Annotated in this window: 96 protein-coding genes, 1 tRNA gene and 8 pseudogenes (2 of these 105 only partly in view); 47 read left to right on the top strand and 58 right to left on the bottom strand. The window is 71.9% G+C overall.

Translation table 11 applies throughout. The features are described from left to right. The 3 genes in view from ACWD5Q_RS04820 to ACWD5Q_RS04810 are tightly spaced (each overlapping or abutting the next) and all read right to left on the bottom strand, a layout consistent with a single transcriptional unit that may run on beyond the window. Positions 1–327 carry the 5' portion of a DUF742 domain-containing protein gene (locus ACWD5Q_RS04820; RefSeq protein WP_451425568.1) on the bottom strand. It extends 21 nt beyond the left edge of the window, so 327 of the gene's 348 nt are visible here — the first part of the coding sequence; the start codon lies at positions 325–327; its stop codon lies beyond the left edge, outside the window. Then, positions 324–731: a roadblock/LC7 domain-containing protein gene (locus ACWD5Q_RS04815; protein WP_451425567.1), complete on the bottom strand. Its 408-nt coding sequence runs from the start codon at positions 729–731 to the stop codon at positions 324–326. Before ACWD5Q_RS04815 ends, ACWD5Q_RS04820 begins: the two co-directional genes overlap by 4 nt. Next, entirely contained in the window at positions 728–2,743 is a 2,016-nt protein-coding gene (locus ACWD5Q_RS04810; RefSeq protein WP_451425566.1) for an ATP-binding protein, read from the bottom strand. Before ACWD5Q_RS04810 ends, ACWD5Q_RS04815 begins: the two co-directional genes overlap by 4 nt. 391 nt (positions 2,744–3,134) lie before the next feature. Between ACWD5Q_RS04810 and ACWD5Q_RS04805 the strand changes: the two genes are divergently transcribed. Together ACWD5Q_RS04805 and ACWD5Q_RS04800 are read left to right on the top strand one after the other, a co-directional pair. Further along, a complete protein-coding gene (locus ACWD5Q_RS04805) occupies positions 3,135–6,017 on the top strand; it encodes an FAD-binding and (Fe-S)-binding domain-containing protein (RefSeq protein ID WP_451425565.1) in 2,883 nt (960 codons plus the stop codon). 163 nt (positions 6,018–6,180) lie between these two features. Beyond that, positions 6,181–6,411, top strand: a pseudogene (locus ACWD5Q_RS04800) (peptidoglycan bridge formation protein FemAB); the annotation flags it as partial. Between the two features lie 56 nt (positions 6,412–6,467). On the opposite strand, the gene ACWD5Q_RS04795 reads toward ACWD5Q_RS04800, so the two are convergent. Then, positions 6,468–7,421 carry an EamA family transporter gene (locus ACWD5Q_RS04795; RefSeq protein WP_451425564.1) on the bottom strand — a complete coding sequence of 318 codons (954 nt, stop codon included), beginning with the start codon at positions 7,419–7,421 and terminating at the stop codon, positions 6,468–6,470. A gap of 317 nt (positions 7,422–7,738) precedes the next feature. Between ACWD5Q_RS04795 and ACWD5Q_RS04790 the strand changes: the two genes are divergently transcribed. Then, on the top strand, positions 7,739–8,101 hold the full coding sequence (locus ACWD5Q_RS04790; RefSeq protein ID WP_451425563.1) for a DUF6247 family protein: 363 nt from the start codon (positions 7,739–7,741) through the stop codon (positions 8,099–8,101). Further along, positions 8,098–8,352 (top strand): hypothetical protein, encoded by a 255-nt coding sequence (locus tag ACWD5Q_RS04785; protein WP_451425562.1) that lies wholly within the window; start codon positions 8,098–8,100, stop codon positions 8,350–8,352. The genes ACWD5Q_RS04790 and ACWD5Q_RS04785 overlap by 4 nt, the downstream gene beginning before the upstream one ends. 48 nt (positions 8,353–8,400) lie before the next feature. On the opposite strand, the pseudogene ACWD5Q_RS04780 reads toward ACWD5Q_RS04785, so the two are convergent. After that, positions 8,401–8,568, bottom strand: a pseudogene (locus tag ACWD5Q_RS04780) (helix-turn-helix domain-containing protein); the annotation flags it as partial. Between the two features lie 151 nt (positions 8,569–8,719). On the opposite strand from ACWD5Q_RS04780, the gene ACWD5Q_RS04775 reads away from it, so the two are divergent. The 8 genes from ACWD5Q_RS04775 (at position 8,720) to ACWD5Q_RS04740 (ending at position 18,626) form a co-directional block, all read left to right on the top strand. Continuing rightward, a complete protein-coding gene (locus ACWD5Q_RS04775) occupies positions 8,720–9,517 on the top strand; it encodes a TIGR03084 family metal-binding protein (protein WP_451425561.1) in 798 nt (265 codons plus the stop codon). Beyond that, positions 9,514–11,244 carry an acyclic terpene utilization AtuA family protein gene (locus ACWD5Q_RS04770; RefSeq protein WP_451425560.1) on the top strand — a complete coding sequence of 577 codons (1,731 nt, stop codon included), beginning with the start codon at positions 9,514–9,516 and terminating at the stop codon, positions 11,242–11,244. Before ACWD5Q_RS04775 ends, ACWD5Q_RS04770 begins: the two co-directional genes overlap by 4 nt. Continuing rightward, entirely contained in the window at positions 11,241–12,839 is a 1,599-nt protein-coding gene (locus tag ACWD5Q_RS04765) for an acyl-CoA carboxylase subunit beta (RefSeq protein WP_451425559.1), read from the top strand. Before ACWD5Q_RS04770 ends, ACWD5Q_RS04765 begins: the two co-directional genes overlap by 4 nt. A gap of 5 nt (positions 12,840–12,844) precedes the next feature. Beyond that, a complete protein-coding gene (locus tag ACWD5Q_RS04760; protein ID WP_451425558.1) occupies positions 12,845–14,683 on the top strand; it encodes an ATP-binding protein in 1,839 nt (612 codons plus the stop codon). Positions 14,684–14,706: 23 nt separating this feature from the next. Then, positions 14,707–15,867: an acyl-CoA dehydrogenase family protein gene (locus tag ACWD5Q_RS04755; protein ID WP_451425557.1), complete on the top strand. Its 1,161-nt coding sequence runs from the start codon at positions 14,707–14,709 to the stop codon at positions 15,865–15,867. A gap of 58 nt (positions 15,868–15,925) precedes the next feature. Continuing rightward, positions 15,926–16,657, top strand: coding sequence for an enoyl-CoA hydratase family protein (locus ACWD5Q_RS04750; RefSeq protein WP_451425556.1), 732 nt, complete (start codon positions 15,926–15,928; stop codon positions 16,655–16,657). Then, positions 16,645–17,244: a TetR/AcrR family transcriptional regulator gene (locus ACWD5Q_RS04745; protein ID WP_451425555.1), complete on the top strand. Its 600-nt coding sequence runs from the start codon at positions 16,645–16,647 to the stop codon at positions 17,242–17,244. The genes ACWD5Q_RS04750 and ACWD5Q_RS04745 overlap by 13 nt, the downstream gene beginning before the upstream one ends. 341 nt (positions 17,245–17,585) lie before the next feature. Then, positions 17,586–18,626: an isopenicillin N synthase family dioxygenase gene (locus ACWD5Q_RS04740; RefSeq protein WP_451425554.1), complete on the top strand. Its 1,041-nt coding sequence runs from the start codon at positions 17,586–17,588 to the stop codon at positions 18,624–18,626. Positions 18,627–18,769: 143 nt separating this feature from the next. On the opposite strand, the gene ACWD5Q_RS04735 is transcribed toward ACWD5Q_RS04740, so the two are convergent. After that, a complete protein-coding gene (locus tag ACWD5Q_RS04735) occupies positions 18,770–19,870 on the bottom strand; it encodes a citrate synthase 2 (RefSeq protein WP_451425553.1) in 1,101 nt (366 codons plus the stop codon). Between the two features lie 573 nt (positions 19,871–20,443). On the opposite strand from ACWD5Q_RS04735, the gene pdxH reads away from it, so the two are divergent. Together pdxH and ACWD5Q_RS04725 are read left to right on the top strand one after the other, a co-directional pair. Continuing rightward, positions 20,444–21,082, top strand: coding sequence for a pyridoxamine 5'-phosphate oxidase (gene pdxH / locus ACWD5Q_RS04730; RefSeq protein WP_451425655.1), 639 nt, complete (start codon positions 20,444–20,446; stop codon positions 21,080–21,082). Between the two features lie 496 nt (positions 21,083–21,578). Next, positions 21,579–22,964, top strand: coding sequence for a PAS domain-containing protein (locus ACWD5Q_RS04725; RefSeq protein WP_451425552.1), 1,386 nt, complete (start codon positions 21,579–21,581; stop codon positions 22,962–22,964). An 11-nt stretch (positions 22,965–22,975) separates the two neighbouring features. Here ACWD5Q_RS04725 and ACWD5Q_RS04720 read toward each other — a convergent pair whose 3' ends face one another. Then, positions 22,976–23,779: an SIS domain-containing protein gene (locus tag ACWD5Q_RS04720; protein WP_451425551.1), complete on the bottom strand. Its 804-nt coding sequence runs from the start codon at positions 23,777–23,779 to the stop codon at positions 22,976–22,978. Positions 23,780–24,123: 344 nt separating this feature from the next. On the opposite strand from ACWD5Q_RS04720, the gene ACWD5Q_RS04715 reads away from it, so the two are divergent. Beyond that, entirely contained in the window at positions 24,124–24,816 is a 693-nt protein-coding gene (locus ACWD5Q_RS04715) for a metal-dependent transcriptional regulator (protein WP_451425550.1), read from the top strand. 748 nt (positions 24,817–25,564) lie between these two features. Then, positions 25,565–26,425: an alpha/beta fold hydrolase gene (locus ACWD5Q_RS04710; protein ID WP_451425549.1), complete on the top strand. Its 861-nt coding sequence runs from the start codon at positions 25,565–25,567 to the stop codon at positions 26,423–26,425. A 51-nt stretch (positions 26,426–26,476) separates the two neighbouring features. Here the strand turns inward: ACWD5Q_RS04710 and ACWD5Q_RS04705 are convergent, their stop codons facing one another. The 3 genes from ACWD5Q_RS04705 to ACWD5Q_RS04695 all read right to left on the bottom strand — a co-directional run bounded on the left by ACWD5Q_RS04705 (position 26,477) and on the right by ACWD5Q_RS04695 (position 29,655). Continuing rightward, a complete protein-coding gene (locus ACWD5Q_RS04705) occupies positions 26,477–28,069 on the bottom strand; it encodes a transporter (RefSeq protein WP_451425548.1) in 1,593 nt (530 codons plus the stop codon). Then, positions 28,066–28,857 (bottom strand): ABC transporter ATP-binding protein, encoded by a 792-nt coding sequence (locus tag ACWD5Q_RS04700; RefSeq protein WP_451425547.1) that lies wholly within the window; start codon positions 28,855–28,857, stop codon positions 28,066–28,068. The genes ACWD5Q_RS04705 and ACWD5Q_RS04700 overlap by 4 nt, the downstream gene beginning before the upstream one ends. A gap of 144 nt (positions 28,858–29,001) precedes the next feature. Further along, the gene (locus ACWD5Q_RS04695; RefSeq protein WP_451425546.1) at positions 29,002–29,655 is read right to left on the bottom strand and encodes a bifunctional DNA primase/polymerase; all 654 of its coding nucleotides are present in this window, start codon (positions 29,653–29,655) and stop codon (positions 29,002–29,004) included. A 392-nt stretch (positions 29,656–30,047) separates the two neighbouring features. On the opposite strand from ACWD5Q_RS04695, the gene ACWD5Q_RS04690 reads away from it, so the two are divergent. Next, positions 30,048–31,433, top strand: coding sequence for a transcriptional regulator (locus ACWD5Q_RS04690; RefSeq protein WP_451425545.1), 1,386 nt, complete (start codon positions 30,048–30,050; stop codon positions 31,431–31,433). 217 nt (positions 31,434–31,650) lie between these two features. Then, positions 31,651–33,174: a hypothetical protein gene (locus ACWD5Q_RS04685; protein ID WP_451425544.1), complete on the top strand. Its 1,524-nt coding sequence runs from the start codon at positions 31,651–31,653 to the stop codon at positions 33,172–33,174. An 87-nt stretch (positions 33,175–33,261) separates the two neighbouring features. On the opposite strand, the gene ACWD5Q_RS04680 is transcribed toward ACWD5Q_RS04685, so the two are convergent. Beyond that, positions 33,262–34,596 (bottom strand): ABC transporter substrate-binding protein, encoded by a 1,335-nt coding sequence (locus ACWD5Q_RS04680; RefSeq protein WP_451425543.1) that lies wholly within the window; start codon positions 34,594–34,596, stop codon positions 33,262–33,264. Positions 34,597–34,713: 117 nt separating this feature from the next. On the opposite strand from ACWD5Q_RS04680, the gene ACWD5Q_RS04675 reads away from it, so the two are divergent. Together ACWD5Q_RS04675 and purU are read left to right on the top strand one after the other, a co-directional pair. Further along, positions 34,714–35,214, top strand: coding sequence for an SCO4402 family protein (locus tag ACWD5Q_RS04675; RefSeq protein WP_451425542.1), 501 nt, complete (start codon positions 34,714–34,716; stop codon positions 35,212–35,214). Between the two features lie 70 nt (positions 35,215–35,284). Next, a complete protein-coding gene (purU, locus tag ACWD5Q_RS04670; RefSeq protein WP_451425541.1) occupies positions 35,285–36,166 on the top strand; it encodes a formyltetrahydrofolate deformylase in 882 nt (293 codons plus the stop codon). Positions 36,167–36,280: 114 nt separating this feature from the next. On the opposite strand, the gene ACWD5Q_RS04665 is transcribed toward purU, so the two are convergent. Together ACWD5Q_RS04665 and ACWD5Q_RS04660 are read right to left on the bottom strand one after the other, a co-directional pair. Next, on the bottom strand, positions 36,281–37,477 hold the full coding sequence (locus ACWD5Q_RS04665; RefSeq protein ID WP_451425540.1) for a zf-HC2 domain-containing protein: 1,197 nt from the start codon (positions 37,475–37,477) through the stop codon (positions 36,281–36,283). Next, entirely contained in the window at positions 37,477–38,055 is a 579-nt protein-coding gene (locus ACWD5Q_RS04660; protein WP_451425539.1) for a sigma-70 family RNA polymerase sigma factor, read from the bottom strand. Before ACWD5Q_RS04660 ends, ACWD5Q_RS04665 begins: the two co-directional genes overlap by 1 nt. Positions 38,056–38,516: 461 nt before the next feature. On the opposite strand from ACWD5Q_RS04660, the gene ACWD5Q_RS04655 reads away from it, so the two are divergent. Further along, positions 38,517–39,029: an EF-hand domain-containing protein gene (locus ACWD5Q_RS04655; protein ID WP_451425538.1), complete on the top strand. Its 513-nt coding sequence runs from the start codon at positions 38,517–38,519 to the stop codon at positions 39,027–39,029. On the opposite strand, the pseudogene ACWD5Q_RS04650 reads toward ACWD5Q_RS04655, so the two are convergent. Continuing rightward, positions 39,008–39,268, bottom strand: a pseudogene (locus tag ACWD5Q_RS04650) (AMP-binding enzyme); the annotation flags it as partial. The gene ACWD5Q_RS04655 and the pseudogene ACWD5Q_RS04650 sit on opposite strands and share 22 nt — an antisense overlap. A gap of 595 nt (positions 39,269–39,863) precedes the next feature. On the opposite strand from ACWD5Q_RS04650, the gene ACWD5Q_RS04645 reads away from it, so the two are divergent. Continuing rightward, the gene (locus tag ACWD5Q_RS04645; RefSeq protein ID WP_451425537.1) at positions 39,864–40,352 is read left to right on the top strand and encodes an ATP-binding protein; all 489 of its coding nucleotides are present in this window, start codon (positions 39,864–39,866) and stop codon (positions 40,350–40,352) included. Between the two features lie 204 nt (positions 40,353–40,556). Here the strand turns inward: ACWD5Q_RS04645 and ACWD5Q_RS04640 are convergent. From ACWD5Q_RS04640 to ACWD5Q_RS04620, 5 genes and pseudogenes are all read right to left on the bottom strand, one after another. Beyond that, a pseudogene (locus ACWD5Q_RS04640) lies at positions 40,557–40,682 on the bottom strand (cyclase family protein); the annotation flags it as partial. Positions 40,683–40,772: 90 nt separating this feature from the next. Beyond that, positions 40,773–41,450 (bottom strand): response regulator transcription factor, encoded by a 678-nt coding sequence (locus ACWD5Q_RS04635; protein ID WP_451425536.1) that lies wholly within the window; start codon positions 41,448–41,450, stop codon positions 40,773–40,775. After that, a complete protein-coding gene (locus ACWD5Q_RS04630) occupies positions 41,447–42,316 on the bottom strand; it encodes a sensor histidine kinase (RefSeq protein ID WP_451425535.1) in 870 nt (289 codons plus the stop codon). The genes ACWD5Q_RS04635 and ACWD5Q_RS04630 overlap by 4 nt, the downstream gene beginning before the upstream one ends. Next, positions 42,313–42,846 carry a hypothetical protein gene (locus ACWD5Q_RS04625; protein ID WP_451425534.1) on the bottom strand — a complete coding sequence of 178 codons (534 nt, stop codon included), beginning with the start codon at positions 42,844–42,846 and terminating at the stop codon, positions 42,313–42,315. The genes ACWD5Q_RS04630 and ACWD5Q_RS04625 overlap by 4 nt, the downstream gene beginning before the upstream one ends. 57 nt (positions 42,847–42,903) lie before the next feature. Next, entirely contained in the window at positions 42,904–43,089 is a 186-nt protein-coding gene (locus ACWD5Q_RS04620) for a hypothetical protein (protein ID WP_451425533.1), read from the bottom strand. A gap of 114 nt (positions 43,090–43,203) precedes the next feature. Here ACWD5Q_RS04620 and ACWD5Q_RS04615 point away from each other — a divergent pair, with 114 nt between their 5' ends. Beyond that, entirely contained in the window at positions 43,204–43,857 is a 654-nt protein-coding gene (locus ACWD5Q_RS04615; protein WP_451425532.1) for a hypothetical protein, read from the top strand. A gap of 59 nt (positions 43,858–43,916) precedes the next feature. Here ACWD5Q_RS04615 and ACWD5Q_RS04610 read toward each other — a convergent pair whose 3' ends face one another. Next, positions 43,917–45,323 (bottom strand): recombinase family protein, encoded by a 1,407-nt coding sequence (locus ACWD5Q_RS04610; protein ID WP_451425531.1) that lies wholly within the window; start codon positions 45,321–45,323, stop codon positions 43,917–43,919. A 14-nt stretch (positions 45,324–45,337) separates the two neighbouring features. On the opposite strand from ACWD5Q_RS04610, the gene ACWD5Q_RS04605 reads away from it, so the two are divergent. Beyond that, positions 45,338–46,519 carry an MFS transporter gene (locus ACWD5Q_RS04605; protein ID WP_451425530.1) on the top strand — a complete coding sequence of 394 codons (1,182 nt, stop codon included), beginning with the start codon at positions 45,338–45,340 and terminating at the stop codon, positions 46,517–46,519. A gap of 99 nt (positions 46,520–46,618) precedes the next feature. On the opposite strand, the pseudogene ACWD5Q_RS04600 reads toward ACWD5Q_RS04605, so the two are convergent. Together ACWD5Q_RS04600 and ACWD5Q_RS04595 are read right to left on the bottom strand one after the other, a co-directional pair. Further along, positions 46,619–46,821: pseudogene (locus ACWD5Q_RS04600) on the bottom strand (flavin reductase family protein); the annotation flags it as partial. 4 nt (positions 46,822–46,825) lie between these two features. Then, the gene (locus ACWD5Q_RS04595) at positions 46,826–48,025 is read right to left on the bottom strand and encodes a flavin-containing monooxygenase (protein WP_451425529.1); all 1,200 of its coding nucleotides are present in this window, start codon (positions 48,023–48,025) and stop codon (positions 46,826–46,828) included. 424 nt (positions 48,026–48,449) lie between these two features. Here ACWD5Q_RS04595 and ACWD5Q_RS04590 point away from each other — a divergent pair. Together ACWD5Q_RS04590 and ACWD5Q_RS04585 are read left to right on the top strand one after the other, a co-directional pair. Beyond that, positions 48,450–48,648: pseudogene (locus tag ACWD5Q_RS04590) on the top strand (Zn-ribbon domain-containing OB-fold protein); the annotation flags it as partial. Positions 48,649–48,740: 92 nt separating this feature from the next. Further along, positions 48,741–49,346: a GNAT family N-acetyltransferase gene (locus tag ACWD5Q_RS04585; protein ID WP_451425528.1), complete on the top strand. Its 606-nt coding sequence runs from the start codon at positions 48,741–48,743 to the stop codon at positions 49,344–49,346. 85 nt (positions 49,347–49,431) lie between these two features. Here ACWD5Q_RS04585 and ACWD5Q_RS04580 read toward each other — a convergent pair whose 3' ends face one another. Both ACWD5Q_RS04580 and ACWD5Q_RS04575 read right to left on the bottom strand, forming a co-directional pair. Further along, a complete protein-coding gene (locus ACWD5Q_RS04580) occupies positions 49,432–50,088 on the bottom strand; it encodes a pyridoxine/pyridoxamine 5'-phosphate oxidase (RefSeq protein ID WP_451425527.1) in 657 nt (218 codons plus the stop codon). A 413-nt stretch (positions 50,089–50,501) separates the two neighbouring features. Continuing rightward, the gene (locus ACWD5Q_RS04575; protein ID WP_451425526.1) at positions 50,502–51,128 is read right to left on the bottom strand and encodes a LysE family translocator; all 627 of its coding nucleotides are present in this window, start codon (positions 51,126–51,128) and stop codon (positions 50,502–50,504) included. Positions 51,129–51,210: 82 nt separating this feature from the next. On the opposite strand from ACWD5Q_RS04575, the gene ACWD5Q_RS04570 reads away from it, so the two are divergent. After that, positions 51,211–51,672 carry an Lrp/AsnC family transcriptional regulator gene (locus ACWD5Q_RS04570; RefSeq protein WP_451425525.1) on the top strand — a complete coding sequence of 154 codons (462 nt, stop codon included), beginning with the start codon at positions 51,211–51,213 and terminating at the stop codon, positions 51,670–51,672. 104 nt (positions 51,673–51,776) lie between these two features. Here ACWD5Q_RS04570 and ACWD5Q_RS04565 read toward each other — a convergent pair whose 3' ends face one another. Continuing rightward, positions 51,777–52,424 (bottom strand): TetR family transcriptional regulator, encoded by a 648-nt coding sequence (locus ACWD5Q_RS04565; protein ID WP_451425524.1) that lies wholly within the window; start codon positions 52,422–52,424, stop codon positions 51,777–51,779. Positions 52,425–52,567: 143 nt separating this feature from the next. Between ACWD5Q_RS04565 and ACWD5Q_RS04560 the strand changes: the two genes are divergently transcribed. The 3 genes and pseudogenes from ACWD5Q_RS04560 to ACWD5Q_RS04550 all read left to right on the top strand — a co-directional run. Beyond that, positions 52,568–53,374, top strand: a complete 807-nt coding sequence (locus ACWD5Q_RS04560) for a VOC family protein (RefSeq protein WP_451425523.1) — start codon at positions 52,568–52,570, stop codon at positions 53,372–53,374. Between the two features lie 257 nt (positions 53,375–53,631). Then, the gene (locus ACWD5Q_RS04555) at positions 53,632–55,968 is read left to right on the top strand and encodes an outer membrane protein assembly factor BamB family protein (protein ID WP_451425522.1); all 2,337 of its coding nucleotides are present in this window, start codon (positions 53,632–53,634) and stop codon (positions 55,966–55,968) included. 221 nt (positions 55,969–56,189) lie between these two features. Next, positions 56,190–56,520 (top strand): annotated as a pseudogene (locus tag ACWD5Q_RS04550) (AMP-binding protein); the annotation flags it as partial. On the opposite strand, the gene ACWD5Q_RS04545 reads toward ACWD5Q_RS04550, so the two are convergent. From ACWD5Q_RS04545 to ACWD5Q_RS04535, 3 genes are all read right to left on the bottom strand, one after another. After that, positions 56,498–57,091, bottom strand: a complete 594-nt coding sequence (locus ACWD5Q_RS04545; RefSeq protein WP_451425657.1) for a hypothetical protein — start codon at positions 57,089–57,091, stop codon at positions 56,498–56,500. The pseudogene ACWD5Q_RS04550 and the gene ACWD5Q_RS04545 overlap by 23 nt on opposite strands. Positions 57,092–57,378: 287 nt before the next feature. Further along, positions 57,379–57,546 carry a hypothetical protein gene (locus tag ACWD5Q_RS04540; RefSeq protein WP_451425521.1) on the bottom strand — a complete coding sequence of 56 codons (168 nt, stop codon included), beginning with the start codon at positions 57,544–57,546 and terminating at the stop codon, positions 57,379–57,381. Positions 57,547–57,750: 204 nt separating this feature from the next. After that, positions 57,751–60,693, bottom strand: coding sequence for a BTAD domain-containing putative transcriptional regulator (locus tag ACWD5Q_RS04535; protein WP_451425520.1), 2,943 nt, complete (start codon positions 60,691–60,693; stop codon positions 57,751–57,753). Positions 60,694–61,071: 378 nt separating this feature from the next. On the opposite strand from ACWD5Q_RS04535, the gene ACWD5Q_RS04530 reads away from it, so the two are divergent. Further along, the gene (locus ACWD5Q_RS04530) at positions 61,072–61,503 is read left to right on the top strand and encodes an aldehyde dehydrogenase family protein (protein WP_451425519.1); all 432 of its coding nucleotides are present in this window, start codon (positions 61,072–61,074) and stop codon (positions 61,501–61,503) included. Here ACWD5Q_RS04530 and ACWD5Q_RS04525 read toward each other — a convergent pair. Together ACWD5Q_RS04525 and ACWD5Q_RS04520 are read right to left on the bottom strand one after the other, a co-directional pair. Then, the gene (locus ACWD5Q_RS04525; RefSeq protein WP_451425518.1) at positions 61,475–61,870 is read right to left on the bottom strand and encodes a nitroreductase family deazaflavin-dependent oxidoreductase; all 396 of its coding nucleotides are present in this window, start codon (positions 61,868–61,870) and stop codon (positions 61,475–61,477) included. The genes ACWD5Q_RS04530 and ACWD5Q_RS04525 overlap by 29 nt on opposite strands. A gap of 102 nt (positions 61,871–61,972) precedes the next feature. Continuing rightward, positions 61,973–63,493, bottom strand: a complete 1,521-nt coding sequence (locus ACWD5Q_RS04520; protein ID WP_451425517.1) for a CehA/McbA family metallohydrolase — start codon at positions 63,491–63,493, stop codon at positions 61,973–61,975. Between the two features lie 229 nt (positions 63,494–63,722). Between ACWD5Q_RS04520 and ACWD5Q_RS04515 the strand changes: the two genes are divergently transcribed. After that, positions 63,723–66,308, top strand: coding sequence for a bifunctional FO biosynthesis protein CofGH (locus ACWD5Q_RS04515; RefSeq protein WP_451425516.1), 2,586 nt, complete (start codon positions 63,723–63,725; stop codon positions 66,306–66,308). 124 nt (positions 66,309–66,432) lie between these two features. Here ACWD5Q_RS04515 and ACWD5Q_RS04510 read toward each other — a convergent pair whose 3' ends face one another. Further along, positions 66,433–66,942, bottom strand: coding sequence for a DUF2165 domain-containing protein (locus ACWD5Q_RS04510; protein WP_451425515.1), 510 nt, complete (start codon positions 66,940–66,942; stop codon positions 66,433–66,435). Between the two features lie 159 nt (positions 66,943–67,101). Between ACWD5Q_RS04510 and ACWD5Q_RS04505 the strand changes: the two genes are divergently transcribed. Next, complete coding sequence (locus ACWD5Q_RS04505) at positions 67,102–68,217, top strand: ADP-ribosylglycohydrolase family protein (protein ID WP_451425514.1); 1,116 nt, start codon at positions 67,102–67,104, stop codon at positions 68,215–68,217. 105 nt (positions 68,218–68,322) lie between these two features. Here ACWD5Q_RS04505 and ACWD5Q_RS04500 read toward each other — a convergent pair whose 3' ends face one another. The 4 genes from ACWD5Q_RS04500 to ACWD5Q_RS04485 form a co-directional block, all read right to left on the bottom strand. Further along, positions 68,323–69,885, bottom strand: coding sequence for a sodium:solute symporter family protein (locus ACWD5Q_RS04500; protein WP_451425513.1), 1,563 nt, complete (start codon positions 69,883–69,885; stop codon positions 68,323–68,325). 841 nt (positions 69,886–70,726) lie between these two features. Continuing rightward, positions 70,727–70,915: a DUF397 domain-containing protein gene (locus ACWD5Q_RS04495; protein WP_451425512.1), complete on the bottom strand. Its 189-nt coding sequence runs from the start codon at positions 70,913–70,915 to the stop codon at positions 70,727–70,729. Between the two features lie 252 nt (positions 70,916–71,167). Beyond that, positions 71,168–72,034, bottom strand: coding sequence for a helix-turn-helix domain-containing protein (locus ACWD5Q_RS04490; RefSeq protein ID WP_451425511.1), 867 nt, complete (start codon positions 72,032–72,034; stop codon positions 71,168–71,170). Between the two features lie 315 nt (positions 72,035–72,349). Beyond that, positions 72,350–73,105, bottom strand: a complete 756-nt coding sequence (locus ACWD5Q_RS04485; RefSeq protein WP_451425510.1) for a GOLPH3/VPS74 family protein — start codon at positions 73,103–73,105, stop codon at positions 72,350–72,352. A gap of 177 nt (positions 73,106–73,282) precedes the next feature. Here ACWD5Q_RS04485 and ACWD5Q_RS04480 point away from each other — a divergent pair, with 177 nt between their 5' ends. Further along, on the top strand, positions 73,283–76,165 hold the full coding sequence (locus ACWD5Q_RS04480; RefSeq protein WP_451425509.1) for a D-alanyl-D-alanine carboxypeptidase: 2,883 nt from the start codon (positions 73,283–73,285) through the stop codon (positions 76,163–76,165). A 257-nt stretch (positions 76,166–76,422) separates the two neighbouring features. Continuing rightward, complete coding sequence (locus ACWD5Q_RS04475; RefSeq protein WP_451425508.1) at positions 76,423–78,342, top strand: MFS transporter; 1,920 nt, start codon at positions 76,423–76,425, stop codon at positions 78,340–78,342. A gap of 190 nt (positions 78,343–78,532) precedes the next feature. On the opposite strand, the gene ACWD5Q_RS04470 is transcribed toward ACWD5Q_RS04475, so the two are convergent. The 3 genes from ACWD5Q_RS04470 to ACWD5Q_RS04460 all read right to left on the bottom strand — a co-directional run bounded on the left by ACWD5Q_RS04470 (position 78,533) and on the right by ACWD5Q_RS04460 (position 81,055). After that, positions 78,533–79,411: a MerR family transcriptional regulator gene (locus ACWD5Q_RS04470; RefSeq protein WP_451425507.1), complete on the bottom strand. Its 879-nt coding sequence runs from the start codon at positions 79,409–79,411 to the stop codon at positions 78,533–78,535. A gap of 133 nt (positions 79,412–79,544) precedes the next feature. Further along, on the bottom strand, positions 79,545–80,054 hold the full coding sequence (locus ACWD5Q_RS04465; protein WP_451425506.1) for a glutathione peroxidase: 510 nt from the start codon (positions 80,052–80,054) through the stop codon (positions 79,545–79,547). A 35-nt stretch (positions 80,055–80,089) separates the two neighbouring features. Further along, positions 80,090–81,055, bottom strand: coding sequence for an ArsR family transcriptional regulator (locus ACWD5Q_RS04460; protein WP_451425505.1), 966 nt, complete (start codon positions 81,053–81,055; stop codon positions 80,090–80,092). Between the two features lie 213 nt (positions 81,056–81,268). Between ACWD5Q_RS04460 and ACWD5Q_RS04455 the strand changes: the two genes are divergently transcribed. Next, complete coding sequence (locus ACWD5Q_RS04455) at positions 81,269–82,522, top strand: MFS transporter (RefSeq protein ID WP_451425504.1); 1,254 nt, start codon at positions 81,269–81,271, stop codon at positions 82,520–82,522. A 61-nt stretch (positions 82,523–82,583) separates the two neighbouring features. Here ACWD5Q_RS04455 and ACWD5Q_RS04450 read toward each other — a convergent pair whose 3' ends face one another. Both ACWD5Q_RS04450 and ACWD5Q_RS04445 read right to left on the bottom strand, forming a co-directional pair. Beyond that, positions 82,584–83,615, bottom strand: coding sequence for a slipin family protein (locus ACWD5Q_RS04450; RefSeq protein WP_451425503.1), 1,032 nt, complete (start codon positions 83,613–83,615; stop codon positions 82,584–82,586). A gap of 209 nt (positions 83,616–83,824) precedes the next feature. Beyond that, positions 83,825–84,496 carry a nucleotidyl transferase AbiEii/AbiGii toxin family protein gene (locus tag ACWD5Q_RS04445; protein ID WP_451425502.1) on the bottom strand — a complete coding sequence of 224 codons (672 nt, stop codon included), beginning with the start codon at positions 84,494–84,496 and terminating at the stop codon, positions 83,825–83,827. 583 nt (positions 84,497–85,079) lie between these two features. Here ACWD5Q_RS04445 and ACWD5Q_RS04440 point away from each other — a divergent pair. Continuing rightward, positions 85,080–86,399, top strand: a complete 1,320-nt coding sequence (locus ACWD5Q_RS04440) for a hypothetical protein (RefSeq protein ID WP_451425501.1) — start codon at positions 85,080–85,082, stop codon at positions 86,397–86,399. A gap of 131 nt (positions 86,400–86,530) precedes the next feature. Here the strand turns inward: ACWD5Q_RS04440 and ACWD5Q_RS04435 are convergent, their stop codons facing one another. The 3 genes from ACWD5Q_RS04435 to ACWD5Q_RS04425 form a co-directional block, all read right to left on the bottom strand. After that, the gene (locus tag ACWD5Q_RS04435; protein WP_451425500.1) at positions 86,531–87,616 is read right to left on the bottom strand and encodes a hypothetical protein; all 1,086 of its coding nucleotides are present in this window, start codon (positions 87,614–87,616) and stop codon (positions 86,531–86,533) included. A 199-nt stretch (positions 87,617–87,815) separates the two neighbouring features. Continuing rightward, a complete protein-coding gene (locus ACWD5Q_RS04430; protein ID WP_451425499.1) occupies positions 87,816–88,259 on the bottom strand; it encodes a nitroreductase/quinone reductase family protein in 444 nt (147 codons plus the stop codon). Between the two features lie 193 nt (positions 88,260–88,452). Next, entirely contained in the window at positions 88,453–88,893 is a 441-nt protein-coding gene (locus ACWD5Q_RS04425) for a hypothetical protein (protein WP_451425498.1), read from the bottom strand. A 169-nt stretch (positions 88,894–89,062) separates the two neighbouring features. Here ACWD5Q_RS04425 and ACWD5Q_RS04420 point away from each other — a divergent pair, with 169 nt between their 5' ends. The 3 genes from ACWD5Q_RS04420 to ACWD5Q_RS04410 all read left to right on the top strand — a co-directional run bounded on the left by ACWD5Q_RS04420 (position 89,063) and on the right by ACWD5Q_RS04410 (position 91,816). Next, a complete protein-coding gene (locus ACWD5Q_RS04420; RefSeq protein ID WP_451425497.1) occupies positions 89,063–90,313 on the top strand; it encodes a histidine kinase in 1,251 nt (416 codons plus the stop codon). Further along, positions 90,301–90,945, top strand: a complete 645-nt coding sequence (locus tag ACWD5Q_RS04415) for a response regulator transcription factor (protein ID WP_451425496.1) — start codon at positions 90,301–90,303, stop codon at positions 90,943–90,945. Before ACWD5Q_RS04420 ends, ACWD5Q_RS04415 begins: the two co-directional genes overlap by 13 nt. 208 nt (positions 90,946–91,153) lie before the next feature. Then, positions 91,154–91,816 carry a class I SAM-dependent methyltransferase gene (locus ACWD5Q_RS04410; protein WP_451425495.1) on the top strand — a complete coding sequence of 221 codons (663 nt, stop codon included), beginning with the start codon at positions 91,154–91,156 and terminating at the stop codon, positions 91,814–91,816. 325 nt (positions 91,817–92,141) lie between these two features. Here the strand turns inward: ACWD5Q_RS04410 and ACWD5Q_RS04405 are convergent, their stop codons facing one another. Then, a complete protein-coding gene (locus tag ACWD5Q_RS04405) occupies positions 92,142–92,876 on the bottom strand; it encodes a DUF4232 domain-containing protein (protein WP_451425494.1) in 735 nt (244 codons plus the stop codon). Positions 92,877–93,395: 519 nt separating this feature from the next. Between ACWD5Q_RS04405 and ACWD5Q_RS04400 the strand changes: the two genes are divergently transcribed. Together ACWD5Q_RS04400 and ACWD5Q_RS04395 are read left to right on the top strand one after the other, a co-directional pair. Further along, positions 93,396–93,722, top strand: a complete 327-nt coding sequence (locus ACWD5Q_RS04400; RefSeq protein WP_451425493.1) for a hypothetical protein — start codon at positions 93,396–93,398, stop codon at positions 93,720–93,722. A 704-nt stretch (positions 93,723–94,426) separates the two neighbouring features. Beyond that, positions 94,427–95,503: a fatty acid desaturase family protein gene (locus ACWD5Q_RS04395; RefSeq protein ID WP_451425492.1), complete on the top strand. Its 1,077-nt coding sequence runs from the start codon at positions 94,427–94,429 to the stop codon at positions 95,501–95,503. 177 nt (positions 95,504–95,680) lie between these two features. Here the strand turns inward: ACWD5Q_RS04395 and ACWD5Q_RS04390 are convergent, their stop codons facing one another. The 6 genes from ACWD5Q_RS04390 to ACWD5Q_RS04365 form a co-directional block, all read right to left on the bottom strand. Beyond that, positions 95,681–97,132 carry a glycosyltransferase family 39 protein gene (locus ACWD5Q_RS04390; protein ID WP_451425491.1) on the bottom strand — a complete coding sequence of 484 codons (1,452 nt, stop codon included), beginning with the start codon at positions 97,130–97,132 and terminating at the stop codon, positions 95,681–95,683. 260 nt (positions 97,133–97,392) lie between these two features. Beyond that, positions 97,393–97,698 (bottom strand): hypothetical protein, encoded by a 306-nt coding sequence (locus tag ACWD5Q_RS04385; protein WP_451425490.1) that lies wholly within the window; start codon positions 97,696–97,698, stop codon positions 97,393–97,395. 121 nt (positions 97,699–97,819) lie between these two features. Then, positions 97,820–98,299 carry a DUF3515 family protein gene (locus ACWD5Q_RS04380; protein ID WP_451425489.1) on the bottom strand — a complete coding sequence of 160 codons (480 nt, stop codon included), beginning with the start codon at positions 98,297–98,299 and terminating at the stop codon, positions 97,820–97,822. Between the two features lie 114 nt (positions 98,300–98,413). Then, complete coding sequence (locus ACWD5Q_RS04375) at positions 98,414–98,638, bottom strand: helix-turn-helix domain-containing protein (protein WP_451425488.1); 225 nt, start codon at positions 98,636–98,638, stop codon at positions 98,414–98,416. Then, positions 98,638–99,258, bottom strand: coding sequence for a DUF2975 domain-containing protein (locus ACWD5Q_RS04370; protein WP_451425487.1), 621 nt, complete (start codon positions 99,256–99,258; stop codon positions 98,638–98,640). Before ACWD5Q_RS04370 ends, ACWD5Q_RS04375 begins: the two co-directional genes overlap by 1 nt. A gap of 411 nt (positions 99,259–99,669) precedes the next feature. Continuing rightward, the gene (locus ACWD5Q_RS04365; RefSeq protein ID WP_451425486.1) at positions 99,670–100,899 is read right to left on the bottom strand and encodes a serine hydrolase domain-containing protein; all 1,230 of its coding nucleotides are present in this window, start codon (positions 100,897–100,899) and stop codon (positions 99,670–99,672) included. Positions 100,900–101,173: 274 nt separating this feature from the next. Here ACWD5Q_RS04365 and ACWD5Q_RS04360 point away from each other — a divergent pair, with 274 nt between their 5' ends. After that, a complete protein-coding gene (locus ACWD5Q_RS04360) occupies positions 101,174–102,070 on the top strand; it encodes a LysR family transcriptional regulator (protein WP_451425485.1) in 897 nt (298 codons plus the stop codon). A 9-nt stretch (positions 102,071–102,079) separates the two neighbouring features. Here ACWD5Q_RS04360 and ACWD5Q_RS04355 read toward each other — a convergent pair whose 3' ends face one another. The 4 genes from ACWD5Q_RS04355 to ACWD5Q_RS04340 form a co-directional block, all read right to left on the bottom strand. Further along, positions 102,080–102,499: a hypothetical protein gene (locus ACWD5Q_RS04355; protein WP_451425484.1), complete on the bottom strand. Its 420-nt coding sequence runs from the start codon at positions 102,497–102,499 to the stop codon at positions 102,080–102,082. A 328-nt stretch (positions 102,500–102,827) separates the two neighbouring features. Then, positions 102,828–103,163: a deoxyxylulose-5-phosphate synthase gene (locus ACWD5Q_RS04350; RefSeq protein ID WP_451425483.1), complete on the bottom strand. Its 336-nt coding sequence runs from the start codon at positions 103,161–103,163 to the stop codon at positions 102,828–102,830. A gap of 104 nt (positions 103,164–103,267) precedes the next feature. Beyond that, positions 103,268–103,600: a hypothetical protein gene (locus ACWD5Q_RS04345; RefSeq protein ID WP_451425482.1), complete on the bottom strand. Its 333-nt coding sequence runs from the start codon at positions 103,598–103,600 to the stop codon at positions 103,268–103,270. Between the two features lie 299 nt (positions 103,601–103,899). Then, positions 103,900–105,321, bottom strand: a complete 1,422-nt coding sequence (locus ACWD5Q_RS04340) for a hypothetical protein (RefSeq protein ID WP_451425481.1) — start codon at positions 105,319–105,321, stop codon at positions 103,900–103,902. A 1,172-nt stretch (positions 105,322–106,493) separates the two neighbouring features. Between ACWD5Q_RS04340 and ACWD5Q_RS04335 the strand changes: the two are divergent. Beyond that, positions 106,494–106,718 (top strand): annotated as a pseudogene (locus ACWD5Q_RS04335) (tyrosine-type recombinase/integrase); the annotation flags it as partial. A 49-nt stretch (positions 106,719–106,767) separates the two neighbouring features. On the opposite strand, the gene ACWD5Q_RS04330 reads toward ACWD5Q_RS04335, so the two are convergent. From ACWD5Q_RS04330 to ACWD5Q_RS04320, 3 genes are all read right to left on the bottom strand, one after another. Continuing rightward, positions 106,768–106,843, bottom strand: a tRNA-Arg gene (locus ACWD5Q_RS04330). Next, the gene (locus ACWD5Q_RS04325) at positions 106,806–107,414 is read right to left on the bottom strand and encodes an ATP-binding cassette domain-containing protein (RefSeq protein ID WP_451425654.1); all 609 of its coding nucleotides are present in this window, start codon (positions 107,412–107,414) and stop codon (positions 106,806–106,808) included. Before ACWD5Q_RS04325 ends, ACWD5Q_RS04330 begins: the two co-directional genes overlap by 38 nt. A 101-nt stretch (positions 107,415–107,515) precedes the next feature. Next, positions 107,516–107,926 (bottom strand): hypothetical protein, encoded by a 411-nt coding sequence (locus ACWD5Q_RS04320; protein ID WP_451425480.1) that lies wholly within the window; start codon positions 107,924–107,926, stop codon positions 107,516–107,518. 195 nt (positions 107,927–108,121) lie between these two features. Between ACWD5Q_RS04320 and ACWD5Q_RS04315 the strand changes: the two genes are divergently transcribed. Continuing rightward, the gene (locus ACWD5Q_RS04315; RefSeq protein WP_451425479.1) at positions 108,122–109,297 is read left to right on the top strand and encodes a GNAT family N-acetyltransferase; all 1,176 of its coding nucleotides are present in this window, start codon (positions 108,122–108,124) and stop codon (positions 109,295–109,297) included. Positions 109,298–109,337: 40 nt separating this feature from the next. On the opposite strand, the gene ACWD5Q_RS04310 is transcribed toward ACWD5Q_RS04315, so the two are convergent. Then, positions 109,338–111,176, bottom strand: a complete 1,839-nt coding sequence (locus tag ACWD5Q_RS04310) for an acyl-CoA dehydrogenase family protein (protein ID WP_451425478.1) — start codon at positions 111,174–111,176, stop codon at positions 109,338–109,340. 273 nt (positions 111,177–111,449) lie between these two features. Between ACWD5Q_RS04310 and ACWD5Q_RS04305 the strand changes: the two genes are divergently transcribed. Continuing rightward, positions 111,450–112,136 carry a ScbR family autoregulator-binding transcription factor gene (locus tag ACWD5Q_RS04305; RefSeq protein ID WP_451425477.1) on the top strand — a complete coding sequence of 229 codons (687 nt, stop codon included), beginning with the start codon at positions 111,450–111,452 and terminating at the stop codon, positions 112,134–112,136. A gap of 265 nt (positions 112,137–112,401) precedes the next feature. Beyond that, positions 112,402–112,810: the start of a cytochrome P450 family protein gene (locus tag ACWD5Q_RS04300; protein WP_451425476.1), read on the top strand. 824 nt of this gene lie beyond the right edge of the window; only the first 409 of its 1,233 coding nucleotides appear in the window; it begins with the start codon at positions 112,402–112,404; its stop codon lies off the right edge, out of view.

The following is a 112,810-nucleotide window of genomic DNA, read 5'->3' as shown; positions in this document are numbered from 1 at the left end:
GAGCACCTGTTCCAGGACGTCGGGTTCGGGGAGTGCGGCGGTGCGGGGATGGCGGGCGCTGACGCGGCCCGCCGCCAGGAGGTCGGAGAGCAGGATCTTCGTGATGCTCACCGGTAGCCGCAGCTCGGCGGCGATCTCCACGACCGCCGTCGGCCGGTCGCACATCCGCAGGATGGCGGCGTGTTCCGACTGCATGCCCGGCACCGGATCGCACTCGGCGACCACGAGCGTCACCAGGTCGAACCGGGCTGCCGGGTCGGACCGGCTGCGCCCTTGCGTGAGGGTGTACAGCCGGTCCGGTGCGTCGTCCCTGCCGGGGCGGCTCATGACGTACGCGGCTGCGCGGTCAGGTGCTCGCCGAGCTGTTCCACGAGTTCGCTCATGTGGTGACCGACGAGTCCCGCGTCCGCGTCCTCGTCGGTGACCAGGGCGAGGTGCGCGCCGTGGCCCGCCTCCACGATGAACAGGACCCCGCCGTAGAACTCGGCCATCGCCGAGCGCACCCCGCCGCTTCCGTCGCCGAACTCCACGGACGCGCCGTGGGACAGCGACTGGATGCCGGCGGAGATCGCGGCCAGTTGGTCGGCCTGGTCGACGGACAGCTCCGGAGTGCGGCACAGCTTCAGCCCGTCCCGGGACAGCACCAGGGCGTGCCGGGCGCCGGGGGTGCGCTCCAGCAGGCCCTCGATGAGCCAGGTGAGCTTCTCGTCGGCGGTCGTGATGCCGGTCATGAAGGGGAGTTGCCTTCCGGGTGCGAGGGGGTGGCGGCGGCCTCCGGCAGGGGACCGGGAGCCGGTGTCCGGCGTACGGCCGGTTCGTGCGGGGCGGGGCGGAGCAGGGGAGCGGCTGGGGTGGCGTGCGCGGAGTCGTGAGCTGCGGAGGGGCGGGCTGCGGTGTCGGGTGCCGGGGGGCCGGATGTCTCGCGTACAGGGTTTCCGGATGCCGTCTCCTCCACGCCATGCACGGCCGATGTTTCGCCAACAGCCCTCACGCGCTCGTTGCCCCGGACAGCGTTTGCCGAAGTGGCCTTCCGTACGGGATGTCCGGGCGCCGTCTCCGGTGCGGCGTCGGGTTCCGCCGTCGTGTCCCGGACCGCGGCCTGGTCCGGTACGGCGCCGCGTACCGCCTGGCGGAAACCGCCGAAGCGGGCGGCCAGGGACCTGGCGTCGTCGGGGGTGCGCGGCTCGCTTTCGGCGGGGGCGGCGGGGTGGGTGCGCTCGGCCGCCGCGAGGGCGTGGCCGCGACGGCGCCGGGGCAGTCCTCCGGTCCCCGCCGTGCCCGGACGGGGCGACTCGTGGGTGGGAACCGGGTCGGGGTCGAGGTCCTCGGCGGCGCGGGCGGCGGCGTAGGAGGGCCGGTGCCAGGGGGCGGCCGACGCGGGCGCGGCCACGGTGTCCGGGGCGGTCCCCGCCGGCCGGGCGACCGCCGGGCGGGCGGCCGGGGTCCCACCGGGCTCCGCGGCCGGGGTAGCGCCGGGCTCCGTGGCCGGGGTAGCGCCGGGCTCTGTGGCCGGCGTCGGCGTCGGCTGGGACAGGATGTCCTGCGGGATCAGCATCAGCACGCCGGTGCCGCCCCGCGCCGACGGCCGGAAGGAGACCTTCAGGCCGTGCTTGCGGGCGAGCCGGCCGACGACCGCGAGGCCGAGCCGGGTGCCGGTGAGCCCGCTCAGGTCGGTGACGTCGCCGGAGACCGCGCGTTCGGCGCGGCGTAGCTGCACGTCGCTCATGACCAGGCCCGCGTCCTCCACGGAGACGATGACCCCGGAGGGCACCTCCTCGACGTAGACATGGACCTCGGCGGTCGGCGGCGAGAAGTTCGCGGCGTTGTCGAGGAGTTCGGCGAGGGCGTGCATCACGCCCTCGGCGGCGTGCCCGGCGACCGCGGCCTCGCTGGAGGAGTGGACGCGGACACGCTGGTATCCGCTGATGCGGCCCATCGCGCCGCGCAGGATCGACTCCATGACGATGGGGCGTGCCCAGCGGCGGCCGGAGCGGGCGCCGGTGAGGACGGCGACGGAGTCGGCGAGGCGGCCCGTCTGCGCGGTGCGGTGGTCGAGGTGGAGCAGGTCGGCGAGGACGTCCTCGTCGCTGTGCCTCTCCTCCATCGCGCGCAGGTCGGCGAGCGTGCCGGTGGCCAGGGCCTGCATGCGGCCGGCGGCGTTGGCGGTGACGGAGACGGCGGCGTCCCGGGCGTTCGCCGCCTGGCGCAGGCTCCGGGCCAGACGGGTGTTCTCCGCGGTGAGCCGCGCGAGGTCGGCGGTGAGCCGGTCGCGCTCGCGGTCGAACTCGTCGGTGAGCGAGGCGCGTTCCCGTTCGGAGGCGTCGGCCCGGCGGACCCGCTCCCGTTCCGACTCCTCGGCGAGCCGGCCCCGCTCCCGCTCGAACTCCTCGGTGAGCCGCACGCGTTCCTCGATGAAGCCGTCCGTCAGCCGGGCCCTCTCCTGGCTGAAGTCCTCGGCGAGCCGGGCGCGTTCCTGGAGCAGCCGGGCCGCGTCCTGGGTCACGGTGTCCAGACGGCGGCGGGTCAGCCGGGCCGAGCGCAGGCCGTGGGCGGCGAGGGCGACGGCCGCGCACAGTACCAGCGCCGCGGCGCCGCCGCCCCAGGCGAGGGGGACGCGGACCGCCTTCGGTGCCGTCAGGACCGCGGCGGCGACGGCGAGGCCCGCGATCACGGCGGTGGCCAGCGGGGCGGGGGCGGCGGCACGGAGCGCGGGTCGTTCGCCTGACGGTGTGGGGGCGGTCATGGATGGCGTCCTCGGTGGCCTCGGTCAGGTCCAGGGCGGGTGCGGTGCGCGGGGCCGACGGGTGAGGGCGGCCCTTGTTGCGCAACTGCGCGTCACTATAGGTGAGTTGCTGGTCGGAATGGACGTATTCCGTTTGACTCTGCACCAAAGGACAGTCAATGCGGGGGCAAGCGGGGGAGCGGTTCCCCGCGTCGTCGTCACGCGGGCGTACGGAACGTCATGCCGGTCTCGCTTCGGCGGGCCGGGGTCACCCGCCCGGCGTACGCTCGCAGTCCGAGGGCGTTGGCCGGGGCGACCGTGCGCGTCGCGAGCGACCCTTCAGGAGAGACGCTGACCTGCCCGGTCGGTCCCGTCGGGACCATCGCCATCGACTTCGAGTCATCCTGGGAACATGACGGATCCCGAGGAACGGCGGCCGGGGACCACGGGCGCGGACGCCGGCGCGCTGCACGCGGAACTGAGCGCCGCGGTGCGCGGTGCCGTCGACTTCCGTACGACGGCGCGGGCGCTGCACACCATGGACGCGTCCAACTACCGGCGCGTGCCGCTCGGCGTGGTCGCCCCCAAGGACGCGGACGACGTGGCGGCCGTACTGAGCGTGTGCCGCGCGCACGCCGTGCCGGTGGTCCCCCGCGGCGGCGGCACGTCGATCGCCGGGCAGGCGACGGGCACGGGCGTGGTGCTCGACTTCACCCGGTTCATGAACGGGATCGTGTCCCTGGACCCCGAGGCGCGCACGGCGGTGGTCCGGCCCGGCGTCGTCCTCGACCGGCTCCAGGAGGCCGCCGCCCCGCACGGGTTGCGCTTCGGCCCGGACCCCTCCACCCACGCCCGCTGCACCCTCGGCGGCATGATCGGCAACAACGCGTGCGGCTCCCACTCCGTGGCCTGGGGCACCACGGCGGACACCGTACGCGAGCTGTCGGTGCTCACCGCGCGGGGCGAGGCCCTCACCCTGGGCCGCGGCGGACACGGCGCCCCCGAAGGCCTGCTCGCCCTGGCCGGCGGCGAGTTGGCGCTGCTGCGCACCGGCTACCCGGTCCTGCCGCGTCGCATCTCCGGGTACGCGCTGGACGCGCTGCTCCCCGAGAACGGCGTGGACGTGGCCCGCTCGTTCTGCGGCTCCGAGGGCACCCTCGGCGTGGTGACGGAGGCGGTCGTGGACCTCGTCGAGGCGCCGCGCGCGCAGGCCCTGGCCGTACTGGCGTACCCGGACGAGAGCGCGGCGGCCCAGGCGGCGGCCGGACTGCTGCCGTGGGCCCCGCTGACCGTGGAGGGCATGGCCGCCGACCTTCTGCCGGCGTCGGCGGGGCTGCCGCGCGGCGGAGCCTGGCTGTTCGTGGAGACGGGCGGCGCGAGCGGGGCTCAGGCACGCGCGCGTGCGGAGACGATCGTGCGGGCGGCGGACGTCACGGACGCCATGGTGGTCACCGACCCGGCCGGACAGCGCGCGCTGTGGCGGCTGCGCGAGGACGCGGCGGGTACGGCGACCCGCACCCCGGACGGCCGGGAGGCATGGCCGGGCTGGGAGGACTGCGCGGTGCCCCCGGCCCGACTGGGGGAGTACCTCCGGGACTTCCGGCGCCTGCTGGCCGAGCACGGCCTGCACGGGGTGCCGTACGGGCACTTCGGGGACGGCTGCATCCACGTCCGCATCGACTTCGACCTGCTCTCCCCGGCGGGCGTCGCCCGCTTCCGCCGTTTCTCCGAGGAGGCCGCCGCCCTGGTCGTCTCCCACGGCGGTTCGCTCTCCGGGGAGCACGGCGACGGGCAGGCCCGCGCGGAACTGCTGCCGACGATGTACGGACCGGACCTCGTCGCCCTGTTCGAGCGGGCCAAGGGCCTCTGGGACCCGGACGACCTGCTCAACCCCGGGATGCTGGTCCGCCCGGCCCCGCTGGACGCGGGCCTGAGGTTCGCGGTGCTGCCCCGCGAGCCGGTGGACGTCTCCTTCGGCTACCCGGCGGACGGCGGCGACTTCTCCGCGGCGGTCCGGCGCTGTGTGGGCGTCGCCAAGTGCCGTACGACGACGGTGTCCGGCGCGGACGTGATGTGCCCCTCGTTCCGTGCGACCGGCGAGGAGGAGCACTCCACCCGCGGACGCGCCCGGCTGCTGCACGAGATGCTGGCGGGCGAGGTGATCACCGACGGCTGGCGGTCGACGGAGGTACGGGACGCCCTGGATCTGTGCCTGTCCTGCAAGGGCTGCCGCACGGACTGCCCCGTCGGCGTCGACATGGCCACCTACAAGGCGGAGTTCCTGCACCACCACTACGCGGGCCGGCGCAGACCGGCCGCGCACTACGCGATGGGGTGGCTGCCGGTGTGGCTGCGGGCCGTCGCCCGCACCCGCACGGCGCCGGTCGTCAACGCGCTCGCCGCCCTGACCCCGGCCGCCGCGCTCGCCAAGCGGCTGGCGGGGATCGCGCCTGAGCGGGGGCTGCCGCACCTGGCACGGGAGACGTTCAGCCGGTGGTGGCGGCGGGAGGCGGCGCGGCGGCAGCGGGCGGGGGCCGCGACGCCCCCCGGCACCCGGGTCGTCCTGTGGCCGGACACCTTCACCGAGCATCTGTCGCCGTCCGTCGGCAAGGCGGCCGTACGGGTGCTGGAGGCGGCGGGCCTGCGGGTGCTCCCGCCACCGGCGGTGCGGGGCCGGCGGGCCCCGCGCGGCCGGGTCTGCTGCGGTCTGACCTACGTCTCCACGGGCCAGCTCGACCGTGCCCGCGCCGTCCTGCGCCGCACCCTCGGCCTGATGGAACCGGTCCTGGCGGCCGGCCTCCCGGTGGTCGTCCTCGAACCGAGCTGCGCCGCCGCCCTCCGCACCGACCTGCCGGAACTGCTGCACGGCGACCCCCGTGCGGCCCGGCTGGCGGCGGCGGTCGTGACGTTCGCGGAAGCCCTGGAACAGTACGCGCCCGACTGGACACCCCCGTCGCTGGACGGCCCGGTGGCCGGCCAGACCCACTGTCACCAGCACGCCGTCCTGGGCGACGCGGCCGACCGCCGGCTGCGCGCTGCGGCCGGCCTGACCGGGGAGCTGAGCGGCGGCTGCTGCGGACTGGCCGGCGACTTCGGCTTCGTGAAGGGCCACTACGAGGTCTCGACGGCCTGCGCGGAGGAGCAGGTGCTCCCGGCGGTGCGGTCGGCGCCCGGGAACGCGGTCGTCCTCGCGGACGGCTTCTCCTGCCGCACCCAGCTCGCGCACCTGGCGGGCCGCAGGGCGCGGCATCTGGCGGAGGTTTTGGCGGAAGGGCTGGACCGGACCGAGGGGTGACGCCCAGCGCAGTGAAATCCCCCTGGCCGGGATGAGGACCCGGCGGGTGTCCGGGAGGATCGAGGAGCGGGCCCGTGCCTGTGCTCGGGCCGGTGTCCACGCCGGTACCGGTACCGGTGTCTGTGCCTCTGCCGGTGCCGTGTCCCCCACCGAGGAGCCCCGCATGCCCCTTCGCGTCCGCCCGATCTCCCGCGAGGAACACCTGGCCTTCGTCGCCGCGCGCCCGTCGGCCAGTCCTCTGCAGATGCCGTCCTGGGGCGAGGTGAAACCGGGCTGGCGGGCGGAGAGCCTCGGCTGGTTCGAGGACGACGGCGGGCGTCCGGTCGGAGCGGGCCTGGTCCTGCTGCGCCCGCTGCCCGGGCTCAGGCGGTACCTGGCGTATCTGCCCGAGGGCCTGCGGCTCTACCTCGCCCAGCACGACGGGGAGACATGTCCTACCGGTAGGGCCGGTCAGGCCTCGGCCTCGGCCCGGGGTGCGGCGCGACGGGTCTGGGTCCGGACCGCGCCCATGCTCGCCGCGATGACCAGGGCGATCGCCGCTGCCTGGGGCGCGGTCAGGGACTGGCCGAGGATCAGGAAACCGGCGGTCGCTGCGAGCGCCGGCTCCAGGCTCATCAGGATCGCGAAGGTGGAGGCGGGCAGCCGGCGCAGGGCGAGGAGCTCCAGGGTGTAGGGCAGCACCGAGGAGAGCACCGCCACGCCCGCGCCCAGTCCGAGGGTCGTCGGTACGAGCAGTTTCGTGCCCGACTCGACGATCCCCAGCGGCATGAACAGCAGCGCGGCGACCCCCATCGCCAGCGCCAGCCCGTCGGCCTGGGGGAAACGCCGTCCGGTACGGGCGCTGAAGACGATGTACCCCGCCCACATCGCACCCGCCCCGAGGGCGAAGCCGACCCCCGCCGTGTTGAGGTCGCCGAAATTGCCGCCGCCCAGCAGGAAGACGCCGGCCAGGGCGAGGCCCGCCCAGAGAAGGTTCACCACGCGGCGGGAGGCGACCACGGACAGGGCCAGCGGGCCGAGGACCTCCAGCGTCACCGCGAGGCCCAGCGGGATGCGGTCCACCGCCTGGTAGAAGAGGCCGTTCATCGCGGCCATGGTGATGCCGAAGACGACCACCGTGCCCCAGTCGGCGCGCGAGTGCCCGCGCAGCCGGGGCCGGCAGACCAGGAGCAGTACGACGGCCGCCACGACCAGCCGCAGGGTGACCACGCCGAGCGCACCGGCCCGCGGCATCAGGGTCACCGCGAGCGCCCCGCCGAACTGAACGGAGATGGCTCCGGCGAGCACCAGCCCCACGGGCCCGAGGGAACCGCCGCGGTGCGGCCCGCCGGGCGCCGACGGCGCGCGCTCCGGCGCGGTGGCGGCCGGGGCCGGGGAGGAGGAGGCGGCGCTGGCGGGGTTCACGGGGCCTTCCAGGGGACTCGACGCGATGTGTGCAGCGTGCTGAACTCAGAAGTCCAGAGTAGTGGACTCAGTCAGGTGTGTGAACCCTTGACGGCCCTGACCCGGGACGGCCAGGCGCCGATGCCGATCACCGCGAGCACGCACACCGTCTCGATGACCTGCACGAGCTGCTCGTACGCGGAGGGATGGCGGGGCCGGCCGCCGTTTCCTGACCATTGCTGCGACGTAGTGAGGTGCGAGCGCACTAGAGTCGGTCTCGTGCCCGGCACCCGGCGCGCAGTCGGCCTGTCCGCCGAGGACACGAAGGGAACGGCAGCATGAGTCTGCAGCACACCGAAACAGCGGGTGACGGACCGCTGATTCCCCGTCCGGAGCGCACACCGGGTGCCTTGCGTGCCGCCTGCGCCGTCGTCGCGCCGCAGTTTCTGGCGGCTTACGATCGGGCCAAGGACGAGGCACTCGCGGAGGCAGTGGAACACGGTTCGCTGGGGCCCGTCCACGCCTATCTCCATCATTGGGCGACATTGATCGAGATCGAGCGCAACCCGGAGACTGCGAGGGCGTACCACCGTGCCGCATACCTCGCCCACGTCGCGACCGCGCCAGAGGAAGCACGTGAGCATGTGGCCATGGCCAGCGCCATCTACCGTGCCGCCGCCGGGGCTGTGTACACGCAGTGACCTGGCGCTGGGAGTACGTCCCGGAGACCGTGGCGGCCGGCGCCCCGCCCACCTTCGTCGCCGAGGTGGAGAAAAAGGCCGACGAGCTGGTTCGGGCCGCTGAGGCCCTCCATCTCCACGGGCCGGCATATCAGGGGGCGGATGAAGGGGCGAAGCACGCGTTCGTCGCCGGCGGCTTCTTCGTCTACATGATCACGCCGCGCTCGGAACTCGTCACCATCTGGCAGGTCACGCCCGACCCGTTGCCGTGAGGGCGGTCCGGCTGTCCGGGCGGGCGCTGTGCCCGCGATCTCTGCGCCGCGGGTCGCCGTTTCGATCTGGCCGATCAGTGACCCGGTGCACAAGACGACCGACCCGAGCCGCGCCACAGTAAGCCCCGCTGCCTCCCGTGCCCTGTGCAGCTCATGGCCGAAGTGGTCCAACGGCGATGCGCTCGGGTCGAGTTCACGGTTTCGCGTGCCGACCACCTCCCCTCACGCAGAGTAGTCGCATTCGCGCAGGCGGGTGGAGGGGTGTGGAAAACAAATCCATGCAAGCACGCTTGATTGTTTTCTGGCCCGCTGCCATGCTCCTCAGCGCACCACCCCGCACGCCGTCGTCCCCGGAGGGGAGCGCATCGTGTCCGACGCATCGTCAGTGATCGACGATCTGGGCCGGGAGAGCGAGGAACTCGACCGGCTGGTCGCCGAGTCGGGGGAGGACCGCTGGGCGCTCGCCACGCCTGCCCCGGGCTGGACCGTCGCCCACCAGATCGCGCATCTCGCCTGGACGGACCGCGCCGCGCTGCTGTCCGTCACCGACGCGGAAGGGTTCGCGACGGAGGTGGAGAAGGCGCTCGGTGCGCCCGACACCTGGGTCGACGAGGCCGCGCGCGAGGGCGCCGCGCTGCCGCCCGCGCGGCTGCTCGCCGAGTGGCGCAGCGGACGCACCGCCCTCGACCAGGCCCTGCGCCGGGCTCCACGGGGCACCCGCTTCCCCTGGTACGGCCCGCCCATGTCCGCCGCCTCCATGGCGACGGCCCGGCTGATGGAGACCTGGGCGCACGGGCAGGACATCGCCGAGGCCCTGGGTGTGGTGCGCGCCCCCACCGACCGGCTGCGGCATGTGGCCCGCATCGGGGTGCGGGCACGTGACTACGCCTACGCGGTACGGGGGTTGAGCGCACCCCGCGAGGAGTTCCGGGTGGAACTGGTCGCACCCTCCGGAAAGGACCTGTGGACCTACGGCCCCGAGGACGCCGCCCAGCGGGTGACCGGCCCGGCGCTGGACTTCTGCCTCCTGGTCACCCGACGCGCGCACCGCGCCGACCTCGCGGTGCGGGCCGAGGGCCCGGACGCCGACCGCTGGCTGGACATCGCCCAGGCCTTCGCGGGTCCGCCCGGCGCCGGACGCCCGCCGAAGGGGGACGCCGCGTGACACCCCTGCGCATAGGCAACGCCTCCGGCTTCTACGGCGACCGCTTCGACGCGCTGCGCGAGATGCTCACCGGCGGCCCGCTGGACGTCGTCACCGGCGACTACCTCGCCGAGCTGACGATGCTGATCCTCGGCCGCGACCGCCTCAAGAACCCCGCCGGAGGCTACGCGCGCACGTTCCTCGGCCAGTTGGAGGAGTGCCTCGGTCTCGCCCACGAGCGCGGGGTGCGGATCGTGACGAACGCGGGCGGCCTCAACCCCGCCGGACTCGCCGACGCCGTACGGGAGCTGGCCGGCCGCCTCGGCATCCCCGCACGGGTGGCCCATGTCGAGGGCGACGACCTGACCGCCTCCTTCCCCCGAGGTCTCGACTCCGCTCGGCCAGGGGTGATCCCCATGGGCACCCTTGCCGCCCACGCCTACCTCGGCGGCCACGGCATCGCCGCCTGTCTGCGCGAGGGCGCCGACGTCGTGGTCACCGGACGCGTCACGGACGCCGCGCTGGTCACCGGGCCCGCCGTCGCCCATTTCGGCTGGGGACCTCAGGAGTACGACCGGCTGGCGGGCGCCGTGGTCGCCGGGCACGTCCTGGAGTGCGGAGCGCAGGCCACCGGCGGCAACTACGCCTTCTTCACCGAGCACCCGCCCGCACTGCTGCGCCGTCCCGGCTTCCCGCTCGCCGAACTCCACGAGGACGGCAGCAGCGTCATCACCAAGCACGACGGCACCGGCGGTGTCGTCGACGTCGGCACGGTCACCGCGCAGCTGCTGTACGAGACGGCCGGCGCCCGGTACGCGGGCCCGGACGTCACCGCCCGCCTCGACACGGTCCGGCTCACCCGGGAGGGGCCCGACCGGGTGCGGGTCGAGGGCGTGCGCGGGGAGGCGCCGCCCCCGACCCTCAAGGTCGGTCTGAACCGCCTCGGCGGCTTCCGCAACGAGGTCACGTTCGTGCTGACCGGGCTCGACATCGAGGCCAAGGCCGCGCTCGTGAGGGCCCAGATGGAGGCGGCCCTGGAGGCGGCCGGGTCCAGGCCCGCACACGTCCGCTGGGATCTCGCCCGCACCGATCACCCCGACGCCGCGACCGAGGAGACGGCGAGCGCGCTGCTCCGGCTCGTCGTACGGGACCGGGACCAGGATGCCGTAGGACGGGCGCTGACCGGGGCGGCCGTCGAACTGGCGCTCGGCAGCTACCCCGGCTTCCATGTGCTGGCCCCGCCGGGGAAGGGCGCCCCCTATGGGGTCTTCGAGGATGTGTACGTCCCCCATGGCGCCGTCAACCATGTGGCGGTACTCCACGACGGCCGGCGCATCCCCATATCGGCGGCCCATGACACCCGCGTACTCGACAGCGTGCCGGAGCCGCCCCCGCCCGAGCCGCCGCCCCCGGGTCCGACCCGCCGGGCGCCCCTCGGGCTGGTCGCCGGGGCCCGCAGCGGCGACAAGGGCGGCAGCGCGAACGTCGGGGTGTGGGTGCGTACGGACGCCGCCTGGCGATGGCTCGTCCACACGCTCACCGTGGACCGCTTGCGCGCACTCCTGCCGGAGACGGCCGGTCTGCCCGTCGTACGGCACGTCCTGCCGCGTCTGCGCGCCCTGAACTTCGTCGTCGAGGGGCTCCTCGGCGAGGGCGTCGCCGCACAGCACCGCTTCGACCCGCAGGCCAAGGCCCTGGGCGAATGGCTGCGCGCCCGTCACCTGGACATACCGGAGGACCTGTTGTGACCGTCCTTGCCTCGGCCCTGGACACGGGCGGCCCGGAGTACCGGGCCAACCGCGAGGCCATGCTCGCCAAGCTGGCGGAGCTGGCCGCCGAACACGCCAAGGCGCTGGCGGGCGGCGGCGAGAAGTACGTCGAGCGGCACCGCGGACGCGGCAAGCTCCTCGCCCGTGAGCGGATCGAGCTGCTCCTCGACCCCGACACGCCCTTCCTGGAGCTGTCGCCGCTGGCCGCCTGGGGAAGCGACTACACGGTGGGCGCCTCGCTCGTCACCGGGATCGGTGTCGTCGAGGGCGTCGAGTGCCTGATCACCGCCAACGACCCCACCGTGCGCGGCGGCGCCAGCAACCCGTGGAGCCTGAAGAAGGCCCTGCGGGCCGACGGCATCGCGCTGGAGAACCGGCTGCCCTGCATCAGCCTGGTGGAGTCCGGGGGCGCGGACCTGCCCTCCCAGAAGGAGATCTTCATTCCCGGCGGCGCGATCTTCCGGGATCTGACCCGGCTGTCCGCCGCCGGAATCCCCACCGTCGCCGTCGTCTTCGGGAACTCCACCGCCGGAGGCGCCTACGTCCCCGGCATGTCCGACCACGTGATCATGGTGAAGGAGCGGGCCAAGGTCTTCCTGGGCGGCCCCCCGCTCGTGAAGATGGCCACCGGCGAGGAGAGCGACGACGAGTCCCTGGGCGGCGCCGAGATGCACGCGCGCGTGTCGGGCCTCGCCGACTACTACGCCGTCGACGAGCAGGACGCCCTGCGCCAGGCCCGCCGGGTGGTCGCGCGCCTCAACCACCGCAAGGCGTACGCCGATCCGGGTCCCGCGCTCCCTCCCCGGCACGACGAGGACGAACTCCTCGGGATCGTGCCCGGCGACCTGAAGGTGCCCTTCGACCCGCGCGAGGTCATCGCCCGGATCGTCGACGGCTCGGACTTCGACGAGTTCAAACCGCTGTACGGCCGGAGCCTGTGCACCGGGTGGGCGGCCCTGCACGGCTATCCGGTCGGGGTGCTGGCCAACGCCCAGGGGGTGCTGTTCAGCGAGGAGTCCCAGAAGGCGGCCCAGTTCGTCCAGCTCGCCAACCAGCGCGACATCCCGCTGCTGTTCCTGCACAACACCACCGGCTACATGGTCGGCAAGGAGTACGAGCAGGGCGGCATCATCAAGCACGGCGCGATGATGATCAACGCGGTGTCCAACAGCCGGGTCCCGCACCTGTCCGTGCTCATGGGCGCCTCGTACGGGGCCGGGCACTACGGCATGTGCGGACGGGCCTACGACCCGCGTTTCCTGTTCGCCTGGCCCAGCGCGAAGTCCGCCGTCATGGGCCCCCAGCAGCTCGCCGGCGTCCTGTCGATCGTCGCCCGCCAGTCCGCCGCCGCGAGGGGCCGGCCCTACGACGAGGACGCGGACGCCGCCCTGCGCGCGATGGTGGAGCAGCAGATCGAGTCCGAGTCCCTGCCGATGTTCCTGTCCGGGCGGCTGTACGACGACGGGGTCATCGACCCCCGCGACACCCGCACCGTGCTCGGCCTGTGCCTGTCCGCGATCCACACGGCGCCCTACGAGGGCGTGCGTGGCGGATTCGGCGTCTTCCGGATGTGAGGCCCGTGATGGAATCCGTTCTGGTGGCGAACCGCGGTGAGATCGCCTGCCGCATCGTCCGTACCTGCCGCGAGCTGGGCATCCGCACGGTCGCCGTGCACTCGGACGCCGACGCCGGCGCGCTCCACGCGCGCGTGGCCGACACGGCGGTACGACTGCCGGGGGCGGCGCCCGCGGACACGTATCTGCGCGGCGACCTGATCGTGAAGGCCGCGCTCGCGGCCGGCGCCGACGCCGTGCACCCGGGATACGGCTTTCTGTCCGAGAACGCCGGCTTCGCCCGCGCGGTGCTCGACGCGGGCCTGACCTGGATCGGCCCCCCGCCGGAGGCGATCGAGGCGATGGCCTCCAAGACCCGCGCGAAGAAGCTGATGGGCCTTCAGCCCCTGGCCACGGTCACGGCCGCCGACCTGCCCGTCCTGGTCAAGGCGGCGGCCGGCGGCGGCGGACGCGGCATGCGCGTCGTACGGGACCTGGCCGACCTGGACGCCGAGCTGACCGCCGCGCGCGCCGAGGCCCGCGCCGCCTTCGGCGACGACGAGGTCTTCGTCGAGCCGTACGTGGAGGGCGGACGCCACATCGAGGTGCAGGTCCTCGCCGACACCCAGGGAACGGTGTGGACGCTCGGCACCCGTGACTGCTCCCTCCAGCGGCGCCACCAGAAGGTGATCGAGGAGGCCCCGGCACCGGGCCTGGCCCCCGAACTGGCCGACTCCCTGAGCGCGATGGCCGCCCGCGCCGCCCGCGCCGTCGACTACGTCGGCGCGGGCACCGTGGAGTTCCTGGTCGCGGACGGCCGGGCGCACTTCCTGGAGATGAACACCCGGCTCCAGGTGGAACACCCCGTCACGGAGGCGGTGTTCGGGATCGACCTGGTGGCGCTGCAGATCCGGGTCGCGGAGGGCGCCGCCCTCGGCGGCGAGCCGCCCCGCGCGCGCGGCCACGCGATCGAGGCCCGCCTGTACGCCGAGGACCCGGCGCGGGGCTGGGCCCCGCAGACCGGCACCCTGCACCGCCTCGCCGTGCCGGGCGCGCGCCTGGACACGGGGTACGCGGACGGCGACACGATCGGCGTCCACTACGACCCGATGCTCGCCAAGGCCGTCGTCCACGCTCCCACGCGCGCGGAGGCCGTCCGGGGGCTCGCCGGGGCCCTGGAACGGGCCGAGATCCACGGCCCGGCGACCAACCGGGACCTGCTCGTGCGCTCCCTGCGCCACGAGGAGTTCACGGCGGCCCGCATGGACACCGGCTTCTACGACCGCCATCTGACCGCGCTGACCGAGCCCGCCCCCGACCCGTACGCGCCACTGGCCGCCGCCCTCGCCGACGCGCACGGCCGCTCACGGTTCGGCGGCTGGCGGAACCTGCCGTCCCAGGAGCAGGTGAAGCGGTACCTCATGGCGGGCGAGGAGCACGAGGTGCGCTACCGGCACACCCGCGCCGGCCTGGCGGCGGACGGGGTGCGGGTCGTGCACGCGGACGCCCGGCTCGTGGTCCTCGAAGTGGCCGGAGTGCGGCGGAAGTTCGAGGTGACCCGGTACGGCGACCAGGTGTACGTCGGACCGGCCGCCCTCACCGCCCTGCCCCGCTTCCGGGAGGCGGCCCCCGACCACGCCCCCGGCTCCCTGCTCGCACCGATGCCGGGAACCGTCGTACGCGTCGCCGAGGCCCTGGCCGTCGGATCGGCCGTACAGGCCGGAGAGCCCCTGCTCTGGCTGGAGGCGATGAAGATGGAACACAAGATCACGGCGCCCGTCACCGGAACGCTCACAGCCCTCCACGCGGCCCCCGGCCGGCAGGTGGAGGTCGGCACCCTGCTCGCCGTCGTACAAGCCCCCTGACCACCCTCCGAGGAGGAGGCCCCATGACCCCCGTCGCAGAGACCGAAGAGCACAAGGCACTCCGATCCGCCGTCGCCGCCCTCGGCAAGCGCTACGGCCGCGACTACCTCGCCGCCGTCGTCGCCGAGGGCCGCCACCCCACCGAGCTGTGGGCGGAGGCCGCGAAGCTCGGCTACCTCGGCGCGAACCTCCCGCAGGAGTACGGGGGCGGAGGCGGCGGCATCGCCGAACTGTCCATCGTGCTGGAGGAACTGGGGGCCGCGGGCTGCCCCCTCCTCATGCTCGTCGTCTCGCCCGCCATCTGCGGCACCGTGATCGCCCGCTTCGGCACGGCCGAGCAGAAGCGCCAGTGGCTGCCGGGCCTCGCGGACGGCACCCGCACCATGGCCTTCGGCATCACCGAACCCGACGCCGGCTCCAACTCCCACCGCATCACCACCACGGCCCGCCGCGACGGCACCGACTGGGTCCTCAGCGGCCGCAAGGTGTTCATCTCCGGCGTCGACATCGCCGACGCGACCTTGATCGTCGGCCGCACCGAGGACGCCCGCACCGGAAACCTCAAGCCCTGCCTGTTCGTCGTCCCGCGCGAGACGCCCGGCTTCCAGCGGCGCCCGATCGACATGGAACTGAGCAGCGCCGAGAAGCAGTTCGAACTGACCCTGGACGACGTGCGGCTGCCCGCCGACGCCCTCGTCGGCGACGAGGACGCCGGGCTGCTCCAACTGTTCGCCGGCCTCAACCCCGAGCGCGTCATGACCGCCGCCTTCGCGATCGGCATGGGCCGCTACGCGATCTCCCGGGCCGTCGAGTACGCCCGCGACCGCACCGTCTGGAAGCAGCCCATCGGCGCCCACCAGGCGATCGCGCATCCCCTCGCCCAGGCGCACATCGACCTCGAACTGGCCCGGCTGATGATGCAGAAGGCCGCCTTCCTCTACGACTCCGGGGACGACATCGCCGCCGGAGAGGCCGCCAACATGGCCAAGTACGCCGCCGGGGAGGCCTGTGTGCGGGCCGTCGACCAGGCCGTGCACACCCTCGGCGGCAACGGCCTGACCCGCGAGTTCGGGCTCGCCTCGCTCATCACGGCGGCCCGCGTGTCCCGTATCGCACCCGTGAGCCGGGAGATGGTCCTCAACTACGTCTCCCACCAGAGCCTCGGCCTGCCGAAGTCGTACTAGTACCCCGGCGACAGAACGCGCATGAGTCCGCACCGAGCCGTCCGCACCAGGAGGAACCGTGTCCGTCCGAGCCGCCGGTCACCGGGGCATCACCACCCTCACCCTCGATGCGCCCGGCACCCGCAACGCCCTCTCAGCCGAGCTGGTCGGGGCTCTGACGGACGCGCTCACCCGCTGCGGCGAGGACCACGACGTACGGGCCGTGGTCCTCACCCACACCGGCAACACCTTCTGCGCGGGCGCCGACCTGCGCGACCCGCCGCACCCCGACGCACTGGTCGGGCTGCTGCGGCAGATCGTCGAGCTGCGCACGCCCGTCGTCGCCCGGGTGACCGGGCACGTGCGGGCGGGCGGCCTCGGCCTGCTCGGCGCCTGCGACATCGCGGTCGCCTCCACCGACGCCACCTTCGCCTTCACCGAGGTCCGCATCGGCGTGGCGCCCGCCGTGATCTCCCTGTCCCTGCTGCCCCGCGCGGACCCCCGCGCGCTGGCCCGGTACTTCCTCACCGGCGAACGCTTCGACGCCGCCGAGGCCGTACGCACCGGACTGCTCACGGCCTCGGGCGCCGACGCCGACGAGGTGCTCGCGCCCGTGCTCGACGGACTGCGCCGGGCCTCGCCCCAGGGCCTGGCCGAGACCAAGCGGCTGCTCACGGCTACTGTGCTGGAGAGCTTCGACCGGGACGCGGCCGGCCTGACCGCGCTCTCGGCCCGGCTGTTCGGCTCCCCGCAGGCCCGCGAGGGGATGACGGCCTTCCTCGAGAGACGGGATCCCGTATGGGTGGTGTGAGCACGGCCGACCGCGTCCCCAAGCAGGACCGCAGCAGGGCCACCCGGCAGCGGCTGCTGCAAGCCGCGGTGGCGTGTCTCGCCGAACGCGGCTGGGCGGGCTCCACGGTCTCGGTCGTCGCCGAACGCGCGGGCGTCTCCCGCGGCGCCGCCCAGCACCACTTCCCGACCCGCGAGGACCTGTTCACGGCGGCCGTCGAGTACATGGCCGAGGAGCGCTCGACGGCGATACGGACGCTGTTCCCGGGCGGTGCCGCCGACCGGCGTGCGGTGGTCGCCGCCCTGGTCGACCTCTACACCGGGCCGCTGTTCCGCGCCGCCCTGCATCTGTGGGTCGCCGCCTCCAGCGAGGAGCAGTTGGGCCCGCGGGTGGCGGAACTGGAGGCCCGCGTCGGCCGCGAGACCCACCGCATCGCGGTCGACCTGCTGGGCGCCGACGAGTCCCGGCCCGGGGTGCGGGAGACGGTACAGGGCCTGCTGGACATGGCCCGCGGCCTGGGCCTCGCCAACCTCCTCACGGACGACGCCGGGCGCCGGGAACGGGTGGTGGCCCAGTGGGGGGCACTGCTGGAGGGGGCACTGGGCTGAGCCCCGGGCGCGACGGCCAAGGCGCCGGGCCGCCGGGAGCCTGCCCCGGGAAGCGCCGGGAGTGTGACCGACGAGGCACCTCAGGTGCGGCCGGGGAGCGTTACCCTTGGCCCATGCTTCCGATGCTCGTCCGACGCCGGCACGTGGACTACGTGCGCGTCACGAGCATGGGCTGTCGGCGTTCTTAGCGTTCTCAGCGTTTCAGCGCTCTGCCTGACCCAGCCCCGTTCTCTGCGTTTCCTGCGCGACTCCGCGCACTCCTACGCCCTTCCCACCCGGCACCCGGGCGCCGCCACACCCCCGACGGCCGCCCCGGGCCCCGTACACCCGCGGACGCACCCATGACCCACACGGCGACGGACCCGTCGTACCAGTCCTCTCAGCGACAACTCCCGATCATCGACCTCTCCGCGGCCGACCGCGGCCCCGAAGACCGTGCGCTGTTCCACGCCCGGCTCCACAGCGCCGCCCACGACGTGGGCTTCTTCCAGCTCGTCGGGCACGGTGTCACCCCGGCCGAGACCGAGGCCCTGCTCCGCGCCATGCGGGCCTTCTTCGCGCTGCCCGAAGCGGACCGCCTCGCCCTCGACAACGCCAACTCGCCCCACTTCCGCGGCTACACCCGCATCGGCGACGAGCGCACCGGCGGTGCCCGCGACTGGCGCGACCAGCTCGACATCGGCGCGGAACGGCCCGCCCACACGCCCGGCCCGGGCGAGGCCCCCTACTGGTGGCTCCAGGGCCCCAACCAGTGGCCCGCGGCCCTCCCCGAGCTGCGCACCGCGGCCCTCGCCTGGATCGACCGGCTCAGCGGGGTCGCCCGGCGGCTGCTGCACGAACTGCTCACCGCGATCGGCGCGGCCCCCGACTTCTACGACCCCGTCTTCGGCGACGCCGCCCACCCCCACCTCAAGTTCGTCCGCTACCCCGGCAGCGCGGACGACGGCGCCGACCAGGGCGTCGGCGCGCACAAGGACTACGGCTTCCTGACCCTGCTCCTCCAGGACCGGGTCGGCGGACTCCAGGTGCAGCGCGAGGACGGGCTCTTCCACGACGTGCCGCCGCTGGAGGGGGCGTTCGTGGTCAACCTGGGCGAACTGCTGGAGGTGGCCACCAACGGCTATCTGCTGGCCACCAACCACCGTGTGGTCAGCCCGCCCGGTGCCACCGAGCGGTTCTCCGTGCCGTTCTTCTACAACCCGCGCCTGGACGCCCGGGTCGAGCCGCTGCCGTTCCCGGGCGCCTCCACCGCGCCCGGCATCACCGCCGACCCGGCCAACCCGCTGTTCGCCGAGTACGGCTACAACGAACTCAAGGGCAAGCTCCGGGCCCACCCCCGCACCGCCGAGCGCCACCACACGGCCCTGCTCACACCGGCGTGACCGCCCGGCCGCCGGTGCCGGGCGCGGGCGCCGTACGCCCGTGGGGGCGCAGGCGCCGTAGGCCCGGCCCGGCGGCCGAGGGCATGCCTCAGCGGGCCCGGTCGGCCCGGTCGGCCCGCCAGCCTCAGTGCGTTCAGCAGGGCTCAGTGGGCGATGGCCGCGTAGCCGTCGATCTCCTGGGGGCTGCGCGGGCCCGGGCCCACATAGCGGGCCGAGGGGCGCACCAGGCGGCCCGTGCGCTTCTGCTCCAGGATGTGCGCCGACCAGCCGGCCGTCCGGGCGCAGGTGAACATCGAGGTGAACATGTGCGCGGGGACCTCGGCGAAGTCCAGGATGATCGCCGCCCAGAACTCCACGTTCGTGGCGAGGACGCGGTCGGGGCGGCGGTTGTGCAGCTCCTCCAGGGCCGCCTTCTCCAGCGCCTCCGCGATCTCGAAGCGCGGGGCGCCCAGCTCCCGGGCCGTGCGGCGCAGCACGCGCGCCCGCGGGTCCTCGGCCCGGTACACCCGGTGCCCGAAGCCCATCAGCCGCTCACCCCGGTCCAGGGCCTGCTTCACATAGGCCTCCGCGTCCCCGGTCCGCTCGATCTCCTCGATCATGCCGAGCACACGGGAGGGCGCGCCGCCGTGCAGCGGCCCGGACATGGCGCCCACGGCGCCCGAGAGCGCGGCCGCCACGTCCGCGCCCGTGGACGCGATCACCCGGGCGGTGAACGTGGAGGCGTTCATGCCGTGCTCGGCGGCCGACGTCCAGTAGGCGTCGACGGCCGCGACGTGCTTGGGGTCCGGCTCGCCCCGCCAGCGGGTCATGAACCGCTCGACGACGGAGTGCGCCTTGTCGATCTCCCCCTGCGGCACCATCGGCAGCCCCTGGCCACGGGCCGACTGGGCGACGTACGACAGCGCCATGACGGCCGCGCGGGCCAGGTCCTCACGGGCCTGCTCGACGTCGATGTCCAGCAGCGGTTTCAGGCCCCAGACGGGGGCGAGCATGGCGAGAGCCGACTGCACGTCCACCCGGATGTCACCGGAGTGCACCGGGATCGGGAACGGCTCGGCGGGCGGCAGCCCGGGGTTGAAGGCCCCGTCGACCAGCAGCCCCCAGACATTGCCGAACGAGACGTGGCCGACCAGGTCCTCGATGTCGACGCCCCGGTACCGCAGGGCGCTGCCCTCCTTGTCCGGTTCGGCGATCTCCGTCTCGAACGCGACGACTCCTTCGAGCCCGGGTACGAAGTCGGACATCAGGCGGCTCCTCGTGATGTGTGCGGCGGATGTGCGGCGGATGCGGTCGGTGGGATTCCCGTCGCCCCCGGTCCACGGTCCGCCGGGACGGACTCGGGCGGTGGATCTCGGCTGCGGGAAGAGGGCGGCCGTCCCGGTTCCGCGGTCCTTCACGGTCGTACGCGAAGACTCACGGTCCACAACGGTCACTTCGGTGATGCCCCGATCGGTCGGCGGTCACCCCATCCGAACGGCATCAGCACGATATCCCCGGGTGTCACCTTTGGGGAGAGCTTGCGGCACTCAGTGCCACGCAGTGATGAACCACACCCCCGCCGGGTGCCGCGTCCCATACGGCAAGATGACGGCGTGACCGACCGCCGCCCGGACGAACCGGCACCCGAACCCGCAGCTGAAGGGGGATCCGAACCCCCCGCCCGGCCTTCCGAACCCCCCACCCGGCCCTCCGCCGAGGCCATCCACGCCGCCGAGGCCGCCGCAGCGGCCGCGGCCGCCGCGGAACCCGTCCTCGAACCCATCGTGGAGCGCGCGGCCGAGGGCCCCGCCGAGGAGCTGGCCCACAACCCCGCCGAGATGCGGGAGCACTACCGCGCCGAGGGACTCGAGGAGTCCTCGCTCGCCGCCCACCCCATGGACCAGTTCGCCCGCTGGTTCAAGCAGGCCGCCCAGGCCGCCGTGGCCGGGATGATCTACGAGCCGAACGCGATGATCGTCTCCACGGCGGACGCGGAAGGCCGCCTCAGCTCGCGCACGGTCCTCATGAAGCAGTACGACGAGCAGGGCTTCGTCTTCTACACCAACTACGACTCCCGCAAGGCCCGGGACCTCGCGGCCAACCCCCGCGTCTCGCTGCTCTTCCCCTGGCACCCCATGGCCCGCCAGGTCGTCGTCACGGGCACCGCGCACCGCACCGGCCGCGACGAGACCGCCGCCTACTTCCGCACCCGCCCCCACGGCTCCCAGCTCGGCGCCTGGGCCAGCGTCCAGTCCTCCATCCTGCGCACCCGGGCCGAGCTGGACAACGCCTACGCGGAGCTGAGCGCCCGCTACCCCGAAGGCGCACAGGTCCCGGTCCCGCCGCACTGGGGCGGCTTCCGCATCGTCCCCGAGACCGTCGAGTTCTGGCAGGGCCGCGCGAACCGCCTCCACGACCGGCTCCGGTATGTCGCGGAACCCGGCGGGACCTGGCGGGTGGAGCGGCTCAGCCCCTGAGTCCGTCCCGAACGCAGACGACCCGCGAGCTCTGGTCCTCCGCCTGACGGCGGAGAAGCCGGCCGGACGTACCGGCGAGCTCGCGGGTCGGGTGACTGCGCTGGATTAGGCCGGCTGCACGTGTCTCGCACGCGCTGGTCCGGCACCGCACCGAGTGTGGTGACGGGCTGCTAGCCCGCAGCCACCTCCGACGTCCGGTGTGCATACATGCTCCGAACCACCTCCTTTCTTCGGTGCTCCCCACCCTAAGAACCTCTCGGCCACCGATCAACAGCTTTTTTTCGGGAGCCGACGACGGGGCTCTTTCCGGAGCTGACGCGCGGCTCCTTCCGGAGCTGACGCGCGGCTCCTTCCGGCCCTCCCCGCACCCGGCGCGATGATTTCGCCGAATCTTTCCGGAAGGGCATGTGGGGTGGGTCACGTTCGAGTTGAATGAGAGCGAGCGAGGGGACGAGCGCCGTACGTACGGACGCCGCAGCCTGCAGGGGGGTTCCAGGTGAGTGCTTCCCGGCGTAGGGGGACCACGGACGAGCTGGGGCCGGGCGAGCCCGAGCGGGACGGTTCCGATCTTCTGGCCGCGTTGCTGGACGGGATGGACGCGGCACTGTGCGCCTTCGACGCCGAGGGCGTCGTCACCCACTGGAACCGCGAGGCCGAGCGGATTCTCGGCTGGTCCGCCGCCGAGGCCGTGGGGCGGCACGGGTTCGCCGGCTGGGCCGTGCGGAGCGCGGACGCCGCGGAGGTCGAGGCGTGGCTGATGTCCGCGATGCGGGCCACCGGGCGCCAGGTGCACGAGTTCGCGCTGCTCACCAAGGACGGCGGGCGGCTGCTGGTGCGGACCCAGTCCGCGACCGTGCGGGGGCCCGACGGGAAGCCCGCCGGTGTCTACTGCGCCTTCGGCGAGGTCCATGCGCAGATCGACCTGGAGCGGTCCATCGCGCTGAGCGAGGCCCTGTTCGAGGACGCGAGCTGGGGCGTGGTGCTGGTCGACGCGGATCTGCGGCCGGCCGTCGTCAACGCCCACGCCGCCCGGGCGCTCGGCACCGGTCGTACGGCCGTGCTCGGACGGCCGCTCGGGGACCTGCTGGCGCGGGGCGCCGAGGAACTGGAGAGCGCGCTGACGCATGTGCTCGCCGAGGGCGCCCCGCCCGCTCCGGCCGAGATGTGGGTCAGCGTGCGGACCACCGAGGGCGAGCGGCGGCGGTGCTGGCGCAGCGGGTTCGTCCGGCTGGCCTCCCCGCTCGCGGAAGAACCGGTTCCGCTGGGTGTGGGATGGCTGTTCCAGGACGTCACCGAGGCCAAGCAGGCCGAGCAGGAGGCGGCGCTGCTGCGCTTCAGGGCCAACCAGCTCCACCGCGCCGCACGGTCGGCCGCCGAGTGCGAGGACCCGGCGGAGGCGGCCACCGTCCATCTGGACTTCGCACTCGCCGGATTCGCCGATCACGCGCTGGTCGACCGGATCATGGGCGGTCCGGTGGCGGACGCGGAGGGTCCGGTGCGTCTGGTGCGGGCCGCCGAGACGCCGTCCGGGGCGCCCGGGCCCAGCCTGCTCGCCGGGAAGGCCGGGCTGCCCGTCCGGTACGGGGAGGGCCATCCGGCCCTGCAGTGCGTGGAGCGCGCCGGATCCGTGCGCGCCGGCGCGGGCGCCGTGGACCCGGAGCGGGCGCGCGAGTGGGCGCTCGCCCGGCAGTGGCCCGCGGACGCGGTGTACGCGCTGTGCGCGGTGCTGCGCAGCCGGGGCCGGACGCTCGGCGTGGTGACGTTTCTGCGGGGCGCCGGGCGCACCCGGTTCGAACGCGTGGACGCGGTCTACGGGGAGGACGTGGCGGTCAGGATCGCCGCCGCCCTGGACCTGGCCGACCTGGCGGAGGGGGCGCGGTAGACACCCGGCCCCTACCCCTGCTGGTAGAAGATCCGGTCGCGGTACTCCCGCAGGATCCGCTCGTTCCACTCGTGGCCGCCGTCGACGTTCCCCGACCTGAGCAGCGGCGGTTCGACACCGCGGTCGGCGAGGGTGGCCGCGGCCGTGGCCATGACCGCCTGGAGCAGGGCCGTGGTGACGACGGTGGAGGCGGGGGCGAAGGGCGCGGGGATGGTGTCGAGGGTCAGCTCGGCGTCGCCCACCGCGATCTTCGAGTCGAGCACGAGGTCGCAGTGGTCCCTGAGGTACGTACCGGAGGCGTGCCGTGACGTCGTCTTCGAGGCGTACTCCACCGAGGTCACCCCGATGACCTTGACGCCGAGGGCGCGGGCCTTCATGGCCATCTCCACCGGGAGCGCGTTGCGGCCGGACAGGGAGATGATCACCAGCAGGTCCCCGGACCGGACCGGGCTGGCGTCGAGCACAGTGCTCGCCAGGCCGTCCACCCGCTCCAGCGCGGAGCCCAGCGTGGCCGGCATCACGTCGACGCCCACGACGCCGGGGACCGCGAGCAGGTTCATCAGGGCGAGGCCGCCCGCGCGGTAGACGAGGTCCTGCGCGGCCAGCGAGGAGTGCCCGGCGCCGAAGGCGAACAGCCGTCCGCCGGCCGCGACGGTGTCCGCGATCAGGCCGCCCGCCGCCGCGATCGGCTCCGCCTCCTCGTCCCGCACCCGCCGCAGCAGCCCGATCGCCGCGTCGAAGAACCGCTCGGCCGGAGTGCTCCCCTGCCGGGACTCCCCACCGCGTGGTTCCTCGCCCCTCGGCCTCTCGCTCATCTCAGGCGTCCCCTCGAAATCTTGGTGGGTCGGTGAATCGGTGGACCGTTGGACCGGCGGATCGACCGCGGCGGACGGCGCCCGCACGGCACACCGAACACCGACCGTGCACCGGCGCCGGTGACGGCCCGTGTCGCGGATCACGTTGCGGTCTGGACCAGTGGGATGTCAACACGGCGCCCGCGCGGGCGGAAGCGCCCCCATACCCGTCGTCGGGGCCGTGAAACCCCCGGTTGCTTCACCGTGCCTCCGGTTGTCAGTGGGATGCGTAAGAATTGAGTCCAGGGCCAGCGCACGCGCCGGTGAGCCGTGGAGCCTCCGGCAGATCTCATCAAGGGGCACGTATGTCCGGACTGATCGACACCACGGAGATGTATCTCCGCACCATCCTCGAGCTGGAGGAGGAAGGCGTGGTCCCCATGCGCGCCCGGATCGCCGAGCGGCTGGACCAGAGTGGTCCGACGGTCAGCCAGACGGTGGCGCGGATGGAGCGCGACGGTCTGGTGGCGGTCGCGCCGGACCGGCACCTGGAGCTCACGGACGAGGGCCGCCGTCTCGCCACCCGCGTGATGCGCAAGCACCGCCTGGCCGAGTGCCTGCTGGTCGACGTGATCGGGCTGGAGTGGGAGCAGGTGCACGCCGAGGCGTGCCGCTGGGAGCACGTGATGAGCGAGGCGGTGGAGCGCCGCGTCCTGGAGCTGCTGCGCCACCCGACCGAGTCGCCGTACGGAAACCCGATCCCGGGCCTGGAGGAGCTGGGCGAGAAGGACGGCGCGGACCCGTTCCTGGACGAGGGCATGGTGTCGCTGGCCGACCTGGACCCGGGCGCGGACGGCAAGACGGTCGTCGTGCGGCGCATCGGGGAGCCCATCCAGACGGACGCCCAGCTCATGTACACGCTGCGGCGGGCGGGCGTGCAGCCCGGCTCGGTGGTCAGCGTGACGGAGTCCGCGGGCGGCGTCCTGGTCGGCAGCGGCGGGGAGGCGGCCGAGCTGGCGGGTGATGTCGCGTCCCATGTGTTCGTGGCCAAGCGCTGAGCGGTCCCTTCGTCCCCGGCCGCACGGCGGGTTCCTTCGTCCCGGCCGCACGGCGCCGACGTCCCCGGACCGCCGGGTGTGCGCGGGATGCGCATCTCGCTCCCCGTCAACGTCCGTGACACAAGGGACCGTTGTGGCGTTCACCCGATCCCGCGGTCATGAAGATTCAATGTGCGGAATCGCAGCGCCGCGGCCGTTCGCGTGCGAGGCTGTCGCATGAGGCATATGACCTGAGGGCTCTTGGCCGGGGGTGACCGCGAGGTCACCTGGTCAGGGAGGGGGGCGGGCGGATGTGCCACGGACATGGGGTGGGCCCCGGCGCCCTTGGGCGCCGGGGCCTGTCCTCCCCTGTTCTGACCCGGAGCCCCGAGCTCCCAGGGTCATCCCCCTCGGACCGGTTTTCCCCGAGCGGTCCGCCTCCCGCAGAAGATCTCCCCGCGCAGGCGGCGGCCAATCATCGCGGGGGGTCACTCGAAGGAGGGGTGTTGCCGCCGGAAACCCCATTTTCGAATAGCTATTCGATAGCGTGGGGGTGACGATCGCACCGGACCGTGCGCTGTACCCATCGGCACGTTGTACGGCGGAACGGATCGCAGGCCACCCCGGCACCGGGCCGACACCCGACGCACGGGGACGGCGCGCGACACCAGCAGGAGCAGCAGGACCACAGCGGCAGCAGGACGAGCGCGTGGACCGACCGCGCGAAGCGGGGCGAGCGGTCCGAGCGGAGCAGGGGGGTGCCTGGAGGATGGCGCGGCGCATCGACGTGACCGGGGCGGGCGGCGTACGCCTCGCCGCATGGGAGTTCGCCGACCCTCCCAAGACCGGGGAGAGCGAGCCCCTGCCCGGTGTGCTGTTACTGCACGGACTCATGGGCCGTGCCTCGCACTGGGCGTCCACCGCCCGCTGGCTCTCCGAGCGCCGTCGCGCCGTCGCGCTCGACCAGCGCGGCCACGGCCAGAGCGACAGGCCGCCCAAGGGCGAGTACACCCGCGAGGACTACATCGACGACGCCGAGGCCGCCGTCGAACAGCTCGGCCTCGCCCCGGTCGTCCTCATCGGCCACGCCATGGGCGCCCTCACCGCCTGGCAGCTCGCCGCCAAACGCCCCGACCTGGTCCGCGGCCTGGTCATCTGCGACATGCGGGCCTCCGCGCTCGGCGCCGCCACGCAGCGCGAGTGGGAGAACTGGTTCACGTCCTGGCCCCTGCCCTTCGCCACGCTCGCCGACGTCCGCAAGTGGTTCGGCGAGGACGACCCCTGGGTGGAGCACCCCCATCCGGCCCGCGGCGCGTTCTACGCCGAGGTGATGGCCGAGTCGGCGGACGGCTGGCGGCCCGTCTTCGAACCCGAGGAGATGCTGAGGTCCCGCCAGACCTGGGTGTACGACGCGCACTGGGAGGAGCTGGCACAGGTCCAGTGCCCGACCCTGGTCGTCCGCGGCCTGGACGGCGAACTGGGCCGGGCGGAGGCGCAGGAGATGGTGCGCGTCCTGCCGCACGGCCAGTACGCGGAGGTGCCCGACGCGGGCCACCTGGGCCACTACGACCAGCCGGAGGCATGGCGCGCGGCGGTCGAACCGTTCCTGGACAGCCTGCTGACCCCCTGACCGCGCCGGTCCGGCGGACCGTCCCCGCCGCGTCCCCAACCCCTCAGCGCACTAGCCTTTGCTGACCGCCGCCAGGATCTCCGGCAGCCGTCGTGCCGTGCGGGGTGCCGCGAGGCGCAGTCCGAGAAGGAGGAGCAGCGCCCCGTACGCGGCGCCGGCGGGCAGCAGCAGCCAGGTCCAGTCCTTCCCGCCCGCCGTGACGTTCAGCCAGATCGTCGCCGCGATCATGGGCGAGGACAGCAGGGCCGCCGAGACCAGGCCGCCGACGATGGAGATCCAGGCGAGCCCGGCCTGCCCGGGGACCACGTTCTTGAAGCCCTCCTGCGGGATCGAGTACGGGAAGCCGGCCGAGGCCCAGGCGCCGGTGCCCAGCATCGCGCCGAGCAGGGCGAGGGACAGCCCGAGCACCTCGGGCAGCCTGGGCCATGCACCGAGCAGCGCGGTGGTGACGACGGTGACGAGGGTGGCGTACGGCAGGGTGATCAGCAGCAGGGCCAGAGCCCGGCCGCGCAGTTCGGCGTAGGCGTCACGGGGCGAGGAGATCGTCATCGCGACCATCCAGAACGCGGAGGTGTCCTGGCCGAACTGGTTGTACATCTGGATGCCGAGCATCCCCGCCGCGAAGCAGGCCAGGTAGACGGAACCGGTGCCCTGGAGGACGTTGACGACCGGCACGATCATCCCGATCGCGAGCGAGGTCACCCACGCCGCCTTGGTCGTGGGGTCGCGCCACACATAGCGCAGACTGCGCTCCATCACCGTGCCGGTGCGGCTCGCGGGCAGCAGCCGGGACAGCCGCGCCGAGGCGCGTTCCCGGGGGCCCGGTGCGGCGGCCTGGAGCGTGGACCCGTCCGGCGAGGTCATCAGCTTCGTCAGACTGCGCGACCACAGGGCCAGCAGCCCCATCAGCGCGGCGGCGCTCAGCGCGAGCTGGGCGAGCCCGGTGCCGTAGGAGCCCTTGCTCATGGAGTCCACCGCGCCGATCGCGGAGGCGGGCGGGACCCAGCGCAGCACGGCCGCGACCGGGTCGAGCTGCGTGAGTCCGCCCGGCCCCAGCCGCTGGACGCCGAAGTTGACGAGCTGGGCGCCGACGGCGACGACGAGCCCGCTCAGGACGGCCAGATCGCGGCCCTTGCGGCTGGTCAGCAGCCGGATGTTGGCGGCGACGACGGCCCGCGCCAGCGCCACGCACACCAGCAGCGCGAGCACGACGGCGACGACGGCGGTCGCGCAGGCGGCCGCCCCGTGCGCCACGGCCACCACCGAACCGGCGAACAGACACAGGGTGAACAGGGGCCCGATGCCGACCAGGGACGCCGCGAGCAGGGCCCGTATGAGCGGCTGCGGGCGCAGCGGCAGCATCACCAGACGCGTCGGGTCCAGGGTCTCGTCCCCGCTGGGGAAGAACAGCGGCATCACCGCCCAGCCCAGTGCCAGGATCCCGGGCAGCAGCACGGCGACGGTGGCGGCGTGCGTCGAGCCGCGCAGCGCGATCAGACCGGTCAGCTGGAGGGCGGCGAGGAGGAGCACCACGACGACGCTGGTGACGTACGCGGCCCGCCGCCGGGCGGACTGCCGCAGCCCGCCCCGCAGCAGGGACAGCTTGAGCCGTACGAGGGTGGGGGTGAGACCGGGGGCGCTCATCGGGCCCCGCCGCCCAGCCAGTCGAGGTCGGCGCCGGCGCTCTGGGCGCGCGCACCCACCAGTTCGAGGAACGCCTGCTGGAGCGTGGGCGCGTCACCCCGCACGTCGGCGAGCGGGCCGTGCGCGCGGATGCGCCCGGCGGCCATCACCGCGACCCAGTCGCACAGCGACTCGACCAGCTCCATGACGTGGGAGGAGAAGACGACGGTGGCGCCGGAGGCGGTGTACCGCTCCAGGACACCGCGGATGGTCTGCGCGGAGACGGGGTCCACGCCCTCGAACGGCTCGTCCAGGAAGAGGACTTCGGGGTTGTGCAGGAGGGCGCTGGCGAGCCCGATCTTCTTGCGCATGCCGGTCGAGTAGTCGACGACCAGCTTGTGCTGGGCCCCGGCCAGGTCGAGGACGTCGAGGAGCTGGGTGGTCCGCTTGTCGACCTCGGCGCCGGGCAGCCCGCGCAACCTGCCGGTGTAGGCGAGGAGTTCACGTCCGGAGAGGCGTTCGAAGAGGCGCAGGCCCTCGGGCAGTACGCCGATACGGGCCTTGACCGCGACCGGGTCGCGCCACACGTCGTGCCCGACGATCTCGACGGTCCCCTGGTCGGGCCGCAGCAGCCCGGTGACCATGGACAGGGTGGTGGTCTTCCCGGCGCCGTTCGGCCCGACGAGCCCGATGAACCGTCCCGCGGGCAGCTCCAGATCGATCCCCGCGACGGCGATCTGCTCCCCGAACCTCTTCCAGAGCCCCTGCACCCGTACGGCGGCCACACCCGCCCCTGCTCCCTCGGTCATGGGAGCACCATACGGGGGGCCCTCACACCCTCCGTAAGGTGCGGGACGGAAACCGTCATCCGGCCCCGCAGCACGGGACGGCGCCCCGCCCCGTCCCGCACGGCCGCCGGGGAATCCGGAACCGGCGGACGGGATCGCGAACGGCTACCGATCCCTTCCGCAGGCGTACGCCAGCGGGGAGATCAGCTCCTCGGCGTCCGGCAGCCACCGGTTCGCCGGCGTCGGCCGGCAGGCCCACTGCACGGCCCCCCGCGACCCGTACCGGGTGGGCGGCGCGGCCACGTACTCGCCCTCGCCGAGGGTGAGCAGGTCGAGGGAGGACGGCGACCAGCCCAGGTTCCGCAGCAGGTCGGGGACCTTCGCGGAGGCCCCGGGGAGAACGAGGAACCGCATGCGCCGGTCCGGCGCCAGCGTGACCGGCCCGAGGGTCAGCTCCATCCGCTCCATGCGCGCGAGCGCGAGGAAGCCGGCCGTCTCCGGGACGTCGATGGCGTCGAACGTGCGTCCGGTGGGCAGCAGGACGGACGCGGTGGGCTGCGCGGACCACATCCGGCGCACGGCCGTCACGCTGCCGGTCGCCTCGGTCGCCCAGGCGTCGCACTGCGGGTGCGCGCCGGGCGTGGGGCACGAGGGCCGACCGCAGGAGCAGCGGTGCACCCCGTCCACGACCTCCAGCCAGGTGCCCGGGAGCACGTCCCAGTGGCGGTCCTCGGCGTAACGAACCGCGGCTTCCAGGAGTGAGTCGCCGCGCTGCTTCGGGATGTGGGCAGCTTCAGGGCCCGCGATGGTCTCTTCCACGATGAACTCAACTCTAGCCGTCACCGGGGGTTACGCCCGCCTACCGGGAGCCATCTCCCGCTCGGGGAATGGTTTTTGGGCATGACCGTTTTGCTTGGCCTCGTCCCACATGCGCCGGGGAGGAGCACCGCTGCCGAGGGCGGGGCGCATGGATGCACGCGTGGGGGCGCGCACGAGGACCGACGGCGGGGGCGGGGTAACCAGGTGAGGGGTGCTGCATGGGTCTTTACCCCGGCAATCCTCGCATGTCTCGCATCAGAGGCATGTCCGCTGGGCATCGATCTTCAAGGCCGGATCTTTTCGGTGCACGGAAAGGGTGTTTCCGGTGTCCGGCCGCCGAAGGCACGTCAACTCGGTGCGTGAGCAGGCACCGCAGCCACAGGGGGTACGCCATGGCCGCACGGCCACTCGTCGCGCGACAGCCGAACGAACGGCTGCAGGGACTCATTCAGGAAGCGGGCTGCTCGAACGCGGGGCTCGCCCGCCGGGTCAACATGTGCGGCGCCGAACACGGACTCGATCTGCGCTACGACAAGACGTCGGTGGCCCGTTGGCTGCGGGGGCAGCAGCCGAGGGGCCGCGCCCCGGCGGTCATCGCCGAGGCGCTCGGCCGCAAACTGGGCCGCACGGTCACGATCGACGAGATCGGCATGGCCAACGGCAAGAACCTCGCGTCCGGCGTGGGCCTGCAGTTCTCGCCGACGGTGCTCGGCGCCGTCGAGCAGGTCTGCGAGCTGTGGCGCAGCGACGTCGGCCGCCGGGACTTCCTGTCCGGCTCGTCGGTCGCCGCGTCGGCGCTGGTCGAGCCGAGCCGGGACTGGCTGATCTCCGCGCCGGACGCGCAGGTCGCGCGGTCGGCCGGGCCACGGGTGGGCCCGTCGGACGTGGCCGCGGTGCGCGCGACGACCCAGGCCCTGGTCGGGCTGGACCACCAGTACGGCAGCGGGCATGTGCGCCCGGTCGTCGTGCACTACCTCAACAGCGTCGTCTCGGGACTGCTGGCCGGCTCCTACCGGGAGGCCGTGGGCCGCGACCTGTTCGCCGCGGTCGCGCGGCTGACCGAACTCGCCGGCTACATGGCCGTCGACACCGGGCAGCCCGGACTCGCCCAGCGGTACTACATCCAGGCGCTGCGGCTCGCCCAGGCGGCGGGCGACCGGGGATACGGCGGCTATGTACTGGCCGCTTCCATGAGCCACCTCGCCGCGCAGCTCGGAAACCCGCGTGAGATCGCGCAGTTGGCGCGCGCGGCCCAGGAGGGGGCGCGCGGGCGGGTCACACCCCGCGCGGAGGCGATGTTCCATGCCGCCGAGGCACGGGGGCACGCGCTGATGGGCGATGCGCGCGCCGCGCAGCTCGCGGTGGGACGTGCGGTCACGGCGCTGGAGGCGGCCGATACGGCGTCCGGGGACGACCCGGCGTGGATCGCCCACTTCGACCAGGCGTATCTGGCGGACGAACTGGCCCATTGCCACCGGGACCTGGGGCAGGCCGAGGCGGCGGCACGGCGCGCGGAGGAGTCCCTCGCCGGGCACCCCGAGTCCCGGGCCCGGCGCCGGGCGATCGGCTATGTGCTGCTCGCCACGGCCCAGGTGCAGCGGCGCGAGGTGGAACAGGCCTGCTCCACGGCCCTGAAGGCCGTGGACCTGCTCGGCTCCCTGCGGTCCAACCGGGGCGCCGAGTATCTGGAGGACTTCCAGCAGCGGCTGGAGCCGTACCGGGACGAGGCGGTGGTGCGGGAGTTCGGGGCGCGGATGGAGCTGGCCGCCGCGGCGTAGGCCTCCGGCGGAGGTTGCCGGTGCGGGCCCCGGGGCGCGGCACCGTGGACAGGGGGAGGCAGTCGCCCTCGGCTCCCCGCTGGTGGTTTGTGGCTGCTCGCGTGGGTTCCCCCCGCTCTCGGCGGGCCGCTCCACCCGTGCTGCGTGGCACCCGGCTCCAGGGACCCGGTAGCGTGAGCCGACGCTTCCGTAGGTTCCCCCGATCGTAGGAGTCCCGGTGACGCAGAGTGGACAGGGCGAGGAGCCCTCGGCGCGGCCCGCGCGCGAAGGCATCGTGCTGCCCTCCGACGGCGGCGAGCCCCTCCTGCCGGGCATGACGGGCGGGGCGAACGGTCCCACGGCCCCGGCGGGCGGCTACGGCGCGGCCCCCGCGGGCGGCCCCGACGGCCACGCCGCCCCGTCGGGCGGCCAGAGCTGGGGTCAGCCGTGGGGTCCTGGGCAGCAGCCGGCCCAGACGCCCCCCGCCCAGGACTGGGGCGCACAGCAGTCCTGGGAGCAGCCGCCCGCGGATCCCCGGTCCGCGTGGGGCGGTGCTCCCGCACCGCAGCAGGGCGCCGGGCCGCTGCCGCCCGAGGGCGCGCAGCCGTCCCCGTACGGGACGCACGGACAGTCCGCGGCCCACGGCGTACCGCAGCCGCCGCACCACCCCGCGCCCCTGCCGCCGCCCGCGGACGAGGGCGCCACGCAGTACATCCCCCCGGTGGCCGCCGCGCCCGAGGAGGGCGCGACGCAGTACATACCGCACGTCACCGGCGAGGGGGCCACCCAGTTCATCCCGCCGGTCGCGGGCGCCCTGCCGCCGGAGCTGCCGGCGGATGACGCGACGCGGTTCCTCGGGCAGTCGGGGGCGGTACCCCCCGCCGGTCCCGACGCGCAGGCCACGCAGTACCTCCCGCCCGTGCCCGCGCAGCCGGGCCCGGCGCCCTACGGCGCCGCGCCGGGTGCGCCGGGCGCCGGTCAGCCGCCCGCCGAGTTCGACAACCTCTTCCGCGGCGACCCGGACGGCGCCGGTTCCACCCAGAACCTGCCCCGGTTCGACGCGGGGGACGCACCGGGTGTGCCCCCGGGCCGGCCGGCCGGCCGGCGCGGCGGCGAGGGCGGTGCCCGTACCGGCTCGCGTGTTCCGCTCATCGCGGCCGTCGGCGTGGGCATCGTCGTCCTCGGTATCGGGGCGGGCGCCCTGCTCGGCGGTGGCGGCGACGGCAAGGGCGACCACAGCACGTCCGTCGCGGCGACCGGACCGGCCACGGGCCCCTCGTCCTCCTCGTCGGGCGGCGGCGACGCGGCCAAGGCGCAGGCCGTCGCGCTCGACACGCTCCTCGCCGAGAGCGGCAACAGCCGTGGCGCGGTGATCAAGGCGGTGGCCGACGTCAAGTCCTGCCAGAACCTCGACCAGGCCGCCACCGACCTGCGCGACGCGGCGAAGCAGCGCAACGACCTGGTCACCCGGCTGTCCGGGCTCGCGGTCGACAAGCTCCCCGCGCACGGCGAGCTGACCGCCGCGCTCACCGACGGCTGGAAGGCGTCCGCCGCCGCCGACTCCCACTACGCGGCCTGGGCCGACCAGGTCTCGGGCAACAAGAAGGCGTGCCACAAGGGCCAGGCGCACACCACCGGCCAGACAGCGGCCGGCAACCGGGCCAGCGGCACGGCCAGCGCCCAGAAGGCCAAGGCCGCGAACCTGTGGAACGCCATCGCGCAGAAGTACGGCCTGACCCAGCGCCAGCCGACCCAGCTCTGACCGCCGCGAGGTGCGCCCCCGGCCGCAGTCGCGGACCGGGGGGCGCACCTCACGTATGCCTGGCGGGCGGTGCCCCCGTGACCCACCTCACTCGGTGGTCGCGTTCTCCAGTGTCTTCCCCACGTTCACAAAGCCCTTGCGCGCCCCCACCAGCCGTCCGCCGTGTATGACCTGGAAGGTCACGTCCGAGTTGATCAGGCGTGGGAAGTCGACGACCGCCGTCAGGTCCTGGAAGCGCCACCGCAGGGTCGGCGTGAGACCGCCCGTGTCCACCTTCAGGCCGTTGTCGAGGGCCGAGCGGATCGTCCGCGCGGAGACCTCGCCGGTGCCGAGCGATTCGACGACCTTCGACAGGACGGTGTACGCGATCCACGTGGTCTGCACACCGGCGTCCGCCGGATCGATCCGGTTGTCGTCGAAGGCCTGCTCGCGGATCACCTTCTTCATCGGGTCCCAGCGCGAGTCCGTGGCCTCCGGGTACCAGCTCGTGACGTACGCGCCCTCGTACGGTCCCGACTTTCCGCCCGAGGAGTCGATCACCGACTGGTCGACGCTGCCGAGCACGGAGGCGGTGCGCACCGCCGGGTACGTGTCGCTCAGCCGGCGGAAGGAGTCCATGAAGGTGCCGGTGCGCTCGTCGAGGGAGGGCACCACGCATCCCTTCCGCTGCGGATCGACGGTCGCCTTCTGCAGCGCCTGTTGCGCCTGCTCGTCGAAGCCGGTGGCGTCCTCGGCGGCGCGCACGTCCTCGGCCGGGGCGTGGCCGCCCGCCTTCAGCCCGGCGTCGATCAGCAGCGGAAGCTGGTCGCCCGCGATGGTGTCGGGCCGCACCAGCGCGACGGGGCCGCAGCTCTTGCCCAGCTCCTCGCCGAGCCCGGCCAGCAGTGCGGGCTGACCGCCGTTGACGGGGTAGGAGAGCACGCTCTTGAACTCGTCGTCGGTGAGCCCGTAGCCGCCGATGTAGGGGATGCCCGCCGACTCCAGCGGGGAGAGGAAAGAGGACGCGTACTGGCTGTAGGAGCCGACCACCGCGACGGCGTGCTCCTTGACGGCGGTGCGGGCGCATTTCGCGGCACCCACGAAGTCGTTGTGGTCGTTGCAGGTGAGGACGTTGAGCTTGTGGCCGGCGAGGCCGCCGTGCGCGTTGACGTAGCGCGCGTACGCCTTGGCCATCGCGGGCATGCCCGGCTTGTTGGTCGCCGAGGTCTGATCCGGCGCCCAGGTCATGACGGTCACCGTGCCGCCTCCGGAGTCCCCCAGGACGCCGGGGACGACACCGCACGCGGCGGCAACCGACGCGACCGCCACCAGGGCACCCGCGGTGAACAGAGCCGTCCTGACGCGAGGAGCCGCTGTCGTGCGGACGGAACCCTGAACGCGGGGGCGGGTGGGGGAGGAGCTGGAGCGTCGCCTGCCGGTCATAGACACGCACGATTCCGCCACATAACCAACCCGGGAGTGACTGCCGGTTAGCACCAGGTGCCTTTGAGGTGAATTGCGGGGGTCGGCGATCCGGATTTCCCGGGGAACGTACGATCGGTGACCGTGCAAGGTTCGGACAACTCTTCCCGTCGCGGCCGTCGCTCATCCACCATGGGCGGCATGCCACTCAACGACATGCCGTGGTGGCGCTGGCGCAGCAATGTGCGCTCCGCGCTGCACATGCTCTCCGACCCGGTGTTCCAACGGGACGTCTGGCTGGCCGGTGTCGAAGGATACGGTGACGTCACGGACGCCGTGTACCGCCTGGTCGAGGACACCTGGCTGGACAGCTGGTCGGCCGAGAAATACGTCGGCACGATCTTCCGCGACTCGTCGGAGGCGGCGCTCGTGGACACCGCCGTCCTGCGCGTGCTGCGGATCATGCACCAGGTCGGGCCGGACGCGCCGGTGGACGCCTACCTCAACCACGAGGGGTGGCCGGAGGCGGTGCGGGCGGCACGCGACGCGCATGTGCGGCTCGCGACGAGCGACGGCGAGGACCCGGACACGCTCCCGCGCACGCTGGAGGTACTGCGGATCCTGACCCGGACGGCGTAGCCGCCCACCGGGCCGTCCGGGTGGCGGGACGGCACTCCTCGCGTGCCCCCGTCATGAGACCCTGGCCTGCATGAGTGAGCAGACCTCCCGAGCCGCGGTCCCCGCCGACCAGTACGTCCTCACCCTCTCGTGCCCGGACAAGCAGGGCATCGTGCACGCCGTGTCGAGCTATCTCTTCATGACCGGCTGCAACATCGTGGACAGCCAGCAGTTCGGCGACCAGGACACGGGACTGTTCTTCATGCGGGTCCACTTCTCGGCGGAGCCGCCGGTCACCGTGGACAAGCTGCGCGCGAGCTTCGCGGCGATCGGCGACTCCTTCCAGATGGACTGGCAGATCAACCGGGCCGACGAGAGGATGCGCGTCATCCTCATGGTCAGCAGGTTCGGCCACTGCCTGAACGACCTGCTCTTCCGCGCCAGGACCGGCGCGCTGCCGGTGGAGATAGCGGCCGTCGTGTCGAATCACACCGACTTCGCCGAGCTGGTGGGCTCGTACGGCATCCCCTTCCATCACATCCCCGTGACGAAGGACACCAAGCAGGAGGCCGAGGAGCGGCTGCTCGAACTGGTCCGCGAGCTCGACGTCGAGCTGGTGGTCCTGGCCCGCTATATGCAGGTGCTCTCCGACGACCTGTGCAAGCAGCTCGGCGGCCGGATCATCAACATCCACCACTCGTTCCTGCCGAGCTTCAAGGGCGCGAAGCCGTACCACCAGGCCCACGCACGCGGGGTGAAGCTGATCGGGGCGACCGCGCACTACGTCACGGCCGACCTCGACGAGGGCCCGATCATCGAGCAGGAGGTCGAGCGGGTCGGCCACGGCGTCACCCCGGACCAGCTGGTGGCGATCGGCCGCGACGTGGAGTGCCAGGCGCTGGCACGCGCGGTCAAGTGGCACGCCGAGCGCCGCATCCTGCCGAACGGCCGGCGCACGGTGGTGTTCGCGTAGGACCCCGGCCTGCATCCGGCTCACCGGCGCGCGCCGCATTCGGCCTGCATACGACGTACAGACGCGGGCCGTATCCGGCCTGCATACGACGAACGGGCGCGGGCCGTGTCCCGCCTACATCCGGCTCAGTGACGCGGCCGCGAACAGCACGTCCCTGATCGCCTCCCGGTCGCCCAGTTGCCCCACGGCCGCCTCCTCGGGCGGCACATGGCCGGCGGCCAGCCGGCAGAACTCCACCCCGTCGAGTGCGACGTGTGCCACCTCGTGCGGTGGAGGAGAAGCCGAGAGCGGGGGAGAGCCGAGAGCGATCAGCCACTCGCCGCCGCCCGCGCCCTCGATCTCCAGACGCAGGCAGCGCCCGGGCTCGCCCGCCGGGACCCGATGCCGGGTGCGGGCGGGCGAGGCCGGTCCGGCCTGCCGCCGTGCCGCGAGTGCGGCGGGGAGCATCCGCGCCGCCAGGTCGATCATCCGGTTCAGATGGCGCGGCGCCGGCGGCGCGTACGGGTAGTCGACGGCCGTCGCGATGTCCTCCGCGTGCACCCAGCACTCGAAGGCCCGGTCCAGCATCGCGTCGTGCAGCGGCAGCGCGAACCCGCCGTACTCCACCGCGAGTTCCCCGGACCCGCCGGTGAAGGACGCCGTCCGCACCAGATGGTGGCTCTGCTCCCGCCAGGGCACGCGCACGGACCGGGTCGGCGGGAAGCGGGCGTCGCGCCAGTACGCCTCCGTGCGCCCTTGCGGCGTGGCGGACTCGGCGGTCGTGCCCGCGAGCGGGTCGCCGAGCCCCAGCGCCACCGCCACCAGTCCGTCGACGGAGAGCAGATGGGCGATCACCCCGGCGACGGTCGTACGACGACTCGCCGGCCCGGTCCCGTCGAACCACCGCAGCCGTACGGGCACGTGCCACTCGGCGTCGCCCATGTCCTGGAGCAGCGCGTCCAGGCGTGCGGCCTCCGCGTCGTACGGATCGGCCCAGTCCGGTACCGGGATACGGGGCGGTCGCCGTTCCAGGCAGCTCTCCAGGACCCGGGTGCGCAGACCCGGATCGAGGTCGAGGCTTCCGGGACGCCGCAACAGCCCCACCGCCTCGCGCAGCCGCCGCGCCTCGTCCGCGCACGGGCCGCAGCCGCTGAGGTGCTCCTCCACGGCCGCCGTCTCCTCCGCCGGACAGGCGGCCAGCGCCCAGGCCCCGAGCAGTGCCTGCAGCACCCGGTGCTCGCGCTCGAGCGGCCCTGCGGACGGGGCGGGGGCCGCCCGCGTCCCCGCCTCCTCGTGACGCCCCGCCTCCTTTGCGCCCTCCGCCCTCGTCATCACACGGCCCCCGGTTCGCGGGGGGCGCCCGAGGGGTCCGTCTCGTAGGCCGTGGACAGCAGTTGGAGGCCGAGGCGGAGGCGGCGCCGGGCCTCGTCCGCCGTGATGCCGAGGTCGACGGCGGTCCGGCGGTAGTCCCGGCGCTGGAAGTGGGCCCGCTCCAGGGCGGCGCGCAGCGGCATGGGCATGGAGGTGACGATGTAGTCCGCGCGGGCCGCGACCGAGGCGCGGCGCACCGTGCGCTCCAGCTCCTCGGGGGCGCCCCGGCCGTGTCGGGCGAGGGCGGCGGTCGCGGTGGCGCGCAGCCGCCGCACGGCGAGCCGGTGGGTCAGCAGGGCGACCCAGGAGCGCAGGGGCCCCTGCTTCGGGTCGTACTCCCCGGGGTTGTCCCAGAGGCGGGCGAACACCTCGCGGGTGATGTCGTCGGCCGCCGTCTCGTCCCCGAGTACACGGTGGGCGAGTCCGTGCACCAGCGAGGCGAACCGGTCGTAGCACTCGCCGAGCGCGGCCGCCTCGCCTCGGGCGAGGCGCCGCTGCATCCGGCGGTCCCACCGGGGTGGAGCGTCCTTCTCCGTCATGCGGCCCCTCCCCTGCGGTCGTGCCGGCCCAGCCTGTGGTCCCCACCTCCCTGAATGTAGTCGGCACGTCGGACAGCGCACGCCTTTTTGCGGCAATGTGCCCCTCTTTACGAGCCGTTGGTGAGAGAGGCAGCCGTGCGAGACCGGCCGCTCCGGGCGGGCGCCCACGCCGACGGCCCGTCCGAGCCTCGTGCCCACCCGCGTACGCCCCCGCGGGCGCCCGCGTCAGCCCGTGCGCCCCGCCCGTGACCCGCACGCTCCGTCCGTATGCCTCCATCACCTCCCCCGCGACGCGCCCGGCGCACCCCCGTCAAGGGAACACTCCAGGACAGCCACACTGTTGTCCCGGAATTCCCGCGGTCTTGGTACAAGCGTCGTTTTCCGCCGCCCGCCGCACCCCCGGCGTCGTACGCTCCGTCCGAGACGCACCCCCGACTCATGTAAGGCGGCCCGAGAACACCATGGTCAGCACCGAGTACGAGCGCAGGATCGCCGCCCGGTTCGCCACCTTCGACCAGGACGGCAACGGCTACATCGACCGCGAGGACTTCAGCGCGGCGGCCAAGGCGGTCCTCGCCGAGTTCGGCACCGCGGCCAGGTCCGAGCAGGGGCAGGCCCTGTACGCCGGAGGCGAGGCGTTCTGGCAGGGCATGGCCGGCATAGCGGACCGGGACGGTGACCAGCGCATCACTCGCGAGGAGTTCGTGGGCGGCGCGGTCAAGCGGCTGCGCGACAACCCCGAGCGGTTCGCGGAGATCGCCCGCCCCTTCCTGCACGCGGCGCTCGCCGTCGCGGACGGTGACCACGACGGCCGGGCCACGGTGCAGGAGACCGTGCGCGTCCTCACGGCGCTCGGAGTGGGCGAGGACATCGCCCGGGCGGCCGCCGCGGCGCTCGACGCCGACGGCGACGGCAAGGTCGGCGAGACGGAGGTCGTGACCGCGATCGCCCGCTACTTCACCGTGCCGGAGTAGCGCTCCCGCAGCCTGTACTTGAGCACCTTCCGCAGGGTGTCGTTCTGCGGCAGGGCGTCCACCGCCTCCAGCCGCTCCGGCAGCCTGTGCACCGACAGCCCCTCGGCGCGCAGATACGAGACGACCGCGTCCAGGGTCAACCCCTGGGCGCCGGGCTGCTGTATCACCACCGCGCAGACCCGCTCGCCGCCCTCCCGGCCGGGCCGTGCGATCACCGCCACGTCCCGCACCCCGCGGTGTCCGAGTCCGGGGTGCACCTGTTCCCGAAGCGATCCGGGGTGCGAACCCACCGTGCGGGAGAATCTACGCAGAGTGACGACATCCTCGCCGATGATCTTCTCTCCGGGGCGGCCTGGACGCCTCTGTGCAGGCGTTCTGCGGAATGAGCCGCTATGGATGTCGCGGATTGTGGCATTCCGTAATTACGGAGCGTTGATACCGGGTTGTGTCCTACGCGTGACTTGTCACAGACCGGAGTGAGCGCGGGGCTCCGGTACCTTGTGTGGGATGCGAGCGGTTCCGAGCATGAGCGCTACCGGTGCGGCCCTTGGGGCGGCGCCGGATCCGTTGCTGCGTGGCGCTCGCGGGGCGGTGCGGACCCTCGCATCTGCCTGTTCGACTCCCCGTGGCGGGCGTCGCACAGTATGCCGTACGCGTACTCCTTCGCGCTGGAATATGCCCGAAGCGCTTGTTGGGGTGACTGTACGTCAACCATGCTGTCGTGCAAGGGAATCACGGTGCGTGATCCTGGTTCCTGCCATGCAGACGATGACCACGATCGTGGCGCTCGCAAGGCGCGAGGCGATGTGTCCGCCGGTTCGGATGGTGTGAGCGGTGCAGGTGCTTCAAGTTCAGCTGGAGATCCGGCCCGACCCCGCGGAGGTGGGGCGAGCCCGGAGCTGGGCACGCTCCCGGCTCGCCGGGTCGGGGATAGGCGCGGACGAGCCGCTGGCCGAGACCCTGATCCTGCTCGTCTCCGAACTCGTCACCAACGCCGTGGTGCACACCGGCTGCCCCGCCGTGCTGCGCCTGCTGCTGACGGGTGTCCGGGACGACCCCTCCGGCTCCCCGGGCGGCACCGTCCGTCTCGAGGTGGCCGACACCAGTGCCCGCCCGCCGGTGCCCCGGCACGCGCGCGGTGACGAGACCGGCGGTCGCGGCCTGGAGCTCGTCGACGGCCTCGCCGACCGCTGGGGCTGGGACCCGGAGGGCGCGGGCAAGCGCATCTGGTGCGAGGTGGACCGCTGTACCGGGGTGGCCGCCCGGATCAGGGCGTGCGCGGCGGAGGCGGCGCTCGCCGACCTCGCGTGCGGCTTGGTCTAGCGGAATCCGCGTACGGCTGGGTCCAGCGGCGTCCGTGTGCGGCGCGGCGCGGTTGGGCCGGAATCCGCGTACGGCGCGGGCCGGCGGAGTCCGCGGACGTAGGGCCGGCCGCCCGAGTGCGCCCCGGCACCGGCGTACGCGCCCGGGTGCCGCACGGCGGTATGGCCTCCGCCGCCCGGGGCGGGGCCCTGTCGCGCCCTCCCGCAGGATCGCCACCGGCGCCACGGGCGTTCCCGTGCCGCCGGTGAAGGGCTCGGGCATCGCCGACTGCGGGAAGGTGTGACGCCCAGCTTTTCCACAGGCTGTGGACAACTCTTCGGGATTCCAGTTGTCCGTCTCCGAAGCCGGCTGCGCGGATGGCTGGAGTCGGGTGCACCGAACGCGGCCTCCGCTCGCGGGCCGCCGGCCCCTGCTGACTGCTCAGTCGGGTGGGGCAGCCGGGTCGGTGATCCGATGCCCCACGCCGGGTGTGGTGGAGATGACCGGGGGCTCGCCGAGTTTGTGGCGCAGGCGGCTGATGGTGACCGTGACCGTGTTGGTGAACGGGGCGGCGTGCTCGTCCCTGACCTGTTCGAGGAGGTCCTCCTTGCTGAGGAAGGCGGGGCTCGCGTTCAGGAGGGCTTCGAGTACCGCGAACTCCTTGACGGAGAGGTCGAGTCGGCGGCCGTCGCGGCCGGCGGTGCGGCGCATCGGGTCGAGTTCGATGCCCGCCGTACGCAGGGTGCGGGACCGGGCTGTGGGGCGGCGCCGGGCCAGGGCGCGGATGCGCAGGACGAGCTCGGGGAAGTGGAAGGGCTTGGCGAGGTAGTCGTCGGCGCCCAGAGTCAGGCCGCTGACGCGGTCGCCGGGTGAGTCGGCGGCGGTCAGCATCAGGACCATCACGCGGCCGTCCCGCTCGGTGATCATCTGGCAGAGGGTGTCGCCGTGGATGCCCGGCAGGTCGCGGTCGAGCACGACGACGTCGTACGCGTTGATGTCCAGCTTGGCTGCGGCGTCGAGCCCGTCGTGAGCCACGTCCACGGCCATGCCCTGGTCGCGCAGTCCCTCGGCGATGACCTCGGCGAGGGGGCGGGCGTCCTCGACCACCAGGACTCTCAACGCGCCACGTCCGTCTCTGTGGTGGGGTCTTTTGTCGCCCTGTCGCCTGGGCGGGGGAGGGTGACGGTGACGCGCAGGCCGCCGTCGGGGAGGGCGCGCAGGTCCAGGGTGCCGTGGTGGGCCTCGGTGATGGCCGCGACGATGGAGAGGCCGAGGCCGCTGCCGTGGCCGGTGCCGGTCCGGTCGGCGCCGAGGCGGCGGAAGGGCTGCGCGAGGTCCGCCACCCGCCGCTGGTCGAGGACCGGTCCGCCGGACTCGACGACAAGGGACACGGCGCGGCCGTCGTCCCTATCGCCTCCTTCGGCCAGTACCGCGACGCCGATCCAGCCCCCGAGGTCGTTGTGCGTGATCGCGTTGTCGATCACGTTGTCGGCCACGCGGCGCAGCAGGGTCCGGCTGCCCCACACCCACGCGGAGTCGTCGATCGGGTTCTCGCGCACCGTCAGGCCCTTGGCCGCGATGTCCTTCGCCCGTCCGGCCAGGGCGGTCAGTGCGAGCTCGCCGAGGGCGAGCCGTCCCGAGTCGGTGAACTCGCCGTGCTGGGTGCGCGCCAGGACGAGGAGGCTCTCCAACAGCCGGTCCACCTGGTCGAGTTCGGCGCGTATCCGGGCGGCCAGGGTGGCCGTGGTCTCGGGTACCGGGCCCGGTTTGGCGAGGGCCACGTCCAGGGAGGCCCGCATCGTGGTGAGCGGGGTGCGCAGTTCGTGGGAGGCGTTGGCGACGAAGAGGCGCTGGGCGGCGGGCGACGGCTCGCACAGCCGCGCATACAGGGCGGCGACGGAAGGGGGTGGGGTATGACCCCCTGAAGGGCCTTGCTCGACCGCCGTGTCTTGGCGGCCAAGGTTGCGCCACGGTTTCAGGGTCATTCCGAGGGGGCGTCCACAGGGCTTCTCCTGCTGATCACTTCGTTGATCGCCTCATCAAGAGACGTGCGCGCTGGAGCAACATGGAGCCTCCACAGTTCTACGCGCCTCTCTCGGGGCCAGGTGTGCATGACGTAGCACTGCTCTCGGAGGAACTTGGCGATACGGTGCACCTCGTCTGGCCCCACCTCCGCGATCCGGTGACTGCTGTCGTGCACCTCGTGCAGGGCCTCGTGCATCTCGCTGTCGTCAGCACCTGATCGCTCCAGGGCTCGACGGAGTTGGTTCAAGGAGTTCTGGAAAAGCCTGTACTCCGCCCGCCGTGCGTCCAAGATCCATCGATCACGCTCGGCCTCAATCTGCTGTCGCATGACCTCCAGCGTGCTCCGGTGGCTCGCCTCCGCCGCCTCCAGGGCGGTCCGGTGGCTCGCCTCCGCCTGGGCCAGTGCAGTGCGCATCTGCCAGCGAGCGACCAGCACGCTCACGGGGATGCCGGCGAGGGCAAGAACTGCGGCGATACCTGTGAGGCTCATGACAGACCATCATGCCAACTAAGGCCCCAGAAGCGGTGATTGAAGGTGCCATCGAACTCAGAGCAGGCCCAGCTTCGCCATGTCGAAGTGCTCATCGGTCAGGTTCTCGTACCCGTGCTCGGAAGCGTAGGCCAGGATGCGCGCGAGCGGAGTGTCAGGGGCTGGCGGTTCGGTGGCCAGCTCGAAGCCGGTGACCTGGAGGGCGAAGCGGAGGCCGATGTCATCGGCGTGATCGTTGGACATGGCTCCAGAGTAGCGAGGGTAGGCCTGCTTTGAGAGGCGCCTCACATGCAGTGACCTGCACTTTTCCCTGTCGCGCCCTGTAAATTTCGGTTCCCCCCCCGCGATGGTGGCGGGGTGGATGTTGTCTCCGAAGAAGGGAAGCCCGAGATACAGGAACATGTATGGCGTCGTGCGCTGGTGCGCTCGAACATGAAGCACGCAGAGAAGTTGGTCGGCGTCGCCATGGCGCTGTACGCGGACTACGAGACGGGCGAGAACGTTTGCCCGTCGAGCGGGACGATCGCCAGGGAACTCGGCTACGGCGGGAAGGCTCCAGAGCAGACGGTCAACAAGATCGTAGGCAGACTCCGTAAGGCTGGCTGGCTCACGAAAACCGGCAAGGTGCCGGATGGTCCAGTGATCTACCGACTCACCTTGCCGAAGCAGGGGGGTATGGCTGAGAAGCCATACAACCTACATACCTTCAAGAGCGACGGCGGTAGGAGCGAGAAGCCAGCGGCGAAGAGCAAGCCGGAAGGCGAAGAGCGCAAGCAACTGGCGAAGGTGGGCCGCGTGAGCGGCCCCCAGCAGGAAGACGAAGGGGGTCGCTCGCTTGGGGGGCCTTCGGCCCCCACCTTGTCCTTCGTAGACCTTGGCAAGGTCAAGCAAGAGGAACAGTGTCGACGCTGGTTCGGAGACGCGTACTCAGCTCCCTTGCCGGTGGACTTCGACTACGACGGCTTGACCGACCGGCTCCAAGGAGCAGGGCAAGAGTCGCCGCCTTTCTGATCTGGCATGACGAAGCCCCGCCCTCGGGTGAGAGCGGGGCCCGAGTTGAGCGGGGCAGGCTACGCGTCGGGTTTGTCGGCGGTGTGGTTCCACTCCACGGTCATGTAGTCGTCCACGGTCATCTTCGCCGCCTTCTTGAAGCCGTTGGGGTACATCGTGATCGTGGTGACGAACTGGACCCACGCTCGACGGACGGGGAGCGGAGTGTTCGGCCAGTCCTGAATCAGGCCAGCGATGCCCGACACGGGGTCGATCGGGGGCAGGCCAGTGACACCGGACAGCTTCTCGTCGATCTCGTCGAGCCTGGCCCGGATCGCCTCGGTACCGGCCGTCATCTGCGACAGGGCGATGGAGCCCGAGGCGTAGGCCACGGCCAACCCGTCGAGCCGTTCCCGCAGGGTCTGCGCCTCCTGGTGGAGGTGTGCCGAGTCGTCTCCCTCCTCCTGTCGAGCGGCGAGGACCCAGGGCAGGAAGTCGGGGAAGACGATCCGCGCCAGGACGGCGTTACCGGCTCGCTTGTCGGCCAGCTCTCGGGGTACGCGTACGTGCTTCTGTCCGCAGCGGTAGACCGGCGTCCCTCGGTACATGCCGCCGCGCACCGCCTCCCCACATCGCTCACAGGTAGCCAGTCCGGCGAGCAGGGTCTGAGGGGCCGAGCCGGTACGTGCACCACCCGTGAAGCGCTTGGGGTTCGTCAGTGCCGACACGAGGGCGTAGTGAGTCACCTCGTCCAGGATCGTGGGCCACCGGCCCGCGCCCACCACTTCGCCGTGGTAGGTGGCCTGTGCGATGTACCGAGGGGAGATGAGCACCTTCTTCACTCCGCCCACACCCCACCCCTTCGCCTCGCCTTTCGCCGTGCCGGACGACGAGCGGGGAGCGAGTAGACCGAGGTCGGTCCAGAAGCGGGCGACAGCCGCCAGGGTCTCGCCCTGAAGAACCATCTCGGCACCCTTGCGGATCGCTTCTGCCTCAGCCTCGACCACGGTCACGTAGTCGTCGGCGTATCCGAACGGCCGCAAGCCTGTCTTGTGCGGCGTGCCGTTCTTGGCCGCCTGAAGGTTCGATGCCTTCTGCCGTAGTGCCTTCTGCTCACCCTCGTACTCCGCCCACGCCGTGACCGTCTTGGCCGTAGCTCGACCAGCCGGAGTCGAGAGGTCCAGGTGCCCGGCGTGGATGGCGTGGACGTTGATCCCCAGTGCGATCACTCGCAACAGGTCTTCCGTCTTGCGTACGAGCCGGTCAGTGTGCCAACAAAGGATCACGTCCGGCTTGGATGCCAACAGCCGTTCGAACCCCGGCCGCACCTTGCCTGAGGTGGCGCTGACGTCGTTGTCCGCGATCACCTCTCGTACGGTCCAGCCGCGAGCCGCGGCGTACGCCCGGCACTCGTCCTCCTGCCGCTGAACACCCAACTCGTCGCCGTGCTGATCGAGGCTGAGTCGTACGTAGATGGTGACGTCCACCTGTCCTGCCCCCCTTGTGCCTGCTCACCGTGCTGTGCGCCCCAAAGATCTACCACAAGTTCGGCTGGTCACGCGGCACGATCGGCGCGGCGGTGTCCGTCAACCTGGCGCTGTACGGACTGACCGCGCCCTTCGCGGCCGCCCTGATGGACCGCTTCGGCATCCGCCGGGTCGTCGTCGTGGCCCTCGCGGTCATCGCGCTCGGCTCCGGCACGACCGTGTGGATGACGGCGGCCTGGCAGCTTCTGCTCTGCTGGGGCCTGCTCGTCGGCCTGGGCACGGGAGCGATGGCGCTCGCGTTCGCGGCGACGGTCACGAACCGCTGGTTCACCACGCGCCGCGGCCTGGTGAGCGGCATCCTCACCGCCGCGTCCGCCTCCGGACAGCTCATCTTCCTGCCCCTGCTGTCCTGGATGATCCAGGGCCACGGCTGGCGCCCGGCCGCGGTGACGGTGGCCCTCGCCGCCCTCGCGGTCATCCCCTTCGTCTGGCTGCTGCTGCGGGATCATCCGGCGGACGTGGGCCAGAAGCCGTACGGCGCGCCCGCGTTCGTGCCCCGGCCGGAACCCGTGCCCGGTGCCGCTCGCCGGGCCGTCACCGTGCTGCTCTCGGCGGTGCGCACGGGGCCGTTCTGGCTGCTGGCCGGCACCTTCGCGATCTGCGGCGCCTCCACCAACGGCCTGGTCCAGACCCACTTCGTGCCGGCGGCCCACGACCACGGCATGCCGATCACGGCGGCCGCCTCGCTGCTCGCGGTCATCGGCGTCTTCGACGTCATGGGCACGATCGCCTCGGGCTGGTTCACGGACCGCTTCGAACCGCGCCGGCTGCTCGCGGTGTACTACGCCCTGCGCGGGATCTCCCTGCTCTTCCTGCCCATGCTGCTGGCTCCCGCCGTCCACCCCCCGATGATCTTCTTCATCGTCTTCTACGGCCTGGACTGGGTGGCCACCGTCCCGCCGACCCTGGCGCTGTGCCGGGAGCAGTACGGCGACGACAGCGCCATCGTCTTCGGCTGGGTCCTCGCCTCCCACCAGGTCGGCGCCGCCCTGGTCGCGTTCCTCGGCGGCGTCGCGCGGGACGTGTTCGGCTCCTACGACGTCGTCTGGTACGCGTCGGGCGCCCTGTGCGCGGCGGCGGCCCTGATGGCACTGGTGATCCGCCGCCGGCCGGCGGGCGTGCCGGCGCTCGCGTGACCGCGCATCCCGGAGCTTGACCGGGGAGACGGGGGGCGTGCCCGGTGAGCCGGGGACCGTGCCGGACTCCCCGAGCGCGCCTGACTCCCCGCATCCCTCCAGGAAGCGGCCCTGGTGGAACAGCGGCGGAGCGTCCGCGCCGTCGCCGGTCCCGAGGACCCCACCCGGCCCACCACGATCAGTTGGTCCCCGCCCGTGTGCACGGCGTGGATCGCACAGTCGATCCACGCCGTGGCAGCGGTCAGACGCGGGGAGCCGGAGAACGGCGCAGGTCCGTAGCCCGCAGGCTCTTGCGCCCCGGTGGTGTCAGCCGGTGGCGCGGGCCCGGTCCACGTGGCGCGCCACGGCCTTCGCTATCTTCCGGGCGTCGAGGGCCAGTTCGCGGAGCATGCCGCTGACCGGATTGGTGAACCCGGTGAAGTAGAGGCCGGGGGCGGTGCGGGGGGTGCGGGCGCCGTGGACGACCGGCTTGCCGCGGGCGTCGAGGACACCGAGGTGGCCGACGAGATCCTCCAGCGCGCGGACGTACCCGGTGGCGGCGATCACCACCTCCGGCTCGGCCCGGCTGCCGTCGGCGAGGACGACCTTGTCGCCCTCGAACCCCTCGACGGCCGCCACGATCTCGACCCGCCCCCTGCGCACGGCCTCGATGAGCCCGACGTCCTGCACCGGGATGGAACCCTCGTTGACCCGGCTGTAGAGCCCGGTGCCGGGCCGGGGCAGCCCGTGCGCCGACAGATCGGGCACGCTCAGCTTCGCCATCGGACCAGCCAGCCGGTCGACGAGCCGCACCGGCAGCCGGCGGACGAGCACCCCCGTGTACTGGGCGGCCCATCCGGCGGTCGAGCGGCGCACGATGTGCGGCGGTGTCCGTACCGACAGCCGCACCCGGGAGGCCCCGCCCTCCACCAGGTCGACAGCGATCTCGGCGCCGGTGTTGCCGACGCCGACGACGAGGACGTCGCGCCCGGCGTAGGGCCGCGCGTCGCGGTACTCGCCGGCGTGCAGGAACTCGCCGGTGTAGGCGTCGAGACCGGGCCAGTCGGGCACGCGCGGGGTGTGGTTGTAACCGGTGGCGACGACGACCGCGCTGCCGGTCAGCCGGCGGCCCCCGGTGGCGTGCAGCAGCCAGCCGGTGCCGTCCGGGGCGGGCTCGACGTGCGAGACCTCGACGCCGGTGACGATCTCCAACTGGTGGTGCTCGGCGTACTTCTCCAGGTACCGCACCACGTTGTCGCGTGACACCCACCGCCCGAAGGACCGCGGCATCGGCAGCCCGGGCAGGGCCGAGAGGCGCCGGGTGGTGTGCAGACGTAGCCGGTCGTAGTGGCGCCGCCAGGACGCTCCGACGCGGTCGGACCTCTCCAGCACGACGGCCCGTACGCCCCGGGCGCGCAGCGCGCAGGCGGCGGCCAGGCCGCCCGGTCCGCCGCCGATGACGTAGACCGGCCGGTCCTCGTGGACGGGCACCGCGGGGTGCGGCGAAGGAGCAGTCGAGTCGGCCATGAGCGGGAGCGTAATCCCGTTGGTGGTTGATGGGTCTCGGTCAAGATCGAAATCGGTTGCGAATTGATCACGGCTGTAGAAATGGTGTGCGGAACTGGCGGCATACGATCGGAGCTGTGCCGATTCGCGGCGGTCGCGGTGAGCGAAAAGGGTTCTCCGTGACCGCCTTGTGCGTCGCGACGTGATCGCTTCACGCGTGGCCGTCTCGTGGGAGACCGCCTCCTGCGCGGCCGCCGTCCGTGCGCTGAACTGACGGACATGACGGACCGTCAGATGGATGGCTGGTGAGGGTGGGGTGAGGGCGCTTCATGGACACGATCCGGCTCACCGGCGCGGAATGACTCGCCGTGCTCCGCGTCGGGCTCGGGCTGTTCGGGATGGCGTGGCAGGCGTGGTCGGTGGACAGCGCGCGGGGACTGCTCCGATGAGCGGGCGCTACGACGCCCCCGACGTGGACGCCTTCACCCGCGCCCACGGGGACGCGGCAGCCGAGGGGCGGCTGTTGATCCGCCGCTGCGCGGCCTGCGGACGCGCGCACCGCTACCCGCGGGAGTTCTGCGTACTGCTGGAGCGAGGACGTGACCGCGGAGCGGGCGAGCGGGCACGCCACCCTCCACACCTGGGGATGGCGCTGGAGGCGGCGTTCCGGGAGGGGGCGCCGGCGTTCCGGTCGCCGGGACGGTGAGCGCGGCCGGCGGGTTGATTGAATGGTCCGATGACCGAGATACACCGGAAGTCCCCCGACCCGTCCCCGTTCCCCGAACTGCAGGGCCACGGCCTGCGGCTGACCAGTTGGGACCCGGAGTCCGAGGAGCACGTGGACGCGTGGTTCCGTGGGCTGACCGACCCGGATTTCGTGCGGTGGAACACTCCGCTGGGGATCGTGCGAGACCGGGCCGACGCGCGCCGGTCGCTGCGGTCGAAGGCGGTGGGCGCGGCGAACGGGACGAGCGCCTCGTACCGGATCACGGACGCGGCGACCGGTACGACGCTGGGAAACATGAGCGTCGGCATGATCGATCACGCACTGAGCGTCGCCCGCGTCGGCTACTGGGTGCTGCCCGAGGCCCGGGGCCAGGGCGTCGCCGCCCGCGCCCTGGCCGTCGCCGCCCACTGGGCCCTGACCGACCTGGGCCTCAACCGCCTGGAACTGGGCCACGCCCTGGGCCACGAGGCGTCCTGCCGCATCGCGGAACGGTGCGGCTTCCGCTACGAGGGGACGATGCGCGGCGCCATGTTCGAGAGCGGCCGGCGGGACGCGTTCCGCGACGCGCACCTCCACGCCCGTATCGCGGCCGACCCGGAACCGGATCTCTCGTAGTGGGGCTGCCTGGCGAAGCTTTACTGGGCGGGTGGCCGGACGCCGGAGCTCCGCCGGACCCGGAAGCGCGGTCACGGGACGCGCGTCAGGGCCACAGCAGGTGCCGGGCCCACCCCTCGCCCTCGCGGCGGTAGGCCAGGCGTACATGCCGGCGGCCCGCGTCCCCCTGGAAGAACTCCACCTCCTTGGGCCTGAGCCGGTAGAGCGTCCAGGACGGGACCGGGGCGTCCGGCTCGCGCCGCGCCCGCTCCCACGCCTGCCGCGACGCCCGTGCCAACTCCTCCGCCGAGCCGAGCACTTCGCTCTGGCGACCGGTGAGCGCCGCGGCCAGCGCCCCGGTCGAACGAGCGTGCAGATCCGCCTGCCCCTCCGCCGCGGGCGCGGCCGTGACCGGCCCGCGCACCCGGATCTGGCGGCCCTGGGCGGGCCAGTAGAAGCCCAGGGCGCCATACGGTCGCGTCGCCAGTTGCCGGCCCTTGCGGCTGTCCGCGTGCGTCGCGAACGCCCACCCCCGCGCGTCCGCTCCATGCAGCATCACGATGCGCACGTCGGGTGTGCCGTCGGCGTCCGCCGTCGCCAGCGACATCGTGTGCGGCTCGGGCTGCCCCGCCGCCACCGCCTCCGCGAACCACCGCGTGAACAGCGCCAGCGGGTCCGCGGGCGCCGTCGCCGGGTCGAAGGAGGGCAGCTCGACGTCCCAGACCCGAAGGGACCTGAGCAGCTCGTGAAGATCCGTTCCCATGCCCTGAGTATCGCCGCCGGGTCCGGCGGTGCCGGGCGAGCCCCGTCCGGGCCGAGAGCGCGGACCGGGTGTGGGCGTCGGCGCACGCCGCTGGTCCGGGTACAGGCGCGGGCGCGCACCGTGGTCCGGGTACGGGTGTGGGCGCACACTCCCGGCCCGGCTCCGGCTCATCGCCCCAGTGCCACCGTCCCCACGCTACGAGGGGGACGGAGATTGTGTACCGGCCGAACTGCAGCACATCCGGGAAGAGTGTTGCACTTGGGGATCCCACTCCCTGCTCGCGGCCGCCGTACACCACGCCCCTGGACGTGGCCTTCGAACTTCGCTCGATCACCAGTTGCCAGCCCTCATCCAGCGGTCCTCCCCCTCCCCATGTTCCGGGTCCCCCCGCCCAGGGCGTCCCACCACGCCCCTCAGAGCGTCGCCAGTCGCTCCACCAGCAGGAACCCGCCGATCCCCAGCATCGCGGCCCCGCTCGTCCGGGTGACCGCGCGGGCCGCGGCGGGCCGGGCCGCCAGGACCGTCCGGGCCAGGACCCCGACGGTGAGGTAGACGGCCGCGCAGCACGCCATGTGCGCGAGGCCCAGCACCCCCGTCTGCACCGCCACCGGCAGCCGCGCCCCCCTCGTGACCAGGAACTGCGGCAGCACGGAGAGATAGAGCAGCAGGCCCTTGGGGTTCAGGCCGCTGATGCCGGCGCCGCGCAGGAAGACCCGGGCCCGGCGCGCGTCGGCGGCCTCCCCGACGGCCGCGCCCGGAGTGCCCGGCCGGCGCAGCACCCCCCACCCGAGCCACACCAGATACCCGGCCCCCGCCACCGTCAACGCCGTCAGCAGCCCCGGCGACCCCGCCACCAGGACCGCGAGCCCCGCCGCCGCCAGTGCCGTGTGCACCGCGTACCCCGCCACCAGGCCCCCCACCGCCGGCACCACCGACCGCCCGCGCAGGCCCGCCGCGATCGCGTACGCCCAGTCGGCCCCCGGCACGCACACCAGCAGCAGGTCAACGGCGAGGAAGGACACCATCGCTCCCATGTTCATGGGGGTGACATTAGGCATGAACAGGCCGAAAGTGTTTCCGAAGTTTCCTCAGGATCGGGTCGCCTGGGGGAGGATTTTCCCCATGGACTCCGTGGACCAGAAAATCCTTGCCGAGCTTCAGCAGGACGGGCGGCTGACCGTGACCGAGCTGGCGGCGCGGGTGCGGCTCAGTGTGTCGCCGTGCCACCGTCGGCTGCGCGAGCTGGAGCGCAACGGCGCGATCCGCGGCTATCGCGCGGTGGTGGACCCGGCCGCCGTCGGGCTGAACTTCGAGGCGCTGGTCTTCGTCTCGATGCGCCAGGAGGACCGGGACACGGTCGCCGGGTTCGAGCGGGCGCTGAGCGAGGTGGAGCACGTCCTGGAGGCCCAGCGGCTGTTCGGCGACCCCGACTATCTGCTGCGGATCGCGACCGTGGACCTCGCCGCCTTCCAGCGGCTCTACGACGAGCGCCTGGCCACCCTGCCGGGCGTGCAGCGACTGACGTCCACCCTGGTGATGAAGCACGTGGTGGAGGACCGCCCGCTGCCCATGACGCGCCCATGAGCAGCGGGCGGTGGCCCACCGGAGTGGACCACCGCCCGTATGACAGAACGAGTGCCGGAACCGCGAGGAGCCGGCCTGGTCAGGGGTAAAAGTGTGGTGCCGGGCTACCTCGTCGGCTTCTTCTCGGTCACGCCCAGGTACACCAACAGCGCCAGGTTCGGCTTCAGTTCGGCCTGTTTGACGCCCCAGGACGTGAAGCCCTTCTGGTGGGAGGCCACGGAGGCGAGCATCGCCACGAGCGCGCCGGCCACGGCCGCCGGGTGCACCTCCCTGTCGACCCTGCCCTTGGACTGGAGTTCGGCGATCGAGTCCGCGAGGGAGCTGGTCACCGAGTTCAGGATCTTCATGCGGAGCTTGTAGAAGCGTTTGTCGCCCTCGGCCGCGCCCAGGTCGACGACCCGCAGGATCGCATCGTGCCTGCGCCAGAACTCCAGGAAACCGTCCACGAGTTCCTGCGCGGTCTGCCAGCCCGCCTTGCCGACCCACGAGCGGCCCTCGAGCAGACCGGTCAACCCGGCGCCCTCCGTGGCCATGTGCTCGGCGATCTCCAGGACGGCGCCCTCGACGTCCGGGAAGTACTGGTAGAAGGTGGCGGGAGACGTCCCCGCCTTCCGGGCGACATCGATGACTTTGACGTCCCGGTAAGGCGATGAGCTGAGCATCTCGCTGAGGCAGTCGAGCAGCTTCTGCCGGGTCGCCTGCCCACGCCGGCCGGCCACACGGCCGTCGACGGTACGCACTTGTCCTGTCATGCCGTCAGCTTACCGAGGGGTGATGGGAGCGCGATTCGGCCGACTGCAAATGGGGAGTGGAGGGGCGGATGAGTGCTTTCGTGGCTGGTGAGAAGGGAGTACATGCGCGCGCGCTCCGCGAGAATCCCTTTTAACTTGGCGGCATGGCCGAAAATCAGCCGTCGCCTCCGTCGTCCCCGTCATCGGGGGACGACGCCTCTGCCGCGCACGGCGCCGCTCGCCCGGGCGCCTCGTCTCCGGGCGGCACCGCCTTCCCCGAGGGCGTCCCCTGCTGGGTCGACGTCCAGCTGCCGGACCTGGACGCGGGCAAGCGGTTCTACGGTGGGCTCTTCGGGTGGACCTTCGAGGAGGCGTACGGCTCCACCGTGTGGGCACGCCTGGACGGCGAACCGGTGGCCGCGCTGGTCCGCAAGCGGGACGGACGGATGCCCACCGTGTGGACGGTGTACTTCGCGACGCCCGACGCCGCCGCGCTCGCCGGGCGGATCCGGGCGGCCGGCGGCCAGGTGATCGTCCCGCCCACCCCCCTGGACCGCCTCGGCCTCATGGCGCTGACCACGGACCCCCAGGGCGCCGTGTTCGGGCTGTGGCAGGCCGGGACCCACCCGGGCTTCGGCAAGCGGCACGAGCCCGGCTGCTTCACCTGGTCCGAGCTGTACACGCGGGACACCGCCGCCGCGAACACCTTCTACACGGGACTCTTCCACGATGCCCTGTTCGGGCCGGGTGCCGTACCCGACTTCGGGCGCGCGCCGGTCCAGGACATCTTTCCCGCCGAGATGCCGCCCCACTTCCTCGTCCACTTCGGCGTCGAGGACGGGGCGGCCGCGATCGAGGCGGTGGTCCGGCTGGGGGGCCGGGTACAGGTACCGCCGTTCGAGGCCTCGTACGGACGGGTGGCGGTCGTCACGGACAATCAGGGGGCGTCCTTCGCGCTGCTCCAGCGGTAGCGGGGGGCGCCGCGGCGCCCCCCAGGGCGGCATTTCCGGGGCGCGTCGGGCGTTCCATCATGCGGTCGCCCGCTTCCCCGGAAGCGCTCGGCATGGTTTTGTCCTGAGACACCCCGATCCGCCCCCGGGTTCGCAACCGGTGGCCCGGACAGGAAGAATCGGGGTGCGTGCCGCCACGGCGGTGCGGTGGTGAGACGCTGCACGGGGTCGCGTGCACGAGGCGGATGACGCGACCCGTACGGGGAGGTGGCAGGCAAGTGGTGGATCAGCTGACGCAGCACGATCCGCGGCGGATCGGGCCGTTCGAGGTGCTGGGACGGCTGGGTGCCGGCGGTATGGGGCTGGTCTATCTCGCGCGCTCGGCGTCGGGCCGGCGCGTGGCGATCAAGACGGTGCGCACGGAGCTGGCCGAGGACCAGTTGTTCCGGGTGCGCTTCACGCGTGAGGTCGAGGCCGCCCGGGCGGTCTCCGGCTTCTACACGGCGGCCGTGGTCGATGCCGACCCGCGCGCGGCCGTGCCGTGGCTCGCCACCGCCTATGTGCCCGCGCCCTCCCTCGAGGAGATAGTGACCGATTGCGGACCGCTGCCGGCCCAGGCGGTGCGCTGGCTGGCCGCGGGCGTGGCGGAGGCGCTGCAGTCCATCCACGGGGCGGGCCTGGTCCACCGTGACCTCAAGCCGTCGAACGTCCTCGTCGTCGAGGACGGCCCCCGGGTGATCGACTTCGGTATCGCCTCCGGCGTATCGAACACGCGCCTGACGATGACGAACGTCGCGGTCGGCACACCCGCCTACATGTCCCCCGAACAGGCGAAGGACTCGCGCAGCGTGACCGGCGCGAGCGATGTCTTCTCGCTCGGCTCGATGCTCGTCTTCGCGGCCACCGGACATCCCCCGTTCCACGGCGCCAACCCCGTCGAGACCGTCTTCATGCTGCTGCGCGAGGGCCCGGACCTGTCCGGCCTGCCGGACGAGCTGCGCCCGCTCATCGAGTCCTGCATGCAGATGGAGGCCACCGGCCGCCCCAACCCGGCCGACCTCCAGGCCCAGCTCGCACCCCACCTCTTCGGCTCGGGCTCCGACGACAGCGGTACGGCCTCCGCGTGGCTGCCCGAGAAGGCGGTCACCCTGATCGAGGCCCGCCGTGGCGGACGCCCGCCGGCCAAGCCGCCCGTCCCCGCCGGCCGCAGCGGCGGGGGCGGCGGACGGCCCGCGGTGCCGCCCCCGCCGTCGTACGACCCGATGCCGGTGCCGGTCGGCGCACCCGACGCCGGACCGGTGCGGCTCGCGGGCGCGGCGGTGCCGATCGGCCCCGGCCCGAGAGTCGCCGACGCGCGGGCGGCCGCCGTGAAGGCGCCTCCCCCCGAGGCGGGTCTCGCCGCGTCCTGGTCCCGCCCGGCCGGCGGCGTCAACGGAGCGGCCGGAGCCGCCCCCGCGATCGCGCCCCCGCCCCCGGAGACGGCCTCCGGCTGGCGCCCGTGGCGCTTCCGTATGTCGAACGACGTCTGGGGCACGCCGGCGGTCGCCGACGACCTCGTGTACGTGACCTCCTTCGAAGTGCACGCCCTGGACGTGGCGACGGGCCGCCGCCGCTTCAAGACCCGCGACGTCGCATGGTCGATGGCGGTCGCCGACGGCCGGGTCCACGCCTCGGACGGCCCCACCCTCTACGCCCTGGATGCCCGCGAGGGCACGGACCTGTGGCGGCTGTCCGTGGACGGCTGGGTGTACTCGCTCAAGGCCGACCGGGGCACGGTCGTCACCGGGACCCGCGGCGGCGGCGTACAGGCGTGGGCGGCGTCGAACGGGCAGAAGCTGTGGGAGATCAGCGGCGCCCAGACCGACTTCGAGTCGCCGGAGGCCGGGCCGCTGGTCCATGACGGCACGGTGTACGTCTGGCAGGACGCCCGGCTGCGGGCCCTCAAGGCGCGTACGGGCGAGGAGCGCTGGTCGTACCCGATCGGGGACGCGGCGTCCTGCGGCGGGGTCCCGGTGCGCCTGACCCAGGCGGCGGACGGCTGTGTGTACGTCTCGGCCGGCACCCGGGTCCTGGCCATCGAGGTCGCGACCGGCATGCTGCGCTGGCACTTCGAGGCCCCGGCGGTGTTCCTGAGCCCGCCGGCCTTCGCGCCCGGCCCGGCCGTCACCGGCGGCGGCATCTACCTCGCCGACTACCTGGGCACGGTGTACGCCCTCGACGCCGCGGACGGCCGCGACCGCTGGCGCATCGCGACGGAGGCACGGGCCGCGATCGACCCGGTGCTGGTCGCCGCGGGACACGTCCACGTGGGCAGCGGCAGGGGCCTGTACACCCTGGACGCGGTCACGGGCACCCCGAAGTGGCGCTTCCAGGCGGGCGGCGACATCGTGGGCACCCCGGCGGTGGCGGAGGGCCGTATCCACTTCGGCTCCACGGACCACCTGCTGTACACGCTGAAGGCCGACGACGGGCGCCTGCGCTGGAAGCTGGCCACCGGCGGGGAGATCACCGGCGCGCCCGTGGTGAAGGACGGCGTGGTGTACGCGTGCAGCAAGGACCGCTGTGTGTACGCACTGGACGCCGAGAAGGGGACGGGCACGGCGCGGACGGCCTGAGCCGTACGGCCGCCGTCGCCCGGACCTGCCGGAGGGGACGCCGGCCGTCCCCGGCGTGAACGCGGAGCGCGCGCGTGGTGCCACGCGGTGGCGGCCGGCCGGGACACTCACCTCACCCGGTGGCCCCCGTCCGCCGCGCGGCGAACAGCTCCGCCCGCTGCTCGGGCGGCAGCTTCCCGAGCGCGATCAGCAGCGGCGCCTGCGCGAAGGCCGCGGCCCCTGACCACCCCTCCCGGAACGCGCACGACCTCACGTCACTACGCCTGGTGGTGACGGGAGCGGCAGTGGTGCCGCTCCGCCCGGTGGAACGCCTGCGCGGCGAACTCGCCGTCGAGACGGTCCTGACGGCATACGGCCTGTCGGAGGCCGGCGGCTTCGTGACGATGCACCGTCACGGCGACGACCCGTCACTGATCCGGCGACCTCGGGAAAGGGCGATCCCCGGCACAGAAAAGTGAGGGTGGCGAACCCCAAGGGCGAACCTCTGCCCCAGGCGCTCCCGTGGAGATCCTGGTCCGAGGCTTCCACCTCACGCAGGGCTACTACGAGGACGCGAGCCGTCCGGGGTGTGCAGCTCGGTCTGGGTTTCGGGGCGGAGGCCGGCGTCGAACATGCGCAGGCGGGCGATGGTCTCCGCGGGTGAACCGGAGCCGGGATCGGCGAGCTTCAGCCAGTTCCGGGCCCTGGTGGCGCCGAGGAGAGGGGCTTCGAGTGCGACGGCGAGGGCGGCTGGGGTGGTGAGCGGCGCGCGGTGCACCGTGCCGACGTTCCGCCGGCCGAGCGCCGACTCCACGGCGACGAGGGCGTCGTCCCTGGGGCCGGTTCGGAGGAGGTCGGCGAGGGTGCGGGGGACCTCGGTGACGCGTAGTCCGCTCCGCTCCACGACCTCGACGCGGGGGAGGGGGATGCGATACACGCGTACGTCTTTGCCCTCGGGACGGTGGGTGGGCTCGGGGTCGGTGCACTCCAGTGGCGTAGCGGTGGCCGGGGTGAGGGTCTCGATCCGCCAGAGGGCCGCCGCCGAGCGGTGGCTCACGACGAGTTGCGGCTTGAGCAACTGCACGGCCCGGAGCCGAGTGGCGAGGAGAAGTTCCACTGCGTCTCGTGCGGCCACAGCGCGCACGCGGACACGGTGGGCGCCCTGAACGTTCTACGGGCCGGGCTGGCCCGTCGTCACGCCAACCAGGCATAGCGAGAAGCCCCCGGCTTCAGCCGGAGGAGGAGTCACATCGCCAAGATCGCAGAGATCCCGCGGACCCCGCTGTGCCTGTGGACAGCCCGGCATCTCAGGGGAACGACGTGGACGTCGCAGCGCCCCTGGCCCGGACACGCCTCGGCCGCGGCGGCTCCCCCTCCGCGCCGCCGCGGCCGATCCCCGTGTGGGAGGAAGGTCTAGCGCCTGTCGGGGCGTTAGCTGGGGTCGGACGTGATGTGGACGTTGTCCGGCTTGAAGATGCCGTTGTCCTTGGCGTCGGTGATGTGGACGTTGTCCGGCTTGACCGTGCCCTCGTCCTTGGCGTCGGTGATGTGGACGTTGTCCGGGTCGACGACCGGCTCGTCCTTCGTGGTGTCGCTCATGGTGCTTCCTCCCCTGGTGAACCGACTGAAAATGGGGGCCGCCCGGCCGTTCCCCCGAATGGACGGCCGGGCGAGTTACCGGGTCGCCTCACCCTGGACCGCGGGCTGGGCGACCTCGTCGGCGATCCGTCCGCCCCCGACGTAACGGATCGACAGGACAAGAGTGCCCTGTGGCGATAAACGAACGATGAACGCCGTCCGGGGCTACGCGGCAGCGGCCGGTGCCAGCAGGGCCCGGACGGTCTCGGCCTCGGGGGAGCCCAGTGCCTCGTAGATGGCGAGGGCTTCCTGCCAGCACACGTGGGCCCTTCCCGACTGCCCTATTCCGTTGAGCGCCCGTCCCAGCACGGTGAGGACATTGCCACGCCGCCACTCGCCGCCGATGCCGCGCAGCACGGTCAAGGCGGCCTCGGCGTTGGTCGAGGCCTGTGCGGGGCGTTGTGCCGCCAGGTCCACCTCGGCGAGCCTGAGCAGGGTCATGCCCTCCCAGAGGCGCTGGCGGCTGTCCCGGAAGACCTTCAGGGCCTCGTGCAACTGATCGGTGGCCTCCCCGTACAACCCGTTCTGGGTGAGGGCCATACCGAGGGCGTAGCGACCGTTGGCGCCCTTCAGGGCGTGCCCCAGCGCCTCATACGTCGCGACGCCTTGCTGGGCGAGCACCACGGCGCTGCGCGGCCGGCCGGTGGCGAGGTGGATACGCGAGAGGTTGCACAGGACGCTCGCTTCTCCGGCCGGGTCCGCGCAGTCCCGGAAGTCCGCCAGGGCCTGCTCCATGTGCCGTTCGGCGTCCGCGTACCGGCTTTGGTAGAAGGCCATGGCGCCGCGGATGTTGGCCGCCCAGCACCGCGCCAGGGGGTCGGTCGGCGATTCGGCGAGCCGGAGGGCCTCGCGTGCCGCGTCGTCCGCTTCCGCGAAGCGCCCGGAAAGGTGGTGGGCGACGGCGAGGACGGCGGAGGCGCGGCCCTGTGTCCGCCGGTCCTGGCCGGAGCGCGCGGCGTCGCGCAGGGTGATGGCCACGGCTTCGTATTCCCTGGCGTTGGCACCGGACTCCGAGAGGTCGACGGCCGCCCAGAGGAGGTCGATGGCGCGGAGCAGCGTTCCGGACGTTCCGAACTGGCGTATGCAGGCGAGCAGGCAGACCGCCTCCGCGTACAGCCAGTCCTGTGCCTGATGCCGGTTCTCGAACGTCAGCCCCGGGTATTCGGTCCGCTGGAGGTGGTCCACCAGCCGGTCCCCGGGCCGTTCGATGGCGTACACCCCCGCCGCGGTCGCCAGGTAGAAGTCCAGCAGTCGCGACATCGCCGCGTCCCGCTCGCTCGGCGGCTGTTCGTCCCGTTCCGCGCAGGCACGCGCGTAGAGGCGGACCAGGTCGTGGTAGCGGTAGCGGCCCGGGGCCGCGGACTCCAGCAGGGAGGTGTCGACCAGCGACTCCAGCAGGTCCTCCGTGTCCTCCACCGGGAGGTCGAGCACCGCCGCGGCCGCCGCCAGGGAGATGTCCGGGCCGTCCGCCAGGCCCAGGAGGCGGAAGGCGCGGGCCTGGGCCGGCTCCAGTTGGCCGTAGCCCAGTTCGAAGGTCGCCTTCACCGCCAGGTCGCCCGCCTGGAGTTCGTCCAGGCGGCGGCGTTCGTCGGCGAGCTTCGCCGCCAGGACCGAGACCGTCCATGTGCGGCGTGCCGCCAGGCGGGACGCGGCGATCCGGATGGCCAGGGGCAGGAAGCCGCACGCCGCCACCACGTCCAGCGCCGCTTTCCGCTCGGAGGCCACCCGCTCCTCGCCCACGATCTTCGTGAACAGCGACAGCGCCTCGTCCGGGGACATCACGTCCAGGTCCACCAGGTGCGCGCCGGCCAGGTCCAGCATGCGGACCCGGGAGGTGACGAGGGCCGCGCAGCCCTCCGTTCCCGGCAGCAGCGGACGTACCTGGGCCGCGTCCTTGGCGTTGTCCAGCAGGACCAGGACGCGTCGGCCGTCGAGCACCGAGCGGTACAGGGCCGACCGTTCCTCCAGCGAGTCGGGGATCGCGGAGTCCGCGGTGCCGAGCGCGCGCAGGAAGGAACCCAGGACCGTCTCCGGTTCCGCCGCTCGCGGGCCCGCGCCTTGGAGGTCGACGTAGAGCTGTCCGTCCGGGAAGGCCGAGCGGGCCTGGTGCGCGACGTGGACCGCGAGGGTCGTCTTGCCCACGCCGCCGATTCCCGCCAGCGCCGAGACGGCCATCACCCGGCCGTCCGCCGATGCCAGCACCTCGCTCAGCTCGGCGACGAAGGCGGCACGTCCCGTGAAGTCGGGGACGGTCGCCGGGAGTTGCGCCGGGCGGACGGGGGCCGCGGGCGGCTCCGGCGCGGGTGCCGACGGTTCCGCGAGGCCGGGGTCGGCCTGCAGGATTCGCTGCTGGAGGTCTTTGAGGCCGGGGCGGGGGTCGACTCCGAGTTCGTCGGCGAGCAGGCGGCGGGTGTCGGCGTAGACCGCGAGTGCCTCCGCCTGGCGGCCGGAGCGGTACAGCGCCAGCATCAGCAGTTCGCGGAGGCGTTCGCGCAGGGGGTGCGCCGCGGTCAGGGCCGTCAGTTCGGAGACCGCTTCCGCGTGGCAGCCCTGTTCGAGGTCCATGTCCAGGCGGGATTCGAGGAGTCGGAGGCGCCATTCCTCCAGGCGTGTGCGCTGTGTCTCGGCGTACGGTCCGGGGATGTTCGCCAGCGGCTCGCCGTCCCACAGGGCCAGCGCCTCGTTCAGGGCGCGCCGGGCCTGGCCGAGGTTCCCGGAGTTCTTCGCCTTCTCCGCTTCCGCGGCCAGTTCCCGGGCGGCGGCGAGGTCCAGGGAGCGGGCGTCCGGCAGGCGTACCGCGTATCCGCCGGACTCGCTGACCAGAACGCCGGGGGAGAGGACTTTGCGCAGCCGGGAGGCATAGGTCCGTACGGCCGCCAGTGCCCGAGGCGGCGGTTCGTCGCCCCAGAGCGCGTCGATCAGTTCGGACGCCGTCGCCGTGCGTCCCTCGCGCAGCAGCAGTGCGGCCAGCAGGGCGCGCTGCTGCGGGGAGCCGGTGGCCAGCGGTTCGTCCTCGCGCCAGGCGCGCACCGGTCCGAGTACGCCGAAGCGCAGAGCCGCCGATTCCTCGGCACTCCGCTGCTTCGGCACTCGCGGTACACCGTCCATCGCTGCCCCCTGGCACCCTGCCGAACGTCCACAATCGAGAGGCCAGTTTGCCTTGTTCATGGCGGATGCGTCAGCCATGGGAGACGGCGATCACGGTCGTGGTGCTGTGTGTCACAGGGTCCACACATGCTCTTCTCATCTCGGGTGGTGCGGATTCACGCCGAGCGGCTCCCGGTGCACTGGCGGTCCGTCAGGTCGGCGCTACGGTGACCGGCATGGAGACCTCGTCGAGCAGCGGCGATCTGCACGGCGCCCACCCGGGTGATCGCCCAGCGGGGTGTGGACGACCGTGTGGTGTCCGAACTGACCACCCAGGCGCGGCGGCTGACGGTCGGGGACCCGTGCGCACCGCCGCAAGGAGGGCGCCGGCTACCAGCCGTGGGCGAACGCCCGCCGTACGACCGGGGCTTCCATGTCGCGCCCACCCTCCTCGCGGACGGCACGCCCGAGATGCGGGTGGTCCGGGAGGAGATCTTCGGCCCGGTGGTCGTGGTCGTTGCCCTTCGAGGACGAGGAGGGGGGCATCGCCCTGGCCGACGACACCGACCACGGCCTCGTCGACCACGTCTGGTCCAGGGCGTGGCCCGCGCCTTCCGCGTTGCCCGCCGGCTGCGGGCGGGCCAGGTGGGCGTCAACACCGTCGGCCGCACCATGGAGGCCCCGTTCGGCGGCTTCGAGAAGAGCGGGGTGGGCCGCGACGTCGGCGCGTTACGCCCTGCACGCGTACAGCGAGTTGCAGGCGATCGTGTGGCCGGGGTGAAGGGGCCGGCCGGGGAGCGCCTCAGTCGTCCAGATCCACCCGCACCGTGAGCAGCCCCGTGCCGAGCGCCCGCACCGCCGCGCTGTTGAGGCGGGGCAGCGCCGTCAGCCGGGCCCGGGCGTCGTCGCCCGGGAGCAGATGGGCCGTGCCCGTGTGCCAGCGGCCCCCGATCCGGACCCGCACCCGGGGATCGGCCTGGATGTTGCGGATGTACTGGGACTTCTCGCCGTGCTCGGACACCAGCCAGAAGGAGTCGCCGACACGGCGCCCGCCCAGGGGGGTCCGGCGCGGCCGGCCCGACACACGGCCCGTGGTCTCCAGAAGTGTCTGGAGCGGCATACGACGCTGCACCGGATTGACGACGTGGCGCTGGAGCGCCGTGATCGCGCGGTACTTGAAGTCTGTGAAGCCCGGCATGGTCCCGTGTTCCCCCTGACGGCGTGAAGAGCGAGGCCCTGCGCGCAGTCTCGCAGACCGCGCATCGGGGCGCGCGGAGAATCGCCGCACGCCCCCGGTGGCCTACGCCTCGCCCAGGAAGACCGGGTTCGTGAACGCGGCCAGGACCCCCGGCACCGGACCCGCCGCCGCCTCGTGCCGCAGCTCGGCCCGTACGTAGGCCGCGTACGACGGAGTCGTGTGCCACTCCACCGTGCCCGCCCCGGACACCGGCAGCGGATCGCTGGTGAACAGCACGCCCTGGTCGGTGAGGAAGCGGACCGTGCAGCGGGGCGCGCCCTGTGCCTCCAGCCGGACCGTGACCGGGGTGTCGCGGTCCACCCGCAGCCGCTCGCCGATCCCCGCGTGCTCGCCGTGGCCGCCCGAGACGGTGAAGGCCAGCGAGACGTTCTTCGACTCGGCGACGTAGGAGCGGCCCGCGCGGATGCCCTCCTGGATGGCCTCCCGGGTCAGGTCGTCGGCGAGGACCACCGTCTGCGGGGTGCCGATCGCGTCGGGATCGCGGTGCGCGTCGCTGTTGCCCATCGCCGGGAGCCAGCGGCCGTGCCCCTCGCGGACCGACGCCACCAGCGTGTTGTCCCACTCCGCCAGCGTCGCCTCGTCGTCCGGTGTGAAGGGGCCGTTCCACACCTCCACCGCGTCCGCCTCGGCGAAGCCGAACTTCCAGCCGCAGCCGATGCAGGTGGCGTGCGGGTGGGCGGGGACGACCAGTCCGCCCGCCCGGTGGATCTCCCGGGCGAACCGGGCCCAGCGGTTGTCGCGCGCCCGGTAGCGCCAGTCGATGAAGGTGCCCGGGTCGGTGCCCAGCGCGAGCACATGGCCGTTCCGGGTCGTCACCTCCTCGCCGAGCATGATCAGCAGGTCGTCGCCCGCCTGGTCGGCCCAGTGCGCGTGCGAGGAGTGCGTGTTGTGTTCGGAGGAGTTGATGAAGTCCAGGCCCGCGGCCCGGGCCAGCGCCGCGATCTCGGCGGGCGTGCGGCGCCCGTCGGAGTACCAGGAGTGCATGTGGCAGTCGCCGCGGTACCAGGCGCGGCCCCGCCCCTTGGCCCGGGACGGTGGGTACACCGGCGTCGGGGTGACGCCCTGCTCGCCGTAGGTGAGGGTGATGGTGATCGCGTAGGTCAGGCCCTGCGGGGCCACCGTGTAGGGGCCCAGCGCGAGGTGCCAGGTGCCGGGGCGGACCGGGCCGGGCAGGTAGCCGGGGGTCGCGTCGTCCGCGCGGACGAAGAACTCGGAGCGCGCGCCGCCGGACCAGCCGCGGAAGCCCTTGCCGCCCAGTTCGGTGCCGCGCTCGTCGAAGAGCCCGATGTCGAGGGCGTTGCCCTGGGTGCCGGCCGGGACGGACGGCTTGTCGTAGGTGTAGGCGACCTTGATCTCCCGGACGCCCGCGGGGACGTCGACGGGGAGGTAGACGAAGTCGGGGGAGCCGGGCGGCAGGGTGCCGCGCACCGTCCTCGTCTCCTGGTTGTCGGCCGCCTCGGCGGTGGGACCGTGGGAGAAGCTCACGGTTGCCAAGGTAAGCGCGACGGCCGTGCTCGTCACGAACAGGGCGCGTCTGCCGATGCCGTGGTCGTCCTCGCACATGCTGCTGCTCCCAACGTGTCGGATGACAGGGGTGGGCAGGGGTAGCACGTGCCACTGTCGCGCCCGGCCGTGAACTTTGGCGCACGGGAAGCCGATCGGCCGCCGCGTGTCGGGGGAACAGCGGGTGCCCGCGCCGGCCGGTGGGCCGGTGGCATCCGGTGATGACGGCCGCCGTACCGACACCCGTCCGCCAGCTCCGGGCTGATCACGGCAAACGTATGCTCGGAGGATGACGACTTCCGCGACCTCCGGAACCGGCCCCACCGAGAACTCCCTGCGTCGCGCCCTCAAACGTGCCCGTGAGGGTGTCGCACTCGATGTCACCGAGGCCGCGGTGCTGCTCCAGGCCCGCGGCGCCGACCTGGACGACCTCGCCGCGTCCGCCGCCCGGGTGCGGGACGCGGGCCTGGCGGCGGCGGGCCGGCCCGGTGTCATCACGTACTCCAAGAGCGTCTTCATCCCGCTGACCCGCCTGTGCCGGGACAAGTGCCACTACTGCACCTTCGTCACGGTCCCCGGCAAGCTGCGCCGGGCCGGGCACGGGATGTTCATGTCCCCGGACGAGGTCCTCGACATCGCCCGCAAGGGCGCGGCCCTGGGCTGCAAAGAGGCCCTGATCACCCTCGGTGACAAGCCGGAGGACCGCTGGCCCGAGGCCCGCGAGTGGCTGGACGCGCACGGCTACGACGACACGATCGCCTACGTACGGGCCGTCTCGATCCGCATCCTGGAGGAGACGGGCCTGCTGCCCCACCTCAACCCGGGCGTCATGTCGTGGACGGACTTCCAGCGTCTGAAGCCGGTGGCGCCGTCGATGGGGATGATGCTGGAGACGACGGCACGGCGGCTGTGGTCCGAGCCGGGCGGACCCCACTACGGCTCCCCGGACAAGGAACCCGCGGTGCGGCTGCGGGTCCTTCAGGACGCGGGCCGCTCCTCGGTGCCCTTCACGTCCGGGATCCTGATCGGGATCGGCGAGACCTACGAGGAGCGCGCGGAGTCGCTGTTCGCGCTGCGGACGGTGGCGCGGGCGTACCACGGCGTCCAGGAGCTGATCATCCAGAACTTCCGCGCCAAGCCGGACACGGCGATGCGCGGGATGCCGGACGCGGAACTGGACGAACTGGTCGCCACGGTGGCGGTGGCCCGGCACATCATGGGCCCGAGCGCCTGTCTGCAGGCGCCGCCGAACCTGGTGGACGGTGAGTACGAGCGGCTCATCGGCGCCGGCATCGACGACTGGGGCGGGGTGTCCCCGCTGACCATCGACCATGTGAATCCGGAGCGGCCGTGGCCGCAGATCGACCGGTTGCGGGAGCGTTCCGCGGCGGCCGGCTTCGAACTGCGCGAACGCCTGTGTGTCTACCCGGAGTTCGTGCGGCGCGGCGAGCCGTGGCTGGACCCGCGGCTGCGGCCGCACGTGGACGCCCTCGCCGACCCCGAGACGGGCCTGGCCCTGGCGGACGCGGTGGTCGAGGGGCACCCGTGGCAGGAGCCGGAGGAGGTGTTCACCTCCGCCGGGCGCACCGACCTGCACCGCACGATCGACACCGACGGCCGTACGGGCGACCGCCGGGACGACTTCGACGAGGTGTACGGCGACTGGGAGGCGCTGCGGGAGGCCGCCGCGCCCGGCATGGCGCCGGAGCGCATCGACGCGGACGTACGGGCGGCCCTGCGCACGGCGGCGGACGACCCCACGCGTCTGACGGACGCCGAGGCGCTGGCCCTGCTGCACGCGGACGGCCCCGCGCTGGACGCGCTGTGCCGGATCGCCGACGACGTGCGTACATCGGTGGTGGGTGACGACGTCACCTACATCGTCACCCGGAACATCAACTTCACGAACGTCTGCTACACCGGCTGCCGCTTCTGCGCGTTCGCCCAGCGCCGCACGGACGCCGACGCCTACACGCTGTCGCTGGAGCAGGTCGCCGACCGGGCCCGGCAGGCGTGGGACGTGGGCGCGGTGGAGGTGTGCATGCAGGGTGGCATCCACCCCGACCTGCCCGGGACGGCGTACTTCGACATCGCGAAGGCGGTGAAGTCCCGGGTCCCCGGCATGCATGTGCACGCCTTCTCCCCCATGGAGGTGGTGAACGGCGCCACACGCACCAGCCTCTCGATCCGCGAGTGGCTCACGGCGGCGAAGGAGGCGGGCCTCGACACGATCCCCGGCACGGCGGCGGAGATCCTGGACGACGAGGTCCGCTGGGTCCTCACCAAGGGCAAGCTGCCGGCGGCGACGTGGACCGAGGTCGTCACGACGGCCCACGAGCTGGGCATCCGGTCCTCCTCGACGATGATGTACGGCCATGTGGACCAGCCCCGCCACTGGCTCGGCCACTTCCGCACCCTCTCCCGCATCCAGCAGCAGACCGGCGGCTTCACGGAGTTCGTCACCCTCCCCTTCATCCACACCAACGCCCCCGTCTACCTGGCGGGCATCGCCCGCCCCGGTCCGACCCTGCGGGACAACCGCGCGGTGACGGCGATGGCGAGGCTGCTGCTCCATCCCCACATCCCCAACATCCAGACCAGCTGGGTGAAACTGGGCACGGAGGGCGCGGCGGAGATGCTCCGCTCCGGTGCCAACGACCTGGGCGGCACCCTGATGGAGGAGACCATCTCCCGTATGGCGGGGTCCTCGTACGGCTCGTACAAGTCGGTCAGGGACCTGGTCGCGGTGGCTCAGGCGGCGGGCCGCCCGGCGAGGCCCCGCACGACGCTCTACGGCGAGGTCCCGGAGGAACGCCGGCGCACGGCGGCGGCCTCGGACGGCCATCTGCCGGAACTGCTGCCGGTACTGGACTGAGGGCTCCGGACACCATCGGGGGCGCTGTGCGGTCCGGGCCGGCGGGGACGCGGTGCGATGCGGTCCGAGCCGGCCGGGGGGCCGCGGCTTCACCGGTGTGCGCCGGCGTGATGTCCCGGAGGGGTCAGACGTCCTCGGGGGCCGCTCCCGGCAGGTTGGTCACCAGGAGGACCACGCCGGTCAGGACGATGACGCGGGTCGCCGCGTCCAGGCCGTTCCATGTCTTGGACTGCCACATCGCGAACCACTCCCCGCCTATCGCGATGAAGCCCGCGCCGAACAGCAGCAGGAGCATCGACAGGCCGATGGTGGACAGCCGCCGGGCGCCCGGGTGGCGCCGGGCCCACAGCCAGGTCGCGGCGGTCAGGACCAGCGCCGCCAGCGTCTCCCAGGCGATGATCGCGACGTAGGCGGAGTCCTGCAGCGCGGCGGAGGTGATCGCACGCCACATCAGGTCGTCGTCCTTGAACGTGGTGTCCATCGCGAGGACATGACGGACGAACTGCTGATTGGTCCCGAAGTCGGTGATGTTGCCGAACGCGACGAGCGCGATGTACAGGGCGACGGTGCCGACGAGAAGAGTGGCGGCGACGCGAAGGGCGGGCAGGGCGTGGGGGGTTCTGGTTTCGGCCATGGTCCCACTATGGAGAGGGCCGCGGGCGGCTCCTAGATCATTTTCGGGCGGTCGCCGAAGTGTGGTGTGCATGACGGCCCGGCGCCCCCGACGGATCGTCGCCGTTGGATTAAGGTGCTGCGCGTCAGACATACGGGCGGTGCCGTGAGGAGGTCTGGGGTGGGTGCGACATCCGGTGCCGTCTGGGGCCGCACCGAGCAGCAGGACTTCCGCAGCCGGGTGCGCGGCACGCTGCTCGGCGCGGCCGTCGGCGACGCGCTGGGCGCCCCGGTCGACGGGCTGTCCCTGGAGCAGATCCGGGAGGCGCACGGGCCCGAGGGGCTCGTCGACCTCGTTCCCGGCCACGGGGGGCGCGGCGCGATCAGCGCGCATTCCCAGCTCACCCTGTTCTCCGTCGACGGCCTCATCCGCGCCCAGGTCCGCCGGGACACCGGCGCCTGGCATCCGCCGACCGATCTGCACCGGGCGTATCTGCGCTGGGCGGCCACCCAGCACGACTGGGGGCCCGACGAGCGCCGCACGGAGGACGGCTGGCTGGCCCGCGAGGAGTGGCTGTACGCCCGCCGCTCCCCGGCCCGGGCCTGTCTGCTCGGGCTCGGCGACACCGTCATGGGCACGTTGGACACGCCCAAGAACCCCGGCGAGCGGGGCCCCGAGGCGGCGGCCCGCTCCGCGCCCTTCGGGCTGCTCGTCGGCTGGGAGCCGCAACTGGTGCTGCAACTCGCGATGGAGTGCGCGGCACAGACGCACGGGCACCCCAGCGCGTACTTCGGCGCGGGCGCGTACGCGGTGATCGTGCACGCGCTGGCCCGCGGGGAGATCCTGGACGCGGCCGTACAGCGGGCCCTCGCGCTGCTGGCCCCACGGCCGGGGCATCAGCCGGTCGCGGAGGCGCTGCAGCGCGCGCTGGGCGCCGTACGGCAGGGGATGCCCACGCCGGCCCGGGTCGAGGAACTGGCCGGCGGCGGCACGGCGGACGGGGTGCTCGCGGTCGCCGTGTACTGCGCGCTCGTGGGGGAGGACGTACGGCACGCGCTGTCCCTCGCGGTGAACCACGGCGGGCCCTCGGGGGCCGCGGGAGTGCTGACCGGCGGGCTGCTCGGGGCGCTGCACGGCGAGACGGCCCTCCCGCCGGCCTGGCTGGCCGAACTGGAGGGCCGTCCCACGATGCTGGTGCTGGCGGACGACTTCGCCCTGGAGATGACGCAGGGCCCTGCGCTGCACGGGCCGAGCGGGTCGTCCCCGCGGTGGCTGGCGCGGTATCCGCGGGCGTAGGGGGCGTATCTCCGGGCGTGTTCCGGGGGTAGCCCTCGCCGGGCCGTACCCGGGGGCGCACCCGGGGGCAGCCCTCGCCGGGGCCGCACCCGGGGCTGCCCCGGCCTACACGCCCGAAGGGCTCGTCGTGGTGCCGGTCGCGCCCGGGGCCGGAAGGGTCACCGCCGTCCCGTCGTCGTCCGTGTTGAGCGTCTCGATGATCGCGACCCGCTCCGGTGTGTCCTCCGGCTTGACCAGGCCGATCACGATGTACAGCACCAGCGAGATCGCCATGGGCAGCGCCACCTGGTACTCCAGCTTCACATCCGTGCGCTGGGAGAAGTCCAGGTGGTAGTTGACGAAGAAGAACGCCAGCAGACCGGCCGCCCAGCTGCCGAGCGCCGCCGTCGGGCCCGACCGGCGCAGCGGGCGCAGCAGGCCCAGGATGAACGGGATCGCGATCGGGCCCATCAGACCGGCCACCCACTTGATGACCACGGTGATGATGTCCTTGAAGGTGGGGGAGTTGACCTGGGTCGCCACCGCCATCGACAGTCCCAGGAAGGCGACCGTGGTGACCCGGCCCGCGATCAGGCCGGTCCGGGTGTTCCACGCCCGGGCCGCCTTCGAGAACACCGGCATCACGTCCCGGGTGAACACGGCCGCGATCGCGTTCGCGTCGGAGGAGCACATGGCCATCGTGTGCGAGAAGAAGCCGACGACCACCAGGCCCAGCAGCCCGTGCGGCAGCAGTTGTTCGGTCATCAGGCCGTAGGCGTCCGAGCCGTCCGGCTTCTTCGCCGTGACCAGGAGCGGGGACAGCCACATCGGGATGAAGAGGATGACCGGCCAGACGAACCACAGGCCCGCCGACAGCAGGGCGGAGCGCGTCGCCTGCCGGGGGCCGCTCGTGGCCATGTAGCGCTGGGCCTGGTTCCACATGCCGCCGTTGTACTCGAAGAGCTTGATGAACAGGTACGCGATGAAGAAGACCGTCATGTACGGGCCCGCGAACCCGTGCTCGTGACCCGCCAGCTTCGGCGAGTCCAGCGCCTTGGACAGACCGCCGTGGTCGGAGATCTTGTTCAGCGCGATGATCAGCATGGCCAGGCCCGCGAGCAACTGGATGACGAACTGGCCCAGCTCGGTCAGCGCGTCCGCCCACAGGCCGCCGATCGTGCAGTACACGGCCGTGATGCCGCCGGTGATGAGAATGCCCTGGGTGAGGCTGATCCCGGTGAAGACGGAGAGCAGGGTGGCGATCGCCGCCCACTTCGCGCCCACGTCGACGATCTTCAGCAGCATCCCGGACCAGGCCAGGGCCTGTTGGGTGGGCACGTTGTAGCGGTCCTTCAGGTACTCCAGCGGCGAGGCCACGTGCAGCCGTGAACGCAGCCGGTTCAGCCGTGGCGCGAACAGTTTCGCGCCGATCAGCACGCCGATGGCGATGGGCAGCGCCCAGGTGACGTAGGACGTGATGCCGTAGGTGTACGCGATGCCGGCGTAGCCCGTGAACATCACCGCGCTGTAGCCCGACATGTGGTGCGAGATGCCCGACAGCCACCACGGCATCTTGCCGCCCGCGGTGAAGAAGTCGCTGACGTTGTCGACGCGTTTGTGGGACCAGATGCCGATCGCGGTCATCACGCCGAAGTACGCGACCAGGACGGCCCAGTCGAGACCGTTCATGTGCCCCCTCCAGGGGTCCGCCTTGTGAACCTGCCGATACCGGACGGCACTTCGCCAGTACGAACACTCGGGCGGTGCCCCCGTGCGGGAGTGGGGACTTCGGGGATTGAACCGCCGGTCAGGCGGGCGGTCAAGACTTTTGACGGTCATGGATATGAACACAGGTCAGCAAGGCGAACGATTTTACCTTCTCTTGACTCGTAGGCCGGTTGTCGTGCTCCTGACGCGGACCACACCATGAGCAGGCACTTCGCCAGTCGGGAAACGTCCGCTGGATCGGGCCTGATGAATCGGGCGCGATGGATCAGGCGCGATGGATCAGGCGTGTTTGGACAGGGCATACGGGATGCGGGTCCCGTATGGCCCGGAGGGGGGACGCGGGGCATTCGGCCACGTCAGCAAGACCACGAAGCCGCCGACGGAACGGGTCGGCGGTCGGCGCATCAGTTCCCCGGCGTTCACGAGCAGGGACTTCGAGGCCGCGTAGGCCGTCTGCCGCACCTGGGGCGGGCGGCCACCGAGGACTGCGTGCCGGTGAAGACCACCGAGCCGCCGCCATTCCTGAGCCCGGCAGACGGCGGCCCCGGGACAGTGCCGGGAGGCACACTTCACGGGACTGGGCGGGGGCAGTGGCGGAGGCGGGGCTGGGGCGGGTGGAACCGGTGGCGCCGTTCCTGCCGACGGTGCCGGGGACGGACCGGTATGTGAGCGACCTTCGCCGAACCGTGCGGCGCTGCCCCGGCTCACTCGCCCGACGACAGGGACGTGCCCCCTCGGCCGGGACGGCGGGCCAGTCGAGAGGGCACTGTCGTTGCGGTATGGGGAGTTGTGGGGTTCGGTGCTACTTGATCGACGTCACGAAGGCGTTCCAGGCACCGGCCGGGAATGCCAGGACGGGTCCCTCGGGATTTTTGGAGTCGCGGACGGCGAGCGCCGCCACGATGGGCGATTTGACCTCGACGCAGGCGCCGTTGCCCGTCGAATACGACGACTTGGTCCACGTTTCCGTGGCCCCTTGAAGAACGGCCATGTTCACTCCGTAGCGAGTTGCTGAGCTGCTGACTGCTGAGTTGTTGTCATCGCGCCGCGGGCCCAGTCGGTGCCCGCGGCCCGATTCGCGCCAACGCGTTGGGTTGATGGCGTGATCGAAGCTACTCGGCAACTTCCTTGCTTGCAGGGGCCATTCACTCGACCGGATGGCATATTTCAGTCAAGTCTTCCGCCTGAAGGTTTTGCTGGTGTACGATCCGCCGCCCGGCCGTGCAAAGGCCCGGTGAGGGACTCATCGCGTGTAATCCGCGTAATCCTTGGCCGCGGCTGCGATGAACTGGCGGGACTGTTCCACGCTGAGCGCCTGCGCCCGCAGATGCTCGTACATGACGGCGTACTTCTGCACGTCGTTGGCCTTTTCCAGGTACAGGTCACTGGTGACACCCTCGAGATACACGACGCTCGAGTCGGCCGCGTCGGCGAACTCCAGGATCGCGTACTGTCCGTTGAGGCCGGGATGCGCGCCCGCCCCGAACGGCAGCACCTGCACGGTGACATGCGGAAGGTGGGACAGCTCGCCGAGGTGGTCCAACTGCTCCCGCATCACGTGGTTGTTGCCCACGACCCGGCGCAGCGCGGCCTCGTCCAGCACCACCCAGAGGCGCAGCGGGTTGTTCTCGGTGTCGATGCGGTCCTGGCGCCGCATCCGTACCTGTACACGCTTTTCGATGTCCGTGGTCGACGTCTCGGGCAGCGCGCCCTGGATGAGGGCCTCGGCGTAGGAGCGGGTCTGCAACAGACCGGTGATGACCTGGGGTTCGTAGACCCGCAGCGACTCCGCGTCCGTCTCCAGCCCGATGTAGACGCTGTAGGGGATGTCCCCGAACGCGTGCCACCAGCCCTGCTGCCGGGAATCGCGCGCCATCTCCATCAGTGAGTCGACGACGCGCTGGTCCTCCACCTCGTACACGCCGCACAGGTCGCGGACATCGCGCTGGCTGATGCTGCGACGGCCGTTCTCCAGTCTGCTGATCTTCGACTGGGAGACGAGCAGTCGCTCGGCGACCTCTTCGGCGGTCATGCCCTTGACTTCACGGAGCCGGCGCAGCTCCTGCCCCAGCCGGCGCCGCCGGACGGTGGGATTGACATTCGACGCCACGGACGCGCACCTCCGGCTACTGCCTCTACTTTCCGTATCTGCTGCTGAGCAGATTGCCACCAAGGTGCTCTCTACCGCTGGGAAACGGCGGATATGTGCCGCAGACGCGCCGCTTGGCCGCCGCCCGGCCGGGATTCGGTCGGCCGGGGCGGGGCACGCGCGTGTGCCGTGCGGTCCGTACCGGTCTCGGCATACGGCCGCGCGGGGCGGTGAGGCCGTGCCGTCCTGGGGACGTACGGTCTCATCGTCCCGCGCGGGCCGACGGTTCCCGGACCGGGTTCCGGGACGGCGTGTGCGCCGGGTCGTGACGGCGGCTCAGTGGGCCACGACGCGTGCCATGGATTCGCGGCGTGGCTGCATCGGAACACCGTGGGCGGGTTCCGGCGCGGGCCTGGCCGCGGCGGCGGCCTGGCGGCCCGGTGGGGCCGGGTTGCGCCGCGGCTGCGGGACCGCGCCGTTCTGGACGTCCATCACGGCGTGCGCCACGAGGCCGCCCATGGGGTCGTGCCTGATCAGATCCCGCAGCCGGGAACGGGACGAGCGTCCCTCGTTGCCCGGATACAGGTGCTTGCCGAGACCGACCGCGTGGGCCAGTGCGGCGAGCGCCGCGGTCCGCGGGTCCGGCGGGACGCCGGTGCGGATCGCGGAATCCAGCCGGGCCCTGATCTCCCGGCTGATGGCGGTGTCCGTCGCCTGGTAGCGCGTCGTCGGCAGCACCCCGCACATCTGACCCGGCACGGCATGGACCATGCCGCACCGCTCCAGATGCGACAGATACGTCTGACGCAGCCCGAGACGCGGCCCGCCGATCCAGTGGACCGCCCGTACCGGAGCGCCGCGCCTGCGCAGCAACTCCAACGCACAGTCCAGAGTCGGATCTCCAGTCGGCCGTGGTACCACCACGGCGATACGATCCCCGTCAGGGGCTATCCGTCCGGCCAGCGCCAGCTCCACTAGCTGTGCTCCGGCCAGACCCAGGTCGAGCGACTGCGGCTGCGCAGTGGTACCCGTTGTCGGGTCCAGTGCCAGCAGCAGAAGCTCCTCCGGAATTGTTCTGCGGCTCCTGCCCATCCATGCCTCCCCGCGTGGATGAATGACAGGGTGACCCCTCTCACATTGGTCTGTCGAGGGTGCGTGACCGGAATGTAGTGGAACCGGTATGTATGTCGTTCTCGTCTAGCCCAGGGGTCAAGTCCTCACACAGGACACTGGTACATGGTTCGGGCAGTGATGTCCGGGTGGCGGTTCATGGTTCGGCAAGGCGCGCGAGCGGGTGCGTGGCGCAAGGAGGAGGCATCGGTGGCGGGCGAGTCCCCCGACAGGTCGAGGCAGCACGAGTCGTCGATGGAAACAACGTCGGGGAGCGGGGATCCGGTTCCGGGGCCGGCCGCGGGCGGCCGCGACCCCCGGCTGGCGATGGCCGGCAAGAAGGTGCGGGTCGACCAGGCGACGACGGTGTTGTCCACGCGCGAGCTGCGGAACGCCGCCGGTACGGCGGCGGACCCGGCCGCCCCGGCCGCCGAGGGGGCATCCGGAGCGGCTCGGGGTTCCGCCGGCTCCAAGGGGGCCGGGGGTTCTGCGACGTCTACGGGAGCTACGGCGTCCACGGCGTCCATGAGGCCCACCGGTTCCGGGAAGGGGTCCGCCGGGGGCGGCGCGCGGCAGGAGGCTTCGCTGGCGGCCTGGGCGCGGAGTGCGGACGAGGCCGAGACGGAAGCTGGGGACGGGGCCGAGGGCGCGTCGGAGGCGGAGACCGGGTCCCAGGGCGTCGGGGCCAAGTCGGAGACGGCGGAGGTCCGTTCCGGCGGCGAAGGGTCCGCTGACGAGGGCTCCGCTGAGGCGGGGTCCGGCGATCCGGAGGACGGCGAGGCGGAGCACGGCGAGGCGGAGCACGGCGAGGCGGGGTCCGGTGGCGCGGGGTCCGCTGATGCGGTGGACGCGGGGACCGGGGAGGCCGCGGGCGCGTCGGATGAGGCACCCGAAGAGTCCGGGGAGTCCGAGGGAGAGACCGAGGACGCCTCGGAGGGGAGGAGCGAGGACGTCCCGGAGGGGGCCGCCGGCGCCTCCGAGGGCGAGGACGAGGGCGCGGCAACCTCCGTGGAGGCGGCCGCGTCTGACGGCTCTTCTGGCGGCGATGCGGAGTTGGCCGGTGCCGAGGGCGCCCAAGAGCCGGAGGCCGAGGAGGACCCGGCAGGGGCCGCCGACGCCGAGCCCGCCGTGGATCAGCCCACCGCCGTCTTCAAGGCCCCGCGTCGGCCGCCCGTGGATCAGCCCACGACCATGCTCAAGCTCGGCGGCGGCACCAAGCCGTCCAAGCCGTCTGAGCCATCCAAGCCGTCTGAGTCCTCTGAGTCGTCCGAGGCATCTGAGAAGTCGGATAAGCCCGGCACGGCTGGTAAGTCCGGCAGCTCCGGTGGTTCCGCGGGCAAGCCCGCCGTGGACCAGCCCACCACCATGCTCAAGCTCGGCGGCGGCACCAAGTCATCCAAGTCATCCAAGTCGGCCAAGTCGGCCAAGCCGTCTGAGTCATCCGAGTCATCCGGGTCGACCGAGTCATCCGAAGCATCGGAAAAGTCGGCCAAGTTCGGAAAGTCCGGTCCCTCCTGGGCGGCCAAGCCATCCGACTCGGCGTCCGGCAAGCCCGAGCCCGAGGGTGAGGCCGAATCCAAGTCCGAGCCCGAGTCCGACGCCGAACGCACCAGCAAGTTCGTCGCGCTCAAGCCGCTGGACGAGCCCAAGTCCACATCGCCCAAGCCCGCGCGGCCGACCCCCGCCGACGCGACCGCCGCTCTGCCCCGGGTCGGTCCCGAGCGCACCACCCAGCAGCCGCTGCCGCCGAAGCCCCCGCTGGACCTGCTCGCCGAGCTGACGAACACTCCGCCGCCGCCGGAGACCTCGGTGCGCACCGTTGTGCGGCGGATCAAGATCTGGACCCCGCTCGTCGTACTGCTCGTGGTCATCTTTGCGATCGTGCAGGCCGTCCGTCCGCTGCCGACCCCGGCCCTCGGGCTGACCGCCGACGAGACGTACACCTTCGGCGGCGGCAAGCTCGCTCTGCCCTGGCCGGGGCAGGGGCAGTCGGCGATCGAGGTCGAGGGTGTGGGCGTGGTCGGCGTCGAGGGCAAGCAGACCCCGCGGCCGATCGCGAGCGTCACCAAGATCATGACGGCGTACGTCATCCTCCAGGAGCACCCGCTCAAGGGGAACGAAGGCGGCCCGAAGATCACGGCGGACCAGCAGGCCGAGGACGAGTCCAAGATCGGGGACGAGTCGACGGCGACCATGAAGAAGGGTCAGGTGTTCACCGAGCGGCAGATGCTCCAGATGCTGATGATCCCGTCCGGGAACAACGCGGCGCGGCTGCTGGCCCGCTGGGACTCGGACAACAAGACCTTCGTCGGCAAGATGAACGCCGCCGCCAAGCAGCTCGGCATGACGGACACCACGTACACGGACCCGAGCGGTCTGGAGAAGTCGACCGTGAGCACCGCCGTCGACCAGTTGAAGCTGGCGGAGAAGGTCATGCAGAACCCGGTGTTCCGCGGCATCGTCGGCATGGCCAAGGCGGACATCCCCGGTCCTACCGGGACGATCTACAACAACAACGATCTGCTGGTGAAGCAGGTCGGCGTGATCGGTCTGAAGACGGGCTCGTCGACCCCGGCCGGCGGCAACCTGGTGTGGGCGGCCACCAAGGTCGTCGACGGCAAGACGCAGACGATCTACGGCGCGGTCCTCAACCAGGACGCGCACACCGGCCGCGTCTGGGACAGCCTCCAACTGGCGATCACCAACAGCCAGAAGCTGATCGACAAGGTCCAGCAGAGCCTGACCACCGCGACCGTGGTGAAGAAGGGTGAGGTCGTCGGGTACGTGGACGACCGGATGGGCGGGCGGACGCCGGTGGTCGCCACCCGGAACATGACGGCGGTCGGCTGGCCGGGCCTGCGGACCAAGCTCTCCATCGGCGGCGACGGCAAGACGGCGGTCCCGCACGTGGCGAAGGCCGGCACGGTCGTCGGCAAGCTGACGGTCGGCGACGGTTCCAGCCACGCCGTGACGATTCCGGTCGCTCTCCAGAAGGACCTCGGCGAGCCGGGCTACGGCGCGAAGTTCACCCGGCTGGGCTGAACCGCCCACCGGTCCGTCCGGCGGACACGACACGGCGCACCCCGTCGGCGGCCCCCACCCGGGAGCCCGCCGGCGGGGTGCGTGCTAGCGTCGCGAGACCGGGACGGGTCGCGAGCAGCGACGCCTGACCCGGGGCGGACCTCCGAGAGAACCCCGTCGGAACGGTGACGGAAATCTCGCGTGTGTCCGGGCGGGGGGGCGGGAACGGAACCGGACACGGGGCGAGAACAGAAACGGGACACGGGGAGTGCCTTCAGGTGGCCACAGCGGAGCGGACGCACGCCGACGACGCCGATCGGGGCCGTCATCAGGCCCGGACCACGGGCCGGCGAATACCACCGGCCGAACCCACCGCTGACGCGGGCATGCACCCGGTCACACCCCCGTCCCCCGAGGACGCTCCCGGCGCCCGGCCCGGGAACACCGCGCCCCGGCCGCGCATCCTGCTCACCCGTCTGCGGTCCTCGCGCGGCGCGGACCTGGCCCGCAGGCACCCCGTGCTCACGGTCACGGCCGTCGCCGGGCTGCTGCACCTCGTATGGTTCTTCGCCTTCGCGAACAGTGGTGGCGACCTCGCCGCGCAGGACGCGTGGGCGGAGTTCGTGGGGCGGCACCCCGACTCGGCGTACAACCTCGCCTGGTACGGCGGCATGCACCCGGTGTCGTACAGCGTGGTGTCGCCGTATCTGATGGCGGTGCTCGGCGTCCGTACGACGATGATGATCGCGGGGACGGTCTCGGCGGGCCTGCTGACGCTGATCCTCATCCGCAGCCGTGCGGTCCGCGAGCCGTGGTGGCCCGCCCTGGCCGGGGTGTTCGCGCTGCTGTGCAACGCCGTCTCGGGCCGGGTGACGTTCGGTCTCGGCACGATGTTCGCCCTGGGCGCGACGGCGTGCGTCTTCTGCTGGCCGTACCGCTGGCGCTACAAACGCTGGGCGAAGGCCCTGTGCGCCGCCCCGCTCGCCGCCCTGGCCACGATGTCGTCCCCGGTGGCGGGCCTGTTCGTCGGCCTGGTCGCGGTGGCGCTGTTCCTGCAGAAGCGCCTCCCGGGCGCCTGGGCCCTCGGCCTCGCGCCGACCGTGGTGGTGGCCCTTTCGGCCTGGCTGTTCCCGTTCTCCGGTACGCAGCCGATGACCTGGGCGACGGTGATCCTGCCGTTCCTCTACGCGGTCCTGGTCTTCCTCCTGGTCCCGAAGGAGTGGCAGACGGTACGGATCACCGCGGCGGTGTACGGGCTGTCCGTGCTCCTCGTCTGGCTGATCAGCTCCCAGATCGGGTCGAACATCACCCGGCTGTCGATGCTGTTCGCGGGTGTGGCGCTGGTCGCGGCGCTGCCGTTCACGGTGCCGCGCAGCCGCACGTGGTACGTCACCGTCCTCGCCATCGTCGGCTTCACCACCTGGATCGGCGTCAAGACGGTCGACGACATCGTCCACACCACCCCGGCGGCGTCCTGGGCGCGCGAGCTGGCCCCGCTGGTGAACCAGCTCCAGGTGGTGGGCGCGGAGAAGGGCCGCGTGGAGGTGGTCCCCGCGCGCTCGCACCGCGAGGCGTCGGCGCTGGCCCCGTATGTGAACCTGGCCCGCGGCTGGAACCGGCAGGCCGACATGGAGCGCAACCCGCTCTTCTACGACGACACGCTCAACTCCGCCAACTACCACACCTGGCTCCAGCGCTGGGCGGTGCACTACGTGGTCCTGCCGAAGGACGAGCCCGACGGGAACGGCGGCGAACGCGAACGGCAGCTCGTCCAGCGGGGCATGCCGTATCTGAAGGAGATCTGGGGCGACGCCAACTGGCGGCTGTTCGCGGTGACCGACCCCGTCCCGTTGGCGGATCCCCCGGCGATCGTCGACCGCGCGGCGCAGGGCGAGCTGACGATCGAGGTGAAGAAGGCGGGCCGGGTGCTCATCCGGGTCCCGTACTCGCCGTGGCTGGGCCTGGTCGACACGCAGGGCAAGGGGGTCAAGCCCCCGCAGGAGACGGAGGAGTCCAAGCAGCGCCCGGACGGCATGCCGAAGACGTACGACAACGTCAACGGCTGTCTGATGGAGACGTCCGAGGACGCCTCGGGTGACAAGTGGACGGAACTGGTGGCCCCGCGCGCCGGCACCTACCGCCTGGCGGCGCCGTACCAGCTACCCCGGGGGACGCCGTGCCCGGAGGAACTGCGCTGACGACGGGGCACCCGGCCGGGGTGCGCGAGCCATGTGTGTTCGCGGTACGTCCGGCCGGGGTGCGCGAGCCGCTCGCCGTATGTCCGCCCGGGTCGCGCGAGCCGCTCGTCGTACGTCCGCCCGGATCGCGCCGCCGTGCGACCCTGGCCGACGTTCCGCCCTGCGACTCCGCCCCGGCCGGCGCCCCGTCCTACGACCCGGCCCCGGCGGGGTCCCGTACCGGAAACGCCACGTCGCACACCGGGTCCTCGGGCCCCGCCGCGTCCCAGTCCGCGAAGTACACCTCCCGGCAGGGGCCCGCGTACTCGAGCCCCTGTTCCGCGACCCACGCCTCCACCGCCTCGAACGCCGCCAGGATCTGCGGATGGGCGACCTGCGCCTTGGTGATGCGGGTGTACGCGAGCCGTTGCGCGGGCTCCACCCGCACCCCGGTCCGGCGCGCCCGCCCCTGTTTCCCGGCCCACGCCCGCGCCGCCCGCTCGTCGGCCACCGGCACACACGCCTCCGCGGGCCCGTCGCTCTCCTGCGACACCTCCGCGTGGTAGACCACGAACGGCGCCCCGCTCACCCCGGCCCACGCCCGCGCCGCCGCCTCCAGCCGCCCCAGCGAGGCCCCGATCCAGGCCGGCAGCTCCTCCGCCACCACATGCCGCTTCTCGGTGATCAGTACCTGCTCCGGCACGTCCACCGTCTCCACCGCGAACTTCCCGTACATCTCGGACCTCCTGCCCGACAACCGTCCACGGAGGTACTCGGCGAGGGTCCGCTGCGCGGCGATCCGCCCCTCGACGCCCGCCCAGTAGTCGGCGAGCAGCGCGGACGCCCGGACGCCGTCCGACTCGCCCGCCGCCACCACCTCGGCGATCCGCGCGAGCGGCATGTCGAGCCGGCGCAGCAGGGCCACCGTGCGGGCGCGTTCGACCTGGTCGGCACGGTAGTAGCGGTAGCCGCTGGTCTCGTCGACGTACGCCGGCGCGAGCAGCCCCAGCCGGTCGTACAGCCGCAGGGCCTTCGGCGACAGCCGCGAGCGGGCGGCGAACACGCCGATGGTGAGCAGATCGTCGGTCACCCCGTCATCCTCCGTCACCGTACGCCTTCCGCCCGGTGACGAGGACGCTCCCGTCTGCCCCAGGGGCAAGGTCAAGCACGGGCCCGGGCTCCCGGGGGGCGACGTCGGGCGCGGGCCTCGGTCCTGCGCGGGCTCAGCCGAGGGCCTTCTCCACGGCCGCCAGCACGTCCGGCGACTCCGGCTCGGTCTGCGGCGAGAACCGGGCGACGATCCGGCCGTCCTTGCCGACCAGGAACTTCTCGAAGTTCCAGCGGATGTCCCCGCTGTGCCCCTCGGCGTCCGTGAAGCCGACGAGGCGGTCGTACAGCGCGTGCCGCCCCTCGCCGTTCACCTCGATCTTCTCGGTCATCGGGAAGGTCACGCCGTACGTCGCCGAGCAGAACTCCGCGATCTCCGCGGCACTGCCGGGCTCCTGCCCGAGGAACTGGTTGGAGGGCACCCCGAGCACGGTGAACCCCAGCGGCGCGTACCGCTCCTGCAGCCGCTCCAGGCCCGCGTACTGCGGCGTCAGTCCGCACTTGGAGGCCACGTTCACCACGAGCACGGCCTTGCCCGCGTACTGGGACAGCCGCGCGGGGCCGCCCTGCAGCGCGTCGATCTCCACGTCGAGGACGGATCCGGCGGTGTTGTCAGTAGTCGTCATGCAGCGGATGCTAACTCCGCTCCGTGATATCCCCGTCAGTCGCGCTGCGTTGTGACCAGCACCTCACCCGCGGCCGTCCGCGCGTACAGCACCGATCGTCCCGCGGGCCGCCGCTCCACCAGCCGCGCGTCCCGCAGCACTCTGAGATGGCGCCCGACCGAGCCGAGCCCCTGCCCGGTCACGGCGACCAACTGGCTGGTGCTCATGGGCGAGTCGAGGAGGACGAGGACCCGGGCCCGGGCCGGCCCGAGCAGTGCGGCGAGGCTGGTCGGCACCGTCCGCTGCGGCCCGCCGGCCAGCACGCCGGCGCACGGGTAGACGACGGCGTACCGGTCGTGGTCCTCCCAGGAGACCCAGCCGGTCTGCGGGGTGACGGGGACGAACACGAGCTGCGCGCCGGAGATCTCACGCGGCGGATACGTGTGGAGGTTGACCTGGAGCCGGTTCCCGCCGAGCCAGCGCGTCCGGCCCGGCCGCAGGGTGTCCACCGCGGCCGCCCAGCCGTCCCGGCCGAGCCGCGCCGTCCGGGTGGCCACATCCGCCTCCAGGACGTGGCGCCGCCGGTCCCAGGTGGGCAGCACGGTCCGCGTCCACACGTAGGTCAGCAGTTCGGCGGCCCGTTCGGGCAGATCGTCGCGGTCCAGGAGGGCCGGGACCGGCCCGCGCAGGGAGAGGGCGAGATGGGCGCGGGCCGCGGCCGGTGACACGGCGCGGACCCGGGCGACCCCCTCCTCGAAGGTCTCGCCGTCCCTCGGGGTCGGAGTGAGGAAGTCCGCGATCCACTCCCTGCCGAGGCCGCCGCGGACGAGCAGCGCGGTGACGGGATCACCGGCCAGCAGTCGGCGGTAGGCGGGCAGGTGGATGTCCAGCCAGGCGCGTTCCCCCGGGTGGCTGGCGGTGCCCGTGTGCAGCACCTGGAGGCTCGCGAAGGCATCCGCGAGCGGCGAGAGCACGAACCGGCTTCCGGCGAGGGTGTCGGCGTTGACGTACCAGAGACTCATGGTGCGCAGTCCTCCCCCCGTCATCGGTGTCGTCGGCTTCACCGGCCGGCGCTGACCGTACGTCATCGGCGTCGTCGGCCGCCCGCGCCCGTACGTCATCGGCGTCGTCGGCCGCCCGCGCCCGTGCGTCACCGACGTCATCGGCCGGCGGCGACCTTTCGCACGTACGCGAAACATTAACGACGGGCTCCGGCGCCCGCTCAGACTCCGCTCATGCGCAGCTACTCCGACCTCTTCCGCACCCGGGAGTTCACCCCGCTCTTCCTGTCGACCTCTCTCCAGACGGCCGCCTCCACGCTCGGCGGCCTGGCGCTCGGCACGCTCGTGTACCGGGCCACCGACTCGCCCCTGCTCTCCGCGGTGAGCATGTTCGGGCCACAGTTGGCGCAGGTCGTGGGCGCGACGACGCTGCTGTCGGCGGCGGACCGGCTGCCGCCGCGCGCCACGATGACGGGCATCGCCTGCGCGTTCGCGGTGGGTACGGCGGCGATGGCGGTGCCCGGCCTGCCGCTGGGCGCGGTCTTCGCGCTGGTCCTGCTGCTGGGGCTGGTGCAGTCCCTCGGCGGCGGGGTCCGCTGGGGCCTGCTCAACGACATCCTGTCCAAGGACGGCTACCTGCTGGGCCGTTCCGTCTTCAACATGATGAGCGGCATCCTGCAGATCGGCGGCTACGCGACGGGCGGCGTCCTGGTGACGGTCCTGTCCCCGCGTACGACACTGCTGATCGCGTCGGCGCTGTATCTCGCGGCGGCCGCGGCCGCCGGCCTCGGTCTGACCCGCCGCGCCCCGCGTACCTCCGGCCGTCCGTCGATCGCGCAGACCTGGCGCACCAACGCGCTGTTGTGGTCGTCCCCGCCCCGCCGGACCACCTACCTCCTGCTGTGGGTTCCCAACGGCCTGGTCGTCGGCTGTGAGTCGCTGTTCGTCTCCTACGCACCCGACCGGGCGGGCGTGTTGTTCGCGTGCGCGGCGCTCGGCATGTTCGTCGGGGACGTCACCACGGGCCGTCTCCTTCCGCCCGTCCTGCGCCGCCGCCTCGGCATCCCGTTCCTGCTGCTCCTGGCGACCCCGTACCTGCTCTTCGCGCTGCACCCCGCCGTGCCCGTGGCGGCTGCCTGCGCGGCCGTCGCCTCGGTGGGTTTCGGCGCGAGCCTCATCCAGCAGGAACGCCTGATGAGCCTGACCCCTCAGGAGCTGAGCGGCCATGCCCTCGGCCTGCACTCGGCGGGCATGCTCACGATGCAGGGGGTGAGCGCGGCCCTGGCGGGGACGCTGGCCCAGCTCACCGCGCCCGGGGAGGCGATGACGCTGATGGCGACGTTGTCGCTGCTGGCGACCCTGGCCCTGGCCCGGACTGCGACGGGCGCGGCGGCCGGTCGTCGGCCGTCCGGCGGGACGGCCAGGACCGCCGCGGGGCCGCTTCCGAGGCCGGTCCGGCATCCCGGCCGGGACGCCCGACAGGACTGAGACGGCCCTCGCGGCCCCGGGCCGGGCAGGTCCGGGACCGCGAGGAGGCCGGGCCGGGGGGTCAGGCGCCGGTGCCGTGCGTCTCGTTCACCGGGGCGGTCACCGCCGTCGACAGCCGCGGATCGACGGGCCGAGGGCTCCCGCTCCCGGCCGACTGCCTGTCGCCCGCCGGCGGTCCGTCGCTCGTCACCTGTCCGTCGCCTGTCACCTGTCCGCCGGGGGTGGGCTGGCCGCCCGTGGCCGGTTGTCCGCCTGCGGTCGGTTGTCCGCCTGTGGCCGGTTGTCCGTCGACGGTGTCCCCGGCTCCGCTCGTACGGCCCTCCTCGGGGCCGAACTGACGGGCCGCCCGGTCGAAGTACCGCAGCAGTTCCACCGGGAACGGCATCACCAGGGTCGAGTTCTTCTCGGCCGCGACCTCCACGACCGTCTGGAGCAGGCGCAGCTGCATGGCCTCCGGCGTGTCCGACATGATCCGGGAGGCGTTGGCGAGCTGCCGGGCCGCCTGGAACTCGCCGTCCGCCGTGATGACGCGTGCGCGCCGCTCGCGCTCCGCCTCGGCCTGCCGGGACATGGACCGCTTCAGCGACTCCGGGAGCTGGACGTCCTTGATCTCGACCCGGTCGATGTGCACGCCCCATCCGGCGGCCGGGTTGTCGATCATCAGGGTGAGCCCTTCGTGCAGCCGCTCGCGGTCGGACAGCAGATCGTCCAGGTCGCTCTTGCCGATGATGGACCGCAGCGAGGACTGGGCGACCTGGCCGACCGCGAAGACGTAGTCCTGGACCTCGATCGCGGCCCGCAGCGGGTCGGCCACCCGGAAGTACACGACGGCGTCGACCTTCACGGAGACGTTGTCCTTGGTGATGCCCTCCTGTGTCGGTACCGGCAGGGTCACCACCTGCACGTTCACCTTGCGCATCCGGTCGGCGACCGGGATCAGGAACGTGATGCCCGGATGCCGGTAGTGCGGCAGCGCCTTCCCCCAGCGGAACACGACCCCACGCTCGACCTGGTTGACCACCCGCATCCCACTGCGCAGCACGAGCAGGGCCAGCACGGCCACCAGCACGACGGCGACGACGGTGCCTTCCAATGCACTTCACTTCCCTCACAGGGTGTCGATGAGTGACACCCACGGTGACACTGCGGACCGGATCGCCGGATGCGGCCGACACGTCAGGAGTTCGTCAAGAATCCGAACGGCTCTACGGCTCTACGGCTCTACGGCTCTACGGCTCTACAGCTCTGCGACCTGACGCGGCGTCATCACCATCCTCTCGGTCCTCGGCGGTCGCGGCGGCCTCACCCCTCGGGCGGTTCCTCCGACTCCGCGAGCCGCTCCGCGATGTCGTCCGCCCATTCCTGTGCCCACCTCCGGAGTTCGGCGAGCGCGTCGCCGCCGACCCCGTAGACCACGAACTCCCTGTCGTCGACCCATTCCACGCCGGCCAGCCGGGCCTGCAGATCCGTCAGGTCGAGGGTGTCGCGGGCGTGGCGCCGGCCGAGTTCCTCCAGCTCCGGGCGGCTCCAGCGGTCCGAGGCGGCGTGCACGTCGATGAGGTCCCGGGCGAAGCCGCGGTCGGCCAGGGCGCGTACCTTGGTTCCCACGGTGTCCTCGAGGGAGAGGGCCAGACCCAGCTTCGTGAAGACAGGCGGACGCCACAGCACTTCCTTGAGGACGTTCAGTTCCGTCTTCTCGCCCCCGGCCGGGTCGGCGACGACCAGTCGGGCCGAGAGCGGGTCCGCCTCCAGGGAGCGGACGAGCCAGCCCCGTTCCGCCAAGCCTGCCCGAACGGCGGCGGCGATGTCCTCCATCGGCTCCGGGCTCTGGGTGGCGACGTCCACGCCCCGGCTGGGCCGGTCCACCAGTCCGTGCGCCAGCACCGCGTAGCCACCGGCGATCGCCAGAGGGTACGGGGCGCCCACGGCGAGGACGTCGGCGAGCAGGCGCCGGTGCGGTGCGGGGAGGCTCACGGGGTGGTCCGCGCGGCCATGGACGGTCCGGTTCCGGTGACGCGGGACCCGGACGGCAGCCGTCGGGCACACCCGGCCCGGTGTGGTGCGCGGACGGGGGTCGGGGGCGGTGCGGCCATGCCCCGGATTATCGCCCGACGGCCGTGCTCCGGGCGGCGGCGACATCACCGCCGGGGGACCGGCCGCATATGTCCGGGTCCATGGCTGGTCGCGTGGGGGCCATGGCCGATCCTCCAGGGTCTCCGGCATGCCTGGCCGGCACGCGCTTCACACATGCTTCGCACATACTTCGTACACACCGAGAGTTCACTCTACAGTTGCGCAAATTGGCAAGCGTCTCGCTATGCTTCCGGCGATGCGCGACAGGCCCCCGAGGCCCCGGCGATCGGTTCCCGGCTCCGGGGCGACCCAGACGGCCGTCCCCGTACGGGAAGGGTGCCGCACGGTTGTCACCGCTTCTGCGGGTCGGGTGGACGGTCACAGACGCGGGCGGGTCCACTTTCTGCCGGGCCTCCGGCGACGCGCGGCGGCCGCGTTCCGGGCCACCCCCGCGCCGGACGCGGCCAGAGGGGAAGGACGGAACGTGCGGAACGCGGAGACGGCGGGAGCCGTGTCCAGGGACAGAACACCGACCGGCCGGGTCGGCCGGGTCGGCCGGATCGGCCGGATCGGCCGGATCGGCCGCTGTCCGGTGCGGTGGCACCATGCGCTGCTGACCCTGTGGACGGCTGTCTGGTTCTTCGTGGCCGAACGCCACGGAGCCGTGTCCTGGCACTATCTGAAGACCGGTGAGGAACTGCTGTTCAGCCAGGTGCCCGGCGGCGGCCTCGCCCTCTACGCCAACCATCCCGAACTCCAGATAGGACCGGTCAGCTTCCTGGTCGCCGGGCTGTTCGCACCCTTCCCCGCGGCGGTGGGCGAGAACCTGGCCGAGGCGTTCATGTCGGGGCTGGGGCTGTACATGCTGGTCCTCATCGGCCGTGCGGCAGCCGAGCACAATCTGGGCACCGGGCTGAACCACCGGCGCCTCCAGCAGCGGGTGCTGGTGGCCGGAGCGGCCTTCATCCCCATGTGGGTGGAGGTCTCGGTACGGTTCGCGCACCTCGACGACGTGCTGGCGCTGTTCTTCACCACCTTCGCGGTCCGCGCGCTGGCGCGCGGCAACGCCCTCGCCGTCGGCGTCTTCCTGGCGCTGGCCGTGGACTCCAAACCGTGGGCGGTGGGCTTTCTGCCGCTGCTGCTCGTCCTGCCCCGGCCCGCGCGGCTGCGCTCGGCCGCCTGGCTCGTCGGGCTGGTGGCCACCGCCTGGCTGCCGTTCTACCTCACCCATATGGACACCCTGGCCGCCGCCCGCTTCACCATCCCCAACCAGTCGGCGTCGGCGCTGCGCTGGTTCGGCGTGGACGACCCCGCCACCCCCTGGTGGGACCGGCCCGCGCAGATGGTGCTCGGCATCGGTCTGGGCGCGCTGGCGGTGCTCCGGCACCGCTGGGCGGCCGTGGTCCTGCTCGCCGCCGACGCGCGCATCGTGCTGGACCCGAGCGTGTACACGTACTACAACGCCTCGGTCCTGCTCGGCACGCTGATCTGGGACTCGATCGGACAGCGGCGGCTGGTGCCCTGGGTGAGCTGGATCGCGTTGATCTCGCTGTACGGCAGCGCGCTGCTGGTTCCCTCCGACTCCGCCCGGGGGCTGATCCGGCTGGCGTTCGCGGTCGGCTCCGCCGCCTACGTCCTGTGGTGGCCCCAGCGCACGCCCCGCAACAAGCGCCGCGGCCAGGACGCCGGGGGCCCGCCGCGGTCCGCCACGGAGCACGGGGAAGCCGCCCCGACTCCGCCCCTCCCGCGCACGTTCATCCCCTCGGCGTACGCGACGCGGCTTCGTTTCCCGGGCGCACGCTAGTGCCGCGGCACTAGTTCCTGGGCGCACGCTCCGCGCGGGTCCGCCCCGGCGGACCGGTGACCCGCGTCAGCAGGCAGCCATGGGCTGCCGCAGGGCGCCGAGTCCGTCACGAGGGGGCGCGGGCCGTGTGCTCACGCCGTCCCTTCGTCCCCGTCGAGGAGGAACCGCCCGCCCGCCGTCACGGCAAGCTCCGGGCCGAAGAGCGAGCCGGGCGTGTGGGCGCCCGGACAGCCCTCGCCCCGAGCGAGACGGCTCGCGACCTCGGCCGCCACCGCGGCGGTGAACTCCATGGCCTCCCCCGTGCGCAGCCATCCCTCCCGAATGCCGCCGTCGGCACCCTGAACCCGGGCCCGCGCCCAGGAGAACTCCCCGCCCCGCTCACCCGGCGTGCCCCGGACCCCGGCGAGCCGCCGCCTGGCCACGCGGCCGAGCACCGGACGCGACAGCAGCACCGCCGCCACCGGCAGGACGGCCCGCACCGCCCGCCCGGCCGGCACCATGCTCGACGCGGCGACCACGAAAGGAGCACCGCTGGCCCGCCGGGCGGCCTCCAGCTCACCGCTCGGAGCGCCGACGGTGCGCACCGTCGACCCGTCGGGCAGGGCGACGCGCTCGGCGTCGGCCCCGAGCCGGGCGCGTACGAGACGGCCGCGCTCATAGCGGCGTCCGCCGAGCGCGAGGCTGTCGACGACGCTCGCCGCCAGGGCAGGGCCGACCGGCTCCGCCCTGGCCCTGCCCCTCGGCACCGCGTCGACCCTCACACGCGTCGCCGCAGGCCGGTCCGCACACAGTTTCCGTACGACGCTCTCGGTGGCGAGCACACCGAACCCGGCACCGGTCACCAGACACCGTCCGGCCGCGACCGCCTCGTCATTCAGTCCCAGCAGCCCGGTGACGGCGGCCAGCTCGTTCGCGAGATCGACGTAGTGCGTGCCGGGCGGGCACGCGCGGGCGATCGGTACCGCCGTCTCGGTGAACGGACCGATCGTATGGACGACGACCGCCGGTGCGTGCCGGGCGAGCAGCGCCATGACGGCGTCGACCGACCCGGCCACCACGGTCCGCGCTCCACCGCCGAGCGTCCCGGCCAGCTCGCGCAGACGCCCGGGATCGCGCCCCACCAGGACCGGCGGCACCCGGTCGGCCGCCAGCCGCGCGGCGATCGCCCGACCGGACCGGCCGGTGGCCCCGAGGATCCAGATCTGATGGACGTTCATCTGCCGCTCCCGTACGCCAGGCCCTCCGCGCGCTGCACCGACGACGGCGGGCGGTCGGCCTTTGCTCCCACCCGGTGACCGCGCTGCGCTACGGGTCCCGTGCATGTTCCGCACGGCGCATCCCCTGTCGTGCAGCCTTCCGCGCCTACGCCCAAGCCCACCTCACCGGCCTGGACACGGCAGGCACTCCGAGCGGCGCTCAGCCTGCGCCTCCTTGGGCGGAGGGCGCGGGCTCCAGTTTCACGATGGGGAACCTGCGGGACGTCTTGGTCTCGTACTCCGTGCTGTCGGGCCAGTACGCCGACCAGATCCCGTAGAGGCGCTCCCACTCGGGCGACCCGTGCGGCACGACGGTCGGCGTCGCCGTCAGCGTCAGCTCGCCCACCTCGATGGTCACCTCGGGCATGACGGCGACGTTGCCCACCCACGCCGGATCCTTCTCCGCACCCCGCGCGGAGCCGCAGACCAGCAGATTGTCCCCGTCGGCCGCGTACACCAGGGGATTGATCCGCGCCTGGCCGGTACGGCGGCCGACCGTGTGCAGGAGCAACAGATGCTTGCCCTCGAAGAGGCCCCCCACGACGCCGCCCTGTGCCCGGAACTGACCGATGATTCTTTTGTTGACCTCATTCACGTCGCCCATGTCCGCCTCGCTCCGCCGAAGAGACCGTTTTGTCCGGAAATCTTAGCTAACCAGCGCGCCACACGCCCGAGCCGAGCCGCGCCGGAGCCATGCGGAGGACATCGAGGAACAGGGCGCCGGACAGACACACACCTCACCTGTCCAGTCCCACCAGAACGTCGGGCCGTAGGGGAAGGGAAGCGGAGGTCGGCGGTCAGGCCGTAGGGCGGGCGCGGCCCCTCACCGCGAGTGCGACGCACACCACCGCCAGCGGCAGCTCCGCGCCGAGCGCCGTCACCACCGCCGACACCTGATCCCCGCCCGATGCCGCCGTCAGCGTGTCGAACCAGGCGTCGACCACCAGCAGTGTCGCGGTGGCCGTGGCCGTGAGGGCGTGTATGTGGTGGCCTCGTACGACCAGCAGCCCTGTGGTGATCAGGCCCAGCGCCTCCAGGCTGTCCAGGCCTATCCAGACGGTGCGCCAGTTCGCGGCGGTGGCGGTGCCGGGCAGGCCGTGGGCCAGCACGACCAGCCAGGGCAGCAGGGCCAGTCCGCAGACGACCAGCAGGTGTTCCAAGCGACACCGGCGGCGCACCCGCCGCCCGGTCGACCTGTGCTCCTCACCCGACTCCGCAAAGACACTCAGCGCACTCATCGGTTCGGACTCCTCGTGTTCCCGGCTCTCCTTCACGACCTCCAGCCTCCGCCGTGCGGCGGTCACAGTCAGTAACGCTGGTATCCGTTCGAGGGTGGTGCCAGCTACACCCCCGAAGCGGGTCGTTGCCCCATGGACCGCCCCTGACCGCGGCACCTACCGTTTTCGCATGACCCCAACCACCCGCCTGCGGCGTGTGATGCGGCGACCGTTCCGAGAAGCCGGACGACCGGTCGCGTTCCTTGCCACGGGTGTCCTGATCCAGCTCGGCGTCCTGTTCGTCATCGCCCTGCCGTGGATCCTGTTCGTGCCGGTCTCGGGGGGAGCCGTCCTTCTCGCGGTCCTCGTCCCGTTCGCCGCGGTCGTGCTCGCCGGGCCGCTGCTGACCGGGGCGCAGCTCGGCCGCTTCCGCGCCCGGCTGGGGGTGCGCATCCCCGCGCCGTACGAGGGGCGGCGGCCCCCGCTGTCCGAGTGGCTGCGGTCCCCGGCGGGAGGGCGGCAGCTCAGGTATCACCTGCTGGCCGGCCCGCTCCTGGCCCTCGCCGGGGCCCTTGTGCTCCTGATATGGGCCGCGGCCGGCACGGCCGCCTCGGTCTATGGGTGGCTCTGGCTCGTGCCGCTGGACTGGCGCGTCGACCACCCCGGGTACACCACGTGGGCGGCATACGTCACCGCGGTCGGAATCGCCCTGCTCTACGCGGCGGCGTGGCTGTCCGGCGCCCTGGCCCGGCTCGACACCCAGGCCGCGACCGTGCTGCTCGGGCCCAGCCGTGAGGAGCAGTTGGCGCGCCGGGTCGAGGCCCTGACCGAGAGCCGGGCGGGACTGGTGGACGCCGCCGACGCCGAACGGCGCCGCATCGAACGCGACTTGCACGACGGCGCCCAGCAGCGTCTGGTCTCCCTGGCGGTCAATCTCGGGGTCGCCAAGGCCACGCTCGGTGACCTCCCCGAGGACGCCCTCCAGGTGATCGACGCGGCGCACCGGGAGGCCAAGGAGGCGATAGAGGAGCTGAACAGTCTGGTGCGCGGGCTGCACCCGGCCGTTCTGGAGGACCGCGGCCTGGACGCCGCGCTCTCCGGCCTCGCGGCCCGGGCGCCCATGCCGGTACGGGTGACGGCGAACCTGCCGTCACGGCCGTCGCCGACGATCGAGGCCGTCGCCTACTTCGTCGTCTCCGAAGCACTGACGAACGTGGTGAAGCACGCGGAGGCCTCGAGCGCCGAGGTCACGGTGGAGCGATTCGGGCAGACCCTGCTGGTCGTCGTCAGCGACGACGGGATGGGCGGCGCCGAACTCGGCGGCGGTACGGGGCTGATGGGGCTGGCCAAGCGGGTCGCCTCGGTCGATGGCACGCTGTCGGTCGACAGCCCCGTCGGGGGGCCGACCGTCATGACCGTGGAGTTGCCGTGCGTGCTGTGATCGCCGAGGACTCCGTCCTGCTTCGGATCGGCGTGGTCAAGGTCCTGGAGATGGCGGGGTTCGAGGTGGTCGCCGAAGTGGGCGACGGCGAGGCACTGTTGACGGCGGTGGAGGAGCACCGGCCGGACGTCGCGGTGGTGGACGTCCGTATGCCTCCCGGTTTCACGGACGAAGGAGTGCGGGCCTCGCTGGTCATCAAGCGGCAGTGGCCGAGCACGGCGGTGCTGCTGCTGTCGCAGTATGTGGAGGAGCGGTACGCGGCCGATCTGCTGTCCGCCCACACATCGGGGCTCGGGTATCTGCTCAAGCAGCGGGTCGCGGACGTCGAGGAGTTCGCCGACGCGGTGCGACGGGTGGCCGCGGGCGGCACCGTACTGGACCCGCAGGTGGTCTCCCAGTTGCTGGTGCGCCGCCACAGCGATCCGCTGGACCGGCTCACCCCGCGGGAACGCGAGGTCCTGGAGTTGATGGCGGGCGGCCGGTCCAACGCCGGGATCGCCGAGCAGCTCGTGGTCAGCGAGAGCGCGGTCGCCAAACACATCAACAGCATCTTCACCAAGCTCGACCTGCCGAAGGCGGACGCGGACCACCGCCGGGTGCTCGCGGTACTGCGCTTCCTCGGGGTCGCCTGAGACCGGCCTCAGGCCGATCCCCAGCCCCCATCCCCGGTCCCAGCCCCCATCCCCGGTCCCAGCCCCCATCCCCGGTCCCAGCCCCCAGGCCCGGTCCCAGCCCCCAGGCCCGGGCACCGACCCCGTGCACCCGGCCGCTCCCGCACGGTGCGAGGATTGTTCTGCGAGCCCGTTCACCAGCGGGAACGGCACGAACGTGGGAGGTGCCATGCAGGACCATCACGGCGACCTCGGCGCCGGCCAGCAGCGCCATTGGCAACGCACCTACACCACGCACCCGGGCATGTACGGCGAGCAGCCCTCCGAACCCGCGGTCAGCGCCGCCGTACTCTTCCGCGCGGCCGGCGCCGAGACCGTGCTGGAGCTGGGTTCCGGGCACGGCCGCGACGCCCTGTACTTCGCCCGCGAGGGCTTCACCGTCCACGCCACCGACTTCAGCGCGGTCGGGCTGACGCAGCTCGGCGAGGCGGCCCGCGCCGAGGGGTTCGCCGAGCGGGTGACGACCACGGTCCACGATGTCCGCGATCCGCTGCCGCTGCCCGATTCCTCGGTGGACGCGGTCTTCGCACACATGCTGCTGTGCATGGCCCTGTCCACCGCCGAGATCCACGCATTGGTGGGAGAGGTCCGGCGCGTCCTGCGCCCGGGCGGCCTGTTCGTCTACACCGTGCGCCACACCGGCGACGCCCACTACGGGACCGGTGCGGCGCACGGCGACGACATCTACGAGCACGGAGGCTTCGCCGTGCACTTCTTCTCCCGCCGCCTTGTCGACGAGCTGGCCGCCGACTGGGAACCCGTGGACCTCCACGCCTTCGAGGAGGGCGAACTGCCGCGCCGCCTGTGGCGGGTCACGCAGATCGCCCGCTGATCCCCGCGGGTGCCGGCCGGCGATCCGCGCGTATGACGCCCGTCACCGGGCGACCACCCGACCGAAATCGGCACCGTCCTTGAGGGTGACGTCGCGGGCGCGGCGCCGCAGCCGATCCGGCGCCGCGTATCCACACACGGGTGAGTCCCGCGGGCGTCGGCCACGGTCATGACGAGGGGGACAGGTGCTGTGCGTCGCCGGTTGCCGGGTGTTGCCGTACTCGGCAGATGCCCGTCTCAAGCTCCGCGCCGGACCTTATCCGGTTCCGGGCGTGGGAAAGGGCCGGTCGCCCCGGCCCCTCCCCAGGTCTGTGTACGGGAGCCCGTCACTTGCCGACCGGATCGATGAACGTCCCCGGGTGGGTCGCGCCGTCCTGCTTCAGGATGGGGCCGAATCGCCAGGGCAGGTCGTAGGAGCTGCGCTGGTTCGGTGCGGTGATGACCGTCGTGGTCGGCTTGAACGCGGCGGAGTCGCCGCTCTGCGAGACCAGGTAGGTGATGGCGAAGTGGGCCGATGCGCCGCTGGTCAGCGTGACGGTCTGCGGGGTGACGTTGTCACGCTGCAGTGACCACTGCGCGCCGCCGTTGATCAGGTCGACGCCCGGGAAGCCGTGCATGGAGCAGGCATGCCCGCTCTTGTTGGTGAGCGCCACGATGGCCTGCATCTGGCCGCTGCCACCGGAGGGAGCCGTCCTGGTGCCCGCCCAGGAGTAGCCGAGCTGGGAGGCCTGGCAGGCGGGTGCCGAGCCGCCGGCCGCCGCGTTGGCGCCGGTGGCCCCGCCCTTGCTCCCCGTCGAACCGGTCGAACCGGTCGAACCGGTCGAACCGGTCGAACCGGTCGAACCGGTGGAGCCCGTCGTCGACGCGGCATCGCTACCGCCACCGCTACCCGTGGTGGCGCCGGTGGTGGCGGAGTCGCCGGGTGCGGGGGCGGCGTTGCCGGAGACGGCCTTCGGCGAGTCGTTGCCGTTGCAGGCGGTGAGCAGAGCCATCAGGGCGGCGGCGCTGGTCAGGGCCACGACGCTCGTACGGAGGCGGAGGTTCGTGCGACGGTTCGACATGGGGTCCTCAGCGGTTGTGTTCCGGTCTTCTGTCCGGCTCTCTGTCGGACACCCCATTTGACGGGGCCCTCTGCGGGGAAGTTCGGAGATCGCTGTCACAGGCGCGTCGCGGGTATGTCACGTCTGTCACGAGAAGTGTCACGAGCCCGTGACACAGAGCCCGGCCCGCCTCCGGTCAGCAGGACGGGACCGGTTGCCGCGGTTGCCGTACGTCGGTGCCGCACAGCCGGGGTCCGGTGCGGCGCCTGGCGGGTGGCGCGGACAAGTGTGGGGTGGGCAGCCCGGTTTCGGCAGGATCGTGTGGTGCGAGTTCTCCCTGGTGGACGCGAGGAGCGGGCCTCCGGTTCGCGTGCGCGCGCGTGACGCCGACACGCCTGGCGCCGGTTTCCTGACTCACCACACACCATCAAAAAAGGTGTCTTTGGCTGAATTTCTGATTCAACCGAACATTTCGGCTGTAAACATTGACGTGTCTGACCAGGCAGGCGCATCAGGCGCCTGCTGCGAAAGGAGCACGGAATGCGGGTTTCCCGTTCTGCCGCTGCGCTGGGCGTCGCGGCTGCCGTTCTGCTGGGCGGCGCCGGTGTTGCCAGCGCCGCACCCTATGCGTCCCCGGTGGCATCTCATGCCACGCACGACCGTGACCACGACCATGGTGACTACGGCGACGGCCGCGGCGACCGCGACGGCCGCGGCGACCGCGACGGCCGCTGGGGCGACCACCGCTCGGGTAACCACGGCTGGGGCGACCACCGCTGGGGCCACCGCGGCTGGGGTGACCGCGGCTGGGGTAACCGCGGCTGGGGCCACAGCCACTGGGGCCACGGCCGCTACGATCACCGCTGACCGTCCTTGGGGTGCCCTTCCGCTGTCGGGGAAGGGCACCCCTTCCATGTGTCCATCGGTGGTGCCGGGCACGCGGTAGATGGCCGGATCGACGGTCCAGGTCAAGTAGGAAGCTGTTGTCTTTCCGATCTTGAGCGGCGGCGGTCGAACGCGGGTTCCTGGTTTGGGTGATCCTGCCGTGGCCAGAGCATGAGGACGGGGCCTCCTGAACAACTCGTGGATGCCGAACCCATAGAGCGACAGGAGGCCCCGGTGCCGCAGTCTTCCGGGTCGATGGCCGGACATCCCAACTCGATTCCTGGCCGCCTTCGCCATAGCCATTCGCGGCACGCCACCCGAGGAACGCGCAGCAGTCCTACGTGCTTTCGCGCAGACGCTGCCCGTACGCCTGGCAAGGTTCGTGCGAGTTGGCCTGGTCGGCGACGGGCTGTGCCTACCCGCGCTGTTCTCGCTCATTTCCGGTGCCATGACGGTGTACGGCGTCCATCAGGGCTGGCACGCACAACTGCACGCGGGCGGCCTGCTCTCCGCCCGTGGCGGAGGCGACTCGGTCCGGCACGCGGCGCCGGACGAACCGGCGAATGCCCAGCTCAGGGGGCAAAGGGGTGGGGACAACCCCCGTAGATGGAGGGGGCTCGGTCCCCCACGAGGCCTACGGCTGACAGGCTGGTGGCAGTGGGACGGCCGTAGCCAGACTCGCCTGCATGACGATTTCCTCGGACGCCACGGCCACGACCGCCCCGGCCGCCGTGCGGCCCCGCAGACCCCGCCCCGACGCCGGCAGCGACTTCGCCCGGCTGTCGCAGCGCATCACCGAGGCGGGTCTACTGCGGCGGCGCCCCGGTTACTACACGGTGCGGCTCGGTCTGGTGATCGGGCTGCTGGCGGCGGGCTGGGCGGCCTTCGTCGCGCTGGGCGACACGTGGTGGCAGCTGGCGGTCGCCGCCTTCATGGCCCTGATGTCCGGTCAGGTCGCTTTGGTAGCTCATGACCTGGCGCACCGACAGGTGTTCCGGAAGCCCCGCGCGAGCGCGATCTGGGGCCGGCTCTTCGGCAACCTCGGCATCGGCATGAGTTACGGCTGGTGGATGAACAAGCACACCCGCCACCACGCCAACCCCAACCACGAGGAACTCGACCCCGATGTCGCCCCGGACATCCTGGTGTGGTCCACCGAGCAGGCCCGCAACAGCAAGGGGCTGGCCCGGTTCATCGGAGGCCGCCAGGCGTTCTTGTTCTTCCCTCTGCTGACGCTGGAGGGCTTCAACCTGCACGTGGCGAGCGTGCGGGCGCTGCGCTCGCCGTCGATGAAGAACCGCCTGCTGGAGGGCATACTGCTTTTCCTGCACATGGCGGCCTACGTGTCCGCCCTGTTCCTGGTGCTCTCCCCCGGCAAGGCCGTGGCGTTCCTCGCCGTGCACCAGTGCCTGTTCGGTGTGTATCTCGGCTGCACGTTCGCCCCGAACCACAAGGGCATGCCCACCTTCACCGGCGACGACCGCCCCGACTTCCTGCGCCGCCAGGTCCTCACCTCCCGCAACGTGCGGGGCGACCGGCTCACCGACGTGATGCTCGGCGGGCTCAACTACCAGATCGAGCACCACCTGTTCCCGAGCATGCCCACTCCTCATCTACGGCGGGCCCAGGTCGTCGTACGCGCGTACTGCGCGGAAATCGGCGTGCCGTACCACGAAACCACGCTGATCCAGTCCTACCGCGAGGCACTCACCCACCTGCACCGAGTGGGCGAGCCCATCAGACGTCAACGCAAGGCGTCGTGACGGCAGGACGACACGCGGGGGCGTCGACCTCAATCCTCGGCGGCCCCAACGAGGACATGCACTGCTCCAAGGCTGGTCAGCGGTGATCTGCGCCGCCGGCTTCATGGATCAGCCGTCTGCTTGCCACGCTGTCAAAGGCCCCGGACCGTGATCGGCCCGGGGCCGCTCTGCTCCCGGTCACGGGATCTCGATGCGCAGGTACACCGTCACCCTGCGACCGCGGACCTGCTCGTCCGCCACCAGCGTGAAGTACTTCTTCAGCACTGAGATCTTCGTTTGGTCCCGCTGCGCCGACACCGGCCTCGCGACCTTCGCCGCGTCCGTCACCAGCAGGATTCGTCGCTGGGCCAGCATCGCGGTCCGGATCCGGGCCGGGCCGGCCTCTACGCCCTTCAGCGTCCCGGACTTCTCCGGACTCTCGATCAGGGCTATGTCCCGCAGACCGCTGAAGGCGCGGGGGGAGACCAGCTTGGTGTCGCGTCGTGCCGCCGGCACGAAGAGCACCGCGTCTCCGGGTTCCTTGAGCCGCCGTACGTCCGTCGCCACGGCGAAGACGTCGTCCACCCGGCTGGCCGGGGAGCGCTTGGCCAGTGCGTGAGGGAGCAGCGCCGTCATCGCCAGGGCGAACACCATGGGGAGGATCCATGGCGATGCCTTCGGGAAGCGCGGCGTGGCTGCCCGTACCGCCGTGCCCAGCGCTGTTCCGATCAGCAGCGCCAGACCCAGCAGGCTGAACAGGACGTACCGGTCCAGGAACAGCGGCTGGACCAGGGAAAGGCCGATCAGGATGAGTTGCGGCACCGCAAGCAGCGGCAGCCCCACGGCTGCCGACGACAGTCGGCCCGCCCGCGGCCGGTCCAGCAGTGCTCCGAGGCCGCCGATCGCCAGTAGGACCGCCGGGCCGATCATCATGTGCCAGGTCAGCGGCGGTATCCAGGAGATCTGTTCGGACTGGCTCCGGGTGAACAGGATCAGGGGCAGCGCGCCCGCCACGGCTGCCGCCGAGGCCGCCGTCCATCGGGTCCACACCTTGCGCCGGGCCCGCGTCCAGATCAGGGTCGCCGCGTGCGCGGGCAGAATCATCAGCGCCAGCCAGTTCAGCAACCCGCACAGCAGGACCGCGCCGGCGTAGGCCGCCCACTGCGCTGTTCTGTCACCACCGTTGAGTACGGTCACCAGCAGCAGCGTCGAGATCGCGGCTCCGGCCGTGACCAGTGCGTACGGGCGCCCCTCCTGGAGATAGAACTGCACCGCCGGAAGCAGGCCGAGTGACAGCCCCGCCCCCAGACCCGCCCAGGTCCCGGCCAGTCGCCGGCCGATGACTGTCACGCAGGCCGCCGCCACCGCCATGGCCAGCACGGAAGGCAGCCGCAGCGTCGTCGTGCCCGGCCCGAAGCATTCGAAGAGTCCGTGCATCAGCAGGTAGTAGAGCCCGTGTACGGCGTCGACCTGCCCCAGCATGTGCCAGATCTCGGGGGTGGGCCGCTGGGCCACCTGCCAGGTCGCCGCCTCGTCCCGCCACAGGCTGTGGTGCCGGGACAGTCCCCACACACCTAGGGCCAGGGTCCACAGCAGGGGAATCAGCCAGATGGGCAGGGGGCGGCGGCCGGCGGTTATGTGAGGAGTCATGAAGGTGGTCAGGCCCTCGGGGTAGCGGTGCGAACTGAAGTCAGCGGTTCGTCGACATGACTGATGACCCACCGGACCGGCTGTCGGTTCGCGCGAGAGCACCCCGAAAGCGCGCATTCCAGACTGGCCGGCAAGGCAGGGGACATTGTCTGCGCCGCCCCGTAACTCGACGACAGTACATGCACATGAAAAAGAGAACTCTGCCCCAGCCAAGGGGTGGGGGCAGAGACGTTCAAGTGGTGCGCAGTGTCAAGCGCGGATCAGGCCGCGCCGACAGTGACGCACTTCTCCGTGAACTTGATGCTGCTGGTGATCTGGGCCGAGCCGCAGGACTTCGTCGACACGTACACGGTCAGCGAGCTGGGCTTCATCTGCCCGTACGTGTCTGCGATCCACTTGTGCCCGCCGTAGTTCTTCCAGCGGGCCTCGCCCTGCGAGTAGCTGATCATCTTCAGCGTCGCCTCAGGGTTCTTCGAAATCTTGATGGAGACGCTGATGCCGTGAGCGGTCAAGATGGCCCGGTTCTGCACCCGCTGGGCACTGTCGTGGGCCGTGCCCTTGTACACCTGTTTGCCCCCGCCACACCAGCCGCCATCGCACCTTCGGGCACCCTGCCCTTCAGGGCCATCACAGGTAACACGCACCCTTCCCGCACGCGCGGAAGGGGGGAGCACGGACCGCAGAAGCTCAGCCCCGCTTCGCGCACGCCTTCTGCTTCGCCAGCCCCGACGCGATCCCGGACACTTCACCGATTACGGCGTCCTTGTCCTTGATCCGCTCCGACACCGTAACCTCGGCCGCTGGGCTACGCCCGTACAACAGAACCGTCTTCGCCCCGTTGTGGGTCTTCTTCTCGTTCACGACCCAGTCGACCCCCTTCACCGACGTGCACGGAGCTGACTCCGGAACATCCGAAATGTTCCCGCACCGGAGAACGACATCACCATCTCCCCATACGGCAGTCCCCTTCTGGTCGGAATCGTTGCGCTCATGGCCCCCCAGCTTCTGCGGAGCCTTGCTCACCAAACTGGAGCACGCGGCACTGGCGCCCCCCGGAGCCCCCGACACGTTGTAGGAACGCGTGGAAGTTCCGCACGCCGCAAGAGCGGCAGCACACACAGCGATCACACCAACCTGTGCCAGACGTCGGCCAGAGGCCCTCTCCATGAGTAATCCCTTCTCTACGAAACGCAGTTATGGGCTTTCTCCGGCGAAAGCCACACGGTAGGAGGCGGTGCGCGGCGCTCTCGTACGGAACGCCGGCCATGCCGGTGACCGGGGTCAGTCCTCGCGGATGCTGAGCAGGTCGCCGGGTTGGCAGTTCAGTTCGCGGCAGATCGCGGTGAGGGTGGAGAAGCGGATCGCCTTCGCCCGGTCGTTCTTCAGGACGGAGAGGTTGACCACCGTCACCCCGACCTTGGCCGCCAGTTGGGACAGGGTCATGCCGCGCTCGGCCAGTAGTCGGTCCAGGTGAACCTTGACCCGGTGTTCCTCCTCTGGTGGCATCAGACCAGCCCTTCTGTGTCGGCGCGGAGCTTCGTACCGCGTCGGAAGACCTCACCCAGGGCCAGGATGAGGAAGGCGAGCAGGACGTAATCGCCGGTGAAGGTGATCGAGGAGGGGATCTGATCGGCCATGGGAGTGCCGGTCACCAGTGCCCATGTGGTGAGCGCCGGCAGCACTGGGGAGAGGACGGCCTGTACTAGCACCGTGAGCCCTATGGCGCGCAGGCGGCGGGCGTTCTCCGGCACGAAGACGTCACCGTCTCGCAGAGTCCTGGCCATCTGAAGGAGGAGGGCCAGGACGAAGAGCAGGAGCAGGCTACCGATGGCTTCCGGCAGCGCGAGCAACAGGCGCTGGCTCAGGTCGGGGTGGGCGAAGGTGAGGTCGGCCTGATGGGTGCCGGTGAGGCTCATGCCGTGGCCCGCCACCGCGTCGGTCACGGTGCCCGGCACCCGGCTCGTGGTCTCCGTCTTGACCTCGCGGGTGTCCACCGGGTCGATGAGGCCGACCACCCCGAGGGCCGGGATCAGTACCCCGAAGACGCCGACAAGCAGAGAGGCCAGACCCAGAGCCGCCTCCAGCAGTCGATTGTCGGTCCGGCTCCACCAGGACTTCGTACCCATGGCTCCCCCTGTCGTTTCGCAGCGCGCATATCGCTTATCGATATTATCGATAAGCGATATGACCGCTGTCAAGCTCAGGGTATGGCGACGGACAAGGCGGGTCTCACGAGAGGAGCCCCGCCGGCAGTTGCCCCGCGGTCATCCGCAGGGTGGCCCAGAAGCCCGGCGTCCACCCCGCGGCTCCACCTCGATGGGTCGGCCAGGGCGACGCAACCGCCTTACCGTCAGGCGCGAATCGGGTTCCTACCGGGGAGCCAGGGTCCCTGTTGGCCAACCTCGTACGGTGGCACCCACATCCGTTGATGCCAGACGTGGGTGTCAGCGTCGCTTCGCATGGCGCTCTTGTCCACGGGCGCACGGTCTCATCGACCTCTGACAACGCGCCCTGGACCTGTCCAAGCGGGGTCGGTGTCAGTCGTCGATTGCCTGGTAGACCGTGGTCCAGAAATCGTGGATGACCCGCGCCGAATCCGGGACGGACATCCCGACCTGGGTGAGCATGATTCCGGTGAGCTGGTTGTCCGGGTCGGCGTAGGTCGAGACGCCGCTGCCGCCGTCCCAACCGAACTGGCCGATGGGCGCGTAGTCGCTGCGGTAGGTGCGCACTGCCATGCCCATGCCCCAGCCGCCGTGCTGTCCTTGGCCGAATGACACATGGACGTTGTCGCGGGCCATCGCGGTGCGGGCGGTGTTCTGCTCGGGTGTGAGGTGGTTGGTGGTCATGAGCTGGACGGCGGGCCGGGACAGGATCCGTTCGCTCCCGTGCAGCCCGTGGTTCAGCAGCATCTGGAAGTAAGCGTGGTAGTCGTCGACGGTGGAGACCAGCCCGCCGCCGCCGTCCTGGAAGGCCGGGGGCCGGCTGTGGCGTCCCCCCTTGGCCTCGTCCCAGACGTGGAACTCTCCGGTCCGCGGGTCGGGGGCGTAGAGCGGAGGCAGCCGGTCGATCTTGTCGTCGGACACGTGGAAACCGGTGTCCTTCATGCCCAGCGGGTCGAAGACGCGTTCGCGCAGGAACGTTGCGAAGGACTGGCCCGTGACCCTGGCGACGAGCACGCCGAGCAGATCGCTGCTGATCTGGTACTGCCAGCGCTCTCCGGGCTGGTGCATCAGCGGGAGCGCGCCCAGGCGGCGCATCCACTCGTCCGGCTCGGGCATCGGCTCCGGCAGATTGGGCGTGAGTCCCTGCTCGAAGACCGCGTCCATGATCGGGGTGCCCAGAGACGTCATATCCATGCCGAGCCCGAACGTGGAGGTCAGCACGTCCCGTACGGTGATCGGCCGCCGCGCGGGAACGGTGTCGTCCAGCGGGCCGTCGATCCGCTTCAGCACCCGCCGCTCGGCCAGTTCGGGCAGCCACGGCTCCACCAGGTCGTCCAGCCGTAGCCTGCACTCGTCGAGCAGGACCATCGCCGCCGCCATCGTGACCGGCTTGGACGTCGACGCCATCCGGAAGATCGTGTCCCGGCGCATCGGCGCGCCACCGTCATGACGCATCGTCCCGAGCGTCTCGACGTGCGTCTCACCGCCCCGGCTGACCAGCGCGACGAGCCCGGGAATCTTCCCGGACTCGACATGCCGCGCCAGCACGCCGTGCATTCTGCGCAAACCTGCTTCGGAGAAGCCGCTGTTGTTGTGTCCCATCAAGAATCTCCTTGCGTACAGTGCTCGATCTGCGCGCCCCGCCCCGGCATGGCACACATGGCCTCGGCAAGCTGAAGCTCGGTTATGGACTCCTTCTGCGGCGCCGAGTTCCGCCCTCGCACCAGCTCACCTACGTGAGCGCGTGGCATCAGCGTGGCCGGGCAGGGCTCCTGTGAACAACGGCGAAGTTCGCAAGGCAGCGTTGCCTGGCGGGTCACCGATGCGCCTTGTGTCAACGCAGCGATGACCGCTAGGTTCACGATCAGGAGGGGGCATGGAGCTGCGTGAGATCGAGATCTTCCTGACGTTGGCGGAGGAACTGCATTTCGGACGCACCGGAGAGCGGCTGCATATAACCCCGTCCCGAGTCAGCCATGCCATCAAAAAGCAGGAAAGGCGCGTCGGCGCGCCGCTGTTCGAACGCACCTCCCGCACGGTCCGGCTCACCCCGCTCGGCAAGCAGTTCCGCGACGACCTGCTGCCCGCGTACATCCAGATCCAGCAGGCCGTCGACCGGGCCGTCGCCAAGACGCGTGGCATCACCGGTTCTCTGCACGTCGGCTACTCCACGCCCTGGTGTGCCGATCTGGTCTTCAAGTCCGCCGAGGTCTTCCGGGACCGGCACCCCGACGCCACCGTGCAGATCCAGGAGATCCAGTTCAACGATCCGCACGGCCTGCTGCGTCGTGGCGAGCTGGACCTGCAGGTGAGCGAACTGCCCGCCGTCGAGCTTGGCATCGCCGCTGGACCCGTCCTGTTCCGCGAGCCCCGGGCGTTGATGGTCCCGGCCGACCATCCGCTCGCACGCCGCAACAGCGTGTCGCTGGAGGACCTGGCGGACGTACCACTGATCATGCCGGGCGGGGACATCTCCAAAGCCCTGCTGGACCTGCATTTGCCAACCCACACTCCTCTGGGCCGCCTTATCCCGCGTGGACCGTCCTACATTTTCTGGCCCGAGGTACCCCCGCTGGTCGCCGCCGGCTTCGGCGTCTCAGTCGTGGCTGTCCGCGCAGCGCGCTACCACGATCGTCCCGGCGTCGCCTTCGTCCCCTTCCGCGACGCGCCTACGCTGGACTACGGGGTCTTGTGGCGCACGGCCGGGCAGACGCCGACCGTCCTGGCCTTCGTCGACATCCTCCGCGACCTCGGCGAAAGCGACAACGAATGACGGGGGCGATCAGGCCGACTCTGGGAGCACTGGATGATTCCTCTGCCAGAGCTCGGTCTCACGGGTGATCCAGTCGACGAACTCGTCGGCAAGGGCCTTGAGTGAACCCATGTCGCCAGGGCGCATGAAGTGGCAGTCCAGATGATCCCCCGGGTTGTGCGGGTTCAGGGTCCCGCACCGGAGGCCCGTCCGGTCGAACTGGCCGCCCAGGCAGCAGTCGACGATGTTGCGTACCGGGTCGGCGAGATCAACCCGAACGAGCAGGCCGTCGCGCCAAAGCACGTCGACGGGGAAGTCGACGCAGAAGTCGTCCGGCTCCGGCGCCGCCCTCGGCCAGGTCGTGCGGCGCTCTGCAAGCCGCTCAACGACGGGGCGCCACTCTTCGCCGAACTCCCAGTCCATGAGGTACTCATCGAAGGCGTTCATCATGGAGAACCTTCCGGCTACTGCTGTGCCTGTGAGCGTGCGGGAGCGTTGTCGGCGGGCGTCGCCTTCTTGGGGGGCGAAGATGATACCGCCCTCGGCCCCGCCGGCCTTTTACGTCTTCACCACCCGCACCGGCCGCCCGGTCGAGCCGCGGAACCTCTACCGCTCCCTCAGCTTGGGAAGCTGAGGCACACCAACGCAACCACTGATTGATCGGCTATACCACGAGAGGGGACATGACCCAGCGTGATGTATGCCTTACGCGTGCTGTGTATGACAGCAGGGATCGTTTCGGCGGCGCGGCAGAGCGGCGACCCCTGCTTCCGGGCTGCTAGGGCAGGTTGGGGCGGACCAGCGCCTGAGCGAACGGTTCTCCGGTGGCCCGGGCGTAGGCCATCCGCTCACGCACCTCGCTGAGGGTGCGTGGGCGGTAGCCGGGGCCGCCGCAACAGCTCTTGTGGAAGCGCACACCGGCGTGCAGCAGCACGGAGAGGGTGCGCCAGGCGGCGGTGTCCCGCCTCTTGGGCGCCGCGAAGGCGGAGCCGACGTGGATCAGTGGTTCGGCGCAGCGTGGACAGACCCGGTCGTGGTCGTGGTAGCCGGGGTAGGGCTGCTTGTACGAGGCCCGGCAGGGCAGGCAAACGTACGAGGTCTTTCCATGGGCCATGCGGGAAGGGTAGAGCCACCACAGGGTCGGGCTCGACAGATTTCCGGCATGCTGCACAGGCTCTTCAGCAAAGGTGGGGCGGCGACGGCCGACCGTACTTGCTTCTACGCGCCGCCTCGGAGTTCTGCATCGATGGCGTCAGCAGCATCCCCCGTGGCCGGCTCGCTGATCTCCCTGGGGACCTCGCGGTCGTCATACACGAAGAGTCTTGCGTCGACGACGCGGGTCTTCGGGTGCCAGCCGAGACGACGGCCCGCCTCGCGTGCAGCACGACGGACGTCCTTCAGTTCGCCCATCTCCTCAAGATCGCCACTGCTCAGGATCAGCTGCCCGTGGTAGCCCCGGTAGCGAGGCTTCAGGGAAGCCCACATCAGGCCCTCCAGGCGGTCGACCAGCTTCTCGTACCGTCGACGGGCCAGCTCGTCCTTCGCGGGCATCGCACAGCTCCCCACCTTTGCCCGCAGCTGCATGTGTGCTGCGAGTGCGAAGGCCCTCCCGTCCGACGGACGGAAGGGCCTCTGAGCAGGTGTTTCTCTGTGCCCCCGGCAGGATTCGAACCTGCGACACCCGCTTTAGGAGTTCGATCCAAGCCTGCTCCGGCCGTGGCCGTCGCTTGATACGACGGCCGGACAGGGACGCTGGTGTATGTCCCCGTCCGGCGTTGTTGATGTCAGTCGCGGATGTCAGAGACCTTCTGATCCGTAGCTCTAGCCGGATCTCAGCAAGGGGAGTCGCCCTACCAGTGGTCGTGGCGATCGCAGTGCTTGTCGTGCTGGTGACGCTTGATCTCGGTGGGGTCGGTGGCGGTGTGCGTAGTGGTGTCTCCGCCTCCGGTGACGGAGGCGGTGTTGGTGACGGTGCCGCGGGCCCTGCAGGAGACGTCCACCTTGAGGGCGATGGGTGGGTAGCTGCTCCCTGAGGGGAGGACGTCACTGCGGGTGCAGGTGAGGGTGGATCGGGTGCAGGCCCATCCAGTGCCGCTGAGCGAGATGGGGGTGAGTCCCTTGGGCAAGGTTTCGGTCACGGTGACGGTGGTGCCATCGGTCGGGCCGGTGCCACTGTTGGTGACCGTGATGCTGTAGGTGCCCCTCTTGCCCTGCCCGAAGGAGCCGCTGTGGGTGTTGCTGATCGTCAGCGTGGGCGGGCAGGCGCCGGTGATGGTTGTGGGATCGGTCGCGGTGTGAGTGTTGGTGTCCCCGCCGCCAGTGGCCGAGGCGGTGTTGGTGACCTGACCGGAGGCCGTACAGGCGACGTTGACCGTGAGGGTGAGCGCCGGATAGCTGCCACCGGACGCGAGGACGTCACTGCGGGTACAGGTCAGCGTGGCCAGCGTGCACGTCCACCCGATACCGCCCAACGACGTCGCGGTAAGCCCAGCCGGGAGAGTGTCCGTCACGGTGACGGTGGTGCCATCGGTCGCGCCGGTCCCGTCGTTTCCGACCGTGAACGTGTAGGAGCCTGACTGTCCCCGCACGAAACTGCCACTGTGGCTCTTGCCGATGGTCAGCGTGGGCGGGCAGGCGCCGGTGATGGTTGTGGGATCGGTCGCGGTGTGAGTGTTGGTGTCCCCGCCGCCAGTGGCCGAGGCGGTGTTGGTGACCTGACCGGAGGCCGTACAGGCGACGTTGACCGTGAGGGTGAGCGCCGGATAGCTGCCACCGGACGCGAGGACGTCACTGCGGGTACAGGTCAGCGTGGCCAGCGTGCACGTCCATCCGATACCGCCCAACGACGTCGCGGTAAGCCCAGCCGGGAGAGTGTCGGTCACGGTGACGGTGGTGCCATCGGTCGGGTCGGTCCCGTTGTTGCCGACCGTGATGGTGTAGGAACCGGACTGCCCCCGCACGAAGCTGCCGCTGTGACTCTTGCCGATGGTCAGACTGGGACCGTAGGAGATGGTCACCTGGCCGTTGTTGTTTGCCGTCCCGGTCGTGGACAGCGCGTAGCTTGTGCCGGTGCCCGTCGGGGTGGCGAAGCTGCTGCCCCCGCCGCCCCCGCCGCCACCCGCCGAGGTGCCTAGGCCGTTGACGGGGCCGGCGCCGCCGCCCCCGCCGGCGAAGTACCCGCCTCCACCGCCCCCACCGGCCCCGGCACGGGTGGCGGCGCAGCCACCGTCGATGCTGCCGCCGGTGCCGCCGGTACCGACCGCGGCACCCAAGAACCCGCTTCCCGGCCCACCGTTCGTGACGCTACAAGGCGGGGCGGAGCCGGCGGGGCCGCTGGCACCTCCGGTGTTGGTGCTGGTGCTGCCACCGCCCCCACCCTGTCCCGGCGCAGCCCCAGGGCCGGTGGCACTTCCCCCGGTACCGGCGGTGGCATCCGCCGTCGTGCCGTTGGTCCCGTTGCCCCCGTTCCCTCCCGTAGAACTCTGTCCGGTGCCGCCGGAGGCGCCGCCGCCCCCGGCGACCACCAGCAAGGAGCCACCCGTGCTGACGCTGGAGGCGCCGCCCCCACCCGGACCTGCGGCCGGAAAGCCAGTGGCTGTGATGCCCCCGCCTGGGGCACCGCCGTTGAACCCGCCGGCACCCCCCGACGCGGTTCCGTTGCAGCCTTTGCCACCGGTTCCGCCGACGTTGATGGTGAACGTTGTGGGGGAGCCGGTCAGCGGGAGGGTGGTCACCACCTGCGCCCCCGTCCCGCCCGTCCCCGTGACGGAACAGGGGGTGCCGGTGTTGTCGGCACCGCCGGCCCCGTCCGCGGTGATCGCCACGACCACCCCCGCAGGAACCGTCAGGGTCTGCGGAGCGCCGGTGAAAGTGAACGTCTGACTGACTGGCGCAGCTGCCCGAGGGCCGCTGCGATGACCTGCCGTCGGAGAGTCGGCGACGGCCGCCGGCACCCCCGCACCGGTGAGCACGGCACACACCGCTGCGGTGACGCCCACACGCCACCAACCCCGCCCGGGCCCGGCCGACGATGCCGCTGAAGCCGACACTTGCGCCGCCCGAGGACCAGTTACACGCCAGGGGCCTCGCTCGCCCCAACTTTGAGATCTGTGAACGTCATTGGTCACAACACGCCGATCCTCTCCTGAAGCAATGCCCCGCTACGTCAGAAAACGGCCCGGGGGCGATAGAGCGACGACACAGAAACACCGCCGCCGCGCAGGTAATGGAACCTGACAGGAGAACACAAAACGTTTCGAAACGCTGCAATCTACATCTGTCTGACAATCCACCAGGGCTTTGGCGACGACAACCCTCAAAGGCCTGCGACGACGCTCTCGCCGGTCACAGTGAGGGCGAAAGCGTTTCGGACTGGCCTCGGGGGTGAAGTCAAGGCGGCACCCGCAGCCGCTTCGTCGCTCACCCGGCAGCTCCCGTATCGCCGCTCATCGCACCCTCTTCCCCGGCCCGCCCCAGCGTCCCCGACGCGGCCCTAGCCGACATGGCGGACACCGCCCAGTCCGCCAGCCTCCACGTGATCCGGCTGCACGATGCCCGGCATGGCACGGCCACGCTCCTCACGGCGGCCGGAGTCGCGCCCCGCGTCGTGATGGAGATCCTTGGGCACAGTCAGATCAGCATCACCATGGATGTGTACACGCACGTCGTGAACTGGATGCCAAAGGCCCCGGACCATGATCGGTCCGGGGCCTTTGCGCTGGTGCCCCCGGCAGGATTCGAACCTGCGACACCCGCTTTAGGAGAGCGGTGCTCTATCCCCTGAGCTACGAAGGCGGGGTCTTGCGTAAAACGTGGCTGAATACTCTGAGTGACTATTCGCCCCCGTTGTGGCAAGGGTGGGGACCGTCACCGAGGTGGCGGTCCCTGACAGGGTAGCGGATCGGGGTGAGGTTGGTGGGGTGAGGCTGATGTCTTGGCTCGGTTCATGATCGGCGGGTTCCGCCGATGCGGCGGGTGCCGGGTTCTCGAGGTGCTCGCGGAGGGTGTCCTTTGCGTAGCCGTTGATGTCCTCGATGCTGTTGCGGGGTCGGAAGCAGACGCGTTGCCAGGCTTCGGAGCCGTACTGGGGGGCAGGCCGGTGACGTAGTGCCCACTCCGTGAGGGCGGCCCGGCGGTCCGCGGAGAAACCGAGGTTGCGGGGGTCGAAGCCGACTTCCTTGGCCACGGTGGCGAGGTGCAGTTGATCGTCCGGGTTCTGGAACACGAACCCCACGCTGCGGGCCAACTCGACGATCCCGAGCCCGGCGGCATCGCGGCCGTCCACCTCGACCCGCCCTGATGTGGGGCGGGCGATGCCGATCAGGTGCCGGGCCGGTGTGCTCTTGCCCGCCCCGTTGGGACCCACGACCGCCCCCCGTTCGCCGGCCCGAACGGTCAGCGAGACGCTCGCGAGGGCGGTTGTTCCGTTCGGGTAGCGATGGACCAGGGAGTCGATGCGCAGCACCGTCACACGCCTCCGGCTGTTCTTGCGTTCTTCAGCGAGGCGGCGAACCCTTCCGTGGCCGACTCGAGGGTCACGGGCAGCGGGCGGTCCGCGTCCCACAGGCCGCGCTCGGCGGCGCGGCGTGCGGCCGTCGTGCAGCGCAGTGGGGCCACGCCCCAGTCCGCCAGTCGGGGGTCGGCGAGAACGTCAGCCGGTGGCCCGTCGGCAGCGATCCGTCCCTCGTTCCGGACCAGGATGCGGTCCGCGTACCGGGCGAGCCGTTTCATCCGGTGCTCGCACAGAACGACGGTGACGCCCTGCGCTCGCAGGGTCTCCAGCGCGTCGAACACCACGCCGGTCCCCGCCGCGTCCAACTGCGAGGTCGGTGGGGAGGAACTCTGGGGTGGAGTCAGGGAAACGCTGTGGTCCGTCATCGGTCCCCGGTCCATCCTCTGACACGCCGTGCAGGTTCGCGCATCCCAACGGCTTGCCGACCAGGGGCTGTTCGAGCGCCTCAGGGGTAGCCATGTCCTGCTCCTGCACCTGCGGGACGGCGATGTCCGGGCTCTGCTGAAATGAACCCCGACGCAGTTTCGTCCTCCGTCCGGTCACCCTTTCTGGAGTCCCCCGTGCACGTCTCCTCGTACGACACCGTCGACCACTTGCCGGCGGCGGAATGGGACGATCTGACGATCGGCGGGACGATCTACTCCAGCAGCGGCTTCGCCGGCGTACGCGCGGAGGAACTGCCGGACTCGGCCGCGGCCCGATATCTGCTGGTGCGTGACGAGCAGGGAGCGCCGGTCGCCGGGGCCGAGGCGTACGCGTTCGCGCGTCCGCCGCATCTGCTGTACACCCCCGCCGATCTGCTCGCCGGTCTGATCAGCGAGGAGCGCCTCGCCCATCTGGCGTCCCGGCCCCTGGTGCTGGGCGCGGGCTGGTCGGAGTTCCGTGGTCAACTGCCGGGCCGGGACGGCGTGACAGCGCAGGAACGCTCGGCGGCGGTGCACGCGCTCACCGCGCGGACCCTCGACTTCGCCCGGGCGGCCGAAGCGAGCGTGCTCGGGTACTACTACCTGCCCCGGGACGAGGCGCTGGAGGTCGCGGAGGCCCACGCCGATGACGGAGCGGTGCTGCTCTACCACGACGTGGAGACCGTCGTGCCCATTGGCTTGTGGCAGAGCCTGGACGACTACCTGGCCTGGCTGCCCGCCGGCCGGCGGGCGCGGGCCCGGCGTGAGAGAAGGGACTTCGCACGCAGCGGCCGGACCATCCGGGATGTCTCGCTGCCCGAGGTCGTCAAGGAGATCGCCCCGCTCAACAGCGCGCTGATGCGCAAGCACGGACACCCGTTCAGCGAGGAGCGAGCGGCCGAAGTGTACGACCGTCAGGGCCGTTACCTCGGTGACCGCAGCACGCTGCTGCTGGCCGAGGACGCCGGACGCCCCGTCGGTTTCGCGCTGCGGTACCGGCACGGCGACACCCTGTACGCGCGCGTGGCCGGTTTCGACTACTCGGTGCCCAACGTGGCCGACTATTTCAACCTGATCTTCTACCACCCCATCGAGTCGGGAGCCGGCCGGAACGTCCGGGCGATCCACCTCGGTCTCGGCACCTTCCAGGCCAAGCTGGCGCGCGGAGCCCAGCCGACCCCTCTGTACAGCGTGTTCGTGGGAGTGGACCGGCCGCTGACGGCGGACGGGAACAAGGTCCGTGAACGCAACCGGACCGAGGCGGCGGCGTTCGGCGCCGCATACGGCCGCTTCGTGGTGGGCGGGCTGAACACCGACGACTGGCTGCTGTGAGCACGGTATCGGACGCGGGCGCTGGGGCGTCCCGGCGATGTCAGTGCGGGGACGGGTCGTGGTCCGGCAGGGTGCGTACGATCGTTCCTCCGCTCGCGATCGGGATCGCGGACAGCAGTTCCGCTGGGAGGTCGAACGCGTCCACCAGGGGCATCATGTGCGGCGCGAGGCCGGCGACGGTCGCGTCCAGGGTCTTCGGCAGCGCGCGGACCTGGTCCGGTGTGAGATGGCCTTCGACGAGCAGGTCGCCGGTGTGCTCGCGGAGCCGTCGGAGCAGGAACAGACGGCACAGGGAGCGCAGCAGCGTGGCCGCCCTCGGGTCCGCCGCCCGGTCGGCCGCCGCGGCGAAGGCGTCCGCTGCCTGCAGACAAGCGTGGGCCGAGACCATCTCCAGTGCGGCGGACGAGGTGACGTTCCAGCGGCCGACCGGGTCGCCGGACGGGCCCTCGCGCAGGGCGGTGCGGGCCCTGGCCTGCCAGACGGCCTCGGCCCGGGCGAGCAGGCCCCGGAGGAAGGGCAGGTCCGTCAGCTCTCCGGCCGGCAGCGCCCCCGGCTTCGCGGACTCGTGGCCGAAGACCATCTCGGAGGCGGCCTTCACCCAGATCACCAGGTTGTCGCCCTCGGCGGTGATGCCGCCCTCGATGTTCGCGGGCAGGTCCGCTATGCCGTTGGCGGGGAACAGGCCCTGTGCGCCGCAGCGTTCGCGGCACTCGGTGGCGATCTCCCGTGCCTGCCAGGTGATCCAGCCCTTGGCGACGGCCGTGAGCCGCTCGACCTCCTCGCGGTCCTCCTCGGTGTGCGCGGCGAACCGGTCGACCACCGTGCGGTGCAGGAACGTCATCGCATACGCCGTCGCCAGCCCGTCGAGCAGCCGGCTGTGGTGGCTGCGGTGGGCGGCGAGCGGGATGCGCTCGCCGGCCCGGGGTCCGGCGATGAGGCGGCTGTGGGCGTAGCGGACCGCGATGGTGAGCGCGGCGCGGGCCATGCCGAGGGTGCCGGCGCTCATGCAGAGTTTGCCCATGGTGACGCGGTTGATGGAGCGCAGGAGCCGCTTGCGTTTGTTGCCGAGGTTGCTGGTGAGGGTGCCGTCGCGGTCCAGACGGCCGTGGTCGGCCTCCAGGAGCGCCTCGCGCGGCAGCCACAGGTGGTCGAAGGAGGTGAGGCAGTGGTCGACGGGGGTGCCGGTGCGGTCGGGCAACCGGCGGACCGTGACCCCGGGCAGATGTCCGCTCTCGTCGCTCAGCGGGGTGAGGAAGAGGAAGACGCCCTGGTCCTCGTCGTCGACGAGGAGCCGGGCCGCGACGACCGCGGTCTTGGGGCCCCCGGTCAGGCTGGTGTTGGGCATGAACTTCCGCGCGCCGGGGGTCGGGGTGTGCAGGCGGAAGCCGTCGCTCGCGCGGTCGTAGACCGCGAGGGTCTCCATCGCGGCTACGTCGTTGCCGTGCTCCGACTCGGTACACAGAAACGTTCCTGTGTTGCACCGCGCGGTGAAGGGGGACAGGTCGCGGCCCTCGTGGTCGTGGTCGACGAGGCTGCCGAGGAACAGGTTGTAGTGGATGCTCGCGAGGGTGGTCAGCCCTCCGTCCACCGGCCCGATCCACTCGTGCAGCGCGGCCAGCCGGTGCGGGTCGGCCGCGAACCGCCCGGGGTCGTCGAGGACGTCGTCGAGCAGGCGCAGACGGTCGTAGGAGAGCGCGGCCCGCTCGGCCGGGGGCAGCCCGGGGCGGTACGAGAACGCGGGGCCGGAGATCGTCCTGCGCCAGACGCCGTGCCGGCGCTCGCGGTGCGGGCCCTCGAAGAGGAGGCGCGCGAGTTCGCCGGCGACCGGGTGCCCGGCGGGGGCTGCCTGCGCGGGGATCTCGGACGTCGTGACGGTCATCGGGCTTCCCCCTGGGTGGGTTCGGGCAGGTGTGAAGCGCGGGAGCGAAGATACGTACCATCCGGTTTCTCTTTCAAGGGCCCTCTGTGCCGAGGCCCGGGGGTCGCTGTCGATACGTGGATTTTCACGCCGGATTTTATGGGTGATATGGGCTTAATCAGGGGGCTGAAGCCTCAGGGTTGAAAAACCGTATGGCTGGTTTTATTGTCCTGAAGCATCGACAGGGACCGTCCGGTCCCTTGCCCGCGGTGCGGGCTGGTGCGGAGGGTGCGTGTGGCACGGCAGGAGCGGGCCATTCGGACGCGGCAGGCGATTCTGCTCGCCGCGGCCGAGGTGTTCGACGAGGTCGGATACGAGGCGGCGACGATCTCCGACGTACTGCAGAGGTCGGGGGTCACCAAGGGTGCCCTCTACTTCCACTTCTCCTCGAAGGAGGAGCTGGCCCAGGCCGTCCTGGCCGCGCAGGTCTCCTCCCTCCCGCGCGTGCCGCGGCAGGAGCTGAGGTTGCAGGAGTCGCTGGACGAGGCGCTGCTGCTGGCCTATCTGCTCCGCAAGGACACCGGTGACCCGATCGTCCAGGGCAGTGTGCGGCTGACCGTGGACCAGGGGTCGCCGAAGGACCACCTCAACCGGCGGGTGCCGATGCAGGCGTGGACCGAGCACACGCGGTCCCTCTTCGAGGAGGCCAAGCTGCGGGGCGAGATCCTGCCGCACGCCGATGTCGCGGCTCTCGCCCCGCTGTTCGTGGGGGCCTTCACGGGCGTCCAGGTCCTTTCGCGGATCATGACCGAGCGGGCGGACCTGGCCGAGCGGGTCGCGGATCTCTACCGGCATCTGATGCCCTCGGTCGCCGTGCCGGGAGTGCTGGTCCGTCTGGACTTCTCCCCGGACCGGGGGGCGAAGGTGTACGAGGCCGCCATGAGGCAGCGCCGGTCGGAGGCGGCGAGCGCGGCTGGGTGACGGGGCGGGGCGCGGAGGCGGCACGCGGGCCGCTGTCGCGCCGCAGGTCCCGGCGGGGGTCCGCCGGGCGAGGGGACGGGGGAATCCGACGGGGGAGGGGACGGGGGAAGGGGGCGGGGGAGCCGGGCGGACGCATCCGCCCGGCTCCCCTACGGGGAGGGTGGGTGTGTCTCCTCTGTGCAGGTGCGTGAGTTCCACCGTGGTGCGCCGGGTGGTGTACCGCGTCGTATGCCGAACGGGCTGACTGACCGAACGGAGTGCACGGATGGAGATGAACGGATGCCCGTACGCCCTCGATGTGACGGGGCGTGATCTGGCGGGCGAGACCGCCATGGTGCGGGCGCAGGGGTCGGCCGCCGAGGTGGAACTGCCCGGCGGGGTGCGCGCCTGGGCCGTCGTGCGGCAGAAGTACGTCAAACAACTCCTCATGGATCCCCGGGTGTCGAAGGACGCCCGGCGGCACTGGCCCGACTTCGTCGAGGGCCGCGTCAGTGAGGACTGGCCGCTCTACCCGTGGGTGGCGAACGAGAACATGCTCTTCGCCTACGGGGAGCGGCACGGGCGCCTGCGCCGGCTGGTCGCCGCGGCCTTCACCGCGCGCCGCACCCAGGCTCTGCGGCCCCGTGTCGAGGAGATCACCGAGGCGCTGCTCGACGAACTGGCCGCGCTGCCGG

This window comes from Streptomyces sp. NPDC002513 (assembly GCF_053595355.1).
Note: the sequence above shows the minus strand (reverse complement) of the source record. Positions and strands in the feature narration are given on the sequence as shown.

What these genes read in the sequence shown, in the direction of transcription:
- ACWD5Q_RS04815 (WP_451425567.1), bottom strand. Translation starts at nt 731, where the DNA reads ATGACCGGCATCACGACCGCCGACGAGAAGCTCACCTGGCTCATCGAG.
- ACWD5Q_RS04810 (WP_451425566.1), bottom strand. Translation starts at nt 2,743, where the DNA reads ATGACCGCCCCCACACCGTCAGGCGAACGACCCGCGCTCCGTGCCGCC.
- ACWD5Q_RS04805 (WP_451425565.1), top strand. Translation starts at nt 3,135, where the DNA reads ATGACGGATCCCGAGGAACGGCGGCCGGGGACCACGGGCGCGGACGCC.
- ACWD5Q_RS04790 (WP_451425563.1), top strand. Translation starts at nt 7,739, where the DNA reads ATGAGTCTGCAGCACACCGAAACAGCGGGTGACGGACCGCTGATTCCC.
- ACWD5Q_RS04755 (WP_451425557.1), top strand. Translation starts at nt 14,707, where the DNA reads ATGACCCCCGTCGCAGAGACCGAAGAGCACAAGGCACTCCGATCCGCC.
- ACWD5Q_RS04745 (WP_451425555.1), top strand. Translation starts at nt 16,645, where the DNA reads ATGGGTGGTGTGAGCACGGCCGACCGCGTCCCCAAGCAGGACCGCAGC.
- ACWD5Q_RS04740 (WP_451425554.1), top strand. Translation starts at nt 17,586, where the DNA reads ATGACCCACACGGCGACGGACCCGTCGTACCAGTCCTCTCAGCGACAA.
- ACWD5Q_RS04735 (WP_451425553.1), bottom strand. Translation starts at nt 19,870, where the DNA reads ATGTCCGACTTCGTACCCGGGCTCGAAGGAGTCGTCGCGTTCGAGACG.
- pdxH (WP_451425655.1), top strand. Translation starts at nt 20,444, where the DNA reads ATGCGGGAGCACTACCGCGCCGAGGGACTCGAGGAGTCCTCGCTCGCC.
- ACWD5Q_RS04720 (WP_451425551.1), bottom strand. Translation starts at nt 23,779, where the DNA reads ATGAGCGAGAGGCCGAGGGGCGAGGAACCACGCGGTGGGGAGTCCCGG.
- ACWD5Q_RS04715 (WP_451425550.1), top strand. Translation starts at nt 24,124, where the DNA reads ATGTCCGGACTGATCGACACCACGGAGATGTATCTCCGCACCATCCTC.
- ACWD5Q_RS04710 (WP_451425549.1), top strand. Translation starts at nt 25,565, where the DNA reads ATGGCGCGGCGCATCGACGTGACCGGGGCGGGCGGCGTACGCCTCGCC.
- ACWD5Q_RS04705 (WP_451425548.1), bottom strand. Translation starts at nt 28,069, where the DNA reads ATGAGCGCCCCCGGTCTCACCCCCACCCTCGTACGGCTCAAGCTGTCC.
- ACWD5Q_RS04700 (WP_451425547.1), bottom strand. Translation starts at nt 28,857, where the DNA reads ATGACCGAGGGAGCAGGGGCGGGTGTGGCCGCCGTACGGGTGCAGGGG.
- ACWD5Q_RS04690 (WP_451425545.1), top strand. Translation starts at nt 30,048, where the DNA reads ATGGCCGCACGGCCACTCGTCGCGCGACAGCCGAACGAACGGCTGCAG.
- ACWD5Q_RS04680 (WP_451425543.1), bottom strand. Translation starts at nt 34,596, where the DNA reads ATGACCGGCAGGCGACGCTCCAGCTCCTCCCCCACCCGCCCCCGCGTT.
- purU (WP_451425541.1), top strand. Translation starts at nt 35,285, where the DNA reads ATGAGTGAGCAGACCTCCCGAGCCGCGGTCCCCGCCGACCAGTACGTC.
- ACWD5Q_RS04665 (WP_451425540.1), bottom strand. Translation starts at nt 37,477, where the DNA reads ATGACGAGGGCGGAGGGCGCAAAGGAGGCGGGGCGTCACGAGGAGGCG.
- ACWD5Q_RS04660 (WP_451425539.1), bottom strand. Translation starts at nt 38,055, where the DNA reads ATGACGGAGAAGGACGCTCCACCCCGGTGGGACCGCCGGATGCAGCGG.
- ACWD5Q_RS04655 (WP_451425538.1), top strand. Translation starts at nt 38,517, where the DNA reads ATGGTCAGCACCGAGTACGAGCGCAGGATCGCCGCCCGGTTCGCCACC.
- ACWD5Q_RS04630 (WP_451425535.1), bottom strand. Translation starts at nt 42,316, where the DNA reads ATGACCCTGAAACCGTGGCGCAACCTTGGCCGCCAAGACACGGCGGTC.
- ACWD5Q_RS04625 (WP_451425534.1), bottom strand. Translation starts at nt 42,846, where the DNA reads ATGAGCCTCACAGGTATCGCCGCAGTTCTTGCCCTCGCCGGCATCCCC.
- ACWD5Q_RS04620 (WP_451425533.1), bottom strand. Translation starts at nt 43,089, where the DNA reads ATGTCCAACGATCACGCCGATGACATCGGCCTCCGCTTCGCCCTCCAG.
- ACWD5Q_RS04595 (WP_451425529.1), bottom strand. Translation starts at nt 48,025, where the DNA reads ATGGCCGACTCGACTGCTCCTTCGCCGCACCCCGCGGTGCCCGTCCAC.
- ACWD5Q_RS04585 (WP_451425528.1), top strand. Translation starts at nt 48,741, where the DNA reads ATGACCGAGATACACCGGAAGTCCCCCGACCCGTCCCCGTTCCCCGAA.
- ACWD5Q_RS04580 (WP_451425527.1), bottom strand. Translation starts at nt 50,088, where the DNA reads ATGGGAACGGATCTTCACGAGCTGCTCAGGTCCCTTCGGGTCTGGGAC.
- ACWD5Q_RS04575 (WP_451425526.1), bottom strand. Translation starts at nt 51,128, where the DNA reads ATGAACATGGGAGCGATGGTGTCCTTCCTCGCCGTTGACCTGCTGCTG.
- ACWD5Q_RS04570 (WP_451425525.1), top strand. Translation starts at nt 51,211, where the DNA reads ATGGACTCCGTGGACCAGAAAATCCTTGCCGAGCTTCAGCAGGACGGG.
- ACWD5Q_RS04565 (WP_451425524.1), bottom strand. Translation starts at nt 52,424, where the DNA reads ATGACAGGACAAGTGCGTACCGTCGACGGCCGTGTGGCCGGCCGGCGT.
- ACWD5Q_RS04560 (WP_451425523.1), top strand. Translation starts at nt 52,568, where the DNA reads ATGGCCGAAAATCAGCCGTCGCCTCCGTCGTCCCCGTCATCGGGGGAC.
- ACWD5Q_RS04540 (WP_451425521.1), bottom strand. Translation starts at nt 57,546, where the DNA reads ATGAGCGACACCACGAAGGACGAGCCGGTCGTCGACCCGGACAACGTC.
- ACWD5Q_RS04535 (WP_451425520.1), bottom strand. Translation starts at nt 60,693, where the DNA reads ATGGACGGTGTACCGCGAGTGCCGAAGCAGCGGAGTGCCGAGGAATCG.
- ACWD5Q_RS04525 (WP_451425518.1), bottom strand. Translation starts at nt 61,870, where the DNA reads ATGCCGGGCTTCACAGACTTCAAGTACCGCGCGATCACGGCGCTCCAG.
- ACWD5Q_RS04520 (WP_451425517.1), bottom strand. Translation starts at nt 63,493, where the DNA reads ATGTGCGAGGACGACCACGGCATCGGCAGACGCGCCCTGTTCGTGACG.
- ACWD5Q_RS04515 (WP_451425516.1), top strand. Translation starts at nt 63,723, where the DNA reads ATGACGACTTCCGCGACCTCCGGAACCGGCCCCACCGAGAACTCCCTG.
- ACWD5Q_RS04510 (WP_451425515.1), bottom strand. Translation starts at nt 66,942, where the DNA reads ATGGCCGAAACCAGAACCCCCCACGCCCTGCCCGCCCTTCGCGTCGCC.
- ACWD5Q_RS04500 (WP_451425513.1), bottom strand. Translation starts at nt 69,885, where the DNA reads ATGAACGGTCTCGACTGGGCCGTCCTGGTCGCGTACTTCGGCGTGATG.
- ACWD5Q_RS04495 (WP_451425512.1), bottom strand. Translation starts at nt 70,915, where the DNA reads ATGGCCGTTCTTCAAGGGGCCACGGAAACGTGGACCAAGTCGTCGTAT.
- ACWD5Q_RS04485 (WP_451425510.1), bottom strand. Translation starts at nt 73,105, where the DNA reads ATGGGCAGGAGCCGCAGAACAATTCCGGAGGAGCTTCTGCTGCTGGCA.
- ACWD5Q_RS04480 (WP_451425509.1), top strand. Translation starts at nt 73,283, where the DNA reads ATGGTTCGGCAAGGCGCGCGAGCGGGTGCGTGGCGCAAGGAGGAGGCA.
- ACWD5Q_RS04465 (WP_451425506.1), bottom strand. Translation starts at nt 80,054, where the DNA reads ATGACGACTACTGACAACACCGCCGGATCCGTCCTCGACGTGGAGATC.
- ACWD5Q_RS04460 (WP_451425505.1), bottom strand. Translation starts at nt 81,055, where the DNA reads ATGAGTCTCTGGTACGTCAACGCCGACACCCTCGCCGGAAGCCGGTTC.
- ACWD5Q_RS04455 (WP_451425504.1), top strand. Translation starts at nt 81,269, where the DNA reads ATGCGCAGCTACTCCGACCTCTTCCGCACCCGGGAGTTCACCCCGCTC.
- ACWD5Q_RS04435 (WP_451425500.1), bottom strand. Translation starts at nt 87,616, where the DNA reads ATGAACGTCCATCAGATCTGGATCCTCGGGGCCACCGGCCGGTCCGGT.
- ACWD5Q_RS04430 (WP_451425499.1), bottom strand. Translation starts at nt 88,259, where the DNA reads ATGGGCGACGTGAATGAGGTCAACAAAAGAATCATCGGTCAGTTCCGG.
- ACWD5Q_RS04425 (WP_451425498.1), bottom strand. Translation starts at nt 88,893, where the DNA reads ATGAGTGCGCTGAGTGTCTTTGCGGAGTCGGGTGAGGAGCACAGGTCG.
- ACWD5Q_RS04420 (WP_451425497.1), top strand. Translation starts at nt 89,063, where the DNA reads ATGACCCCAACCACCCGCCTGCGGCGTGTGATGCGGCGACCGTTCCGA.
- ACWD5Q_RS04410 (WP_451425495.1), top strand. Translation starts at nt 91,154, where the DNA reads ATGCAGGACCATCACGGCGACCTCGGCGCCGGCCAGCAGCGCCATTGG.
- ACWD5Q_RS04405 (WP_451425494.1), bottom strand. Translation starts at nt 92,876, where the DNA reads ATGTCGAACCGTCGCACGAACCTCCGCCTCCGTACGAGCGTCGTGGCC.
- ACWD5Q_RS04400 (WP_451425493.1), top strand. Translation starts at nt 93,396, where the DNA reads ATGCGGGTTTCCCGTTCTGCCGCTGCGCTGGGCGTCGCGGCTGCCGTT.
- ACWD5Q_RS04395 (WP_451425492.1), top strand. Translation starts at nt 94,427, where the DNA reads ATGACGATTTCCTCGGACGCCACGGCCACGACCGCCCCGGCCGCCGTG.
- ACWD5Q_RS04390 (WP_451425491.1), bottom strand. Translation starts at nt 97,132, where the DNA reads ATGACTCCTCACATAACCGCCGGCCGCCGCCCCCTGCCCATCTGGCTG.
- ACWD5Q_RS04380 (WP_451425489.1), bottom strand. Translation starts at nt 98,299, where the DNA reads ATGGAGAGGGCCTCTGGCCGACGTCTGGCACAGGTTGGTGTGATCGCT.
- ACWD5Q_RS04375 (WP_451425488.1), bottom strand. Translation starts at nt 98,638, where the DNA reads ATGCCACCAGAGGAGGAACACCGGGTCAAGGTTCACCTGGACCGACTA.
- ACWD5Q_RS04370 (WP_451425487.1), bottom strand. Translation starts at nt 99,258, where the DNA reads ATGGGTACGAAGTCCTGGTGGAGCCGGACCGACAATCGACTGCTGGAG.
- ACWD5Q_RS04365 (WP_451425486.1), bottom strand. Translation starts at nt 100,899, where the DNA reads ATGGGACACAACAACAGCGGCTTCTCCGAAGCAGGTTTGCGCAGAATG.
- ACWD5Q_RS04360 (WP_451425485.1), top strand. Translation starts at nt 101,174, where the DNA reads ATGGAGCTGCGTGAGATCGAGATCTTCCTGACGTTGGCGGAGGAACTG.
- ACWD5Q_RS04355 (WP_451425484.1), bottom strand. Translation starts at nt 102,499, where the DNA reads ATGATGAACGCCTTCGATGAGTACCTCATGGACTGGGAGTTCGGCGAA.
- ACWD5Q_RS04350 (WP_451425483.1), bottom strand. Translation starts at nt 103,163, where the DNA reads ATGGCCCATGGAAAGACCTCGTACGTTTGCCTGCCCTGCCGGGCCTCG.
- ACWD5Q_RS04345 (WP_451425482.1), bottom strand. Translation starts at nt 103,600, where the DNA reads ATGCCCGCGAAGGACGAGCTGGCCCGTCGACGGTACGAGAAGCTGGTC.
- ACWD5Q_RS04320 (WP_451425480.1), bottom strand. Translation starts at nt 107,926, where the DNA reads ATGACGGACCACAGCGTTTCCCTGACTCCACCCCAGAGTTCCTCCCCA.
- ACWD5Q_RS04310 (WP_451425478.1), bottom strand. Translation starts at nt 111,176, where the DNA reads ATGACCGTCACGACGTCCGAGATCCCCGCGCAGGCAGCCCCCGCCGGG.